This window comes from Komagataeibacter saccharivorans, from assembly GCF_003207825.1.
GTDB lineage: Bacteria > Pseudomonadota > Alphaproteobacteria > Acetobacterales > Acetobacteraceae > Komagataeibacter > Komagataeibacter saccharivorans.
In genome coordinates this window covers 1-115,343 of record NZ_NKTY01000005.1, presented here as the reverse complement: position 1 = coordinate 115,343, position 115,343 = coordinate 1, and the positions used below count along the sequence as shown (strand labels likewise).

Annotated in this window: 92 protein-coding genes and 1 tRNA gene (1 of these 93 running past the window's edge); 58 read left to right on the top strand and 35 right to left on the bottom strand. The window is 63.7% G+C overall.

Translation table 11 applies throughout. The features are described 5' to 3' along the window. The 5 genes from CFR79_RS05105 to CFR79_RS05085 form a co-directional block, all read right to left on the bottom strand. On the bottom strand, nt 1-569 hold the 5' portion of the coding sequence (locus CFR79_RS05105) for a hypothetical protein (RefSeq protein WP_110547133.1). The gene continues 745 nt to the left of window position 1, outside the view; the window shows 569 of its 1,314 coding nt (coding positions 1-569); its start codon is at nt 567-569; the stop codon falls past the left edge of the window. After that, the gene (gene lptC, locus CFR79_RS05100) at nt 569-1,306 is read right to left on the bottom strand and encodes an LPS export ABC transporter periplasmic protein LptC (RefSeq protein WP_102324567.1); all 738 of its coding nucleotides are present in this window, start codon (nt 1,304-1,306) and stop codon (nt 569-571) included. The genes CFR79_RS05105 and lptC overlap by 1 nt, the downstream gene beginning before the upstream one ends. Continuing rightward, nucleotides 1,303-2,358, bottom strand: coding sequence for a KpsF/GutQ family sugar-phosphate isomerase (locus tag CFR79_RS05095; protein WP_102324566.1), 1,056 nt, complete (start codon nt 2,356-2,358; stop codon nt 1,303-1,305). The genes lptC and CFR79_RS05095 overlap by 4 nt, the downstream gene beginning before the upstream one ends. Nucleotides 2,359-2,410: 52 nt before the next feature. Continuing rightward, nucleotides 2,411-3,058: a ribonuclease D gene (locus tag CFR79_RS05090; RefSeq protein WP_102324565.1), complete on the bottom strand. Its 648-nt coding sequence runs from the start codon at nt 3,056-3,058 to the stop codon at nt 2,411-2,413. Nucleotides 3,059-3,308: 250 nt separating this feature from the next. Beyond that, nucleotides 3,309-3,395 (bottom strand) — tRNA-Leu (locus CFR79_RS05085). Nucleotides 3,396-3,618: 223 nt separating this feature from the next. On the opposite strand from CFR79_RS05085, the gene CFR79_RS05080 reads away from it, so the two are divergent. From CFR79_RS05080 to CFR79_RS05015, 15 genes are all read left to right on the top strand, one after another. After that, nucleotides 3,619-4,524, top strand: coding sequence for a complex I NDUFA9 subunit family protein (locus CFR79_RS05080; RefSeq protein WP_110547132.1), 906 nt, complete (start codon nt 3,619-3,621; stop codon nt 4,522-4,524). A 166-nt stretch (nt 4,525-4,690) separates the two neighbouring features. Continuing rightward, complete coding sequence (locus CFR79_RS05075) at nt 4,691-6,145, top strand: NAD(P)-dependent oxidoreductase (RefSeq protein ID WP_110547131.1); 1,455 nt, start codon at nt 4,691-4,693, stop codon at nt 6,143-6,145. A gap of 2 nt (nt 6,146-6,147) precedes the next feature. Further along, nucleotides 6,148-10,680, top strand: coding sequence for a glutamate synthase large subunit (gene gltB / locus CFR79_RS05070; protein WP_110547130.1), 4,533 nt, complete (start codon nt 6,148-6,150; stop codon nt 10,678-10,680). A gap of 194 nt (nt 10,681-10,874) precedes the next feature. After that, entirely contained in the window at nt 10,875-12,728 is a 1,854-nt protein-coding gene (locus tag CFR79_RS05065; protein WP_110547129.1) for a M3 family oligoendopeptidase, read from the top strand. Continuing rightward, nucleotides 12,709-14,100: an ABC1 kinase family protein gene (locus tag CFR79_RS05060; protein ID WP_110547128.1), complete on the top strand. Its 1,392-nt coding sequence runs from the start codon at nt 12,709-12,711 to the stop codon at nt 14,098-14,100. Before CFR79_RS05065 ends, CFR79_RS05060 begins: the two co-directional genes overlap by 20 nt. Nucleotides 14,101-14,171: 71 nt before the next feature. After that, nucleotides 14,172-16,415: an excinuclease ABC subunit UvrB gene (gene uvrB, locus CFR79_RS05055; RefSeq protein ID WP_110547127.1), complete on the top strand. Its 2,244-nt coding sequence runs from the start codon at nt 14,172-14,174 to the stop codon at nt 16,413-16,415. Between the two features lie 46 nt (nt 16,416-16,461). Continuing rightward, nucleotides 16,462-17,355: an aldose 1-epimerase gene (locus CFR79_RS05050; protein WP_110547159.1), complete on the top strand. Its 894-nt coding sequence runs from the start codon at nt 16,462-16,464 to the stop codon at nt 17,353-17,355. Next, entirely contained in the window at nt 17,352-17,885 is a 534-nt protein-coding gene (gene greB / locus CFR79_RS05045; RefSeq protein ID WP_174234132.1) for a transcription elongation factor GreB, read from the top strand. Before CFR79_RS05050 ends, greB begins: the two co-directional genes overlap by 4 nt. Before the next feature lie 106 nt (nt 17,886-17,991). After that, nucleotides 17,992-18,999 (top strand): glutathione synthase, encoded by a 1,008-nt coding sequence (gshB, locus tag CFR79_RS05040; RefSeq protein WP_110547125.1) that lies wholly within the window; start codon nt 17,992-17,994, stop codon nt 18,997-18,999. Between the two features lie 12 nt (nt 19,000-19,011). Then, nucleotides 19,012-19,224, top strand: a complete 213-nt coding sequence (locus tag CFR79_RS05035; RefSeq protein WP_132305730.1) for a hypothetical protein — start codon at nt 19,012-19,014, stop codon at nt 19,222-19,224. Next, nucleotides 19,224-19,937: a class I SAM-dependent methyltransferase gene (locus tag CFR79_RS05030; protein ID WP_102324555.1), complete on the top strand. Its 714-nt coding sequence runs from the start codon at nt 19,224-19,226 to the stop codon at nt 19,935-19,937. Before CFR79_RS05035 ends, CFR79_RS05030 begins: the two co-directional genes overlap by 1 nt. Before the next feature lie 175 nt (nt 19,938-20,112). Next, the gene (locus CFR79_RS05025; protein WP_181417359.1) at nt 20,113-21,477 is read left to right on the top strand and encodes a cbb3-type cytochrome c oxidase subunit I; all 1,365 of its coding nucleotides are present in this window, start codon (nt 20,113-20,115) and stop codon (nt 21,475-21,477) included. 2 nt (nt 21,478-21,479) lie between these two features. Then, nucleotides 21,480-22,439: a heme o synthase gene (locus CFR79_RS05020; protein ID WP_102324822.1), complete on the top strand. Its 960-nt coding sequence runs from the start codon at nt 21,480-21,482 to the stop codon at nt 22,437-22,439. Nucleotides 22,440-22,473: 34 nt separating this feature from the next. After that, on the top strand, nt 22,474-22,620 hold the full coding sequence (locus CFR79_RS15780; RefSeq protein WP_162900365.1) for a hypothetical protein: 147 nt from the start codon (nt 22,474-22,476) through the stop codon (nt 22,618-22,620). Nucleotides 22,621-22,872: 252 nt separating this feature from the next. After that, entirely contained in the window at nt 22,873-23,376 is a 504-nt protein-coding gene (locus CFR79_RS05015) for a hypothetical protein (protein WP_110547123.1), read from the top strand. Between the two features lie 107 nt (nt 23,377-23,483). On the opposite strand, the gene CFR79_RS05010 is transcribed toward CFR79_RS05015, so the two are convergent. The 6 genes from CFR79_RS05010 to CFR79_RS04985 all read right to left on the bottom strand — a co-directional run bounded on the left by CFR79_RS05010 (nt 23,484) and on the right by CFR79_RS04985 (nt 31,531). Next, nucleotides 23,484-24,452 carry a Tim44 domain-containing protein gene (locus CFR79_RS05010; RefSeq protein WP_110547122.1) on the bottom strand — a complete coding sequence of 323 codons (969 nt, stop codon included), beginning with the start codon at nt 24,450-24,452 and terminating at the stop codon, nt 23,484-23,486. A 151-nt stretch (nt 24,453-24,603) separates the two neighbouring features. Next, nucleotides 24,604-25,944 carry a TldD/PmbA family protein gene (locus CFR79_RS05005; RefSeq protein ID WP_102324552.1) on the bottom strand — a complete coding sequence of 447 codons (1,341 nt, stop codon included), beginning with the start codon at nt 25,942-25,944 and terminating at the stop codon, nt 24,604-24,606. Next, nucleotides 25,941-27,206 (bottom strand): M16 family metallopeptidase, encoded by a 1,266-nt coding sequence (locus CFR79_RS05000; RefSeq protein WP_102324551.1) that lies wholly within the window; start codon nt 27,204-27,206, stop codon nt 25,941-25,943. The genes CFR79_RS05005 and CFR79_RS05000 overlap by 4 nt, the downstream gene beginning before the upstream one ends. 79 nt (nt 27,207-27,285) lie before the next feature. Continuing rightward, entirely contained in the window at nt 27,286-28,686 is a 1,401-nt protein-coding gene (gene thrC / locus CFR79_RS04995) for a threonine synthase (RefSeq protein WP_110547121.1), read from the bottom strand. Nucleotides 28,687-28,763: 77 nt separating this feature from the next. Then, a complete protein-coding gene (locus tag CFR79_RS04990) occupies nt 28,764-29,933 on the bottom strand; it encodes a major royal jelly family protein (protein WP_258373423.1) in 1,170 nt (389 codons plus the stop codon). A gap of 83 nt (nt 29,934-30,016) precedes the next feature. Continuing rightward, a complete protein-coding gene (locus CFR79_RS04985) occupies nt 30,017-31,531 on the bottom strand; it encodes a carboxypeptidase M32 (protein WP_102324548.1) in 1,515 nt (504 codons plus the stop codon). Nucleotides 31,532-31,624: 93 nt separating this feature from the next. Here CFR79_RS04985 and CFR79_RS04980 point away from each other — a divergent pair, with 93 nt between their 5' ends. Continuing rightward, a complete protein-coding gene (locus CFR79_RS04980; protein ID WP_110547120.1) occupies nt 31,625-33,586 on the top strand; it encodes a tetratricopeptide repeat protein in 1,962 nt (653 codons plus the stop codon). Here the strand turns inward: CFR79_RS04980 and CFR79_RS04975 are convergent. From CFR79_RS04975 to tsaD, 6 genes are all read right to left on the bottom strand, one after another. Then, nucleotides 33,576-36,473, bottom strand: coding sequence for a [protein-PII] uridylyltransferase (locus tag CFR79_RS04975; protein ID WP_110547119.1), 2,898 nt, complete (start codon nt 36,471-36,473; stop codon nt 33,576-33,578). The two genes, CFR79_RS04980 and CFR79_RS04975, sit on opposite strands and share 11 nt — an antisense overlap. Nucleotides 36,474-36,557: 84 nt before the next feature. Then, entirely contained in the window at nt 36,558-39,176 is a 2,619-nt protein-coding gene (mutS, locus tag CFR79_RS04970; RefSeq protein ID WP_110547118.1) for a DNA mismatch repair protein MutS, read from the bottom strand. A 55-nt stretch (nt 39,177-39,231) separates the two neighbouring features. Next, a complete protein-coding gene (gene murJ / locus CFR79_RS04965) occupies nt 39,232-40,794 on the bottom strand; it encodes a murein biosynthesis integral membrane protein MurJ (protein ID WP_110547117.1) in 1,563 nt (520 codons plus the stop codon). Nucleotides 40,795-40,831: 37 nt separating this feature from the next. Further along, on the bottom strand, nt 40,832-41,317 hold the full coding sequence (locus tag CFR79_RS04960) for a glutathione peroxidase (protein WP_102324544.1): 486 nt from the start codon (nt 41,315-41,317) through the stop codon (nt 40,832-40,834). A 106-nt stretch (nt 41,318-41,423) separates the two neighbouring features. Next, nucleotides 41,424-42,395 (bottom strand): NAD(P)H-dependent glycerol-3-phosphate dehydrogenase, encoded by a 972-nt coding sequence (locus CFR79_RS04955; protein WP_110547116.1) that lies wholly within the window; start codon nt 42,393-42,395, stop codon nt 41,424-41,426. Nucleotides 42,396-42,538: 143 nt separating this feature from the next. Then, nucleotides 42,539-43,663, bottom strand: coding sequence for a tRNA (adenosine(37)-N6)-threonylcarbamoyltransferase complex transferase subunit TsaD (gene tsaD / locus CFR79_RS04950; protein WP_110547115.1), 1,125 nt, complete (start codon nt 43,661-43,663; stop codon nt 42,539-42,541). A gap of 71 nt (nt 43,664-43,734) precedes the next feature. On the opposite strand from tsaD, the gene hemC reads away from it, so the two are divergent. Both hemC and CFR79_RS04940 read left to right on the top strand, forming a co-directional pair. Next, a complete protein-coding gene (gene hemC / locus CFR79_RS04945; RefSeq protein WP_102324541.1) occupies nt 43,735-44,811 on the top strand; it encodes a hydroxymethylbilane synthase in 1,077 nt (358 codons plus the stop codon). Then, nucleotides 44,801-45,541, top strand: a complete 741-nt coding sequence (locus CFR79_RS04940) for a uroporphyrinogen-III synthase (RefSeq protein ID WP_258373422.1) — start codon at nt 44,801-44,803, stop codon at nt 45,539-45,541. Before hemC ends, CFR79_RS04940 begins: the two co-directional genes overlap by 11 nt. A 75-nt stretch (nt 45,542-45,616) precedes the next feature. Here the strand turns inward: CFR79_RS04940 and secB are convergent, their stop codons facing one another. Beyond that, nucleotides 45,617-46,138 (bottom strand): protein-export chaperone SecB, encoded by a 522-nt coding sequence (secB, locus tag CFR79_RS04935; protein WP_110547113.1) that lies wholly within the window; start codon nt 46,136-46,138, stop codon nt 45,617-45,619. 204 nt (nt 46,139-46,342) lie between these two features. On the opposite strand from secB, the gene CFR79_RS04930 reads away from it, so the two are divergent. The 5 genes from CFR79_RS04930 to CFR79_RS04910 all read left to right on the top strand — a co-directional run bounded on the left by CFR79_RS04930 (nt 46,343) and on the right by CFR79_RS04910 (nt 51,455). Next, a complete protein-coding gene (locus CFR79_RS04930) occupies nt 46,343-47,029 on the top strand; it encodes a Tim44/TimA family putative adaptor protein (protein ID WP_146220114.1) in 687 nt (228 codons plus the stop codon). A 123-nt stretch (nt 47,030-47,152) separates the two neighbouring features. Further along, nucleotides 47,153-48,301: a murein transglycosylase A gene (gene mltA / locus CFR79_RS04925; RefSeq protein ID WP_408884559.1), complete on the top strand. Its 1,149-nt coding sequence runs from the start codon at nt 47,153-47,155 to the stop codon at nt 48,299-48,301. A 13-nt stretch (nt 48,302-48,314) separates the two neighbouring features. Continuing rightward, a complete protein-coding gene (locus CFR79_RS04920; protein ID WP_110547111.1) occupies nt 48,315-49,205 on the top strand; it encodes a DNA-methyltransferase in 891 nt (296 codons plus the stop codon). An 83-nt stretch (nt 49,206-49,288) separates the two neighbouring features. Beyond that, complete coding sequence (locus CFR79_RS04915) at nt 49,289-50,701, top strand: cytochrome-c peroxidase (protein ID WP_102324536.1); 1,413 nt, start codon at nt 49,289-49,291, stop codon at nt 50,699-50,701. A gap of 142 nt (nt 50,702-50,843) precedes the next feature. Beyond that, nucleotides 50,844-51,455 (top strand): Smr/MutS family protein, encoded by a 612-nt coding sequence (locus CFR79_RS04910; RefSeq protein WP_102324535.1) that lies wholly within the window; start codon nt 50,844-50,846, stop codon nt 51,453-51,455. On the opposite strand, the gene CFR79_RS04905 is transcribed toward CFR79_RS04910, so the two are convergent. Further along, nucleotides 51,452-52,540, bottom strand: a complete 1,089-nt coding sequence (locus CFR79_RS04905) for a hypothetical protein (protein ID WP_102324819.1) — start codon at nt 52,538-52,540, stop codon at nt 51,452-51,454. The two genes, CFR79_RS04910 and CFR79_RS04905, sit on opposite strands and share 4 nt — an antisense overlap. Nucleotides 52,541-52,659: 119 nt before the next feature. Then, nucleotides 52,660-53,568 carry an oxygen-dependent coproporphyrinogen oxidase gene (hemF, locus tag CFR79_RS04900; RefSeq protein ID WP_110547110.1) on the bottom strand — a complete coding sequence of 303 codons (909 nt, stop codon included), beginning with the start codon at nt 53,566-53,568 and terminating at the stop codon, nt 52,660-52,662. Nucleotides 53,569-53,738: 170 nt separating this feature from the next. Between hemF and CFR79_RS04895 the strand changes: the two genes are divergently transcribed. Both CFR79_RS04895 and CFR79_RS04890 read left to right on the top strand, forming a co-directional pair. Further along, entirely contained in the window at nt 53,739-54,554 is an 816-nt protein-coding gene (locus tag CFR79_RS04895; RefSeq protein WP_110547109.1) for a cytochrome c1, read from the top strand. Next, complete coding sequence (locus CFR79_RS04890) at nt 54,544-55,449, top strand: S-methyl-5'-thioadenosine phosphorylase (protein ID WP_102324532.1); 906 nt, start codon at nt 54,544-54,546, stop codon at nt 55,447-55,449. The genes CFR79_RS04895 and CFR79_RS04890 overlap by 11 nt, the downstream gene beginning before the upstream one ends. A 252-nt stretch (nt 55,450-55,701) precedes the next feature. Here the strand turns inward: CFR79_RS04890 and CFR79_RS04885 are convergent, their stop codons facing one another. After that, entirely contained in the window at nt 55,702-56,364 is a 663-nt protein-coding gene (locus tag CFR79_RS04885; protein WP_102324531.1) for a dienelactone hydrolase family protein, read from the bottom strand. Nucleotides 56,365-56,802: 438 nt separating this feature from the next. Here CFR79_RS04885 and groES point away from each other — a divergent pair, with 438 nt between their 5' ends. The 3 genes from groES (at nt 56,803) to CFR79_RS04870 (ending at nt 59,303) form a co-directional block, all read left to right on the top strand. Then, nucleotides 56,803-57,093, top strand: a complete 291-nt coding sequence (gene groES, locus CFR79_RS04880; protein WP_102324530.1) for a co-chaperone GroES — start codon at nt 56,803-56,805, stop codon at nt 57,091-57,093. 62 nt (nt 57,094-57,155) lie between these two features. Continuing rightward, nucleotides 57,156-58,805 carry a chaperonin GroEL gene (gene groL / locus CFR79_RS04875; RefSeq protein WP_102324529.1) on the top strand — a complete coding sequence of 550 codons (1,650 nt, stop codon included), beginning with the start codon at nt 57,156-57,158 and terminating at the stop codon, nt 58,803-58,805. Nucleotides 58,806-59,099: 294 nt separating this feature from the next. Next, nucleotides 59,100-59,303: a cold-shock protein gene (locus CFR79_RS04870; protein ID WP_010507660.1), complete on the top strand. Its 204-nt coding sequence runs from the start codon at nt 59,100-59,102 to the stop codon at nt 59,301-59,303. A 40-nt stretch (nt 59,304-59,343) separates the two neighbouring features. On the opposite strand, the gene CFR79_RS04865 is transcribed toward CFR79_RS04870, so the two are convergent. Further along, the gene (locus CFR79_RS04865) at nt 59,344-62,289 is read right to left on the bottom strand and encodes an ATP-dependent DNA helicase (RefSeq protein ID WP_110547108.1); all 2,946 of its coding nucleotides are present in this window, start codon (nt 62,287-62,289) and stop codon (nt 59,344-59,346) included. 132 nt (nt 62,290-62,421) lie between these two features. Between CFR79_RS04865 and CFR79_RS04860 the strand changes: the two genes are divergently transcribed. Genes CFR79_RS04860 through CFR79_RS04850 form a run of 3 tightly spaced genes read left to right on the top strand, consistent with a single transcriptional unit; the run spans nt 62,422 to nt 66,908 of the window. After that, on the top strand, nt 62,422-64,029 hold the full coding sequence (locus tag CFR79_RS04860) for a lysine--tRNA ligase (protein WP_110547107.1): 1,608 nt from the start codon (nt 62,422-62,424) through the stop codon (nt 64,027-64,029). A 10-nt stretch (nt 64,030-64,039) separates the two neighbouring features. Then, on the top strand, nt 64,040-66,136 hold the full coding sequence (locus CFR79_RS04855) for a lysylphosphatidylglycerol synthase domain-containing protein (RefSeq protein ID WP_110547106.1): 2,097 nt from the start codon (nt 64,040-64,042) through the stop codon (nt 66,134-66,136). Nucleotides 66,137-66,167: 31 nt separating this feature from the next. Beyond that, nucleotides 66,168-66,908 carry a MarC family protein gene (locus tag CFR79_RS04850; RefSeq protein WP_110547105.1) on the top strand — a complete coding sequence of 247 codons (741 nt, stop codon included), beginning with the start codon at nt 66,168-66,170 and terminating at the stop codon, nt 66,906-66,908. 25 nt (nt 66,909-66,933) lie between these two features. Here CFR79_RS04850 and CFR79_RS04845 read toward each other — a convergent pair whose 3' ends face one another. The 5 genes from CFR79_RS04845 to thpR form a co-directional block, all read right to left on the bottom strand. After that, nucleotides 66,934-67,554: a uracil-DNA glycosylase family protein gene (locus CFR79_RS04845; protein WP_102324524.1), complete on the bottom strand. Its 621-nt coding sequence runs from the start codon at nt 67,552-67,554 to the stop codon at nt 66,934-66,936. A 10-nt stretch (nt 67,555-67,564) separates the two neighbouring features. Continuing rightward, a complete protein-coding gene (locus CFR79_RS04840; RefSeq protein ID WP_110547104.1) occupies nt 67,565-68,269 on the bottom strand; it encodes an NAD-dependent deacylase in 705 nt (234 codons plus the stop codon). A gap of 140 nt (nt 68,270-68,409) precedes the next feature. After that, a complete protein-coding gene (locus CFR79_RS04835) occupies nt 68,410-69,816 on the bottom strand; it encodes a c-type cytochrome (protein WP_243705224.1) in 1,407 nt (468 codons plus the stop codon). A gap of 51 nt (nt 69,817-69,867) precedes the next feature. Beyond that, entirely contained in the window at nt 69,868-72,087 is a 2,220-nt protein-coding gene (locus tag CFR79_RS04830) for a PQQ-dependent dehydrogenase, methanol/ethanol family (protein WP_102324521.1), read from the bottom strand. Nucleotides 72,088-72,548: 461 nt separating this feature from the next. Continuing rightward, nucleotides 72,549-73,127, bottom strand: coding sequence for an RNA 2',3'-cyclic phosphodiesterase (gene thpR, locus CFR79_RS04825; protein WP_110547103.1), 579 nt, complete (start codon nt 73,125-73,127; stop codon nt 72,549-72,551). A gap of 195 nt (nt 73,128-73,322) precedes the next feature. Between thpR and CFR79_RS04820 the strand changes: the two genes are divergently transcribed. From CFR79_RS04820 to cyoD, 5 genes are all read left to right on the top strand, one after another. Further along, nucleotides 73,323-74,099: a Bax inhibitor-1/YccA family protein gene (locus CFR79_RS04820; protein WP_180967516.1), complete on the top strand. Its 777-nt coding sequence runs from the start codon at nt 73,323-73,325 to the stop codon at nt 74,097-74,099. Between the two features lie 650 nt (nt 74,100-74,749). Continuing rightward, nucleotides 74,750-75,676 (top strand): ubiquinol oxidase subunit II, encoded by a 927-nt coding sequence (cyoA, locus tag CFR79_RS04815; RefSeq protein ID WP_102324519.1) that lies wholly within the window; start codon nt 74,750-74,752, stop codon nt 75,674-75,676. A gap of 5 nt (nt 75,677-75,681) precedes the next feature. Next, nucleotides 75,682-77,676 (top strand): cytochrome o ubiquinol oxidase subunit I, encoded by a 1,995-nt coding sequence (gene cyoB, locus CFR79_RS04810; protein ID WP_102324518.1) that lies wholly within the window; start codon nt 75,682-75,684, stop codon nt 77,674-77,676. Beyond that, nucleotides 77,676-78,281, top strand: a complete 606-nt coding sequence (cyoC, locus tag CFR79_RS04805; RefSeq protein ID WP_102324517.1) for a cytochrome o ubiquinol oxidase subunit III — start codon at nt 77,676-77,678, stop codon at nt 78,279-78,281. Before cyoB ends, cyoC begins: the two co-directional genes overlap by 1 nt. Further along, nucleotides 78,281-78,610 carry a cytochrome o ubiquinol oxidase subunit IV gene (gene cyoD, locus CFR79_RS04800; RefSeq protein WP_102324516.1) on the top strand — a complete coding sequence of 110 codons (330 nt, stop codon included), beginning with the start codon at nt 78,281-78,283 and terminating at the stop codon, nt 78,608-78,610. The genes cyoC and cyoD overlap by 1 nt, the downstream gene beginning before the upstream one ends. A 121-nt stretch (nt 78,611-78,731) precedes the next feature. Here cyoD and fdxA read toward each other — a convergent pair whose 3' ends face one another. From fdxA to CFR79_RS04785, 3 genes are all read right to left on the bottom strand, one after another. After that, nucleotides 78,732-79,064, bottom strand: coding sequence for a ferredoxin FdxA (gene fdxA, locus CFR79_RS04795; protein WP_102324515.1), 333 nt, complete (start codon nt 79,062-79,064; stop codon nt 78,732-78,734). A gap of 189 nt (nt 79,065-79,253) precedes the next feature. Continuing rightward, nucleotides 79,254-79,556, bottom strand: coding sequence for an RNA-binding S4 domain-containing protein (locus CFR79_RS04790; RefSeq protein ID WP_102324514.1), 303 nt, complete (start codon nt 79,554-79,556; stop codon nt 79,254-79,256). A gap of 5 nt (nt 79,557-79,561) precedes the next feature. Then, the gene (locus tag CFR79_RS04785) at nt 79,562-82,183 is read right to left on the bottom strand and encodes a helicase-related protein (protein WP_110547102.1); all 2,622 of its coding nucleotides are present in this window, start codon (nt 82,181-82,183) and stop codon (nt 79,562-79,564) included. Nucleotides 82,184-82,297: 114 nt separating this feature from the next. On the opposite strand from CFR79_RS04785, the gene CFR79_RS04780 reads away from it, so the two are divergent. From CFR79_RS04780 to CFR79_RS04770, 3 genes are all read left to right on the top strand, one after another. Next, nucleotides 82,298-83,737, top strand: coding sequence for a leucyl aminopeptidase family protein (locus CFR79_RS04780; RefSeq protein ID WP_110547101.1), 1,440 nt, complete (start codon nt 82,298-82,300; stop codon nt 83,735-83,737). A gap of 162 nt (nt 83,738-83,899) precedes the next feature. Continuing rightward, a complete protein-coding gene (locus CFR79_RS04775; protein WP_110547100.1) occupies nt 83,900-84,316 on the top strand; it encodes a MarR family transcriptional regulator in 417 nt (138 codons plus the stop codon). Between the two features lie 56 nt (nt 84,317-84,372). Continuing rightward, on the top strand, nt 84,373-84,828 hold the full coding sequence (locus CFR79_RS04770; RefSeq protein ID WP_102324510.1) for a hypothetical protein: 456 nt from the start codon (nt 84,373-84,375) through the stop codon (nt 84,826-84,828). Between the two features lie 67 nt (nt 84,829-84,895). On the opposite strand, the gene CFR79_RS04765 is transcribed toward CFR79_RS04770, so the two are convergent. Beyond that, nucleotides 84,896-85,930 carry a glycosyltransferase family 4 protein gene (locus CFR79_RS04765; RefSeq protein ID WP_110547099.1) on the bottom strand — a complete coding sequence of 345 codons (1,035 nt, stop codon included), beginning with the start codon at nt 85,928-85,930 and terminating at the stop codon, nt 84,896-84,898. A 67-nt stretch (nt 85,931-85,997) separates the two neighbouring features. Between CFR79_RS04765 and CFR79_RS04760 the strand changes: the two genes are divergently transcribed. From CFR79_RS04760 to CFR79_RS04745, 4 genes are read left to right on the top strand one after another with little or no spacing between them, the layout of a single operon-like run. Further along, nucleotides 85,998-87,959, top strand: a complete 1,962-nt coding sequence (locus CFR79_RS04760) for a polysaccharide biosynthesis protein (RefSeq protein ID WP_181417357.1) — start codon at nt 85,998-86,000, stop codon at nt 87,957-87,959. Beyond that, nucleotides 87,956-89,092: a DegT/DnrJ/EryC1/StrS family aminotransferase gene (locus tag CFR79_RS04755; protein ID WP_110547098.1), complete on the top strand. Its 1,137-nt coding sequence runs from the start codon at nt 87,956-87,958 to the stop codon at nt 89,090-89,092. Before CFR79_RS04760 ends, CFR79_RS04755 begins: the two co-directional genes overlap by 4 nt. A 15-nt stretch (nt 89,093-89,107) precedes the next feature. Then, on the top strand, nt 89,108-89,611 hold the full coding sequence (locus CFR79_RS04750) for a hypothetical protein (RefSeq protein ID WP_110547097.1): 504 nt from the start codon (nt 89,108-89,110) through the stop codon (nt 89,609-89,611). Then, complete coding sequence (locus CFR79_RS04745) at nt 89,608-90,192, top strand: HAD family hydrolase (protein ID WP_102324506.1); 585 nt, start codon at nt 89,608-89,610, stop codon at nt 90,190-90,192. The genes CFR79_RS04750 and CFR79_RS04745 overlap by 4 nt, the downstream gene beginning before the upstream one ends. Before the next feature lie 62 nt (nt 90,193-90,254). Here the strand turns inward: CFR79_RS04745 and CFR79_RS04740 are convergent, their stop codons facing one another. Further along, nucleotides 90,255-91,379 carry an AI-2E family transporter gene (locus CFR79_RS04740; protein ID WP_102324505.1) on the bottom strand — a complete coding sequence of 375 codons (1,125 nt, stop codon included), beginning with the start codon at nt 91,377-91,379 and terminating at the stop codon, nt 90,255-90,257. 215 nt (nt 91,380-91,594) lie between these two features. Here CFR79_RS04740 and CFR79_RS04735 point away from each other — a divergent pair, with 215 nt between their 5' ends. Continuing rightward, a complete protein-coding gene (locus tag CFR79_RS04735; RefSeq protein WP_373280088.1) occupies nt 91,595-92,794 on the top strand; it encodes an MFS transporter in 1,200 nt (399 codons plus the stop codon). Between the two features lie 9 nt (nt 92,795-92,803). On the opposite strand, the gene CFR79_RS04730 is transcribed toward CFR79_RS04735, so the two are convergent. Next, a complete protein-coding gene (locus tag CFR79_RS04730) occupies nt 92,804-94,693 on the bottom strand; it encodes an ABC-F family ATP-binding cassette domain-containing protein (RefSeq protein WP_110547096.1) in 1,890 nt (629 codons plus the stop codon). A gap of 161 nt (nt 94,694-94,854) precedes the next feature. On the opposite strand from CFR79_RS04730, the gene ndk reads away from it, so the two are divergent. Beyond that, nucleotides 94,855-95,277, top strand: coding sequence for a nucleoside-diphosphate kinase (ndk, locus tag CFR79_RS04725; protein ID WP_102324503.1), 423 nt, complete (start codon nt 94,855-94,857; stop codon nt 95,275-95,277). Between the two features lie 92 nt (nt 95,278-95,369). On the opposite strand, the gene purN is transcribed toward ndk, so the two are convergent. Beyond that, entirely contained in the window at nt 95,370-95,993 is a 624-nt protein-coding gene (purN, locus tag CFR79_RS04720) for a phosphoribosylglycinamide formyltransferase (RefSeq protein ID WP_110547155.1), read from the bottom strand. Between the two features lie 7 nt (nt 95,994-96,000). After that, nucleotides 96,001-97,101, bottom strand: a complete 1,101-nt coding sequence (gene purM, locus CFR79_RS04715) for a phosphoribosylformylglycinamidine cyclo-ligase (protein ID WP_110547095.1) — start codon at nt 97,099-97,101, stop codon at nt 96,001-96,003. A 137-nt stretch (nt 97,102-97,238) separates the two neighbouring features. On the opposite strand from purM, the gene CFR79_RS04710 reads away from it, so the two are divergent. The 13 genes from CFR79_RS04710 to CFR79_RS04650 all read left to right on the top strand — a co-directional run bounded on the left by CFR79_RS04710 (nt 97,239) and on the right by CFR79_RS04650 (nt 115,307). Further along, nucleotides 97,239-98,012 (top strand): P-loop NTPase family protein, encoded by a 774-nt coding sequence (locus CFR79_RS04710; protein ID WP_102324501.1) that lies wholly within the window; start codon nt 97,239-97,241, stop codon nt 98,010-98,012. A 111-nt stretch (nt 98,013-98,123) separates the two neighbouring features. Further along, nucleotides 98,124-100,385 carry an RNA degradosome polyphosphate kinase gene (locus tag CFR79_RS04705; RefSeq protein WP_110547094.1) on the top strand — a complete coding sequence of 754 codons (2,262 nt, stop codon included), beginning with the start codon at nt 98,124-98,126 and terminating at the stop codon, nt 100,383-100,385. A 45-nt stretch (nt 100,386-100,430) separates the two neighbouring features. Further along, nucleotides 100,431-101,927: a Ppx/GppA family phosphatase gene (locus tag CFR79_RS04700; RefSeq protein ID WP_110547093.1), complete on the top strand. Its 1,497-nt coding sequence runs from the start codon at nt 100,431-100,433 to the stop codon at nt 101,925-101,927. A 56-nt stretch (nt 101,928-101,983) separates the two neighbouring features. Next, complete coding sequence (locus CFR79_RS04695; RefSeq protein WP_110547092.1) at nt 101,984-103,360, top strand: amidohydrolase family protein; 1,377 nt, start codon at nt 101,984-101,986, stop codon at nt 103,358-103,360. Between the two features lie 157 nt (nt 103,361-103,517). Next, nucleotides 103,518-105,017, top strand: coding sequence for a xanthine dehydrogenase small subunit (gene xdhA / locus CFR79_RS04690; protein ID WP_110547091.1), 1,500 nt, complete (start codon nt 103,518-103,520; stop codon nt 105,015-105,017). Next, nucleotides 105,010-107,367, top strand: coding sequence for a xanthine dehydrogenase molybdopterin binding subunit (xdhB, locus tag CFR79_RS04685; RefSeq protein ID WP_181417355.1), 2,358 nt, complete (start codon nt 105,010-105,012; stop codon nt 107,365-107,367). Before xdhA ends, xdhB begins: the two co-directional genes overlap by 8 nt. Before the next feature lie 6 nt (nt 107,368-107,373). Continuing rightward, nucleotides 107,374-108,231, top strand: a complete 858-nt coding sequence (gene xdhC, locus CFR79_RS04680; protein WP_110547090.1) for a xanthine dehydrogenase accessory protein XdhC — start codon at nt 107,374-107,376, stop codon at nt 108,229-108,231. Further along, entirely contained in the window at nt 108,224-109,180 is a 957-nt protein-coding gene (locus tag CFR79_RS04675; protein WP_102324495.1) for a LysR family transcriptional regulator, read from the top strand. Before xdhC ends, CFR79_RS04675 begins: the two co-directional genes overlap by 8 nt. A gap of 172 nt (nt 109,181-109,352) precedes the next feature. Then, nucleotides 109,353-110,801, top strand: coding sequence for a SidA/IucD/PvdA family monooxygenase (locus CFR79_RS04670; RefSeq protein ID WP_102324494.1), 1,449 nt, complete (start codon nt 109,353-109,355; stop codon nt 110,799-110,801). 42 nt (nt 110,802-110,843) lie between these two features. After that, on the top strand, nt 110,844-111,080 hold the full coding sequence (locus CFR79_RS04665) for a DUF4089 domain-containing protein (protein ID WP_102324493.1): 237 nt from the start codon (nt 110,844-110,846) through the stop codon (nt 111,078-111,080). Continuing rightward, complete coding sequence (locus CFR79_RS04660; protein ID WP_110547089.1) at nt 111,077-112,456, top strand: AtzE family amidohydrolase; 1,380 nt, start codon at nt 111,077-111,079, stop codon at nt 112,454-112,456. The genes CFR79_RS04665 and CFR79_RS04660 overlap by 4 nt, the downstream gene beginning before the upstream one ends. Beyond that, nucleotides 112,450-114,042, top strand: coding sequence for a gamma-glutamyltransferase family protein (locus CFR79_RS04655; RefSeq protein ID WP_110547088.1), 1,593 nt, complete (start codon nt 112,450-112,452; stop codon nt 114,040-114,042). Before CFR79_RS04660 ends, CFR79_RS04655 begins: the two co-directional genes overlap by 7 nt. A 14-nt stretch (nt 114,043-114,056) precedes the next feature. After that, complete coding sequence (locus tag CFR79_RS04650; protein ID WP_110547087.1) at nt 114,057-115,307, top strand: allantoate amidohydrolase; 1,251 nt, start codon at nt 114,057-114,059, stop codon at nt 115,305-115,307. The last annotated feature ends 36 nt before the right edge of the window (nt 115,308-115,343 follow it).

Here is a 115,343-nt window from a genome sequence, read left to right as displayed (position 1 = left end):
TCGCCACCGGGCGCACCGGCGGGCGCAGGTCCATCGGGTGTGGGCAGATCCTGCGGCAGCACATCGGTCGCGGTCGCAAGGCTGGTATCCACATCCCCTGCGCCCCCGGCTGTTGCGGCTGCCGGGACGGCCGGTTGCGTTCCTGCTGCCGTGGGGGCTGGGGAAGCCTGCGTATTCGCGGGCTGGGTCGGGTCATCGACAATATGCGGGCGACGGGTTTCGACCGGTGGGGCAATGCCCAGATGGGCGGATAGGGGGGCGTCCGCTCCCGGTGGGCCGGGCCGGGGCGTGGCGGCCTGTCCTGTCGCCACAGTGGCGGTCGTGGGCGTTTTCTTGCGGTAATAGGCGATCAGCCGGTCCGCCCGCACGGTCACATCCCCACGGATGGCCTGCGCCTGATCATAGGCGGTGACGGTCTGCGCGTTCTGGTCCCAGTCGAAGCCACCCAGCGCGGTGACGTTGACCTGCTGCCCATGGGACATGTCCAGCCCCTGCGCCATGGCGGGGCCTGCCACGACCAGCCCGAGCAGAACCCCGCCAAACGACAGGTGGGAGGATACGCGCGCCATCAGTTCGATCTTTCCGCTGCGTTGAGGATCATGCGACCGGGGCCACGAAACAGCATGATGCCGCCCCGCGTGTCCAGCATGCTGCCGCCTGCGTCGATGGTCCCGATCGGGCCTTCACCATGAATCCAGCTATCGGATACGATGATGTTGTGGCGCATGTCGATATCCGCGCTGGGGGTAAGCATGATGGTCCCGTCATTGCGATAGAGGGTGACGTCGTGCGTAAGGTTCAGCAACTGGCTGTGCTGGATATACACGCCATCGCGCGCGGTGACATACAGCCAGTTCCGGTCATCCAGCAATATGTCGGCGGCTGCATTCGTAAGGTCGATCCGCTCGTTCGATATCTGGCGGGCTTCATCGGCGGTGACCATGTAGGGGTGGTCGTGATCGTCCAGACCGCGATAGGTCGGGTTGAGCATGCTGCCGCTTTTCACGCGCACCCGGCTCATCTGCGCCATGGTGCCGGTATGCATGATCACCGCGCGTTCAACCGCAGGCCACGCAGCGATGGAGCCAAGCAGGACAAGGGCAAGCAGCGGCAGAACCCATTTGGCCGAACGCAGGATCGTCTGGCGGCGCGCAAGGGATTCCGCATTGGGCAGCAGGCGCGTGCGGGTGGACTGGTCGAATATGCTGCGCTGGCGTTCGATGTCGGCGGCGCTGCGGGCGTAATCCTCGCGTTGGATGCCGCCGGGATCGGTGCCGGTATCCCTGTCGTCGGTCGGCTCGGTCATGCAACGCCGGCACGCAGCAGGTCATGTAGATGCACGATGCCAACCGGGTGCCCGCCTTCATCCAGCGCGAAGATGCTGGAGATCGGGCGCGGGCGGTCGTTCATGATGCGCAGGGCCTCCGCCGCCAGCACATCGGGGCCGATGGTCTGGGGATGGGCGTTCATGATGTCGGCGGCGCAGGTGTGGTCCAGATCCTGTTCCAGCGCAAGGCGCAGGTCGCGGTCGGTAATCAGGCCGATCAGCCGGTTGCCCTCATCCACAACGCCCATGCAGCCGAAGGTCTTGCGGGTCATTTCCATGATGACCTGCCGCAGCGGCATGGTGGGATGGCCCAGCGGCATGCGGTCGCCGCCGTGCATCAGTTCCTGCACACGGCGCAACTGCGTCCCCAGCCGGCCACCGGGATGGAAAATGCCGAAATCATTGGCGCTGAACCCCCGGCGCTGCAGCAGCACGATGGCCAGCGCATCGCCCAGCGCAAGCTGCATGGTGGAACTGGTGGTGGGGGCCAGGCCGATGGGGCAGGCTTCGGGCGCGTAGGGAAGCAGCAGCCCGATATCCGCCGTGCGGGCCAGCGTGGAATGCGCGCGCGATGTCATGGCGATCAGCAGCAGGCCGAACCGGCGGGTGTGGGAAATGATGTCCGCCATTTCCGCCGTTTCACCCGAATTGGAAATGGCAAGGACCGCATCACCCTTCTGCAGCATGCCCAGATCCCCGTGCGAGGCTTCTGCCGGATGCACGAAAATCGCGGGCGTGCCGGTGGAAGCCAGCGTCGCCTGTATCTTGCGCCCGATATGCCCCGACTTGCCAATGCCGGTCACGACCACGCGCATATTGCCCGACAGGATGCGCTCGACAACCTCGATGAAGGCGGCGCCAAGTCCCTCCTGATCGGGCGTGGACGGGGCTTCCAGTGCGCTGATCATGGCGTGCAGGCCAGCGGATTCCGTGCGCAGCACGTTGCATGCCTCCGCCAGCATATGGAGATGCTGCGGCGTGGCGCTTTCGCCGATATTGGCGGTAAGGGAAGGTGAAAGGCTGCTGTTCATGCCCGACCTGCTATCATCATGGAATGGCTCCGGTCAGACCGGGGGCGCTCTATCAGGCGGCCCGGTGTGCGAAAATATCCGGTTCCCCATAGCCCAGAATATCCAGCCGGGCGCGGGTGGGCATGAAATCGTAGCATGCCTGCGCCAGTTCGCGCCGCCCCTCGCGGAGCAGCAGGGCTTCGAGTTTTTCCCACAATGCATGTAGGTACAGCACGTCGGAGGCGGCATAGGCAAGCTGTTCGGGCGTAAGCTGCGGCGCCCCCCAGTCCGAGGACTGCTGCTGCTTGCTCAGATCCACCCCGAGCATGTCCCGGCACAGATTGGCCAGCCCGTGGCGGTCGGTATAGGTGCGTACCAGCTTGGATGCGATCTTGGTGCAGATGCACGGCGCTACCGTGATGTCGAGCGTGTGCTGGAGGATCGCCACGTCAAAGCGGGCGAAATGCATGATCTTGGGCCGGTCCGGGTCGGTCAGCACGCGTACGAGGTTGGGGCAGTCCGCCGCTGTGACGCCAGCGGGCATCTGCACCAGATGGGCATGTCCGTCACCACCTGAAAGCTGCACGAGACAGAGCCGGTCACGATGCGGGTTCAGCCCCATCGTTTCCGTATCGACGGCAACGGCGGCGGGAAACGTAACGTCCGCCGGCAGGTCGCCGCGATGGAAATGGATGCTCTCGGGTGCTGGGCTTACAGCCATGTGGAAATTGCTCCGTCACGATGGTCAGTTCACGGTGGCAGGTCTGGAACGCAACCGCAAGGAAGGCAATCCGTTCTCTGTTCGCCGGGTCCCGGATGTGGGGCGCGGACTGTGGGCCTGTACGTAAATTGTGTGTTCGTGGGCGGTTTACACCAATTTGAACGGGCGAACAGGCAAAAAGATAACGGGACAGTCCCCGAGGGGCTGTCCTGACCGCCCCCGGAGGGGTTTATTATCTTTTTAGGAGAGATGGTGCCCAGAAGAAGACTCGAACTTCCACGACCTTGCGGCCACAGGTACCTGAAACCTGCGCGTCTACCAATTCCGCCATCTGGGCTCAGAGGCTCCCCAGCGGAGGCCGCCGGGGTGGTGTGAGCGCTGTTTAGTCCGGCACGCCGGGGCGGTCAACAGGGTAAATGCATTTTTTTGAAAACAGGCGCATTTTTTCTTTCGGGCCTGTCCGTGCGGTGGAAGGAGGGGTGGAAAAAGCGAATGCCTTCATCCGTCCTCAAAGGCGCAGGATACGCCCACGATTACCAACCCCGGAACGGGAGCAGGGAATGACACGCAGGGTGGCGACGGTTTTTGGTGGTAGCGGCTTTGTGGGCCGCCACGTTGTGCAGCGGCTGGCGCAGGCTGGATATGTGGTGCGCGTGGCCGCACGCGCCGCCACCAGCGCAGCGGGCCTGCGCATGCTGGGTGACGTGGGGCAGATCGTGCCGATTGTCGCCTCCATTACCGAGGAGGCAGCCTGTGTCGCCGCCATCGAGGGGAGTGAACTGGTCGTAAACCTGGTAGGCATTCTCTCGCCCCACGGGGCTGCGACGTTCGATGCCATCCATGTGCAGGGTGCGGGACGCGTGGCCCGGCTGTGCGCCGCAGCGGGGGCGGGGCGGCTTGTCCATGTTTCCGCGCTGGGGGCGACGATGGACAGCCCATCGGCTTACGCGCGCAGCAAGGCGGCGGGAGAAGCGGCGGTCAGCCAGTGCATGCCCGAAGCGGTGATCGTGCGGCCGTCGCTCATATTCGGTCAGGAAGGGTCGTTTCCCAACATGTTCGCCCGCATGGCCCGGATGCTGCCTGTCATGCCGGTCTATGCGGGGACGACGCGTTTCCAGCCGGTATGGGTCGGGGACGTGGCGGAGGGGATTGTCCGTATCGCAGCCGGAGGGGAGGACATGGCGGGCGCTATTTTCGAATTCGGTGGCCCCCGTATCCTGACCATGCGCCAGATCGTGGCATGGGCGGCGCGATGGGCCGGACATCCACGCCCGCTTGTGGCCGTGCCGCGATGGCTGGCGCTGCTGCAGGGCGGCATACTCGAACACCTGCCGGGCCGGGTGCTGACGCGCGATCAGGTGAGGCTGCTATATGTCGATAATGTCGTGGCCCCCGGCGCGCGCACGATTGCCATGCTGGGCATTGCCCCATCTCCGATGGATCTGATCCTGACCGGGATGCCGTAAGACAGAAAACTTCGGTTTTTCGGTATTTTTCAGCATATTTCGGTATTAAGGTCAGTACTACTGTCTTTTATTGGCGCGGGGTGTTGCGTAAGACCTGTGCCACGTCGCGGGCACGCCTGTCGTGCCTGCCGCGTTCCTTACCTTCACGCACACCGGGGGCAGACCGATGGCCGAGCGCATGCTGAAATTCGTCTCTGTGGCGCAGGAGCAGCCGGACAAACGGCCTGCCGAGGCGCGCCGCAAGGATTTTAACGAGATTTACGCCGAATTCGTACCCGCGAAGGCCGAAACGCAGGCCTCGCGCTGTTCGCAGTGCGGCGTGCCCTTCTGCTCGGTGCACTGTCCGCTGGGCAACAACATTCCCGACTGGCTGATGATGACGGCGGCAGGCCGGATGCAGGAGGCGTATGAACTCTCCTCCGCAACCAACACCTTCCCCGAGATCTGTGGCCGCATCTGCCCGCAGGACCGCCTGTGCGAAGGGAACTGCGTGATCGAGGAAGGGTTCGAAAGCGTCACCATCGGCGCGGTGGAACGCTACATCACGGATACCGCCTTCGATAACGGCTGGGTCAGGCCAGTCGTGCCGGTAGCCGAACGCAATGAAAGCGTGGCCATCATCGGGGCCGGTCCCGGTGGTCTGGCGGCTGCCGTGCAGTTGCGCGAACAGGGCTATCAGGTCCACGTCTACGACCGTTACGACCGCATTGGCGGCCTGCTGATGTATGGCATCCCCGGCTTCAAGCTGGAGAAGGACATTGTCACGCGCCGCCACAAGCTGCTGGTGGAATCGGGCATTACCTTCCATCTCGGCAAGGGGGTTGGTGATACTGACGGGGCGGACAGCATCGCGTTCTCCACCCTGCGTGCGCGCCATGACAGCGTGCTGATCGCGACGGGTGTGTACAAGTCGCGCGATATCGGCGGTCCCGGCGCGGGGCTGGGCGGCATCGTGCGCGCGCTGGATTACCTGACCGCGTCCAACCGTGTCTCGCTTGGGGATACGGTCGCGGAATATGACAGTGGCGAACTGAATGCGGCAGGCAAGTCGGTTGTGGTGATCGGCGGTGGCGATACGGCCATGGACTGCGTGCGCACGGCCATCCGGCAGGGCGCGAAATCGGTCAAATGCCTGTACCGCCGCGACCGCGCCAACATGCCCGGTTCGGTGCGTGAAGTGAAAAACGCCGAGGAAGAAGGTGTCGAGTTCGTATGGCTCGCAGCCCCGCAGGCGTTTGAAGGCGACAGCAGCGTAACGGGTGTGCGCGCCAGCCGCATGAAGCTGGGCCTGCCCGACGCGAGCGGTCGCCAGTCGGTCGAACCGGTTGAAAACAGTGCGTTTACGCTGGAAGCGGACCTTGTGGTCAAGGCGCTGGGCTTCGATCCCGAACCGCTGCCCACCCTGTGGGGGCAGCCGGAACTGGAGGTTTCACGCTGGGGCACGCTCATGGTCGATCGCAAGACATTCATGACCAGCCTGCCCGGCGTGTTTGCGGCAGGCGATATCGTGCGCGGGGCCAGTCTGGTTGTGTGGGCCATCCGCGACGGTCGTGACGCGGCAGCCCGGATGCACGAATGGCTTGAGGAAATGACGGCGGCGCAGGCCGAGGTGGCGGAGTAAGCATGATGGACCAGTTTGAACAGCAGCCGACCGATTTCGTGCAGGAATGGGAAGCGAACGCCAAAGCCATCTCCGGCCTGTACAGCCCGGCGGATGAGCATGACGCCTGTGGCGTGGGCATGGTTGCGGCACTGGATGGCAAGCCGCGCCGCGACGTGGTGGAAGCCGGTATCGCGGCACTGAAGGCCGTGTGGCACCGTGGCGCGGTCGATGCAGACGGCAAGACCGGCGATGGCGCAGGCATCCATGTCGAGATCCCGCAGGACTTCTTTGCCGATGCGATCCACGCAGGCGGCGCCGAAGGCGGCGTGGACAGCCAGATCGCCGTTGGCATGGTCTTTCTGCCCAAGACCGATATCGCGGCGCAGGAACGCTGCCGCCAGATCATCGAAAGCGAAATCCTTGCTTTCGGCTACAGCATCTATGGCTGGCGGCAGGTGCCGATCAACACCGACTGTATCGGTGAAAAGGCCAACGCCACCCGCCCGGAAATCGAGCAGATCCTGATCCGCAACCTGCCCGGCAGCGCGGAAGACGAGTTCGAGCGCGACCTGTACATCATCCGCCGCCGGATTGAAAAAAGCGCGATCGCCAATCAGGTGGACCTGTATGTGTGTTCGCTGTCGTGCCGGTCGCTGATCTACAAGGGCATGTTCCTGGCCGAACATCTGACGGTGTTCTATCCCGACCTGCTCGACCCGCGTTTCGTCAGCCGTTTCGCGATCTATCACCAGCGTTATTCGACCAACACCTTCCCCACATGGAAGCTGGCCCAGCCTTTCCGTCGCCTTGCCCATAATGGTGAAATCAACACCATTTCGGGCAATGTGAACTGGATGAAAAGCCACGAGACGCGGCTGGCCGATCCCGTGCTGGACCCGTATATGGAAGACCTCAAGCCCGTCGTGCAGGCGCAGGGGTCCGATACGGCGTGTTTCGACAATGTGTTCGAACTGCTGACCTTCGCCGGGCGCGACGCCCCCATGGCGCGTTGCCTCATGATCCCGGCCAGCATCGGTGGCAATTCCGCCATGCCGAAGCGGCACAAGGACATGTATTCCTACTGCAATGCCGTGATGGAGCCGTGGGACGGCCCTGCCGCGCTGTGCGCCACGGATGGCCGCTGGCTGGTGGCGGGTCTGGACCGTAGCGGCCTGCGTCCGCTGCGTTATACCGTGACCAGTGACGGGCTGCTGATCGTCGGTTCCGAAACCGGCATGGTCAAGGTGCCCGAAGCCAAGATCGTAAGCCGCGGGCGGCTCGGGCCGGGGCAGTCGCTGGCCCTCGACCTGAAAACGGCGAAACTGTACAGCAATGACGAACTGCTGGACGAACTGGCCGGCCGTCAGGATTTCGGTAGCTGGGTCCAGCGCACGCATGAAATCTCCAGCATCGTGCGCCCCGATGGCAGCGAGCCGGTGCTGTATGACGCCGAAACCCTGCGCCGCCGCCAGCTTGCCGTAGGCATGACGCTGGAAGACCTCGAAACCATTCTCCAGCCGATGGTGGAAAGTGCTTCCGAAGCCATCGGGTCTATGGGCGACGACACGCCGCTTGCGGTGCTGTCCACCCGTTATCGCGGGCTTGCGCATTACTTCCGTCAGGCTTTCAGCCAGGTCACCAACCCGCCCATCGACAGCCTGCGTGAAACGCGGGTGATGAGCCTGGTGACGCGACTGGGCAACCTTGGCAACATCCTTGAGGAAAGCGAGACGCAGTGCGACCTGCTCCAGCTTCCTTCCCCGGTGCTGACCACGGGTGAATTCCAGGCGCTGGTCGAATTTTGTGGCAAGGATGCCTGCATCATCGACTGCACCTTCCCTGCGGCGGAGGGCGAAGCCGGACTGCGCAGCGCCATTGCACGCATCCGCGCGGAAGCCGAGGACCGCGTGCGTCAGGGCTGCACCCATGTATTCCTGACCGATGAACACCAGTCCGGGGACCGGGCCTATATCCCGATGATCCTCGCCACGGCTGCGGTGCATACGCATCTGGTGCGGCAGTCGCTGCGGACCTTCACCTCGCTGAACGTGCGTTCCGCCGGTGCGCTCGATGTGCATGCCATTGCGGTGACGATCGGCGTGGGTGCCACCACGGTCAATCCGTATCTGGCGCAGGAAAGCATCGCGGACCGGCACCGGCGCGGGCTGTTCGGCAACCTGTCACTGTCGGATTCGGTCGAGCGGTATCGCAAGGCGGTCAACAAGGGCCTGCTCAAGATCATGTCCAAGATGGGCATTTCCATCGTGGCATCCTATCGCGGCGGCTATAATTTCGAGGCCATCGGCCTGTCGCGCGCGCTGACGGCGGAATTCTTCCCCGGCATGCCCTCGCGCATTTCCGGCATCGGCCTGACCGGCATCGCGCGCAATGTGCTGAGCTTCCATCACAAGGCATGGAACAGGCAGGTTGAGACGCTGTCCGTCGGTGGGCGTTACAAGCTGCGCCGCAGCGGTGAAGTCCATGCCTTTGACGGCAACCTGATCCACATGCTCCAGACCGCCGTGGCGACGGGCAGCTTCTCGGTCTACCAGCGTTACGCGGATGCAGTGCGCCGCCAGCCGCCGGTGGCGCTGCGCGACCTGCTGGACTTCCGTGGCGGGCGCACGCCCATCCCCGTGGAATCGGTCGAAAGCATCACGGAACTGCGCAAGCGCCTGATCGCGCCGGGCATCTCGCTGGGTGCGCTCAGCCCCGAAGCGCATGAGACGCTGTCGATCGCCATGAACCGCATCGGTGCGAAGTCCGATTCGGGTGAGGGCGGTGAAGATCCGGCCCGCGCGAAGCCGCGCGCCAATGGTGATAACGCATCGTCGGCCATCAAGCAGATCGCATCGGGCCGTTTTGGCGTGACCGCGCAGTACCTCAATGACTGCCGCGAGATCGAGATCAAGATGGCGCAGGGTGCGAAGCCGGGCGAGGGCGGACAGCTTCCCGGCTTCAAGGTGACGGGCCTGATCGCCCGGCTGCGTCATGCGACCGAAGGTGTGACCCTGATCTCGCCCCCGCCGCATCACGACATCTATTCGATCGAGGATCTGGCCCAGCTCATCTACGACCTCAAGCAGATCAATCCCGAAGCCACGGTTACGGTGAAGCTGGTCGCGCGTTCGGGCATCGGCACGATTGCAGCCGGTGTCGCGAAGGCGAAGGCGGATGCAATCCTGATCTCGGGCCATTCCGGCGGCACGGGTGCAAGCCCGCAGTCCTCGGTCAAATATGCGGGCATGCCGTGGGAACTGGGGCTGGCGGAAGCGCATCAGGTACTGATGCTCAACCGCCTGCGCCACCGGGTGAAGCTGCGTACCGATGGCGGGCTGAAAACCGGGCGCGACGTGGTGATCGCCGCCATGCTGGGCGCGGAAGAATTCGGCATCGGCACCGCCAGCCTCGTCGCCATGGGCTGCATCATGGTGCGTCAGTGCCACTCCAACACCTGCCCGGTGGGCGTATGTACGCAGGATGATGAACTGCGCCGCAAGTTCGAGGGCACGCCGGAGAAGGTGATCAACCTGTTCTCCTTCATTGCCGAGGACGTGCGCAACATCCTTGCCTCGCTGGGCTTCACCTCGCTCAACGAGATCATCGGCCGCACCGACCTGCTGCATCAGGTGCTGCGTGGGGCTGATTATCTGGACGATCTGGACCTCAACTCGCTTCTGGCGCAGGCGGACCCCGGCCCCTATGGCCGCTACTGCACCCGCGAAGGCCGTAACGAGGTGCCGGAGACGCTGGATGCGCAGATGATCGCGGATGCGCGGCCGCTGTTCGACCATGGCGAGAAGATGCAGTTGCAGTACAACGTGCAGAACACGCATCGCGCGATCGGCACGCGCATTTCCTCGCTGATCGTGCGGCAGTTCGGCATGACCAAGCTGGCGCCGGGGCACCTTACGGTGCGTCTGCGTGGGTCGGCGGGGCAGTCGCTGGGCGCGTTTGCGGTGCAGGGCCTCAAGCTTGAGGTGCTGGGCGATGCGAACGACTATGTGGGCAAGGGGCTTTCGGGTGCGACCATCGTGGTCCGTGCCTCCCCGTCCTCCAGCCTTGTGTCGAACGAGAACGCGATTGTCGGCAATACCGTCCTGTATGGCGCGACTGCGGGTGCGCTGTATGCGGCGGGGCAGGCGGGTGAACGTTTTGCCGTGCGTAACTCGGGCGCTACGGCGGTGATCGAAGGGTGTGGATCGAACGGTTGCGAATACATGACCGGCGGCACCGTGGTCATCCTTGGCGAGATTGGCGACAATTTTGGTGCGGGCTTCACCGGCGGCATGGCGTTTGTGTATGACGCAAGCGGCACGTTTGCCGAGCGTGTAAACGCCGATACCGTCATGTGGTGCCGCGTGCAGGACCCGAAATGGGAAGCCGTGCTGCGTGAGCAGGTCGAGATCCATGCACGCGAAACCGGCAGCCGGTATGCCGAACTGCTGCTGCATAACTGGGACAAGACGCTGCCGCGCTTCTGGCAGGTCGTGCCCACGGAATATGCGCGCGTGATCGGTTTCGAAGCACCCGCACTGGCACGTGGTGCGTGAAATCAGGGCTGACCTGATGACGGGATAAGGCGGCGGGGCCGGGCAGCAATGTCCGGCCCTGTCTGTTTTTAAGGCGGAATATCGGCCTGCGGGGTCGCACATGCGACCATGACGCACTAGATTCAGGATAAAGGGAATCGCGGGGCCGGTGCGCATGCGCTGGCTTCGCCCGATCTGATGGGTGTGCCTGATCTATGTCCAAAGCGTATTTTTCCGCCCCCGTGGCCGGTGCCACCACCACATCCCGCGTGCGGCGCGACGTTGCCGGGGAATCCGGTGGCGCACCGGCGCTTGCGGGGCTGCCGCGATGGGATCTGTCGGATCTGTATGACGGGCCGGAAAGCCCGAAGCTCGCCACCGACCTCGATCAGGCCGATGAGGACGCGCAGGCTTTCGCCCGTGTGTGGCAGGGCCGTCTGGACAGCCTGCCCGGCAGCGAACTGGCGCAGGCTCTAGCCGAATACCAGCGCATTGATGAGGTGCTGGGCCGTGCCGGTTCCTATGCCCAGCTTCTGTTCGCGGCCAATACATCGGATTCGGGCGTGGGCCGTTTCGCGCAGTCGATCAATGAACGGCTGACCGGCATTTCAACGCATCTCCTGTTCTTCACGCTGGAAATCAACCGTATCCCCGATGATGTGCTGGCCACGCAGCTTGCGGACCCGGCGCTGGCGCACTGGGGTCCGTTCCTGCGCGACCTGCGGGTTTTCCGGCCCTACCAGCTTTCGGACGAAGTCGAAGCTGTCCTGCATGAAAAATCGGTCACGGGTGCCGCCGCCTGGAACCGCCTGTTCGATGAGACGATGGCCGGCCTGCGCGTGCGTCTGGGCGGGGAGGAAGTCACGCTGGGCAGCGCGCTCGACACCATGTCCAGCCCCGACCGCGCCACGCGTGAACGTGCGGCCCGCGCCATTGGCGATGTGCTGGGGGGGAATGTGAAACTGTTCTCGCTGGTGACGAACACGCTGGCGAAGGACAAGGCCATCATGGACGGGCTGCGCCATTACCCGCGTCCGACTTCCGCGCGCAACTGCGCCAACATGGTCGAGGACGAAGTGGTGGACGCGCTGGTTCAGGCCGTGACCGAAGCCTATCCCCGCCTGTCGCATCGCTATTACGCGCTCAAGGCCAAATGGCTGGGGCTGGAAAAGCTGGAATACTGGGACCGTAACGCCCCGCTTACCACGCAGGACGAACCGCTGATCACATGGCCCGACGCCACCCGGCAGGTCATGGCGGCGTATGAGGGCTTTGACCCGCGCATGGGTAAGGTCGCCCGGCAGTTTTTCGATAACGCATGGATCGACGCCCCGCCTGTTCCGGGCAAGGCGTCCGGTGCCTTCGCCCATCCGACCGTGCCGTCCGCCCATCCCTATCTTCTGCTCAATTACCGTGGGCGCACGCGCGATGTGATGACGCTGGCGCATGAACTGGGGCATGGCGTGCATCAGGTTCTGGCGGGCGAGCAGGGCTATCTCATGTCCAACACGCCGCTGACACTGGCCGAAACCGCCAGCGTGTTTGGCGAGATGCTGACCTTTCGCGCCCTGCTGGATGCGCAGACCGACCCCGCCCGGCGCAGGCTGATGCTGGCCGCCAAGGTGGAGGACATGCTCAATACCGTGGTGCGCCAGATCGCCTTTTACCGGTTCGAGACACTGGTGCATGACGAACGCCGCAAGGGCGAACTGCTGCCCGCGCGTATTGGGGAGATCTGGCGGCAGACGCAGGTTGAAAGCCTGGGCCCGGCCTTCAGCTTTACCCCGGATTACGATGCGTACTGGACCTACATCCCGCATTTCATCCATTCGCCGTTCTATGTGTATGCCTACGCCTTTGGTGATTGTCTGGTAAACGCGCTATACGGGGTTTTCCGGTCCGGTCATCCGGGTTTCCAGGACAAGTATATCGACATGCTGCGCGCAGGCGGCACCAGGCGGCATAAGGAACTGCTGGCCCCGTTCGGACTGGATGCGGCAGACCCCGGATTCTGGCAGAAGGGGCTGGATGTGATCGCCGGATTTATTGATGAACTGGAGCGTGTCTGACGTGGCGGATGAACGGAATCTCGATAATACCGGCCTGTTTGGCGAATTCCGCCGCATGGTGCGTACGTCGGGCACGGTAGGCGGCATCGCGGCGCGTATCGCCGGGCACAAGATGGGGTTCAGGTCCAACCAGACCATCCATGCCGAGGACCTGAAAAGCGTGCTGGGCGGCCTGAAGGGGCCGCTTATGAAGGGCGCGCAGCTTCTGTCCACGATCCCCGGCGCCCTGCCGGAGGAATATGCCAAGGAACTGGCCCAGCTTCAGGCCAATGCGCCCGCCATGGGCTGGAATTTCGTCCGTCGTCGCATGGCTACCGAACTGGGGCCGAACTGGGAGCGTAATTTCCGCTCCTTCAACCGGGAAGCGTCTGCCGCGGCCAGTCTGGGGCAGGTCCATCGCGCGGTGCTGCCCGACGGGCGGCCTGTCGCGTGCAAGCTGCAATATCCCGACATGCGCTCGACCGTGGAATCCGACCTCAAGCAGTTTCGCATGGCGGTGGGGCTGTTTTACCGTCTGGACAGCACGATCTGTCAGGATGACGTGCTGGAAGAACTGCAGGACCGGCTGTACGAGGAACTGGATTACCAGCGTGAAGCGGCGAACATGCGGCTGTATCGCCTCATGCTGGCGCAGTGGTCGGACGTGACCATCCCGGCCCCCATCGACAGCCTGTGTACCCAGCGCCTGCTGACCATGGACTGGGTCAATGGCCGTGGCATCCAGAAGGTGCTGGATACCAATCCCACGCAGGAAGAGCGTAACAGCATGGCCCGCGCCCTGTTCCGGGCATGGTATGCGCCGCTGTACCGCTATGGCGTGATCCATGGCGACCCGCACATGGGCAATTTTACCGTGCGCGATGATTACGGCATCAACCTGCTCGACTTCGGGGCCATCCGCATCTTCCCCGCGCGCTTCGTGCAGGGAATCATCGACCTGCACAGGGCGATCGAGACGGATGACGAGGATCTGGCCTATCATGCCTATCAGGCATGGGGCTTTACCAACATGTCGCGCGATACGATGCGGGTGCTCAATGAATGGGCGCGCTTCATCTATGGTCCGTTGATGGAGGACCGTGAACGCTTCATTCAGGAAGATAACGACCCGCAATATGGCCGCGCGGTGGCTGAACGGGTCTATGCCGGTCTCAAGCGTACGGGGGGCGTGCAGCCGCCGCGTGAATTCGTGCTGGTTGACCGTTCCGCCGTGGGGCTGGGCAGCGTGTTCCTGCGCCTCAGGGCAAAGGTCAACTGGTATCAACTGTTTCAGGAAATGGCCGCCGACTTCGATGAGGCCGCGCTGGCGCGCCGTCAGGCCGAAGCCATGCGCGAAGCCCGCGTGCCGCCGCCGCTTGGCACGCATGGCTGAACGGCGGGAGTGGGGATGAAGCCGCATACAGCCCTTGTGCTGCGGCGGTTTTATCCCCACTTTCCTTAACCATGGCGACAGCATCCCGCAGGAAAAAGAAGACTACCGATATCGATCCGGCTGACAGGCCCGTCCTGTTCCAGCCGGAACGTCAGCCCGCGAAACCACGCACCCATACCTTTCGCGTCAGTTCCCCCTATGAACCGGCAGGCGACCAGCCCACCGCCATTGCCGAACTGGTCAGCGGCGTGGAAAAGGGCGAACGCGATCAGGTGCTGCTGGGCGTGACCGGTTCGGGCAAGACCTTCACGATGGCCAAGATCATAGAGGCCACGCAGAAGCCCACCCTGATCCTCGCGCCCAACAAGACGCTGGCCGCCCAGCTCTATGCCGAGATGAAACAGTTCTTCCCCGACAACGCGGTGGAATATTTCGTCAGCTATTACGATTACTACCAGCCGGAAGCCTATGTGCCCCGGTCGGACACGTATATCGAAAAAGACAGCCAGATAAACGAACAGATCGACCGTATGCGCCATGCCGCCACGCAGGCGCTGCTGGAGCGTAACGATGTGATCATCGTGGCCTCGGTTTCGTGCATTTACGGTATCGGCTCGGTCGAGACCTATTCGCGCATGGTGGTCAAGCTGGAGGTCGGTGGCGAGATCGACCGCGACCGCCTGATAAAGGGGCTGGTCGAACTTCAGTACCGCCGTAACGATGCCGCCTTCCAGCGCGGCACCTTTCGCGTGCGTGGCGAGACGATCGATGTCTTTCCCGTCCAGAACGAGGATCGGGCATGGCGCGTCAGCCTGTTTGGCGACGAGATTGACGAAATTATCGAATTCGATCCGCTGACCGGTGAAAAGACCGGTGATCTGGAAGCCATCAGCATCTACGCCAACAGCCATTACGTGACGCCGCGCCCCACGCTTACGCAGGCGATGACGGGCATCAAGCAGGAACTGCGTGAAACGCTGGCCCGCTTCAATGCGGATGGCAAACTGCTGGAGGCCGAGCGCCTGCAGCAGCGCACCACCTTCGATCTGGAAATGATCGAGACCACGGGCGTCTGTAAGGGAATCGAGAATTATTCCCGCTACCTGTCCGGTCGCGCGCCGGGTGAACCGCCGCCAACCCTGTTTGAATACCTGCCCGAGGACGCGCTGCTGATCGTGGATGAAAGCCATGTGACCGTGCCGCAGATCGGTGGGATGGAACGCGGGGATCATGCACGCAAATCCGTGCTGGCCGAATTCGGCTTCCGCCTGCCTTCCTGCCTCGACAACCGCCCGCTTACCTTTGCCGAATGGGATTCCTACCGGCCACAGACGGTCTTTGTCAGCGCGACTCCCGGCCCGTGGGAAATGCGCCGCACGGAGGGCGTGTTTGCCGAACAGGTCATCCGCCCCACCGGCCTGATCGACCCGGTCACCATCGTCCGGCCGGTTGAACATCAGGTCGATGACCTGCTGGCCGAATGTCGTCTGACCATTGCCGATGGTGGCCGCGTGCTGGTCACGACGCTGACCAAGCGCATGGCTGAAGACCTGACCGAATACATGAACGAAGCCGGTATCCGCGTGCGGTACCTGCATTCGGATGTGGATACGCTGGAGCGTATCGAGATCATCCGCGACCTGCGGCTTGGCGCGTTCGACGTGCTGATCGGCATCAACCTGCTGCGCGAAGGGCTGGATATTCCCGAATGTTCCCTTGTCGCCATTCTGGATGCTGACAAGGAAGGCTTCCTGCGTTCGCGCACGTCCCTGATCCAGACCATTGGCCGCGCCGCGCGCAATGTGGAAGGGCGCGTGCTGCTTTATGCGGACAGGATGACTGACAGCCTTGCCTACGCCATCGAGGAAACCGCCCGCAGGCGCGAAAAGCAGAGCCTGTGGAACGAGGAGCACGGCATCACCCCCCAATCCGTGCGCAAGCATATCGGCGATGTCATTTCGTCCGTGTTCGAGCAGGATTACGTGACCGTCACCCCCACGGCGGATGGCAGCGTGCAGGAAATGGTCGGCAAGGATTACAAGGCCGCCATTGCCGAACTGGAAAAACAGATGCGCGCGGCCTCGGCGGAACTGGAATTCGAGACGGCCGCCCGCCTGCGTGATGAAATCCGCAGGCTGGAAGCCCTGGAACTGGGCATGGTTCCGCCCCCGCTGCCCCAGTCCAGTGCGGGGCGTCCGGGCACCAGCCCCAAGGCCATCGCCCGGCGCAACCGTGGCCCCGTGCCACTGGGGCCGGGGGGCGGGGGCTACGACCCGGAACAGGCGAAGGGAAGGGGAAAGCGACGTGGACGATAGGACCACCTCCCTCAACATGCCCTGCACGGGCCAGCGCGAACGCGAAATGACGGCGGTTGTCGAACTTGAGGCCGGTGGCGCGAAGCTGGGGCTCATGCCCGATGTGGGCGGCAGCATCGCGTTCTGGCGGTGTGGAGAGATGGACCTGCTGCGCCCGGTCAGTGACCCCCATCTGATCGCCCAGCACGGTCGTGCCGTGGCAGGTTATCCGCTGGTGCCGTTTTCCAACCGGGTGGCGGGTGACCATTTCCGTTTTGAAGGGGTGGACTATCACCTCGCTCCCAGCTTCGGCGGGGAGAACTGCGCCATTCACGGCAACGGGTGGCAGCGGCGCTGGGGGCTGGACAGGCTGGCCAACAGCAGCGCCACGCTTACCCTCGATCACGCGCCCACGCGCGACCTGATGGGGCAGTGGCCGTTCAGCTACCGCGCGCAGTTGCGTTATGACCTGCGTGAAAACGGGCTTTCCATCGGCATATTGCTTGAAAATACCGATACCCGCGACCAGCCGGTGGGCATGGGCTTTCATCCTTATTTTCCCCGTCATGCCGGGCTGAAGCTGGGTTTTGCCGCCAGCAGCGTATGGACAAACGGACCGGACCACCTGCCTGCCCTGCGTGTGCCGGTGGAAGGGGAATGGTCCTTCGCCCATATGCGCGATGCGGGGCAGGAGCCAATCGACAACTGCTATGCGGGGTGGTCCGGCAGTGCCTTCCTGCGCTGGCCGCGCGAAGGCTATGCGCTGACGGTGGAAGGCAGCCCCGAACTGCGGCATCTGGTACTTTTTACCCCACCCGGCCAGCCCTATATCGGGCTTGAACCGGTCAGCAACATGACCGATGGCTTCAATCGCCCGATCATTGCCGATAGCGGCGTGCGCGTACTGGCGCCGGGCCAGAAGATGGAAGGGCATATCCGCATGACGGTGACACGGTGCTGACAGCGGGCAGGTCATCCACGGCCAAGGGGGAAAAACCGGCCACGGGCGGGCTGTCATGTTATATCACACCCGCCGGAATCGCGGCCATGCGCACCGAGCTTAATGCCCTGCTGCGCGATGAGCGCCCCCGGATCGTGGAAATCGTATCGTGGGCCGCAGGCAATGGCGACCGTTCTGAAAACGGCGATTACCAGTATGGCAAGCGCCGGCTGCGTGAGATCGACCGCCGCATCCGCTTCCTGACCAAGCGGATCGATAACGCCATTATTGTCGATCCGGCCGCCCAGCAGCAACGCGATCGGGTGTTTTTTGGCGCTACGGTCACATATGTTGATGAACGCGATGCGGAACGCACCGTTACAATCCTTGGTGTGGATGAGGCGGACATGACGGCGGGGCAGATCAGCCTCGTCTCGCCGGTGGCGCGCGCGCTCATGCGTGCGGCGGTGGGCGATGAAGTCAGGCTGACAACGCCACGGGGGGATGAAATGATCGAGGTACTGGGCATTTCCTATCCCCCTTTGCCGTAATGGGGGGCTGGCCGTGTGGCTGAAGGCATATTATGACATTTGGGTGCGGGCCGTTTCAGTTTGTGACGTCCGGCGCGAACCGGTCCTGTGCGGAGATACTGATTAGATGCCACGCCCCCTGAAGGTCGCCGTCCAGATGGACCCGCTTGGCGGCATTGACATCAATGGCGATTCAACCTTTGCCCTGATGCTGGAAGCACAGGCGCGGGGATATGAACTGTGCGTCTATCAGGTCGAGGCCCTGAGCCTGAGCGAGGGACGTCGCACGCCAGACGCCCCGCGCGCGGCACGGGTGACCGCCCGTGCCCGCCCGGTAACGGTGCAGCGCAAGGCAGGCGCACATGCGACCTTTGGTGATGAACAGGTGATCGACCTGTCCGCCATGGATGTGGTGCTGATGCGTCAGGACCCGCCTTTCGACATGGCCTATATCACCGCCACCCATATCCTTGAGCATATCCATGGTGTTGGTCCGGGCCGCGCGCTGGTGGTCAACAACCCCGCGGCGGTTCGTAACGCGCCCGAAAAGCTGCTGGTCACGCATTATCCCGATCTCATGCCCCCTACGCTGGTGACGTGGGATGTGGCGGCGATAAGGGATTTCCGTGCGAAGTGGGGCGACATCATCGTCAAGCCGCTTTTCGGCAATGGTGGCGCGGGCGTGTTCCGCATCCGTCAGGATGATCCGAACCTGAACGCCCTGCTGGAAATGCATTTCGCCCGCTCACGCGAGCCGCTGATGATCCAGCGTTACGAACCGGCGGTGCGCAAGGGGGACAAGCGCATCATTCTGGTCGATGGCAGGCCGGTCGGCGCGATCGACCGTATCCCGGCGGAAGGGGAGACGCGGTCCAACATGCATGTGGGCGGTCGCCCGGTGCGCGCGGAACTGACCGCGCGCGACCGTGAGATATGCGACACCATCGGGCCGTTCCTGCGCGATCAGGGCCTGATTTTCGTGGGGATCGACGTGATTGGGGAATGGTTGACCGAGATCAATGTCACATCCCCGACCGGACTGCAGGAAATCGACCGCTTTGACGGCACCAATACGGCGGGCCTGATCTGGGATGCGATCGTATCGCGTCTGGCTACGGTTGACGTGGGCGCGTAAGGATTGGAAACGGTGTCCATGGCAGGCGCGGTGATCGTGACTGCCGTGCCATGTGGCATGGCATCGTGTATGGATTACAGGCGGCTACGCGGGCCGGATGGGCGCGCGGGCAGGTCAGGTGGAAGTGTAATGCAGCAGAACGGAACGGATTTGATCATGGCGGATGCGGTGCGGAAGGGGGCGGGCGATGCCTTCTTTCATGGCAAGGGCATGGGAACAGCCTGATGAGTGACGTTCTGCACGACGAAGCAGCCGAGAAGGTTGTGGAAATCCCCTCTCCCAAATCCGCGCTGGATGCCGCGGCGGTCAAGGCTGCGTACCGCCGCTGGGCCAGTGTGTACGATGCGCTGTTCGGCAGCGTTTCCGCCTTCGGGCGCAAGCGCGCGGTGGAGGCGGTCAACGCGCTGCCCGGCACGCAGGTGCTGGAAGTGGGCGTGGGTACCGGCCTGGCCCTGCCATATTATCGCGCGAACAAGCGGATCACCGGTATCGACCTGTCGGGTGACATGCTTGAGCGTGCGCGTCAGCGCGTGCGCCGCATGAAGCTTTCCAACGTGGAAAACCTGCTGGAAATGGATGCCGAGGCGACCCAGTTCGCCGATGGCACGTTCGATGTTGCGGTTGCGATGTTCGTGGCCTCCGTCGTGCCGCATCCGCGCGCGCTGCTGGCTGAACTCAAGCGTGTGGTCAAGCCGGGCGGGCATATCCTGTTCGTCAATCACTTCCTTGCGCAGGGCGGGGTCCGCCTTGCGGTGGAACGCGGCATGGCGCGTGCTTCGCACTCGCTGGGCTGGCACCCGGATTTCGCCATTGAATCGCTATTGCCGCCCGCCGACCTGCGCCGAGCGGTCCTGCAGCCGGTACCGCCCGCGGGCCTGTTCACGCTGGTCACGCTGGAGCGCGAAGCCGGGTCATGCGCCAGTCCGCTGGTGGCCTGATTTCCCGCTGAACTCATCCACAGCCCTGTTCCTGTAGCAGGGCTGAAATGACATCTGCGCGACCACGGGAACGATCCACAGTATCGTTTTCGTGTATAAGTCGGGCTATATGATGAAATCATGGTAACGATTGGCCATGCCCAGACACCGGCGCATGGCAGCAGGGAGTGATCTGATGCCCACAGGCACACAGTTCGGGGCGGATGGCAGGCATGATTCCAGCCGGGCCGGGGATTACCGGACCGTCGGCATGCTTTATCTCGTCATGGCGATTGTGGCGGGCGTGGCCGGTGGGCTGATGGCTGTCGGCCTGCAGGCGGGCCTGCTGCCGCATTCCGTGCTGGCCGCATGGGCCGGTGGGGATGCAACCGCCGCCGTTGAGCGCATCGGTCGTCGCCATGGCATGATGATGGTGTTCTTCTGTGCCCTGCCTGCCCTGTTCGGCGGGTTCGGCAACTGGCTGGTGCCCCTGCTGCTGCGCGCACGCGCTCTTGCCTTTCCCCGTCTGGCGCTGGCCGGGTGGGGGCTTACGGCGGGCAGCTTCGTGGCTGTTCTGGCCGGTCTTTCCCCTGCCGTGCCCGCGCAGGTTTCGGTTATCGCCCTTATGGTCTGGTGTCTGGCCATGCTGTTTCAGGCCATCAACATGGTGGCAACGGTGCTGAACATGGGGCCGATGGGACAGCGCCTGCGGGACATGCCCATTTTCGTATGGGCACAGGGGCTTACGGCGCTGATGACGGTCATGGTCATGCCGGTTCTTGCTGGCGGCCTGACGCGGGTATGGCTTGATGGCGGCGATATGTCCGCGCGGATCGACGGGCTGCTGCATGTCTTCGCCGGGCCGGAAATCGCATTGCTGCTGCTGCCCTCGCTGGGGATCGTGTCGCAGGTGATCGAGACATTCTGTGCGAAGCCGCTGCAGATGCCCCGTGTCGTGCTGGGGGCGCTGGTCGTGCTGTCCGTGGGCGGCAGTTCGGTCTGGGTTCATGACCTGCTGCATGGTGGGCTGGATCATATGGCGACTTCCGCGCCCGTGGTGCAACTGGGGCTGATCGTGCTGCCGGTGCTGGCCGTTCTGGCCGCATGGGTGCAGACGGCACGTCTGGGCCACATGCGCGCCGCCGTGCCGATGGAATGGGCTGCAGGCTTCGTTGCCCTGCTGCTGGTCGGTTCCGCCATGTCCCTGTTGCCCGGCGGCATGGCCGATGTGCATGCGGCTACGCTGTATGCCGCCATGTTCGCGGTGTTCGCGGGTTTTTATTACTGGATTGGCAAGATGGTGGGGCATGTCGCCCCCCGCGGGGCCAGCAGGCTGCACTTCGGCCTGACGACGGCTGGCACCGTGCTGTCGCTGATGGCGTTTCATGGGGTGGTCGGTATGGTCGGTGCCGTGCTGATGGGGCTGTCCGTTCTGGTTTTCGCCGGGATCGTGGTGCAGGTGGCCCTTAGCCCCGCCCGGTCGCTGCCTGCCAATTACTGGGGGCCGGGTGCCCGCACGCCGGAATGGCAGGCACCGTCCCCCGCACATGGGGATGCCTGAACATGAGCGGCACCATCACGACGCCCGGCGCGGCGGATAGCGCCGCCGTTACATTTGATGCCTCACGTGTGGGCACGGAAGCACGGGACTGGTTCGTGCTGCTCAAGCCTCGTGTCATCTCGCTGGTGGTCTTTACCGGGGCGGCCGGTCTGGCCATGGCGCCGGGGCCGCTCAACCCGCTGGTGGCGGCTGTCAGCATCCTGTGCATCTGCATGGCTTCCGGTGCCGCCGGGGCCATCAACATGTGGTACGACCGCGATATCGATGCGGTCATGAAGCGTACCGTTACCCGTCCCATACCCGATGGCCGCGTGGGGGCGGAAGCCGCGCTGGGTTATGGTGTCGGGCTGTCGGTTGCGTCCGTCATCCTGATGTGGTTTGCGACCAACGCGCTGGCTGCGGGTATCCTTGCGTTTTCCATCTTTTTCTACGCCGTGATCTATACGATGTGGCTCAAGCGTTCGACGCCGCAGAATATCGTGATCGGCGGGGCGGCAGGAGCATTCCCGCCCATGATCGGCTGGGCTGCGGCCACGGGGTCCATGGCGGTCATGCCGGTGGTGATGTTCGGCATCATCTTCCTGTGGACACCGCCGCATTTCTGGTCGCTTTCGCTTTATGCCTGCAAGGATTACGGGCGGGCAGGTATTCCCATGCTGCCGGTGGTGCGTGGTGCGCGGCATACACGGTGGCAGATCCTGTGGTATACCTTCATCCTCATGGCGGTATCGCTGGTGCCTTCATTCACGCATCAGGCGGGCTGGCTGTACACGGTTGTCGCCAGTGTGCTGGGGTTGGGATTCATCCTGTGCGCCATCGGGGTGCTGCGTGACCGGCAGGACGCCAATGGCGTGAGCCTGACGGGTGATGGCCCGGCGCGCCGTTCCTTCCGTTATTCGCTGGCTTACCTGTTTTTTCTGTTTCTGGGCCTGCTGGCCGACCATGCCTTCATCGCCCACTGATCGGGCAGTTTTATTCATGCGGGAGTTCGGGCAGATGGATCAGGCAACAACGGTTCAGGTTACACCGCAGATGGAAGCGCAGGAGGCGGCGCGGCGGCACAAGGGGCGCATCCGGGCCGTAGCAGTTACGCTTTCGGCGCTGGCTGCGATCCTGTATGCGCTCAGCCTTGCGCATATCTAGGCGGGGCTGAACCAGAGGGGCATGATCCCGGCCCGATATTTTATGGCCATGAGTGCTCCTCGATCACGGTTTCGGCTTTACCGTCATCTGAGCCGATGCGTCCCCGTTCTTTTTTGCGGATGCGCGGTGCTGTCTTTTCCGTTCCATAAGGCAGCGGCGACGGACGGCGTAAATACTGCATGTGGCAGGGTTGAGGCCGGGTACAGAACGGAGACCAGCGTAAAAGGTCCGGTTGGGGCCACTGCGCCGGTGATGGCCTGCATTGATGTCCTGCGCGGGTGGGATGGCGGGCCACGTCGCCTGCGCATTTTCGTTGCGGGCAGGCAGGTTATCTCCAGCGATGATATTGCCAGAGGGCCATCCGATGGCGGCATTATGGGCGACCCGTTTCAGGGGGTTACCCTCAGTCATGGTTCTGTCGTGGTGAAGAATTATGGTGGCAGTGCGTGGCGCTGGAATGAAACTTGGCGCCTGACCATACGGCAGGGCCAATGGATCATTGCCGGGTGGGACGAGGAGTACTGGCATGCTGGCAGCGGTAATGACGGGTTGCATGTAAGCGTAAATGCCCTGACGGGCACCGTGCGTGAGGATGGAACGCCGTTCAATGACGATGCGGTAGAACCACCGCCGCCTGTCATCCATAAAACCTGCCTGCTGCCCCGGCAATGGCGCACGCCATCCATCATGCAGGCAGCCGCCATAGGAACATCAAGCTGGGAGTGTGACGCCAGGCTGGGCACCAGGGCGAACTGACGTGATACGCCGGTTATGCCGCCATGGGCGGTCTGGGGCGCGGATAATAAAAAAGGCCTGCATCGGGGGGATGCAGGCCTTTTTCCGTCAAGCATGAAATGTGGGGATCAGCGGCCCGGTGTCTGCTGGATGGCGGACAGAAGCCAGCTTCCCGTTCCGGCCGAGCGCACGAACGTCCACAGTTCGGTAACGCTGACCCGGTTGGTCGGGTCGCCTTCGATCACACGGCCAGTCATGTCAGTGGTGATGTCGATCATCGAATACTGCATGGCGACCGTGGCGTAATCGAAGCCGTTTTCACGCCAGCTTTCCACCAGATCACCCCGGTCGAAACGTATGTCGGACACCACGTTGCGCGCGCCACGGCTGGCCAGATTGCTCAACTGGTTGTTGAAGTAGGACACCATTTCCGGTGTCGCCATGTGCTGCATGGCCCGCACATCCTGCTGGCTCCATGCCGTCTGGATGTTGATAAGGGCCTGCTGGAACGCCTGATAGTCAGCCGCCGTAATGGCCACGCCAACCGGCTGTCGTGCCCCCTGCGGCGCCATACCGGCGGGGGAGGGCGTGCCCATCGCTCCCGCACCGGTGCTGGCACCCATGCCGCCACCAAAGCGCCGGATGGCCCAGCGCACGATGAAGAAGACCAGCGCCAGCTGGATCAGCAGGCCAAGGAAGCCGCTGCCCCCCATGCCCGAACCGAACATGCCATGGCCGAACAGCATGCCAAACAGGCCAGCACCGACCAGACCACCCATAAACCCGTTCATGAACGGATGGCGGGGACGTGCCATGGCCATGCCAGCACCTGCGCCGAAGGGAGCGCGTGCACCAAAGCCGGGCATCTGCTGGCGCGGGGTCATCGTCTGCTGGAAGGGTGTTGCGCCATAGGGCGCGGTCTGCGACGGCGCGGGCGCGCTGTAGGTGCGCGATCCACGGCTACCCATAGAGAAACCACCACCCGCACGCGCTTCCGCCGCGTGGGGATGAGCCAGCAGCGGCAGCACGGTCAGGGCCGTCACGGCGGCGAGAGCGATGCTTTTACGCGGCATCATGCGCGGGGAAATTGTCTTCATCTGGGTCAGGGTATCTGCAATCCTGTGTCGGAACCATCTTTATCCGTGCGGTCTCGTGAAACGGACCACATGTTACAGATATAAGTAAGCCCGCGCCCCGGTAACAGGGGGCGCGGGCTCGCAGCAACATGAAATCATGGAAAGGAAACGATTACGCCCCGGCAATCATCATGTCGTCGATACGGATGGTGGGGGCATTGGTGGACTGGCGGAATGTCAGGTCATTGGCCGGAACCAGCCGCATGAACATGTCATTGAGGTTCCCCGCGACCGTCAGTTCGGCCACCGGTTCGGCCAGCACGCCGTTACGGATCATGAACCCTGCGGCGCCACGGCTGTAATCGCCGGTAATGCCGTTGATGGCGGACCCCATCATCTCGGTTATGTAAATGCCTTCGGTGATGTCGGCCATCAGTTCGGTGGGTGTCATGCTGCCCGGCTGCATGTACATGTTGCCAAGGCTGGGCGCAGGCGGTCCCGATGTGCCCCGGCTGGCGCAGCCATTGGGATTCAGCCCGAGCTGGCGGGCGGATCGTGAATCCAGCGCCCATGTCTTCAGCACGCCATCTTCCACCAGTGTCCGCGTTGCAGTCAGCATGCCTTCCCCATCGAAGGGACGGGCGCCGGGGCCACGTACGCGACGGGGATCGTCGATGATGGTGATGCCAGCGGGCATGATCCGGCTGTCCATCTTTTCCTTCAGGAAGGAAGTGCCACGCGCAATGGAAATGCCGTTGATCGCGCCCGACAGGTGTCCGAGCATGCTGGTGGAAACGCGCGGGTCCAGCACGATGGGCATGCGGCCCGTACGTGGCCGGACCGGGTTCAGGCGTGCGACCGTCCGCTCACCCGCGCGGCGACCGACAAGGGCGGCATCCTCAAGGTCGGACAGATGGACGGCTGCGTGATAATCGTAATCGCGCTCCATCTTCGTGCCGCTGCCCGCCACGGTGCTGACGGAGACGGAATGGCTGGTGCGGGCATAGCGACCCGAAAAACCGGCCGATGTCATGAGGATGATGTCCGACAGGCCGAAACTTGCGGATGCACCGTTGCTGTTGGAAACGCCTTCCACCGCCAGGGCCGATTCCTCCGCCACGCGGGCGCGGGCGATCAGATCGCCGGTCGCGGGTTCGGTGGGGTCGAACAGATCCAGCCCCGCCGCATCGACAAAGCGATGCTCGGCTTCGGCGCACAGACCGGCAAAACGGTCTTCCGGCACGACGCGGGCCATGGCCACCGCACGTTCGGCCAGTGCGTCGAACCGCGCGGGATCAAGTGCTGTGGCCGAGACGATGGCCGCGCGCTGGCCCACGAAAACCCGCAGGCCCAGATCACACGTTTCGGAACGTTCAAGGTCTTCGGTGCGGCCATTGCGCACCTGTGCGCCATGGGCGGTGCGGCTGACGTAAATCGCATCCGCCGCATCGGCGCCCGCGCCCTTTGCACGGGTGATGAGGGTTGCGATCTGGTCGATGGGATTGGAACTCATGCCGCCAGTGCCCCCGTAATGCTGTCGAGCGAGGGCAGGTGCCTGACCGGCCCCAGCGATGTAAGCGTGGGCCTGCCGCTGAAGATGCGGGTGGCGACGCGCTGCACGTCCTCGATGGTGACGGCGTCCACCCGGCGCACGGTTTCGGCGGTCGGGATCAGCCGGTCGAAGATCTGGAGCTGGCGGGCAAGCTGTTCACACCGGCTGCCCGTGCTTTCCAGCGACATCAGCAGCGATGACTTGAGCTGCGCCCGCGCGCGCGCCAGTTCCGCCATGGTAACGGTGTGGCGCACCTTGGTCAGTTCATCCAGCGTGACGGGGATGAGGTCGGCGACCTGCGTTTCCCCCGTTCCGGCATAAATGCCGAACAGCCCGCCCTGACGGAACGGCGCGTTGAAGGAATAGACGGAATAGACCAGTCCGCGCTTTTCGCGGATTTCCTGAAACAGGCGCGACGACATGCCCCCACCCAGCAGCGTGGACAGCAGCAGGGCCGGGTAATAATCCGGGTCGCCATAGGGCATGGACGGAAAGCCCAGCACGATATGGGCCTGATCCAGTTCGCGTTCCTGCGTGAACTCTCCGCCCACGTAACGCACGGGCGGCTGGGGCGGCACGATGCCGGTCGGCAGGTCATGGAAATGCTGCTGCACCAGATCGACCACGCGGGCATGTTCAAGGTTGCCCGCCGCCGCGATGATGGTGTTGCCCGCCGTGTAATGGGTGTTCATGTAGTTGACCAGCGTTGCGCGCGACATGGTCTGGATACCCGCTTCCGTGCCCAGCGTGGGGCGGCCCATCGGCTGGTCGGGGAAGGCGGTTTCCTGAAAATGGTCAAACACGATATCGTCGGGCGTGTCGTTCGCCTGTCCGATTTCCTGCAGGATCACGCCGCGTTCGCGCTCCAGCTCCTCGGGGGCGAGGCTGCTGTGGGTCAGGATATCGCCGATGATATCCGCGCCCAGATCAAGGTTTTCCTTCAGCAGCTTGACGTAATAGGCGGTGTGCTCGCGCGCGGTGTAGGCGTTGATGTGGCCGCCCACATTCTCGATTTCCTCCGCGATTCCGGCGGCGGTGCGGGTGCCGGTTCCCTTGAAGGCCATATGTTCGAGAAAGTGGGAAACGCCGTTTTCCTGCGCGGTTTCATTGCAGGTGCCCGCGGCGACATACGCCCCGAGGGACACGGTCTCCACCCGTTCCATCCGTTCGGTCACGATGGTCAGGCCGGAGTCCAGTCGGGTCACATTGATCAGGTCGGTCATGCTGGTCCTGCGGGCCGCATGGCGCATGTTCGCGCCCGTGCCGCCCCTTGTTGGCGTAAGGGAATGGAGGAAGGAAGCGTCAGCCCGCGTTGGTCATCACGGCGGCGCGCACCCTGTCCTCGATCATGTTCAGATCCGCCGGAACCACGCTGTAGCGCTCGGGGCGGTCATACAGATCGGCCAGTGCGGCGGGCAGGGCGGGGCGGATGCCGGTTGCCTGCGCCATCGCATCGGGGAACTTGGCGGGATGCGCGGTCGCCATGGCCACCATGGGAATGCCCGGTTCGCGGAAGGCGCGGCCCGCGGCGATGCCGATGGCGGTATGCGGGTCGGCCAGATAATGGCTGCGATTGTTCAGCGTGCGGATTTCCGCCAGCGTCGCGGCGTCATCCAGCGATACCCCGTGGAACAGCGCATGGGCGCGGTCCCATACGGGGTCTGCCACCTTCATCACGCCGGTCTTGCGGAACTCGGTCATGATCCTTGCGCAGGCCGTCGCATCCCGGTCGAGCAGTTCGAACAGCAGGCGCTCGAAATTGGAAGATACCTGAATATCCATGGAAGGCGACAGGCTGGGCACCACGCCGTGGATGCTCATGTCGTTTTCATTCAGGAAGCGCGACAGGATGTCGTTGCGGTTCGATCCCACACACAGCGCGCGGATGGGCAGCCCCATGCGGCGCGCGACCCATGCGGCCAGCACGTTGCCGAAATTGCCGGTGGGCACCGCGAACGAGACTTCCCGGTCCGGCGCGCCCATCGCCAGGGCCGCATAGACGTAATAGGGCACCTGCGCCGCAATGCGCGCCCAGTTGATGGAATTGACCGCCGACAGGCGCATGTCGGTGCGGAAGGGCAGATCGGCGAACATGGCCTTGACCATGTCCTGACAGTCATCGAACGTGCCCTGTACCGCAAGGTTGGTCACGTTGGGTTCCCGCACGGTGGTCATCTGCCGGCGCTGCACTTCCGACGTGCGGCCTTCGGGGTGCAGGATCACCACGCGCAGCCGTTCACGCCCACGACAGGCTTCGATCGCCGCCGACCCGGTATCGCCCGATGTCGCGCCGACGATGGTGACGGTTTCATTCCGCTCGGTCAGTACATGGTCGAACAGGCGGCCAAGCAACTGCATGGCCATGTCCTTGAACGCGAGCGTCGGGCCGTGGAACAGTTCCTGCACGAACAGCCCGTCTTCCACCTGCGTCAGCGGCACGATCGCCGGATGGTCGAATCGGGTGTAGGCCTCGCGGCACAGCTTCAGCAGCACATCATGCGTGATCGACCCTTCGGCAAAGGGGGCGATGATGCGGGCCGCCAGTTCGGGATAGGGCAGGGCGCGCAGTTCGCGCCACTGGGCTACCGAAAGTTCGGGCCAGCTTTCCGGCAGGTACAGGCCACCGTCCTCTGCCAGCCCCGCCAGCAGAACGGACGAAAAATCGCGGACGGGGGCAGTCCCCCGGGTAGAAATATAGCGCATCCCCCTATCATAATCCCAACCGTCCCCCGCGCGAAGGGGGCGCATGCGGCCCCCCGCGCAATTCCGCGCGTGGTGTGTCAGAATTTGGGCGGGGGCAGCGCGCCGATATTGATGCGGTAGATATGAACGGGCCACTGGATGGCGTTATGCCCGCCATTGAACGGGGCGGTAAGGTCGATCTGGCCCGTGGGGATGTAAAGCTGCCCGTCGCGCGTGGCGAAGGAGCCACCGGGCCAGTGCAGGCGGCTGTCTGTTACGATTTTCTGGTAAACCCGGTCGGGCATCAGCCGGAAGATGCTGTTGGTCGATACATCATTGAAATACAGCGTACCGTCGGGCGCCAGCGTGATTCCGCCCAGCGCCGGGGTCTTGTACCACAGCGTAGGCCCTTCTTCCAGTTCGATGGGGGTTACGGTCGGATCGATCAGCAGGTCGGTATCCAGCTTGTAGACCGGACCGCATAGCGGTTCGAAATACAGCCACTGCCCGTCGGGGCTTATGGCCATCTGGCTTATGTTGACAATGGCGGTATGGCCCGTCGCATTGGTCAGTACGCGACCATTGACGGTAATGGGCTGGCCCGCCGTGAGGGATGAGGTGTGCTGCATAAGCCGCCGCTGCCGGTTGGTGTCCAGCCGGATCACGATCATGGCCGGAACGCCCGAATCCCCGATGAAGGCATGCCCGCGCCCCACACGCATGGTGGCGGGATGGCTGCCATCATGCAGCATGGACGGGTCGATGGCCCATGTCTGCGCGACCTGGCCGGTATGGGCGTCGATCTTTACGATCTTGGGGCCATCCGCCACAGGCGGTCGGGTGGGGTCGGGCTGTCCGCTATCCAGCACCCATAGCGTGCCGTCTGCCTCCATCTGGATGTCCGTAGGTGCCACCAGACGTCTGGCCGCCGGTGTGGCGGAGTCGTTCCATGCGTCGTCAGGGTAGGGATGGGGCGTGCCGCTGGCGTCCAGCACCGCGAGGCCCGGTCCGGTATTTCCTGCCCAGCGGGGCAGTTCCACCAGCAACCGGCCATCGGGCAGCACGGCCACGCGGTCCCACGCGCTGGTGGTGGAGGACGCCACCTCTTCCAGCGCCGCGGGCGGGTTGAGCGGCGGCGCGGGCTTGGCGGCATGGGCGGCCTGCACGGTGCCCAGCATGGCGGTGCCGCAGGCCAGAAGGAAGCCCGCATGGCGCAGGCGGCGGATGATGGGGGAGGAGTTCGCGTACATCGCGCGGTATCTCGTCACGAACCGCCGTGAATGGCAAGGGCATGATGCAGCATGTCCGCCCTTCACCGATGCGGTGGCAAAGGGCGGCGGCTTTTTCAGGCTTACGCGCAGTAACGCTGGCGCAGGTGACGCAGGTAAGGCCCGGTATTGGGGGCGGCCCCCGTCGCGTCGCGTACGATATCAATGGTCGAGGCCCCGCTGCCACGGGCATGGATGCGTGGCCGCAGCCAGCCAAGCAGGGGGGAGAAATCGCCCCTGCCGATGGCGGCCATCATGTCGGGTGTGTCCCGCTCGGCGGCTTCACGCAACTGGGCCGCGATGATCGCGCCCAGCGTGTAGGTGGGGAAATACCCCCATGAACCCGATGGCCAGTGAATGTCCTGTAGGCAGCCCAGCCGGTCTTCGGTCACGGTCAGGCCAAGCAGGTCATGGATGCGGGCATTGAAGGCGTCCGGCAGGTCGGACAGCTTCATCGTGCCAGCGATCAGCGCGGTTTCCATCTCGTACCGGACGAGGATATGGGCCGGATATGTGATTTCATCGGCATCCACCCGGATGAACCCGGGGCGTACGCGGGTCATGAGGCGGTGCAGGTTGGCGGCGTCCCACGCCCCGTCATCCGCCGTGCCATCAAACGCCGCGCGCAGGCGCGGGGCCATCCAGTCCATGAAGGGGCGCGAGCGGCATATCTGCATTTCCATCAGCAGGGACTGGCTTTCATGCAGGCTCATGCCCCGTGCCTCGCCGACCGGCTGCGCGCGCCATGCCCGCGGCAGTCCCTGTTCATACAGGGCGTGGCCGGTTTCATGCACGATACCCATCAGGGCGTTCAGGCAGTCATCTTCCACGTAACGGGTGGTGATGCGCACATCGTCCTCCGCCCCGCCACAGAAGGGGTGCAGGCTGACATCAAGCCGCCCGCGCTGCATATCGAATCCCATGGCCGCCATGGTTTCCGTTCCCAGCTTTTCCTGTGCCCCCACCCCGAACGGACCGGAGGGCGCGCGCGGCGGCGGCAGGCTGTCCTGATGTGCGAGCGCGGATGCAATAAGGTCCGGCAGTTCGCGCGCCAGTTCGGCAAAGACCGGGTCGATATCAGCCTGCCGTGTGCCCGCGTCATACTGGTCCAGCAGCGCATCATAGGGGCTGAGGCCAAGGGCTTCGGCCTTTGCCGCCGCGATTTCGCGCGTGCAGGACAGCACCGCCTGCAGTTGCGGCAGCAGGGAGGCGAAATCGCTGTTCTGGCGGGCGGTGCGCCATGCCATCTCGCAGCGTGACGCGGCGCGGGACGCGGCTTCCACCAGTTCACCGGGCACGGCGGCCGCATGGGCGTGCTGGCGGCGCATTTCATGCAGGTTGGCCTGTGCCATGGCGTCGGCCGGGGGCTGCGCGCGATCCAGCAGTTCGGCCATGTCCGGCGCGGTCATGAGTTCGTGCGACAGGACGGCAAGGGTTGCGATGCTTTCGGCGCGGCTGTCGCTCGCGCCCACCGGCATCATCGTATCCTTGTCCCAGCCCAGAATGCCCAGCGCATTGCGGATCTGTCCCATACGGGCGAAGCGCTGTCGCAATGTGTCATAGGCCTGCTGACCGGCATGGCTGGACTGGATATTCATGTGGGGTCCTGACTGAATCTTAATGGTCTGTCCCGTATGGACTGGTGCGTGAACTGTGCGGGAGCGTGCCGCGCCATGCAAGGGGAGGGCCGGATGATGCAGGGTAGCCATGACCGCGAAGGCAGGCTGGCGCAGGGGCATGCCGCCCTGCTGGCGGATGACATCGTAACCGCGCGGGCCTGTTTCGCCCAACTGCAGGACGTGCAGGGGGACGATCCCGATGCGCTTCACGGTCTGGCCTGCGTGGCGCTGGCCATTGGCCGGGCGGATGTTGCCATCGGTCTGGCCGGTCGCGCGCTGCGTATCGCGCCACGGGGGCAGTATCATGTCGTGCTGGCGCGTGCGCTGCTGGTGCAGGGGCATCATGATGCTGCGCGGGCAGCTATGAACATTGCCTGCCTGTCGCATCCCGATGACGTCGCCATCATGCTGTGCGCAGCCGACATGATGGAAAGCACGGGTGATACGCTGGCCGCCGCCCGTGCCTATGCGCGCGTGGTCAGTCTGGCTAGTCCGCATGATGGTGACAGTCGCGCCCTGCATGCCCGTTTCCTGTGGCGACGCGGAAGGCGGACAGCGGCGTGCGCGCAGATGCGGCAGGCCGTGCGCCTTGCCCCCGGCCGGGCGGAATATCTGCATGAACTGGTGGAAATGCTGCTGGCCCTCGGCGCGCGGAAGGAGGCGGAGACGCTTTTACGCGCGCATCTGGAACATGATCCGCACGATGGGGTGGCGCTGTCGCAACTTGGGGCACTGCTGTTCGCGGGTGGGCATATGCGGGATGCCGTGGACAGGCTTCAGCGGGCCATGGATCATGCACCTTCGGTGGAAGCCTGTAACAACCTTGGTCTCGCCCGCATGGCGTTGGGGGATATGGCGGGCGCGGATGCCGCCCTGCGACAGGCGATGCACATGCAGCCATCCGATGCCCGCATCGCCCTGAACCATGCCACCGGACTGTTTGAAGGCGGTCAGCCCGTCGCAGCCCGCCTGGCTTATGACGCCATACTGGCCACGACCCCGCCAGTTGATGAGGACACACAGGCACGCGCCCGCTTCAATATGGGTGTCGCCCTGCTGGCCTGTGGCGAGATGGAGCAGGGATGGACGTTGTGGGAATCCCGGCTTGCCTTTCTGCCGCCCCATCCATCGGCCAGCCATCTGCCACGATGGGACGGTCGGGTGTCCGCCGGGGGCGGGAAGGTGCTGGTGCATCTGGCGCAGGGACTGGGCGATGCCATTCATTTCCTGCGTTACGTGCCGCTTGCGGCGCAGCGTGCGCCCATCGTGCTGGCGGTGCCGCAGGCACTGCGCAGGCTTGTGCATACATTGGGGTGCGCAACGGCGAATGGGGTGGATTACCCGATAAAAATTATCGCTCCTGATGAATATGTAAATATGGGCATCACCAGTCAGTGCGACCTGTTCAGCCTGCCGCATGTGTTGGGTGGCGCGCAGGTGCCTGAGTTCAAACCTTATCTGGGGGAAAAACCGTGGCGGACGCACAAAAGGACAAAGGGGCCGCTACGCATCGGCCTGTGCCATGCCGGCAATCCGGCCTATCGCTTTGACGCACGGCGTTCCGTGCCTGTTGCGGCGCTGGCGCCGCTGACACAGGTGACGGGAGTGGAGTTCATATCCGTGCAGCCACGGGTCGCTGAAGGTGTGCAGGCAGGCTTCGTGCGGCACAGCCTTGCGCCTGATGCCGATCTGCTCGATACGGCGCACCTGATCACGACGCTGGATCTGGTCATCAGCGTGGATACGCTCGCGGCCCATCTGGCCGGGGCCATGGGGTGCCCGGTCTGGCTGCTCAATCGTTTCGGGGGGGACTGGCGCTGGTATCCCGCCTTTGATCTGGACGGGCCGGAGGGTGTGCCCCCGGGTTATCCACCTGTGCCGGACGGCTGCCCGCGCAGCCGGTGGTATCCGTCCCTGTGGCAGTTCCGGCAGGGCGGCCTTCAGCCCCCCGATCAGGCGTGGGGGGCGGTCATGACGGCTGTCAGCAGCGCCCTGCAGGCATGGATTGCAGGGCGGGAGACTGTCAGATCGTGATGCTTTCCAGTTCGGAGGAACGGCGCTGTGCCGCTGCCTCCGCTTCCTGCAGGCCGGACAGCAGGGCAGTGCGGATGCGGTTCAGGCGTTCCTTGTCCGTTATCTTCAGGCCGAACAGGTCCTTGACGTAGAACACGTCCACTGCCCGCACGCCGTAGGTGGTGATATGGGCCGACGCGATCTGCAGTTTCTGTTCGCTCAGTGCGGCGGTGACATCATGCAGCAGGCCGGGGCGGTCCCGACCATTGATTTCGACTACGGTGCAGGTGTTCGACGCCCGGTTGTCGATCACCACGCGCGGCGGCACATGGATGGCCCGCATGCGCCGCCCGCTCAGACGGCGGCCACACTGGGCAATCTCGCGGTCGATATTGATGCGGCCCGTCAACGCCTGTTCGATCAGCAGCGACAGGCGGCCAAGCTGCTGCGGTTCCTCGAACGCGGCGCCGCCCGCATCCTGAATCCAAAGCGTATCCAGCGCCATGCCATTGGTCATGGTATGGATACGCGCATCCACGATCGAGGCCCCGGAAATGGCCACCGCCCCCGCGATCTTGGAAAACAGGCCGGGATGGTCGGCGGCATAGATCGTAACCTCGGTCACGCCCCGGGCGGGAAGCGGCTGGGTTTCTACCGTAAGGGGGGAATGCAGGCGTTCGGAATCGCCAATCAGCCGGGCATGGCGGGCATGGGTATCGTGATCGAACGACAGCCAGTAACTGCCATAGCCCAGATCCATGAAGTGGCCGACATCGGTGGCGTTCATGCCTTCTTCCACCAGCCACTGTGCGGTGGCGGCCTTGGCGCGTTCCACGCGCACGTCGCGTTCGGTGGTGGCAAGGCTGCCTTCCAGCACTTCGGCCACGCGCATGTACAGTTCGTTCAGCAGCGTCGCCTTCCATGCGTTCCATACGCGCGGACCCACGGCGCGCATGTCCACGATGGTCAGCAAAAGCAGCAGGCGCAGGCGCTCGGGCGACTGGATGATGTCGGCAAGGTCAAGGATGGTCTTGGGGTCGTCGATATCACGCTGGAACGCGGTGTGGCTGAGCAGCAGGTGATGCAGCACCAGCCATGAAACGGTTTCCGTCTCCTCGCTGTCCATGCCCAGTTCGGGGCAGACATACAGCGCGATCTGCGAACCGATTTCCGAATGGTCGCCGCCCCGGCCCTTGGCGATGTCATGCAGCATCACCGCAACATACAGCGCGCGGCGCGAATGCAGGTTATGCGCAAGATCGTAGGCGATGGGGATTTCATCGGCCATCTGGCCATGTTCCACCCGGCCCATAATGCGCAGCGCGTCGATGATGTGCTCATCAACCGTGAACACATGGTAGGTGTCGAACTGCATCTGCCCCACGACACGCGACCAGTCGGGCAGCAGGCGACCCATGAGGCCGGTCTCGTTAAGGATATGCAGCCAGTAGGCGTTGCCCTTGCGCCGTCCCTCATCCATCAGGTGGAAACTGGGGGAGGCATCCGGCGCATCCGGTGTCTCGCCCGCGCGTGGCGTGCGGGCCTGACGTTCGGGCGGATCGCCACACATGAGGTCAAGGAAGATACGCGCGGTTTCCGGATCGCCGCGCAGGCTGGCGGCCTTGCGTTCCCAGCGGATCAACTGGTGCATGGCCATGGGATGGATGGGCAGCTTGCGCTTCTTGGCCCAGTCCAGCAGGCGCATCATCTGGATGGGTTCGTTTTCAAACGACGTGCCGCGCTGTGGCAGGATGCGGCCATCCAGCACGGTAAAGCCCGCATCGCGCATCTGGCTGTCGGCTTCGGGCGCATTGGCCACGGGGCCAAGGGCCTGTCGCAGCACGGCGGGTTCCAGCACCAGCGTCAGGCGCATGACCTCGCGCACGGTCAGAAAGTAGTGGCGCATGAACCGCTCCACGCCCACCTGCCGACCATGGCGGGTGTAACCCATGCGCCCGCCCACAACCGGCTGTACATCGAATGTCAGGCGCTCTTCCGCCCGGCCCGATACGTAATGCAGGTGAAAGCGCACACGCCACAGGAAGTCCCATGCCCGCCGCGCGCGCTTGGCTTCCTGTTCGGTCAGCAGGCCGAGTTCACTGAACCCGGGCGCAAGCAGGTCGGATACATGCCGGGTGCCGAAGGTATAGCGGCACATCCAGTACAGCGTCTGCAGGTCGCGCAGGCCACCCCGGCCTTCCTTGATGTTGGGTTCGACAAGGTAGGGGCTGTCGCCAAAGCGCTGGTGGCGCGCCGCGCGTTCCTTGCGCTTGTCGGTAATGAAACGGTCGGCCCCCGCCCGCACGCAGGCCACGATATAGCGGGCCTGGAACATGGAAAACAGGGTCTCGCTACCCGTCAGCACGCGCGCGTCGAGCAGGGTGGTGCGGACCGTGGTGTCGGCTTCCGCCTCCGCAATGCATTCGTTGATGGTGCGGGTGGCATGCCCGACCTTCAGCCCCAGATCCCACAGGAAATACAGGATGTATTCCACGCAGGCCCGCACATCTTCCGCCTGCGTGTCCGCTGTCAGGAACAGAAGGTCGATATCACTGAACGGGGCCAGAAGGCCGCGCCCGTATCCGCCAGTCGCGGCAACGGCGAACGGGGCTTCGGGCTGCGAGTCGATCCCGGCTTCCCGCATGGCGAACTCGCCCAGTACCCGGATCATGCCATCGGTATAGGCGGCAAGCAGCTTGCCCGCTTCCGCCCCGCCCAGGTGGTGGTGCTCGAACGCCTCGCGCACATGGGCCTGATAGCGCGACAGGTGGCGGCGGAACAGCCCGATCGCCTCCTCACGCGGCAGGGCGCGCGTATCGTCGGTGCCCCCCGGCGGGAAAAGGGCGGCATGGAGGGCGTCTGTCATCGCCTCGACGGAGGAGGCGTTAAGGGGGGCGGCGTTCGACATCGTGGCCAGATGGCGTCCTGTGAATGACGATAGGGATAAGGGTTGGAGTGTGCCGCCCTTAATGGCGGCAGGTCCAGTGCTGTATCAGGCTTTCAACAGTTTTTTGAGTTTATAAAGCATTTCCAGCGCCGTGCGAGGGCTGAGCGCATCCGGGTCCAGTTCTTCCAGCATGTCCACCACGGCGGGCGGAACGGCGGGGGATGGGGGCGCGATGTCCTCTTCGGGCTTTTCCGCCATGTGCTGTTCAAACAGGGGCAGTGGCGGCGCCTGCCTGCCGCGTTCCTTTTCCAGCATGCCCAGCAGCCTGCCCGCGCGGCGCACCACCGGTTCGGGCACGCCCGCCAGACGGGCGACATGCACGCCCCAGCTCCGCCGCGCGCAGCCGGGAATGACCTCGTGCTGGAAAATGACCTGCCCCTTCCATTCCCGCACGCTCATGGTGTGGGGGGAAAGGCGCGGCATGCTGTTGGCCAGTTCGGCCAGTTCATGGAAATGGGTGGCGAAGATGGCACGCGAGCGCAGGGTGGAATGCAGCGTTTCCAGCACGGCCCATGCAATGGCCAGACCATCGAGCGTGGAGGTGCCGCGCCCGATCTCGTCCACCACCACTAGCGATTTCGGTCCCGCCTGATTGAGGATGGCTGCGGTCTCGGTCATTTCCACCATGAAGGTGGAGCGACCGCGCGCAAGGTCATCGGCAGCACCCACGCGGGAGAACAGGCGGTCCACCACCCCGATGCGCATGGCCTGCGCCGCCACCGGCAGCCCGGCCTGCGCCAGAATGACCGCCAGCGCCGTCTGCCGCAGGAAGGTCGATTTGCCCGCCATGTTGGGGCCGGTCAGCAGCATGATGCGGCGGTCGGGTTCAAGGTCGCAGTCATTGGGGGTGAAGCGTGCGTTCCTGGGCAGGGCTGCTTCCACCACCGGATGGCGGCAGCCTTCGATGACGAAACCCGTGTCATCTCCCACCACGGGGCAGCACCATGTACCCCCGCCCGCCAGCATGGCGCAGGACTGCGCGATGTCGATGCAGGACAGGGCGGCGGCCATGTCCGGCAGGGCGGCTTCATCCAGAATGTGGCGCACGACCTGCGTGAACAGGTGGCGTTCGCGCAGGCCGGCGTTTTCAGCCGCCTGTGCGATCTGCTGGTCAAGGCTGACCAGCCGTTCGGTTGAAAAGCGGCTGGCGCTGGCCGTGCCCTGCCGCATGATGAGGTCCTCATGCCCGCGCAGGCGCGCACTGGCGGCTGCCGGAACCTCGATCACATAGCCAAGCTGCGCATGGTGACGGATCTTGAGGTTGGCGATGTCGAACTGTTCGGCATATTCCTTCTGCAGGGCGGCGATAACGCGGCGGCTGCCGTCGCGCAGTTCGCGCTGCGCATCCAGTTCCTCATCATAACCCGTGGCGATGATGCCGCCGTCATCAAGGCGGGCGGGCGGGTTTTCGGCCAGTGCGCGCGCCAGCAGGTCCTGCAGTTCATGCGCGCGGTCCAGATGGCCCACGGCCTGCGCCAGTATGGGGGGCAGTTCTTCCTGCCGGTTCAGGATCTGTCCGACCTCGCGCGCGACCCCAAGGGCGATGCGGATCGCGACCGCATCGCGTGGCTGCCCCCGCCCCAGTGAAAGACGGCCAAGCGCGCGCGCCATGTCGGGCGCGGTGCGCAGGCAGGCGCGCAGGTCATCGCGTATGCCGTGCTTGTCCAGCAGCCACGTCCATCCTGCCTGACGGCGGGCGATGCGCTCGGGATCGGTCAGGGGGGCTGCGATCCAGTCCGCCAGCAGGCGGCTGCCCGCTGCGGTAACCGTGCGGGCCACGGCTGCGAACAGGGTATGCTCGGTCGTGCCATCGCGTGTGCGCAGCAGGTCAAGGCTTGCCCGCGTGGCGGGGTCGAGGCCCAGGACATCCCCGCTGTAGCTGGGCCGGGGATGCGACAGGCGCGGCAACTGCCCCGCCTGACTGCGGCGGATGTAATCGATGGCGGCCCCGGCGGCCAGCGCTTCCGCATCGCTGAAGGTGCCGAACGCGTCCAGACTGGCCACGCCGAAGGCTTCCGCCATGCGCTGGCGGGCGGCCTCCGGGCCTGCGGGCAGCAGGACAGGGGTGCGGCGGTCGGCGAAATCACCCAGTTCGACATTGTCCGTGCACAGGATTTCCGCCGGGTCCAGACGGCCCAGCAGGTCGTGCATGTCGCGCGCCGGGACGCACGCGGTTTCAAACAGGCCGGTGGAAATATCGATCCATGCCAGACCCGGATCGGCGCTGTCGCGGCCGGTGGGGCAGACGATGCAGGCCAGCAGGTTCTGCCGTCCCGCTTCCAGCAGTTCATCTTCCGTCAGGGTGCCCGGCGTGATCAGCCGCACGACCGCGCGCCGCAGCGGTCCCTTGGATGCGGGGCGTCCCTTGCGTGGCTGTTCCGTCTGTTCCGCCACCGATACGCGAAAACCCCGGCGGATCAGCCGGGCCAGATAGGCCTGCGCCGCATGCACCGGCACGCCGCACATGGGAATGGGCTCCCCCCCATGCGTGCCGCGTGCGGTCAGTGAGATATCCAGCGCGGAGGCCGCTGCTTCCGCATCGTTGAAAAACAGTTCGTAGAAATCTCCCATCCGGAAGAACAGGAGCGCATCGGGATGTTCGGCTTTAAGCGCGAACCACTGCGCCATGGCGGGCGAAGCACCTTCGGGGGATGGGAATGTCATGCCCGGTGTCTAGCGGCGGGATGGCGGATTCGCCAGTCCGGATTTTATGGCTTTCCTATGCCTGCCTGTTGCGGTGCAACCGGCGGTTGATGGCACTGGCGACCTGTCGCATATCGGTGATCCCCAGCAGGTGCAGCGCCGCAAGGTAGATGCTTATGCCAATGGCGATCAGCACGCCCACATCCACAATGCGCAGCACGGGACCGGCCTGCATCGCCCCGCCCAGCGGCGTGTATCCCGCCGCCACAAGCCCTGCCGCCATCAGGGCCGCGCACATGACCATGCCACCAAGCTGGCGGACAAGCAGCGGATCGGGCATCAGCGCCCCGCGCCGCATCAGGATGAACGCCAGAACGCCCGCGTTGACCATGGCGGCCAGACTGCTGGCCAGTGGCGGTCCGATATGCGCCAGCCAGTGCATGAAGCTTATGTTGAGGATGAAGTTCAGTACCAGCGTGCCAAGTCCCACCAGAACCGGCGTGCGGGTATCGCCACGGGCGAAAAACCCCGGTGAGAGCACCTTGACCAGCACGAAGGCGGGCAGGCCCACAGCGTAGGCACGCAGCGACTGTGCCGCCAGAACCGCATCCCGCGCCGAGAAATGGCCATGACCGAACAGCGCCATCATCACCGGGGCCGCAACGACCAGCAGCCCCGCCGCCGCTGGCAGCGTCAGGACCAGCGCATAGGAAATGGCCCGGCCCTGCGTGCGGTGCGCACCCGCGATATCTCCCGCCGCAAGCGAACGGGTCAGTACCGGCAGCAATGTGGTGCCCGCCGCCGCCCCCAGCACGCCAAGGGGAAGCTGGTTCACCCGGTCAGCGAAATACATGAGCGAAACGCTACCCGCCGGCAGCAGGGTGGCGATGATGGTGTCCACCATGAAATTGATCTGCGTGATGCCGCTGCCCACCAGTCCCACGCCCATCCGCGCCAGCAGGGTGCGGATGCGGGGCGTAAGGCAGGGCATGACCAGCCGCAGCCGCATGCCCGCGCGGCGGGCGGCGTAAAGCAGGATGCCAAACTGGACCACGCCCGATGCGCTCACCCCCCATGCGGCAGCATGCGCGACATCACCCGTGAAGGGTGGCAGGATCAGGATGGCGGCAATGCCGATCACGTTGAAGCTGACATAGGCCGCCGCCGCCACGCCAAACTGATGCATGCCGTTCAGCACGCCCGACACCAGCGCGGCCCCGCAGATCAGCAGCAGGTAGGGAAAGGTGATGCGGCTGAGCGATATGGCCAGCGAATCGCGCGCGCCGCCATGGGTGAAGCCCGGCGCGATCACGCTCAGCACGCCGGGCATGAAAACTTCCCCCAGCACGGTCAGCAGCAGCAGCCATGACAGCAGCACGCTCATCGTCTCGCACGCAAAGCGCCGGGCGGTGTCCTTGCCTTCGCGTTCCAGCAGGGAGGAGAACAGCGGCACGAAGGCGGCGTTCAGCGCCCCTTCGCCAAACAGGCGGCGGAACATGTTGGGCAGGCGGAAAGCGATCTGGTAGGCGTCCTGCGCAACGCCAGTGCCCAGAAAGGCCGCAAGAAGCTGGTCGCGCACCAGCCCCAGCACGCGGCTGATCATGGTCCAGCCGCTTACGGTCAGAAAGCCCTTCAGCATCGCGCCAGCAGGAAATGCCCGCCGCTTCGATCCGTCATCAGTGGTCCATCACGGCGCGTTCGACCGCCATGCGCACGCGCCGCGATTCGGGGGATGTGATGGATGTGAACCAGTTCACCAGATTGCCGTCGCGCCCGATCAGGTATTTGTAGAAATTCCACCGCGGCAGCGACAGGAAACCACCTTCCCGCGCCAGCCAGCGGAACAGGGGAATCGCCTGCGGTCCCTTGACATGGCTCTTGGCGGTCAGGGGGAAGGTGACGCTGTAGTTGCGCTGGCAGAAGGTGGTGATTTCGTCGGGGGTGCCGGGTTCCTGTGCGCCAAAATCATTCGACGGCACGCCAATGACCATCAGGTCGTGGCTGCGCCACGTCGTCCACAGGTTCTGCAATCCTTCATATTGCGGCGTGAAACCGCATCGGGAGGCCGTGTTGGCGATAAGGATCGGCTTTCCCCGCAGGGTGGAAAGATCGATCTCCCCTCCGTTCAGGCTGGGCAGGACGAAGTCATGGATTGTGGTCATTGAAAAGCTCGGTTCTGTATGCGCGCCGGAGTGACCCGATTGCAGGCTGTGATGGCGGTGGTCAAGCGGTCAGTTCGCGTGTGTGAAATGTGGCGGCGTGGAACCTTCATGCGAATTCGTGCCCGACGGGCCGCGCCAGCAGGCGGCGGCTGGCTTCGGCCATGTCGATCGTTCCCGCAAGCAGTCCCGTTACGGTGGCGATGACGGGGGTGCTGACATCGTGGCGCTGCGCAAGCTGGTACAGCGCCGGGGCGGTGGCCATGCCTTCGGCCACGCCTTCCAGCGCCTGTGCCGCCTGCGGTGCGGGCGTGCCCTGCCCGATCGCCAGTCCCAGCCGGTAATTGCGTGAAGCCTGACCCGTGCAGGTCAGCAGCAGGTCGCCCACCCCCGCCAGACCGGACAGCGTTTCGGGCCGCCCGCCAAGCGCGTGTGACAGGCGGGCCAGTTCGGCTATGCCGCGTGTCATCAGTGCTGCGCGCGCGTTTTCGCCCAGTTTCGCGCCCATGGCGGCCCCGGCGGCGATGGCGACGACATTTTTGGCCGCCCCGCCCAGTTGCACGCCGGTCGGGTCATCGCTGGCATACAGGCGGAAGGCGGGCGTGGTCAGCAGGTCGGCCAGCCTGCGCGCCTGTGCGCGGTCGGGGCTGGCCAGTACGGCGGCGGCGGGCAGTCCGGCTGCGATTTCATGCGCGAAATTGGGACCGGACAGAACGCCCAGCACGCTGTGGGGAAACAGCCCTGTCAGCACCTGTAGCGGCATGAGGCCGGTTTCGCGTTCGATCCCCTTGCAGCACGCGATCAGCGGCGCGCAGGCCGGGACCATCGCCGCCGTGGCGCGCAGATGCTGCATGGGACAGGCCAGCAGGATCAGGTCCGCCTGACGGGGCAGGTCACTGGTGACGGTAATGGTCGGCGGCAGGGCAAAACCGGGCAGGCGGGGCATGACGCGGCCTGCGGACATGGTGGCGGGATTGCGTGCCCACAGGCTGACATCGGCACCGGCGCGCGCGGCCTGCATGGCCAGTGCCGTGCCCCATGCGCCTGCGCCGATAACGGCAATCCGTGCGGTGTGCGTCATCCGTTCATTCCCCGGAGGTGTGTGCCGTACCCGGCATTCTGTTTTTTCGGTTTAATCGCAATGCGCCAGTTGGGGTTGCCATGCAAGGGTCGGGGCGCGGCAGTGTGGACATGTCGTGTAACGGAAGGTCAGCAACGGTAACGTCATGCTCCCGCAGGGGGCCGGGGCGTATCGTCCACCGTCATGCGCGCAGCCATTTCCGATAGCGGCCAGCGGGGGCGGGGGCGCATGGCGATGTCATCAGGGATGGGCAGGCCGAGGTCGCGCCGCGCGTGCATGGTTTCGATCGCGGCCCATGCCACCATGACCGCATTGTCCGTGCACAGGCGCAGCGGTGGCGCGGCGAAGGGCAGGTCATGCGCGCTGGCGAATTCCCGCAGCCGGGCGCGCAGTACGCCATTGGCCGCAACCCCGCCCGCGACCACCAGCGTGGTCGGACGCTCCATCATTTCCAGCGCATGGCCAAGGCGGTCGATGACGATGTCACTCACCGCCTGCTGGAAACTGGCGGCAAGGTCCGCCGCCTGCTGGCGTGAAAGGGCCGTGCGCACCTCGGTCGGGAGTTTCTGCGCCACGGCGGTCTTGAGGCCCGAAAATGAAAAGTCGCATCCCGCCCGGCCCATGAGGGGACGGGGCAGGGCTACCGCATGCGGATCGCCTTCGCGCGCAAGCTGTTCCACCGCCGGGCCGCCGGGCCAGCCAAGCCCCAGCATCTTGGCGACCTTGTCGAACGCTTCCCCCGCCGCATCGTCGATCGTGCCGCCCAGCCTGCGGTAATGGCCCACCCCTTCCACCGCGATGCACTGGCAGTGCCCACCCGACACCAGCAGCAGCAGGTAGGGGAAGGGCGCGCCGTTGGGGGCAATGCCGGGCAGGCGCGCGGTCAGGGCGTGGGCCTCGATATGGTTGACGGCAATGAAGGGGCGGTCCAGCGCGATGGCCATGCCCTTGCCCATGTCGGCCCCCACGATCAGCCCACCGATCAGGCCCGGCCCGCAGCTCGCGGCAATCGCCCCCAGATCACGGGGCTGCAGGTTCGCGGCCGCCAGCGTGTCGCGCACCAGCGCGGGCAGCGCGGAAAGATGGGCGCGGGCCGCGATTTCGGGCACGACCCCGCCGAATGGCACATGGCCGGATTGCGATAATGTCGTTTCTGCCAGTATCCGACCGTCTGTCGTAACGATGGCGCAGGCCGTGTCATCGCACGAAGATTCAATGGCCATAACGGGAGTTGGCATTTCGGGGGGTGTCTGTGTGGCGTCGGGCATGGCGCAATTTACAATCCGGCGGTGCGGAATGTCATCTTTCCTTTATCGTTATGTGGTAATAGACACGCGAGATGGAGTCCGCAAAGCCATCAGCCCCGTTTCCGTCGTCCGCGCTACAGAAAGTCGCGGCCGAGGCCGCTGCCCGCCAGCGAAAGGAAACCACACGCGCCGAACCCCACCGGCGGCAGTTGCCGCTGAAGGTCGGGACGCGCGCCTCTCCGCTTGCGCTGGTGCAGACGCGGGCCTTCCTGACGGTGCTGACCCGGTTCTGTCCGGTGCTGCGCGACATGGGCGCGTTTCAGGAACACCAGATCAGCACGACCGGCGATCAGGTGCTCAACCGCAAGCTGGCGGAAATTGGCGGGAAGGGTCTTTTCGCCAAGGAAATCCATGAAGCCCTTGCCGATGGCCGGATTGATTTCGCCGTCCACAGCCTCAAGGATCTGGAAACCACGCTGCCGCCGGGGCTGGTGCTGGCCTGCACCCTCAAGCGCGAGGACGCGCGCGATGTGCTGATCCTTGGCCCCGACTGTGATGAACCGGACCCCGCCGACCCGTATGCCGCCCTTCCGCAGGGCGCGCTGGTGGGCTGTGCCTCCGTCCGCCGTCAGGCGCAGATGCTGCATGTCCGGCCCGACCTGCGCTTCGGGCTGCTGCGCGGCAATGTGCAGACCCGTCTGGACAAGCTGGCGGCGCGTCAGTGCGATGCGACGCTGCTGGCCTATGCCGGGCTGCGCCGCCTTGGCATGGAAGACCGTGCCGATGTCATCCTTGATCCCACCATCATGGTGCCGGCGGCCGGGCAGGGCATTGTGGGCGTGACCGTGCGTGAAAGCGATGTGGAACTGCGCGAACTGCTTTCCGCAATCGAGGATTATGAGGCCCGTGCCGTCGCCACGGCGGAACGCGCGCTGCTGGCGGAACTGGATGGTTCGTGCCGCACCCCCATCGGCGGGTATGCACGGCTGATCCCGGTCGTGGCCGGGGGCGCGCCGGAACTGCACCTGACCGGCCTTGTCGCGCGCGAAGACGGGTCGTTCCTGCTCAAACGCTCCATCAGTGGCGCACCGGGGGATGCGGCGCGTCTGGGCCGGGATCTCGGTCGCAGCCTGCGCGCGGACAGCCCGGCTGACATCTTTGCCGAATAGGGGCGTCCCGCCTTTCCGTGCCGCGTCGCGCAACGGCGTCATCATTACCCGACCGCCGCCGGGCCTTGCGCCCACCATGGCGGCGGTGACACGGCTGGGTCTGCATCCGGTTGCAGCCCCCATGCTGCGTATCGAGCAGCATGCCCTGACAGCCGATGGCCCACGTCCCGACGGGCTGGTGCTGACAAGCGGGCAGGCGATTGCAGCCGTAAATCACCCGCAATGGCACGATGTGCCATGCTATGTGGTGGGTCAGGCGACTGGCGCGCGTATGCGCAGCGTGGGTTTCAATCATGTCATGACGGCGGCGGGCACGGCGGATGCCCTGTCCAGCCTTATCCACACCGCTGCGCCGCAGGGCGCGCGGCTGCTGCTGGCCGTCGGGCGGGGTTACGGGCGTGAAATGGCCACGGATCTGCGTGGCGCGGGTTTCCGGGTGGTGCGGCGCTGCGTCTATGCGGTCCATCCCGAACGGCGGCTGCCTGCACCCGTGCGTGCCGCGCTGCTGGCGGGGCAGGTTAGGTCGGTCATGTTCTATTCCACCCGCACGGCGCAGGCGTTTGTCACTGCGCTTGATGCGGCGCTGCGCCCCATGCTGGCGGAGGTACAGGCCATCGCCATGTCCACCAACGTAGCTGCCGCCCTTGAAACCGGCCCGCGCTGGCGGGCGGTCACGGTCGCGGCACGCCCGGATCAGGACGCCATGCTGGCCGCCCTCGGCGCGGATTGAACCCGGTTTTATCCATTAAAAAAGGCCGGAAGCCTGCGCTCCCGGCCCGTCATGCAGCGTTACCGCCGCATGGGTTCAGGCGTGGCCCGGCGTCTGGTCGAAGGAGTTGCGCTTGGCCTGCCACAGCGCGACGAAGTCGATCGGCTGCAGCACCACCGGCGGGAAGCCGCCATCACGGGTGACTTCGCTCAGGATATTGCGCACGTAGGGGAAGATCAGGCGCGGCACTTCCACCAGCAGGATCGGTTCGATCAGTTCCGCAGGCGGGTTGTTCAGCGTCGCGATCGCGGCATAGGACAGTTCGGCGATGAACACCGGACGCCCGGCGGGGCCGCCTTCCTTCTGCGGGGGTTCGCTGGCTTCGGCCTTGACGGTCAGGATCACCTCGAACACCGGCTGTTCCTGTTCCAGGCGGTTGGCCTGAACGTCGATATTGACCGAAATCTGCGGGTTGGTGCGCAGGGTCGCGAAGATTTCCGCACCCGCGGGCACTTCGAACGAGAGGTCCTTGATATATTGAAGGTTGATCGCCAGCGGCAGGGCCGGGGGCGCGCTCTGGCCGTTTTCGGGGGTGGTCGGCTGAGTCGTGTCGGACATGCTTGTCTACATTCTCCAAGAGATACGCGGAAAACAGAAGTGAATCTCGTATCCTCTGGCCGTAGCATGCGCCAGCAGGCGATGCCATAGCAGCCGTGGGAATTTTAACGGCTCTTGCGCATTGTGCTGGCTCCGGGCGTTGCCTATGTTGTGGGCAGGCTTATTTCTGGCAGGCTTGCCCGCCTGCGGTTATGGACGCGCGGCATGAATTTCTCTTTTGGTCATTTTCCTCTGGATCTGGTTATTCTGGGGCTGGTGGCTGTTTTCCTTGTTCTTCGCCTGCGTGGTATCCTTGGGCGCCGGGTCGGGGCCGAACCGGCGATGCGTCCCGTCATGGCGCCGCCCCCGGTCCAGCCCGTAGCTGAAAAAGCCGCCGAACCGCCGCCGCCTGCCGTAACCTATGACATTCCTTCGCCCGATACCCGCGTGGGTGGCGTTCTGGCCCGCATCGGGGCGCTACAGCCCGGTTTCACGGCGGACGCCTTCGCCAAAGGGGTGGAACCCGCCTTCCGCCAGATCGTGGGGGCCTATGCCACCGGTGATCTTGCCGTGCTGCGTGAAAAGCTGACGGTCGCGACCTACGCCACTTTCGATGCCGCGATACAGGCCTGCAAGCAGGTTGGCGAGACGCTGCGCAGCGAGATCCGCGATATTACCGATATTGCCATTGTCGATGCGGAAGTGGATGAAACGGCCGCCCCGAATCCGGTCGCCCGGATCGAGGTCCGGATCGTGTCCGACCAGATCAGCCTGACGCTGGACAGCAATGGCCAGCCGGTGGCGGGTGTCGATGCCGTGACCGAATTCTCGGACCTGTGGACATTCGAACGCATTCTGGGCGTAAGCAGCAATGGCGCGGACTGGCGGCTGGGTGCAAGCCGCAGCGCGTAAGGTCATCCTGCCATAATTTACCGATAAGTCCGTGATTCATTCATGTCCATGAAAGCATTCAGACATATTGCGCCGCTATGCGCTGTCATTGCGCTGTGCGGCTGCCAGATCATCAATCCGGATATGGGCGGCAGGAAGAACCGGTCCGGCCCCACCACCTTCGCGGCACTGGCGGGCTGGCAGGATGATGCGCTTGAACAGGCCCTTCCGGTTTTCCTTCAGGACTGTCACAAGGTCCAGAGCCTGCCCCCCGACAGCACCCTTGGCGGAGATGACACCGCCAGGCGTCCCGGCCGACGGGTAGGGGACTGGCAGGCAGCGTGTGAAGCCGCGCGCACTGTTCCTGCAGGCGATCGCGTGGCGGCCCGCACGTTTTTCGAGACATGGTTCGTCCCCTACCGCCTTGCTGCGGGAACAAGGGCCGATGGCATGCTGTTCACCGGCTATTATGAACCCGAAATCCGGGGTTCGCTCCGGCGTGGCGGCATTTACCAGACCCCTGTCTACCGTCGTCCCCCCGATCTGGTGCGCGAGCATGACAGTCAGGGCCATGTCGTGACCGGACGCCGGCAGGGCAGGCAGATCGTGCCGTACTGGACCCGTGCGCAGATCGATCAGGGCGCGCTGGCGCATAAAAAGCTTGAAATGCTGTGGCTGGCCGATCCGGTTGACCTGTTCTTCCTGCAGATTCAGGGGGCGGGACGTGTGCGCCTGCCTGATGACAGGGTGGTCCGGCTGGGTTTCGATGGCTTGAATGGCCAGCCCTATGTGCCGCTGGGCCGCGTCATGGTCGCACAGGGACTGCTGAAGGCCGAGGATGTGAACATGGCATCCATCCGTGGCTGGCTGGAAGCGAATCCGGCCCAGGCGACGCAGATGATGGAACAGAACCCGAATTACGTCTTTTTCCGGCAACTGGATCAGGGCAATGCGCTGGCCGGTGCGCCGGGCGCGCTGGGCGTGGACCTGACGCCGGGCCGTTCCATGGCGATTGACCGGGATTTCATTCCGCTTGGAAGCCCGGTATGGGTGCAGGCGCAGATTCCGGTTGACGGGCATGAGGCGCAGTGGAACCGCCTTGATTTCGCACAGGATCTGGGCACCGACATCAAGGGCCCGGACCGGGCCGACCTGTATATGGGTTGGGGACCCGAAGCGGCCCAGACGGCAGGAAACCTGCGTTCAGGCGGGCAGATGATCGTGCTGGTCCCCCGTGGCAGCCCGGTCAGGCGGAAAGATAAACACCACAGATCCGCCCGTCCCGCGGAGTGAAGAGCGTACCACCATGACAGGGCGACCCCGCGCGGGGCAGGCTTGCGCATCTCCTCCGCGCCTGCCGCGGACCACCCGCTATACCGAAGGGCCGCACCTGCTGGTGCGTGGCGACTGCGTACGCGCCCTGCGCCGGATGGAGGCCGACAGCGTGGACGTTGTCGTGACCTCGCCGCCCTATAATATCGGACTGAAATACCGTACCTACCGCGACCGGCTGGCGGAAGAAGGCTATCTGGACTGGATGGTCGAGGTGGCGCGGGAAGTCCGCCGGGTCATGCGGCCCGACGGGTCGTTCTTTCTTAATGTGGCCGGTTCATCCGCGCAGCCTTGGCTGCCGTTCGAGCTTATGGTCCGGCTGCGTGAACTGTTCGTGCTGCAGAACCATATCTCATGGGTCAAATCCATTTCGGTAGGGACGGATACCCACGGGCATTTCAAGCCGGTCAACAGCCCGCGCTACCTGAACCGCAACCATGAACATCTTTTCCACCTGACCCGTACGGGAAATGTAGGGCTGAGCCGACTGGATATTGGCGTGCCCTACATGGACAAATCCAATATCGCGCGGCGCGGCCACCGGCAGGACCGGCGCTGCCGGGGCGATACATGGTTCATCCCGTATGAAACGGTGCAGGGCAAGGCACAGAAATTCCACCATCCCGGCACGTTTCCGGTGCTGCTGCCGCAGATGTGCATCCGCCTGCATGGCAAGAGCGCGCCAGTGGTGCTGGACCCGTTCATGGGCACGGGCACGACGCTGGTTGCCGCCGTGCGCGAAGGGGGGCAGGGCATCGGAATCGATCTGGATACCATTTATGTCAATGTCGCCCGCCAGCGGGTACGGCAGGCTATGCAGGTGGAGGCGGAAGGCACGACCGCAGCGTCTGATCGAAATATTTGATGGTTTCTATTGAAACGATTATTTTGACAAATAATCCCTGAATCGGCCAGAACGCCCCACAGATAACGAATGAAGGGGTTGGCATGTCGGTAAGGAAGGCAGTGCTGGGGGCGATCGCCGCCGGCGGCGTGGTTTATGGCGCAACGGTCGCCTATCTTGACCATTTCGATCATGCGACGGCGCCCGCACCGGCGGGGGCCGGGGTGGATGCGGCATCCACGGCAGCGCTGAACGTCATCCGCGAGGCACGGTGCGACTACTGCCACGCGGCGAAGGTTGATCTGCCGTTCTATTTCAGCCTGCCGGTGGCCAATACCCTCATGAGCCGCGACCGCGATCAGGGCCTGCGCCATTTCCGCGTTGAACCGGTGATCGAGGCCCTGCAGAACGGTGGCGTTCCCGATGAGGAACCTCTGGCCCGGATCGAGGAAGTCATCCACCAGAACCGCATGCCGCCCACGCTGTACCTGCTCATGCACTGGCATGCCCATCTGTCGGCGGCGCAGCGTGACAGCATGCTGTCGTGGATCGCGCAGGAACGGCGCCAGCATTACGCCACACAGGGCGTTGCCGACCGGTTTGCAGGCGAACCCGTGCAGCCGGTGCCCGAATCCATTCCGGTGGACAGCCACAAGGTCGCGCTGGGCCAGCGCCTGTTCTTTGACCGGCAGCTTTCGGGCAATGGCGGGTTAAGCTGCGCAAGCTGCCACAGCCTGCAGCATGGCGGGGTTGACGGTCTGGTGACCGCGACGGGCATCAACGGGCAGAAAGGCCCGATCAATGTCCCCACCGTGTTTGACGCCGCCTTCAACAAAAGCCAGTTCTGGAATGGTCGTGCCCGCACGCTGGCCGAACAGGCGGCCGGTCCGGTCATGAACCCGGTCGAGATGGGATCGCATGACTGGTCGGTTGTCGCGGCCCATCTGGCGGCTGATCCGTCCTATGTCGCGGATTTCCAGGCGGCCTTCGGGTCCGATGCGATCAATCAGGCCACGATCACGGATGCTATCGCCGAATATGAAAAGACGCTGATCACGCCGGACAGCCGCTTCGACCAGTACCTGAAGGGCGATGACGCCGCCCTGAACACGCAGGAAAAACATGGTTACGCGCTGTTCAAGGATGTTGGCTGCTCTGGCTGCCATACCGGTCCGTCCATGGGTGGGCAGGCATTCGAGCCGATGGGGCTGGAAGGTAACTACTTCGCAGCCCGTGGCGGTCCGCTGACCGATGCGGACAAGGGACGTATCGAAGTCACCCACAACCCGGCGGACATGGAACGCTTCAAGGTGCCCAACCTGCGCAATATCGCGCTGACCGGCCCCTATTTCCACGATGGCAGCGTCAAGACGCTGGATCAGGCCGTGCGGGACATGGCGCGCTACCAGACGCCCGATCACGATATTTCGGATCAGGACGTGGCGGATATCGTGGCCTTCCTCAATACGCTGACCGGGCGTTATCAGGGCGAGACCCTGCGTAACACGGTCCCGTAATCCTTTTCCCTATGGGAAATGCAGGCCCTGCCGTTCATGCGGCAGGGTTTTTGCATTGTGGCCCATGGCTGAAAACATGGACCCGACCGGCGGGGTGTGATTCTATATGCACGGGCCGCTGGCCAGGGAAAGGAATCAGACGGTGAGGCAGCGCAGACTGAATGAGGAGGAGGCGGCCCTGTGGACGGCCTTCGCGCAGGGTATCGCCCCCCTGCGCGCGGCCCGGCAGGCGACGCCCGACATTTCTCCCACTGTTGCGGCCACTCCGGCGGCGGGAACGGATAAACACGCGCCCCTTACCACCCCGGAACAGTTGCAGCGCCTTGCGGCGGGAAACATGCACGGCGTGCACGGAACCCCCGGCCATAGCGTGACCGTGCAGAAGGGCAGGGGCGGCCCGTTTGAAATTGGCGTGCGCAGGCCGGGAATGGACGATACAAGCTGGCGTGGCCTCGTCAGCGGCAAGCTACGGCCCGCGCGCAGGCTCGACCTGCATGGACAGGTGGCGCAGACGGCCTTCCATCGCCTGCATACCTTCCTGATACAGGCACATGCCGACAACGTACGTTGTGTCGAAATCATTACGGGGCTGGGCAGCGGCCTCAATGGCGGCATTCTGCGGCGCGAGCTGCCGTTCTGGCTGGGGCGCGGTGATCTGGGGCGGCTTATTCTGGCGGTTGTCCATCCACATGCCGCCAATCAGGGTGCGGTGCGGGTGCTGCTGCGCCGTGCCGGACGCGGCACGGGGCGTTAGCCCAGTCGCCAGGTCGGCAGCTTTGCCGCCAGCCAGCGGCGCAGGGTCATGATGGTGGACGTATCGCCTGAAATCTGTTGCAGGGCGGCGGTAGCGTCCGTACCGGTCAGGAGCGTGCGACCCGCGTCACGTGTAAGGGAGAGCACCGCGCTGTCCCGTATGGCCAGCGCCGTCGCGGCCCGCCAGCGGGCCAGTGTCGTGGGCTGGGTCAGCATGGGCAGCACCAGCGCCAGATCCACCGCGGCCGCCCCCGCCAGCGGTTTCCATGCCGCATAAAGCAGCGAGCCGAGTGCGGAATGAGCATCCTGACCCAGCCGTGTCTCCATGCTCATGATCGTCTGGTCCTGCACCGTGAAGGGCTGGGCCTGTGTGCTCAGGGTAAACAGGGCGGGAAAATCCGCCTGTGCCAGCCCGTCGATCAGGGCGGTGGTGTCGGGCGTGCCCAGCGGGTCTGTTATCTGGATCACGTCCACCTGATTGTCGCGCAGGGCCGCGGCGGCGGCCTCAGGTGTTGCAAGACCCGTGACCGGGATGGGGCGCAGGCCGAACAGCGTCATGGCCAGCACGGTTGGCAGTTCAATGCCGGTCAGGGTGGACACCGCAATGCGCACGGGCCGGTCACGCATGAAATTGCCAAGGCTGCGATGCAGTTGCGCCCGCCCGATCACCACCGGCACGGTCATGCACAGCAGCAGTGGCAGCCAGCGGCTGTAATCGAAATGGATGCGCGTATCCCCGCATAATGAGGAGACAAGGGCCGATCCCGGTGCGGCCAGCGCCATCATGCCGTCGGATGCGAACTGGGAATCAAACAGGTTGGCCCCTGTCACGCCATCCTGTCCCACCGTGTCGCGCACGGGCAGCGGGCTGGACAGGCCAAAACCCTGCGCCAGCGTGCGGGGCAGGACCGGCTTCCAGCGATCGGCCATGGCGCTCTGGTTGCCTGCAACCAGCAGGCCGGGCGTGCCGGACGCGCCAGCGGGCACGGGCAGGCGTTCGGGCGGCAGTTCCGATGCCATCGCCCCGCGCATGCCCGCCGCCGAACCGGCCAGAAGCATGGCCAGAAGGTTGCGCCGCCCGATCATGGCTGTGCCCGCCTGTTCATGGTCCCGTGCGCCCGCATGCCGCAGCCCCATGGCGCGGGCGGCATGGCGGTGGTCGGGGCGGGGCAGAGCCAGGTGTGTCGGGCGGGCATGGGCTATTCTTATGGCCAGTGGACCTCGGGGGGAAGGCTCATGAGGATGGCTTCGGTGTTTCCGCCCGTTTTCAGGCCGAAAATCGTGCCCCGGTCATGCAGGAGATTGAACTCCACATACCGTCCGCGCCGGACAAGCTGCGCCTTGCGCTGTTCTTCCGTCCACGGTTCCATCATCCGGCTCCGCACGATATCGGGGTAGGTTTCCAGAAAGCCCAGCCCCACATCGCGCGTAAAGGCGAAATCCGCGTCGAGGTCGCCGGTATTGAGCCGGTCATAGAAAATGCCGCCCAGCCCGCGCGGTTCATTACGGTGGGGCAGGTAAAAATACTTGTCACACCAGTCGCGGAAGCGGGGATAATATTCGGGGTCATGCTTTTCGCATGCCTGTCTGAACCCGTCATGGAACCGTTCGCCGTCGCTGATGGCTTCGGCGCTTTCGGGAAACATCGGCGTAATGTCGCCGCCGCCGCCAAACCAGCCCTGTGTGGTGACGATCATGCGGGTGTTGAAATGGGCCGCGGGCACCAGCGGGCTGCACATATGGGCAACAAGGCTTATGCCTGTTGCGAAAAAGCGCGGATCTTCCGATGCGCCGGGGATCGAATCGCGAAAGCCGGGGCTGAATTCGCCACTTACCGTCGAGACATTGACCCCGACCTTTTCAAATACACGCCCGCGCATGAGGCTTATGACACCGCCGCCGCCGGGCGTGCCGTCCTCATTGGTGCGGTTCCAGGGCGTGCGCTCGAAACGGCCCGGTGTTTCCTTGCCCGGCAGGGTGGGCGTGCCGGCGGCAGCGGCTTCGGTCTCGATCTGCTCGAAGGCTGCGCATATGCGGTTGCGCAGGGTTTCAAACCACGTCCGGGCCGTGTCCTTCAGCGCGTCATGGGCGACTGGTGTGCGGGAAATTGTCATGGTCGTATCGTTCTGCCCGTTCAGGTCATTCGCAAAGGATATTACGGGTGCCCGTTTGTCCCGCCTATTGCAAGACGGGCAATTGCAAGACCCGTCATCCTGCCGCTAGGAAGGTTGCCAGCGTGGGATACTGGCGCGAAAAGGGTTACGGAATTGTGGCGGGAGCGGACATGGATGAGCAGGGCCAACAGCGGTGCGATACGCCCGGCAGGCACGCCGCACGGCGCCATGGCGCGCTGCTGTCGGGTCTTGTAGTCCTTGGCCTTGTGTCAGGTGGTGGTGCCATGGCGCGCGATTACCGTGAACCGCCCCGCCAGACATGGAGTTTTCAGGGGCCGCTTGGGCATTTCGACATGGGCGCGGTCCAGCGCGGCTATACCGTTTACGCGCAGGTCTGCTCCGCCTGCCATGGCATGAAATCGGTTACCTATGGCGACCTTGCGGGCCTTGGCCTGAAGGAAAGCGATGTCGACGCCATAGCCCATGCCCATCATGTGCCAGCGGGCGTGGATGCCGGCGGGCACGCGCTTTCGCGCCCGGCCAGCGCGGATGACCACCTGCTATCCCCCTATCCCGATGCCCGAACGGCGGCTGCGGCCAATCATGGCGTGATGCCGCCGGACCAGTCCCGGCTGGCGGTGGTCCATCCTGGTGGGGTGGACCGGATCTATGCGTTCCTGACCGGTTACGGCCAGCCCGCGCCCCCCGGCATGGTCGTGCCGCAGGGCATGTTCCACAATCCCTATGCCGCGCAGGGACTGACCGCCATGCCGCCGCCGCTGCATGAAGGCGGCGTGACCTACCCCGATGGCACACCGGCCACGGTTGCGCAGCAGGCGCGCGATGTCACCACTTTCCTTGCATGGGTGGCGACGCCGCACCTGACCGAACGCCACCGGCTGGGGGTGGGCGCGGTCGTGTTCCTTGTGTTCGTGCTTATTCTTTCCATCTGTCTGAAACGGAGAACATGGTCCAATGTCCCCTAATCCTGCCACTGACGAGCAGATCGAGCCGGTTATCGGCCTGATCGGCGGTTCCGGCCTGTATGATATCGAAGGTCTTGAGGACAAGGAGTGGCGCACGGTCGAAACCCCATGGGGCAAGCCGTCTGACCAGTTACTGTTCGGTCGTCTGGACGGTGTGCGCTGCGTGTTCCTGCCCCGGCACGGGCGCGGGCACCCGCTGCCGCCGTCACGGCTGAATTACCGCGCCAATATCGATGCGCTGAAGCGTTCGGGCGTGACCGACATCGTGTCGCTTTCGGCCGTAGGCTCGCTTAAGGAAGAACTGCCGCCGGGCCATTTCGTGGTGATCGACCAGTTCATCGACCGCTCCTTCGCGCGCGAAAAGAGCTTTTTCGATACCGGATGCGTGGCCCATGTCGGCATGGCCGATCCGCTATGTCCGCGTATTGGCGACGTGCTGGAAGGCCAGTGTCGGGAACTGGGGCTGGATGTGACCCGTGGCGGTACCTATCTGGTCATGGAAGGACCGCAGTTCTCCACCCGTGCCGAAAGCAACCTCTACCGCTCATGGGGCTGTTCGGTTGTGGGCATGACCAACATGCCGGAAGCCAAGCTCGCCCGTGAGGCGGAGATCTGCTACGCGACCGTCGCCATGGTCACCGATTATGATTGCTGGCACGACGATCACGATAGCGTGACAGTGGATGCCGTGGTCAAGGTGATGCAGGAAAACGCAAGCCGCGCGCGGGCACTGGTCCGTTCGGTCATCCCCCGGCTGGGGGCGAAGCGTGGGCCGTGTTACGCCGGTTGTGACCGTGCGCTGGAACACGCGCTGATTACCGCACCCGAAAAGCGCGATCCCGCCCTGCTGGCCAAGCTAGATGCGGTTGCTGGCCGTGTGCTGAACCGCGCCTGACTGGTGTGACTTTCCCGCTGCCGCAAGACAGGCAGCGGGATAAAGGGCCGGAAACAGCGTATATCCGGCCCGTCGCCTTACCGGGGCGCCCCTTGAGGCCGTTTGCAAAGCCTGTCGGGAAATATCCAGAAATCACACGGACGTTCCTGGTAAAGCTTTTTTCAAAAAGCTTCGGAAGACGCCGCCTTTTTGAAAAAAGCGGCACCCAGAAACCTTCCTGTTTTTATTAAAGATTTCTTTTCAAACACTCTCTTACAGCCAGTGTTCAAAAAAGCTCAGGCTGCGCTGCATGGCCAGCGTGGCCGCCGCTTCGTCATATGACGGGCGATCCGTGCAGCCAAAGCCGTGATCGGCCCCTTCATAGGTGAAGATTTCAATATCCTCATGCGCGGCGCGGATGGCGTCCACATCGTTTGCGGGGATATGGGCATCTTCCGCCCCGAAATGGAGCTGCACGGGGCAGTTGGGCGTCTGGTTGCGGGTCGCGGCAATGCCGCCGCCGTACCACGCGACCGCGGCGGAAAAGGTGGTTGTATGGCATGCCGCTTCCCATGCCAGCTTGCCACCCCAGCAGAAACCGATGATGCCCTTCTTTTCCGTGGTCAGGCACCCGGCGGCGGCGGTGAGGTCCCTCAGCGCGTTTTCCTCGCCCACCTCGGCACGCAGTTTCAGTCCTTCCTGCACGCCATTGCTGTCATAGGGCAGGATGGTATCGCGGCGGACACGGTCGAACAGCGCGGGTGCGATGGCCTGATAGCCCGCCTCCGCCAGGGAATCGCATACGGCGCGGATATAGGGCGTGATTCCGAAAATTTCCTGTACGACCACCACGCTGCGCGCGGCGTATGGGCGGCCTGCCCGGTAAGCGGAAAACGTATGCCCGTCTGCCGCGGTAACGGTTACGACTGCGCCCATGGTGGTCCCTCATTTCTTATCTGCATTGCGGGAAAAGAATGATGCCCGTTCCCGCCGCGTCAATATGAAACAGCGTGAAGGCGGGTTTTTCAAGGACTCCGACCCTGCAATGCGGGGAACCGGAATCGGGGGAGGGGCCGTGCCATGCGGTTGTATGGCAGCAGCCCACAGCTTTCGGTCATGAAAGCTTAATATGCGATAATATATTGATAATTAACAGTTAAATTGGTGACTGTCCTGTCTGATGCCGGGATTGTGCGATTTAGGCCTGTTCCAGCCATGCGGTGTTCTTGACACCCGTCGGGGTGCTTCCTATCTGGGTATTAGCACTCTCACGAGGGGAGTGCTAACGCGATGCGGCCTGGCGCGCGCGCCAAACCGGTGGCGTTGCTTAATTCAAGGGCGTTACCTTTTTTATAGATGTGGAGCGATCCATCCATGACGAAATTTCGTCCCCTGCATGACCGTGTGGTCGTCCGTCGCCTCAAGAGCGAGGAAAAAACAGCAGGTGGTATCATCATCCCTGAGACCGCCAAGGAAAAGCCGATGGAAGGCGAGGTGATCTCGGTGGGCGCAGGTGCCCGTAACGAACAGGGCCAGATCGTGGCGCTGGACGTGAAGGCGGGTGACCGCGTCCTGTTCGGCAAGTGGTCGGGCACGGAAGTGACGATCGACGGTGAAGAACTGCTGATCATGAAGGAAAGCGACATCATGGGCGTGGTCGGCTGACCACCCCGCGCTTTTCGCACCGAGTAACCTTTTAAGAAACCTTCCATACCGGAGAAAAGAAAATGGCAGCCAAGGACGTAAAGTTCGGCGGTGAAGCCCGCCAGCGCATGCTGCGCGGCGTTGATATCCTTGCGGATGCGGTAAAAGTGACGCTTGGCCCGAAGGGTCGTAACGTCGTTCTGGACAAGAGCTTCGGCGCGCCGCGCATCACGAAGGACGGTGTCTCCGTCGCCAAGGAAATCGAACTGGCCGACAAGTTCGAGAACATGGGCGCGCAGATGGTCCGTGAGGTCGCATCCAAGACCAACGACATCGCGGGCGACGGCACCACCACGGCAACCGTGCTGGCGCAGGCCATCGTGCGTGAAGGCGCCAAGGCCGTTGCCGCCGGCATGAACCCGATGGACCTCAAGCGCGGCATCGACAAGGCTGTCGGCGTTGTCGTTGAAGAGCTGAAGAAGAACGCGAAGAAGATCACGACCCCGGCTGAAACGGCACAGGTCGGCACGATTTCCGCCAATGGCGAACATGAAATCGGCGAGATGATCTCCAAGGCCATGCAGAAGGTCGGCTCCGAAGGCGTCATCACGGTGGAAGAGGCTAAGGGCCTGCACACCGAGCTGGACGTGGTCGAGGGCATGCAGTTTGATCGTGGCTACATCTCCCCGTATTTCGTGACGAATGCGGAAAAGATGACCGTCGATCTGGACAGCCCCTACATCCTGATCCACGAAAAGAAGCTGTCCTCGCTGCAGCCGATCCTGCCGCTGCTCGAAGCGGTTGTGCAGTCCGGCCGTCCGCTGCTGATCATTGCGGAAGACGTTGATGGCGAAGCGCTGGCGACCCTGGTGGTCAACAAGCTGCGTGGTGGCCTGAAGATCGCCGCCGTCAAGGCGCCGGGCTTCGGTGACCGTCGCAAGGCCATGCTGGAAGACATCGCGATCCTGACCGGTGGTCAGGTCATCAGCGAAGACCTCGGCATCAAGCTGGAAAGCGTTACGCTGGACATGCTGGGCACCGCGAAGAAGGTGCACATCGACAAGGAAAACACCACCATTGTCGAAGGCGCTGGCAACAGCGAGGGCATCAAGGGCCGTTGCAGCCAGATCCGTGCGCAGATCGAGGAAACCACCTCCGACTACGACCGTGAAAAGCTGCAGGAACGCCTTGCGAAGCTGGCAGGCGGCGTTGCCGTGATCCGCGTCGGTGGTTCCACCGAGATCGAGGTGAAGGAACGTAAGGACCGCGTTGACGATGCCCTGCACGCGACCCGTGCGGCGGTTGAGGAAGGCATTGTCCCCGGTGGTGGCACCGCACTTGCCCGCGCATCCACCAAGCTGGGTGGCCTGCACTTCCATAACGACGACCAGCGCGTCGGTGCGGACATCATCCGCAAGGCCCTGCAGGCTCCGCTGCGCCAGATCGCCCACAACGCGGGTGAAGACGGTGCGGTCATCGCCGGCAAGGTTCTGGAAAACGATACCTACACCTTCGGTTTCGATGCCCAGATCGGTGATTACAAGGATCTGGTGGAAGCCGGTATCATCGACCCGATGAAGGTTGTCCGCACGGCGCTGCAGGATGCGGCTTCGGTTGCCGGCCTGCTCATCACCACCGAAGCGATGGTGGCCGAGCGCCCGGAAAAGAAGGCCCCTGCGATGCCGGAAGGTGGCATGGGCGGAATGGGTGGCATGGGCGGCATGGATTTCTGATCCACGCTGTTCCTGCGTGGCTCCCGCAGGGGGCCACCCGGACCGACGAAAAAAAGGGGGAAGGGCCAGTGGCCTTTCCCCCTTTTTTCATGCCCCGCGCATGGGGCATCGGCGTATGTGATGTCAGGAGTATTTGACATGGACGCCCATTTCATGCTGCCCCTATGGAGCACGAACGACGTGAAAGTGGCTGGGTGTTTTCCGGATGCCCCGTTTTTTTCATGGCCGTAAAGGCACGCGCCCGGATTCCCGGTATTAGGACCGGCAAGGATGGCGCTGGAGAAGAGACTGGCTATGGCTACCGGAAAAGTAAAATGGTTCAACGCGACCAAGGGTTTTGGCTTCATCATGCCTGATGATGGCGGCAAGGACGTGTTCGTCCACATCACCGCCGTTCAGGCCGCTGGCCTGCGTGGTCTGAACGAAGATCAGGCCGTCAGCTATGACATCGCCATGGAGCGCGGCAAGGCTGCTGCGACCAACCTCAAGGCGCTCTGACGTCTCTCCCGGTCAGGGGGGAAGGTCTGCGGGAACCAGATCAGGAAAGCTGGTCTGCGGAGGTATCGTGCGCCTGCAGGAACTCCGTAATTTCCCGTGCCGCGGCGCTCAGGCCAAGGCGGCGGACCATTACCCCCTCGGGAAAAGCCGACAGCAGGCGTGACGGGGTGCGCCTGTCCAGAAGGACGAATACGCCCCTGTCCTGCCGACTGCGGATCAGGCGACCAAACGCCTGACGCAGGCGCAGGCGGGCGATCATGTCGTCATAACGCCCCGGCGCCCCACCGGACAGGTGGATGCGGCGCTCCCGGTGCAGGATATCCGGGCGTGGCCACGGTACGCGCTCGAAGGCGACCAGCCGCAGCGCATCGCCCGGCACATCCACTCCATCCCGCATCGCATCGGTTCCCAGCAGGCAGGCATTGCGTTCACTGCGCAGGATGTCCACCAGTGTCGCATTGTCCATCGGGTCCACATGCTGGGCAAACAGGGGCAGTCCCGCTGCTTCCAGCGGGGTGATGATGCGCCTGTAGACCTCACGCAGTCGCGATATGGCGGTAAACAGCCCCAGCGCCCCACCACCGGACGCCATGAACAGGGTGCGGTAGGCACCGGCCAGCGCCGCCGGATCGTCATGGGCGACATCGGTGATGATGTAGGCACGGCTCTGCTGCGCATAATCGAACGGACTGGCAAAGGACGCCCTTATGGCGGGCGATGGCAGGTGGACCGCGCCTGATCGGGCTTCCGCCGCATCCCATGCGCGTTCGCTTTCTTCTTCCGTTCTGTTCCCGCCCGTTTCGTCGCGCAGGGTGGCGGATGTAATCAGCACCCCGTGGGCGGGGGCGGCCAGGACACTGGCAAACGGTATGGTCGGGTCCAGCCAGTGGCGATACAGCCCCACATCGCGCTCGCCGGGGTTCTGCCCGTCGCGCCTGTCCATGCGGATATAGTCGATATAATGCGGGGTCTCGCCTTCGGGCGGGCGCTCTCCGGCCTGCAGGATGCCCAGCATGGCGCACCAGCCATCGACGCGGGACAGGGCACGGCGGCGGATGGAGCGGATCGCCGCCGCAATCCGTTCGCGCATGGGGGTGTCCAGCCAGTCCGCTTCGGTATCCAGCACTTCCTCCAGCCGCGCGACGAGCGTGCGCAGCGGTTCGGCCAGTCGTCGCAGGGCGCGTTCCAGTCCCTGTGCCGCCATGCGCAGGGAATCGGGCATCGGATGCAGGTCGCATTCACTGTCGCTGCGGCGCTGGCCGCCTTCGGGACTGCCCTGCGTGCGGGCGAGAACCTGCAGGCGCAGTTCATGCAGCAGCATTTCCGACGGATTGGACAGCACGGGTTCACCCGTACCGTCGGGCAGGTCGGTTGTGGGGACGGTGGCGGTCTTGCTTGCCGGGTCCTGCGCGGCAAGGCGTGCCGACCAGCCGGGGGCGGGCAGGGCGCGTGCCGCCATCAGGGCCGTATCAAGCGGGGTTTCGATGCGCGGGATGTGAACCAGCAGGTCTTCCAGCCGCCGCCGCAGGCCCCGCGCGCGCGACCGTGCCCCTTCGGCCCCCAGCAGCCAGCGCCGCAGTTCAGCCGCCTCCAGCCCGGACAGTTCAAGGGCGAAGGCGCTGTCGGCCGCATCAGCGATGTGATGCCCTTCGTCCATGATGTAGCGGGTAGGGGTATTGTCCTCGTTATTGGTGTCCGACCCGTCCAGCGCGTGCCATGCCGCCTGTGACATCACCAGCGCATGGTTGGCGATGACCAGATCGGCCGTGCGGGCGCGGCGGATGGAATGTTCCACCATGCATTGCTGGTAATGCGGGCAGGCGCCGTGAATGCATTCGCCACGCCTGTCGGCAATGCCGGTCAGCAGCCCGCGACCGAACAGGTCGGCAAACCAGCCCGGCAGATCGCCGCCAAACAGGTCGCCATCATCGGTATGGGCGACCCACAGGGCAACCAGCGCCAGCCCGATAATGGTGGCATTCGCCGCCTGCCCGCGGGAGAGGGCGATGTTCACGCTCTCCTCCATATTCAGCAGGCATAGATAGTTTTCGCGCCCCTTGCGTACGACCACATGGCTGCGGCGGATGGCGGGATCGGGGAACAGGCGGGCCAGTTCCGTCTCGATCTGGCGTTGCAGGTGCCGGGTATAGGTGCTGATCCACACAGCGCCCCCGTTGCGGCGCGACCAGATGCTGGCCGGTGCGACATAGCCAAGGGTCTTGCCCGTGCCGGTTCCCGCTTCCGCCAGTACCATGTGCGGATCGCCCTGCGTGGTGCGCGGGGCAAAGGCCCGGGCGGCAAGGTGGCTGAACGCTTCCTGCGCGGGGCGGTGTTCGGCCCCTTCGCCCAGAATGGCGCGCAGGTGGTCGCGGGCTTCATCCCCCGTTACCGGCTGGGCGGCTGGTGGTGGGCGGGGGGCAGTGTCCTCCCATTTGGGCAGGCGCGTCCAGACCTTCAGGGCTTCGGCGGGCTGGATCACGCCTGCGGGCAACGGCCCGGTCGCATCCAGTCCCAGCGCGGCACAGACGGATGGCCCCCATGCCCATCCCGCCTGCCGCATGCGCCATGCCAGCGCGGTCATGATGCCGCCCTGTGGCGTGTTGCGGCTGCGGGCGATGTGACGCAGCAGTGCGAATGCCAGATCGGGCAGCAGGTCGGCCTCGGGCGCATCCAGCCGGTGTGCTGCAATACCCAGCGCCCCCCCAAGTCCACGCGCCGTGGGGGGCACGCCATGCGCGGGCATGGCGAAGGCGAACAGTTCCAGCAGGTCCAGCCATGGACAGGGGCGCGGCGGGGGCGGCAGGTCCAGCCTGCGCGCCGTGGCCGGGGCGTGAATGACCAGAATGGCCGGCCAGTGCGGCAGGTCACGCCGGATTTCGGCCGCCGTCATGGACAGGATTTCCCCATCCGGGGTCAGGACCGACCATGCGCCGTGCCGGGGAAGGATCGCCGGTGCGCTGTCCGGCAGGGGCGGGGTGTCTGGCATCTCGGTCAATGATATAGGGTACCTGTGGGCGTCTGTCGCCCGCCGCGTGTCAGATCATTATCATTGCTGCGTCCTGCGGTGTTGAATAGGATGGATTGACCCGCGTCATTCCTGCCCATAGCTTGCCGGTCCATGTCAGAACAGCATCGTCCCCTTATCTCGCCCCTCCCCAAGTCCTGGCCGTTTGAGGAGGCCGCCAAACTGTCCGCGCATGTTGGCGCGCGCGCTGTCACGGCGGACCGGCCCGTGCTGCTGGAAACGGGTTATGGTCCCTCCGGCCTGCCGCATATCGGCACGTTTGGCGAGGTCGCGCGCACATCATGGGTGCGTCAGGCCTTCACGAAGCTGACCGGCCTGCCCACGCGGCTGCTTGCGTTTTCCGATGATATGGATGCCCTGCGCAAGGTGCCGGAAAACGTGCCGAATCAGGAGATGCTGCACCAGTTCATCGGCAAGCCGCTGTCACGCGTGCCTGATCCGTTCGGCACGCACGAATCCTTCGCCGCGCATAACAACGCCCGTCTGCGCGCCTTCCTTGACGGGTTCGGATTCGAATATGAATTCGCGTCCTCCACCCTGTATTATGAAGGGGGGCGTTTCGACGCCGCCCTGAAGCGCGTGCTGGAAGTACACGACCAGATCGTGGCCGTGATCGCGCCGACACTGGGCGAGGAACGGCGTGCCACCTACTCCCCCGTCCTGCCCATCCATCCCCGCACCGGTCAGGTCATGCAGGTGAAGATGGATGCGATCGACCCGGTGGGGGGTACCGTGCGCTGGACGGATGAGGAAGGCGAGACCTTCGAAACCCCCGTAACGGGCGGCCATGCCAAAATGCAGTGGAAGGCCGACTGGGCCATGCGCTGGTATGCGCTGGGCGTTGACTATGAAATGTCGGGCAAGGATCTGATCGACAGCGTGCGCCTGTCGGGGAAGATCTGCCGTATCCTTGGCGGCCAGCCGCCTGCGGGCCTGACTTACGAGCTGTTTCTGGACCAGAACGGGCAGAAGATATCGAAGTCCAAGGGCAACGGGATTTCGGTTGAGGAATGGCTGCGTTACGCGCCCGCGGAAAGCCTCGGGCAGTATATGTTCAATGCCCCGCAGCGCGCCAAGCGCCTGTTCTTCGATGTCATTCCCAAGGCGACGGATGAATATCTGGCCCATGTCGGCAAGGCGAAGACGCTGCCTGCCGATGATGCAGCCCTCATGACCAACCCGGCATGGTTCATCCATGCGGGCAATATTCCCGCCGATGCGGGCAGCCCGGTCACATTTGGCATGCTGCTCAACCTCGCATCCGTCGCGAATGCCGAGACGCCGGATGTGCTGTGGAAGTTCATCCAGCGTTACGATGCCGCCGCCACGCCGCAGAGCTGCCCCATGCTGGCGCGTCTGGTGGACCATGCCATTGTCTACTACGCCGATTTCGTGCGCCCGACGAAGCACTACCGCGCGCCCGAACCGCATGAGCGCAAGGCGCTGTCCGATCTGGCCGAAGCCCTGCGCGGGCTGGAGGGGGAGGAGGTTTCCCCCGATACCTGCCAGAACCTTGTGTTCGAGATTGGCAAGACCCATGGCTTCGAGCCGCTGCGTGCGTGGTTCGGCTGTCTGTATGAAGTGCTGCTTGGGCAGAAGGAGGGGCCGCGTTTCGGGATTTTTGTCGCGCTGTACGGGATTGCGGAAACCGTCGCCCTGATTGAGGCAGCCCTCCTCCGTGACGAGAGGGCCGCGGGCTAGGAGCCTGCCCATGGCCGAACGTCCTGAACATGACGCCATGGCCCATCCCGATGTGGATGATGGGGGTAAGGGCGTAACCCCCGCGCCCGTCAGGCGGGGACTGATACGGCATCTGCCGCACGTGCTGGGCCTGCTGCTGCTGGTTGCCGCCATTGTCGTGGTCCAGCGCGAGGTCCGCCACCTGCACTGGCACGACATAAGTCAGGCGCTTGCGGCCATTCCCGTCGGGACATTATGGGCCGGGGCGGGCTTTACGCTGCTGTCCTACCTTATCCTGTCGTTTTATGACTGGCTGGCCGTAAGGCAGGTGGGTTGCCCGCTGTCGTTCCGGCGCACGGCGTTTGCGGCTTTCTGTTCCTACGTCCTGTCGCATAATCTTGGTTTTTCGGCCATTTCGGGCGCGGCGGTGCGGTTCAGGCTGTATGGTAACTGGGGACTGAGACCGTTTCAGGTTGCCCAGATCATTGCCTTCTGTTCCGCGACCTACCTGCTTGGGGCCGCCGTGCTGATCGGCAGCGTATTGCTGCTGGAGCCGGGGACGGTGCCCTTCATCGGCCAGACCCTGCCTTCCATCCTCATGCGTCTTGTGGGGGGGGCTATGTGGGGTGGCGTGATCGCCTATGTCATCATGGGCCGCTACGTGGACGAAATTCGGGTCTGGCGGTGGCAGATCACCTTCCCGTCCTCCGCCATGGCAGTGATGCAGACGGTGGTGGCGGCGCTGGAAGTCGCGGCGACGGCGGCCATCGCCTACACTTTTCTGCCATCCGCGCCGGGACTGGATTACGGGACGTTCCTGGCCATCTACATCGCATCCTATACGGCGGGTCTGGTGGCCAGCGTGCCGGGTGGGCTTGGCGTCTTTGACGGGACAATGATGCTGGCGCTGGGGGCTTACCTGCCCGCCACGCGCATCGTGACCGCCATCCTGATCTTCCGTCTGTTCTACTATATCGTCCCCCTGTTCGTGGCGGGCATCATGTTCGCCGCGCATGAAATATTCCTACGCGGGGATGCGGCCCTGTCGCGCAAGGTCGGTGCGCGCAGGCCGCTGCGGGGGCCGCGCACGGACCGCCCCAGTCAGGTCATACGCGAAAGCGAGGCGGATTTTTCCGTGGCGGTCGCGACGGGGGCCGTCTCGCTCTGTGGCGGGATGCTGCTTGCCCTGACGCTGCTTGACCCTGAAGGCTGGATGAACGCAGGCCGCATGCAGCCTGCCTTTGTCCTGATGGGGGACTATCTGCTTTCCCTTATCGGGGTTGCGCTGATCGGTCTTGGCATCGGCCTGTCGCAGCGTGTGACGCTGGCATGGAAGGCGACGATGGTGCTGCTGTCCATCGCCTGTGGCCTGACCCTGCTGCGGGGGTCGCCCATGGCCGTGCCGGGACTGCTTATGCTGGTCTGTATCCTGATCGCGCCATTCCGCGGGTCCTATTACCGGCATGCCCGGATCATGAGTGAGCCGCTGTCGTTCCAGACCATCCTGTCGCTTGTGCTGCTGATCGGCTCGATCCTGATCCTCGTGCTGGCGGGGCCGCATGATTCCGTTGGCGGTAGCTGGTGGGAAATCATGCTGTTCGCATCGCGTCCCGGCATTGCCCAGTGGACGCTGGGGCTGGCGGTCATGCTCGGGCTGGTCATGATTGTGCGGCTGGTGCGGCCCGGCGGCATCCATGTGCTGCCATGGGATGCCGAAACGCAGGCGCAGTATGGTGGCCTTGACCATGCACTTGACGTGCTGGGGGAGGTTACGCCTGCCCCATCGGGGGCGATACCGGGCGCACGGCGGGAGGCGCTGCTGCCTTTCGTGCGCGTGGGTGTCTATCTGATCGGACTGGGGGACCCGGCGGGGGATGCGGATGACTGCACATCCGCCATATGGTGGCTGCGCGACCTTGCGGTGCAGGAAGGGCGCAGACCGGTATTCTGGCGTGTAGGCATGACATTGCTGCCTGTCTATAATGAGCTGGGGCTGACATCATGGCCGCTGGTGACTGAAGGGGAAGACGCTTCTCCATCCTTCCTGTGTGCGGCCGCCCGGGACCTGCCTGCCATACGCCCCCTTCTGGCACGGACCTTCGCGCCATCGGGACAGGTGGAAGACTGATGGACGTTTCACCCGGCTGAAGGATACGCTCATGACGGCGCATGACGGGCTGCTTACCCATTTTTCCACAGTTGTCGGGTTGCCCAGCCTGTCGGGCGCGTTCCTTATGGCGTTTCCCGCGCTGTTTTCCATTGTCAATCCGTTGGGGGCCGCACTTATCTTCGCGCAGGTCACCAGCGGGCATGACCGGCGCCTGTGCATTGCCCTTGCGCGTCACGTCGCATTCTATTCCGCCATGCTGATGCTGGCCTCGATCTGGATCGGCGGGTCCGTCCTGTCCTTTTTCGGTATCAGCATCAATGCGTTGCGCATCGCCGGGGGGCTGGTGGTGGCCGTGCGTGCCTGGTCCCTGCTTCAGGCCCCGGAAACCGAGGAAGCCCGAAAACAGGCCCAGGCGACACAGAACAATCACGCCCAGATCAGCAGCAACATGATGGGGCAGGCGTTTTTCCCGCTGACCATGCCCTTTACCGTAGGGCCTGGAACCATTGCCGTTGCCATCGCGCTGGGATCGGAAGGGCCGACTGGGGGCAGCCACATTGTCTTTTATGGCGTGCTGTCAATCGCAGCCCTTCTGGTGGCAGCCATCGTATGGGCGGCTTACGCCTATGCCGAACAACTGCTCTGCCTGCTGGGCAAGACCGGCACCCGTATTGTCTCACGCCTCGCGGCGCTGATCCTGCTGTCCATTGGCGTGCAGATCCTGATTACGGGCGTGCAGGGCGTGGCGCTGTCCACCGCCCACGCCATTCTGGCGGCAGCAGGGGAATAGAGCCGAGCAAAACGGATCAGACTGACTACACCGGCACGACTGGCGGAATGGCGGGCACGGGGCGCCCCGCCAGAACAGCCTGCACACAAGCACGCAGGGCGGGCAGCACATCATGTCCGAATTGCGGGGTGCGGCGTTCCCACGCCCCCGTGCGCCATGAGGGATGTGGCAGCGGGAAATAACGGGGCAGGTAGCGCCGGAAATCCAGAGAGCGATCACTGACCCGGCCCGGTCCGAGAATGTGGTTCTGCGCATAACTGCCCACCACGAGCGTTAGTTCAAGGCCTGGCATCTGCGCCATGATGCGCGCACGCCATTGGGGCGCACATTCCGGCCGTGGCGGGCAATCGCCCCCCTTGGGCAGCCGACCGGGATAACACAGGCCCATGGGCACGATCGCAATGCGGCTGACGTCATAAAACGTGGCGCGATCTATGCCCATCCATGCACGCAGCCTGTCGCCGGAGGCATCATTGAAGGACTGGCCGGTTTCATGCACGCGTGTTCCGGGGGCCTGACTGGCAATCAGCAATCGCGCCGTGCGGGAAATATGGAGCACCGGCCGTGGCCCCAGCGGCAGATCCGCGCGGCAGAGCTGACAGGCGCGGATGGATTCCAGCAGCGTTTCCAATGTCTCGTCGGCCATATCCTGCGCTCTATTTTTCCAGCAGTTCGCGCACCCATGCGCTTACGGTGCGGGTCGCGGGACCGGGCACGACCTGATCGAACGGGGAAGGCCCGTGTGGGATATCAAGATTGAACAGCATCGTATCCGCATGCCCCGCGACACTGTCCACAAAGCCTGCCGCCGGATAAACGGTGCCGGAGGTGCCGATGGCGACGAACAGGTCACATTCCGTCAGGCGGGTGCCGATGGCTTCCATATGATAGGGCATTTCCCCAAACCAGACGATGTCGGGCCGCAGTGATGGCGTATGGCACACAGGGCAGGGTGTCTGGGGATAACAGTCTTCCCGCCATACAGGTTTCGCGTGGCAATGGGTGCAGCGCAGGCGCAGCAGTTCGCCATGCATATGGATCACATTATGACTGCCTGCGCGTTCATGCAGGTCGTCTATGTTCTGCGTCACGATCGTAATCTGACCCGCCCAGCGTCCTTCCCGTCCGGCACGTTCCAGATCGGCCAGCGCGTAATGGGCAGCGTTGGGCTGCACGGTGGAGAGCTTGCTGCGCAGGCCGTTATAGAAACGGTCCACGCGCAGGGGATCGCGCTGGAAGCCCTGCGGGGTGCAGATATCCTCGATCCGTTCATTGTTCCACAACCCGTCCGGGCCACGGAAAGTCTGCAAGCCGGATTCCTGGCTGATGCCTGCCCCGGTCAGGACCACAATGCGCTGCATGCCGGTATCTTCCCTTATGGTTGCGAAAGGGGGAGTGTGCGGGATCGGCAGACATAAGAAAACCGCCATGGACGGGGTCCATGGCGGTTTTCCGTAACGTATCAGGAGTGGGCGGCCCCGTTGGGGCCACCCGACCGGCATTACTGCGCGGCGTCCTGACCGGTATGCGTCTGCGGTGCGAAGGTCCAGCCTGCGCCATAAGGCTGCGGCAGGAAGACCGACCAGCCACTGCTCATGCTGTTCCAGCCCGAGCTGGAAACCGGCGCACCCGTGTCACGCAGCTTGGTCACGTCGGCGGCGGTAACGGTGCCCGGCGCCTTGTTGCCCCAGCTTGTGCGGATGAAGTTGACCACATCAGCAATCTGCTGTGCGGACAGCGACTTGCTGTAACCCGGCATGGCCACCGCGGACGGCGCCCAGTTGCTCGGCGGCAGCACGCCACCATGTGCGATCACGTTCACCAGCGAGGTCGGGTTCTCGGTCACGACGACCGGGTTGCCAGCCAGCGGCGGGAACATGCGGGCCACACCACCACCGTCGTTACGGTGACAGATGGCGCATTCCTTCACATACGTATCGGCGCCCGGAACGCTGGCGGTGTTACCCGAAGCCAGCATGTTCGCGGTGGACGGGTCGTATGTGTAGTTGCCCTGCGACGGCGGAACCGGCGGCAGGCTCTTCAGGTACTTCGCGATGGCGTGCAGATCGTCATCGGTGAAGTACTGGGTGCTCCATGCCACCACATCGCCCATGCCACCGAACACGGCGGAGTGGTCGATACGCCCGGACTTGAGGAAGGTGTAGATATCATCCTCGGACCAGCGGCCCAGACCCACGACCGGGTCGTTACGCAGGCTGGGTGCGACCCAGTTGTCGATCGGTGCGCCACCGGCCAGGAAGTCAGGCCCGCCGGACGCATCCAGAGCCTTTTCCTGCATGGCGAAGCCGCGCGGTGTATGGCACGCGCCGCAATGTCCCGGACCCGTCACAAGGTAATCACCACGGGCAATATCGGCATCCGTGCCGGGTGCAGGGGTGTAGTCCTTGGGCGAGGGCGAGAACATCATGCGCCAGATGCCCAGCGGCCAGCGCATCGACATCGGCCAGGAAATGTCCGGCTGCTTGTTAGGCTGCGCCGCCGGCTTCACCCCATGCATGAAGTACGCATACAGCGCCTGCATGTCTTCCTTCGTCATACGCGAGAAGGCGGGATACGGCATGGCCGGATACAGGGTGGAGCCGTCCTTGCGGATACCGTGGCGCACAGCTTCGTCGAATTCTTCGAAGGTGTAGCGGCCGATACCGTAGGTCGGGTCCGGGGTAATGTTCGTGGAGTAAATCGTGCCGATCGGGCTCTTGATTTCAAGCCCACCTGCATAGGCCTGACCGTGGAGAGCGGTATGACATGCTACGCAGTCACCCAGTCGCGCGACATACGCCCCTTTCTCGACTAGCGCGGAGTCGGCATTGGGCGTCTGAGCCAATGCCGTCCCTGCCAGCAGACTAAACGCTGCCGCGCTGAATGTCACCTTAAGCCTGTTGATCATTATGTTCACCATCATGCGTCGCGTTGATGCGAAAAATTGTCAAAACCGGGATTATGGCAGCTGCTCGGGAATACCGGCAGCATTCTTCCGGGCATCAACTTCCCTCTGATAGGTCTCGTTCGCACGCTTGATCAGGAACTGACGGATATCTTCAATCTCGTTCGGATTCATGCTGCTGTCGAAGCGATCCATGCCATAGGCGGTAAGCGCGCCACGACCGACAACATTGTAGAACGCATCCTGGTGGCGGATGGAGCCGGACCAGCGCAGGTCAGGCAGCACGCCAGCACCTTCCGCATTGTCGCCATGGCAGGCGGCGCAATAGGTCTGGAACTGGAAGTAGCCGTTATCCGTGCGGGCCGCATCAAACTGTGCCGGCGGCTTGACGGGCAGGAAGCCTTCGTCGTTCTGCTTGGGCAGAGGACCGGACTTGCCGTCGAGCGAGAAGGCAATGATGCGCGAGTGGTTGACGGTCCAGCCGCTGGTACGGGCCAGGCCACCAAGGAAGAACGGATAGATGCCGCCCCAGCCCACTTCAACCGCAACATACTGCTTGCCCTTGGCAAGGTAGGTCACGGGCGGTGCGATGATGCCGCTGTCAGCCGCGAAGTGGAACAGGTCGGAACCGTTCGTCGCGTCATAGGCGTGGAATTCACCGTTCGCCAGGCCCTGGAACAGCAGGTCGCCGCCAGTCGCCAGGATACCGCCGTTCCACGGACCCTTGTGGTCCACGCGCCAGGCTTCCTGCTGCTTCTGCGGATCCCATGCCAGGATGTAACCCTTCAGGTCCTTAACGAAGGCCTGCTTGGCTTCCGGGGAGTCGGGGATACCGACCTTGTTCATGTCCAGACCAAGGTTCCAGCTATCCGGATGCGGGGTGAACCCGCCGACCTGGTTGGTGTACAGGAACGGAACCTGCTGCGCGGGGATGTAGACCAGCCCGGTCTTGGGGCTGAACGCCATGGCCGCGAAGTTATGGCCGCCAAGGTCACCCGGAATGCCGTACCAGTCCTTGCCCGTAAGCGTGTAGAGCGCGTCGGGGTTGTAGATCGGACGACCCGTCTTCGGATCGAGGCCGCTGGCCCAGTTCACGTAAACATAGTTCTTGCCCGAGATGAACTCGCCGGTCTTCGCATCGATGATGTAGAAGAAGCCGTTCTTCGGCGCATGAACGATGACGTGGCGGGTCTCACCATTGATCGGCAGGTCAAGCGTCATGATCTGCTGGACCGAGGTGAAGTCCCACTGATCCATCGGCGTTTCCTGGAAATGCCAGACGTATTCGCCGGTTTCCGGCTTCAGCGCGACGATGCTGCCCAGGAACAGGTTGTCGCCCTTGCCTTCGGAACGGTACTTGTAGTTCCACGGCGAACCGTTGCCGACACCCAGATAGACCAGGTCGGTCACGGGGTCATACACGATGGAATCCCACACCGTGCCGCCGCCGCCCTGACGGGTCCAGGCGCCGGTCGGGCTCCAGGTCTGGTAGGCCTTGTTCATCAGCACGCTGTCGGATGCAGCATGGTCCGGTTCGTTCTTGGGGTTCGGAACCGTGAAGAAGCGCCAGTCAACCTTGCCTGTTTCCGCGTCGAACGCGGTGACAAAGCCACGGGCACCAAATTCGGAACCACCGTTACCGATGATCACGCGGCCCTTGGCGACGCGCGGCGCGCCGTCAACGGTGTAGGAACGCTGCTTGCCCAGTTCGGCTTCGGGCGGAATGGTGTTGACGCTCCAGACCAGCTTGCCGGTCTTGGCATCAAGGGCGATCAGGCGGCCATCGAACGTGCCGAAATAGACCTTGCCATTCCAGTAGGCCGCACCACGGTTGACCGTGTCACAGCAGCCCTTGTCAGCGATGTTGCCGGGCACGCGCGGGTCATAGGACCACAGCAGTTTGCCGGTTGCAGCGTCGACGGCTTTCATCATGCTCCAGTTGGTGGTGGCATACATGACGCCATCAACAACCAGGGGCGTGCCTTCCTGGCCACGGTTGGTATCGAGATCCAGATACCAGGCCAGCTTCAGGTTACCGACATTGGAACGGTTGATCTGATCCAGCGGGCTGTAACGCTGTTCAGAATAGGTGCGGCCATAGGTCATCCAGTTGCCGGGGTGATCATCAGCATGGATGATCGCTTCCCCTGTGGCGCCCTGTCCCTCATCCGCCGATGCCATGGTGGCATAGCCGGAGATGAGAGCCGCACATATCGTTCCGGCTGTAAGCGTTCTGCTCAGAGAACGTCTTTTTCCGAAAACGGCAGAAATCATATGTGATGTCCTCAGAAAAACTAACGGTTTCGAATTCAGGACGCCGCCGCTGCAACTTTCTGCCGGGGCAGGTTTTCTGACTGTATCGGTCTGGAAAGCAGGCAGAACAGGCTTCCTTGACTGACAGACAGGAACCGGCTTCGGGCAGGAGAAAAGCAGGTAGTCTGTTTCACCCGAATATACTGAGGCTGTGCCGCCCGTCTCCTGACATTTTAGTGTTCGAGATCACTAAAACGTGAATATGCTATCAGATAAGCAATGAAACAGATAACTGGATTTTTCAGGGATATTCGTAAACTTTCTTGATATTCCGGGAAAAAATGAAAAACGGGTTGTTCTCGTTTCGATAGGGCGTCCACAAAGAATGGTACGGAATATATTTTTATTATCCACAATACGAATAACTGGATAGTTCCCGAGACTCCTGATTTTTCCCGCTGCATGACGTTCCCGCGCAAGAATCAGGGATGCAGGGGATAATGCTCCAGCGGCTCGTAGAAGGGCATGTCTCCATGCCTCAGGGAGCGGAACAGCGTGAAATGACCGATGCTCTGTGCGTCGCAGGCGGGCGGGGGTGTAACGAGCCATCGTTGCCGACGTACCGGGTCTGGATGGCGCATCTGTCCCAGCGAGATATGGGGAACAAAGCGCCGGATGGGCCTTGCCGCCCCTGACTGACCCGAACCTGCCCTGCCGAAAGGGGAGGGGAGGTGCGTCATCGTTGCGCGTATCCTGTTTTGCAGGTGGACAAGGGCGGGGTCAGGCGCACAGCCCATCCACAGGGTATCCGGCCCCTGTCGTGTTGCTGGTTCGAACAGGCCGGGCACCGTCAGGATCAAGGAAGGTGGGGCAGCACGGATGGCGGAAAGGGCATGATGCATTTCCTCCAGAAAGTGCCCGTGCGTAACCTCGCCCACGAAATGCAGTGTCAGGTGATAGGATTCCGGCGGGTACCACGCCACATCCGGCAGGCTGCCCCGCAATTCACCAAGGGTGTGCGCCACGGCAGAGGGAAGTTCCAGACCAATGAAAAGACGCATAGAGAACCTGTTGGGCAGAATGAAAACGGCATATGCCGCATTTTGACATGTACAGTATATATAGGCCCGGAGCGGCGGCGTATGTGTTGCCGTATTGTAATGTATTGGACACGCCCAGGTTCTTGAACGTGTTCTACCATGTTCCCACATTGGGGTAGAGGCACGTCGGTCAACGACGTGGAGGAAGGAAACACAATGGCTTTTGGCCCTGATTCGCGGAGTTTCATCCGCCCCGCCGCTGATAGCGCCGCAGGTTCCGTGGATATGGGCCTTCGGGCCTATATGCTGCGAGTCTATAACTGGATGGCATCAGGTCTGGTCCTGACGGGACTGGTTGCGTACCTGATCGCCAATACCAGCCTGCAGGCCCTGTTCTTCCAGCATGTGCCAACCCCGATGGGTATGGCGATCAAGCCGACCGGTCTGGCCATGCTGGCCATGATTGCGCCGCTTGGTTTCGTCATGGTCATGTCGTTCGGTGTGAACCGGCTGTCCACTCAGGCCGTGCAGACGCTGTTCTGGCTGTTCTGCGGGGTGATGGGGGCAAGCCTGTCCAACATCTTCCTGGTTTTCACCGGCGTTTCGGTCACGCGGGTTTTCTTCATCACCGCAGCGACATTCTGCACCATGTCGATCTGGGGCTACACGACTCGTACTGACCTGAGCCGGTTCGGTTCGTTCTTCATGATGGGTCTGTTCGGCCTCATCATCGCGGGGGTGGTGAACATGTTCCTTCACAGCCCCGGCCTGTATTTCGTCTATAGCGCCGTTGGTGTGCTGCTGTTTGTCGGTCTGACCATGTTCGATACCCAGCGGATCAAGGCGACCTACCAGCAGCTCGCCTATTATGAAGGTCCGGATCAGGCTGCGAAGCGGTCGGTATATGATGCGCTGAACCTGTATCTGAACTTCATCAACCTGTTCCAGTTCCTGCTTCAGTTCATGGGTGTGCGCAACAGCAGCAACGACTGATGGCAGGAGTCCTGCTTTTTCAGACCGATAAGGTACGGTTTATGAAATGGAAAGGGTCGTCGCGAAAGCGGCGGCCCTTTTTGCATGGAAAGAGGGTCCGGGTATCGGTTTGGGTAAAAAAGATAAGACTTATTCAGATATGGAAATTATAAGATGACGAGAGTGTGAGGTTAATGACACGCTCGTAATTCCCTGTAAAACAATGTTTTTTTTAGATAAATTCTTCCGTCTGTAATTTTCTGAAATATTATGTGAAGGCTTGCCTCTAAGGGCATTCCGGTCGGATAACCCTTGAATAGAAAAACTATATGAAAGGGTGAGCGGCACAGGACATGCGCTTCAGCACACAGGACGGCATCGCGATTTATGGTCCGATCTGCCCTGACAGTAATAATTACGTAAGGTCTGGCGGGCCGTATTGATCAAGATCATGGTCAGCCGGTCGGCAACTAACTCATGACGGATGCAAACCGGAAAAGGGTCGATTGTCCCCTTTCGGAAGTCGACGTGGGCGCGATGTCGCTGGGTGCCGGGGGAAAGGCGATGCATTTTCCCTGCCGAGCGTATAACGTGACCGTTGTTGTCTAAGCCCGTGGATGAAGCGAGGATGTGAGCAAAACAGGGTGATGTCGAAACCAACGAGGCGTGAGATGAAGAAAAAAATCTTGCCAAGATTAACTAAGCTAGTGAGTTTATCTTCGGCAGTGCTGTTAGCAGGCTGCACGTGGGATACACTTGACCCCAAGGGCGTGATCGGTCTTCAGGAAAAAAGCCTGATCCTGACTTCGGTGTTCGCGATGCTGCTGGTCGTTGTGCCGGTCTGTATCCTGACACTGGTGTTCGCCTGGCACTACCGTCAGTCCAATACGGCTGCGGAATACCTGCCGAAATGGTCGCATTCCAACAAGATCGAGGTGATCATCTGGGCCGTTCCCAGCCTGATCATCCTGTTCCTGGCGGTGCTGACCTATCAGACCTGTCATTCGCTTGACCCGTACAAGCCCCTTGAAGCAGAGGCTAACGTCAAGCCAATTCATGTCGATGTTGTGGCACTGGACTGGAAATGGCTCTTTATCTATCCGGATGAAGGGATCGCGACCGTAAACCAGATGGCCATGCCGGTGAATACGCCGGTTGACTTCCGGATCACCTCTGATTCCGTGATGAATTCTTTCTTCATCCCGCGTCTCGGTACGATGATCTACGCCATGGCCGGCATGCAGACACAGTTGCACCTGATTGCCAACGAAGCGGGTGACTTCCTGGGTGAGTCCTCCAACTTCAGCGGTCGTGGCTTCTCCGACATGCGCTTCCGTGCGCTGGCAATGCCGGCGGACCAGTACAGCGCGTGGGTCGAGAAGGTGAAGGCTTCTTCCGAGCAGCTGGACAGCGCAAGCTATCCCAAGCTGGCCGCGCCGAGCGAGGCCAACCCGGTTGAATACTTCTCGCATGTCGACACAGGTCTCTTCGATGACATCGTTGCCAAGTACAACAACGGCATGGTCATGGATAAGAGCACCGGCAAGATGCTGCACGTGCAGCAGTCCGCGATGTCCGACATGAACATGAAGGAATAGGACAGATGTTTGGCAAATTAACATTGTCGGCCATCCCGTATGATGTGCCGATTCTTGTTGGGACGTTCATCGGTGCTGCCATTGCTGGCCTCGCCGTTGTCGGTCTCATCACCTATTACGGTAAATGGGGCTACCTGTGGCGTGAATGGCTGACCTCGGTCGACCACAAGCGCATTGGTGTCATGTATATCGTTGTAGCCCTCGTGGCGCTGTTCCGTGGTTTCGCGGACGCGATCATGATGCGCTCCCAGCTTGCGCTGGCCTATGCCGGTAACCCCGGCTACCTGCCGCCGCACCACTATGACCAGATCTTCTCCGCACACGGCACGATCATGATCTTCTTCATGGCCATGGCGTTCATGCAGGGTCTGATGAACATCGTGGTGCCGCTGCAGATCGGTGCGCGTGACGTGGCCTTCCCGTTCGTGAACACGCTGAGCTTCTGGATGACGACCATCAGCTTCCTGCTGGTTAACGTCTCCCTGTTCATCGGTGAGTTCTCGCAGTGCGGCTGGCTTGCATATCCGCCCCTGTCCGAACAGCAGTTCAGCCCCGGTGTCGGTGTTGACTACTACATCTGGGCGGTGCAGCTGTCCGGTGTCGGCACGCTGCTGACGGGTGTGAACTTCTTCGCGACCATCGTGAAGATGCGTGCGCCTGGCATGACCTACATGCGTATGCCGGTGTTCACCTGGACCATCTTCTGCACGACCGTGCTGATCATGGTTGCCTTCCCGATCCTGACCGTGGCCATGGGCCTGCTTGGTCTGGACCGTTACCTGGGCATGCACTTCTTCACCAATGACGGCGGCGGCAACCAGATGCTCTATCTGAGCGTGATCTGGGGCTGGGGCCATCCGGAAGTGTACATCCTGGTTCTGCCTGCCTTCGGCGCCTTCTCCGAAATCACGCAGACCTTCTCCCGCAAGCCGCTGTTCGGCTACAAGACCATGGTCTACGCGACCGCTTCCATCATGGTTCTGTCGCTGGTTGTGTGGGTTCACCACTTCTTCACCATGGGTGCCGGCCCGAACGTGAATGCGTTCTTCGGTATCATGACGATGATCATCGCGGTTCCGACCGGGGTGAAAATCTTCAACTGGCTGTTCACGATGTACAAGGGTCGCGTCGAATTCCACGCAACCATGTACTGGGTGATCGGCTTCATGATCACCTTCTCCATCGGTGGTATGACCGGCGTCATGCTGGCTATCCCGGCTTCCGATTTCGTGCTGCATAACTCGCTGTTCGTTATCGCCCACTTCCATAACGTGATCATCGGTGGCGTGTATTTCGGTTACGTTGCCGCCATGAACTTCTGGTTCCCGAAGGCTTTCGGCTTCAAGCTGAACGAAGCCTGGGGCAAGCGCGCGTTCTGGCTGTGGTTCGTTGGCTTCTACTTCGCCTTCATGCCGCTGTATGTCCTTGGTTTCGAGGGCATGACCCGTCGTATGAACCACTATGACAACCCCGAATGGCACATGTGGCTGCTGATCGCTGAAGTTGGTGCAGTTCTGATCGCAGGCGGTATCGTCTGCCAGCTGACCCAGCTTTATGTTTCGATCCGTGACCGCAACCTGGCCGAAAACCGCGACCTGACGGGCGATCCCTGGAACGCACGTACGCTGGAATGGTCCACGTCTTCGCCCCCGCCGTTCTACAACTTCGCCATCCTGCCGGAAGTGCATGAACTGGACGCCTTTGCCCATGACAAGGAAGCCGGTATCGACACGCGTCAGGCCGGTGGCAACTATCAGCCGATCCACATGCCCAAGAACACGGCATGCGGTTTCCTGATCGGTGCCTTCAGCTTCGTGCTTGGCTTCGGTGCGGTCTGGTACATCTGGTGGCTGGCGGCTGTTGGTCTGATTGGCGTCATCGCTACGGTGATCGCACGTTCGGCTAACAATGACGTCGACTATTATGTGCCGGTGTCCGAAGTGGTCCGTATCGAGCAGGAGCACTCCCATAACCTTATGGCAGCACAGGCAGCGGAATAATGGCGCAAAATATGACTGCTGATGCAGCCCATGCCCATGATGAACACCACGAATCTCCCGTGGTGTTCGGGTTCTGGCTGTATCTGATGACGGACTGCATCATCTTCGGTACGCTGTTCGCAGTGTTCGCGGTGTTGCGTGACCAGTTTGCCGGCGGTCCGACCGGCCACGAAGTGTTCGAACTTTCGGGTGTTGGCATTGAAACGGCAATCCTGCTGTTCAGCTCCATCACCTACGGTTTCGGCATGATTGCCGCCCACGAGAACAAGGTCAGCACCATGCGGACCTGGCTCGGGGTGACCTTCCTGCTGGGGCTGGGCTTCCTGTTCATGGAAATCCGTGAGTTCTCCCACATGGTTGCTGAAGGCAACGGCCCGGATCGCAGTGCGTTCCTGTCCGCGTTCTTCACGCTTGTGGGTACGCACGGTCTGCACGTTACCTGCGGCCTGCTGTGGATGGCTGTCCTGCTGTTCCAGACGGCTGGCAAGACCGAGCTGAACGAGCGCATGATCGGCAAGCTGACCTGCCTCAGCCTGTTCTGGCACTTCCTGGACATTGTCTGGATCTGTGTCTTCACCTTTGTCTATCTGATGGGTGTGCTCTGATGGCTGAACATATTTCATCCTCGGGAGAGGGCCACGGTAGCGTAGGATCTTACCTTACCGGGTTCGTACTTGCCGTCATCCTGACGGTGGCCGCCTTCGGTCTGGTGATGTCGCATGCGATGTCACCGTCCGCCACCGGTGGGGCGATTGCCCTGCTGGCGGTGGTCCAGATCGTGGTTCACCTGATCTACTTCCTGCACATGAACGGTTCGTCCGAGCAGCGCTGGAACGTCATGGCGTTTACATTCACGGTGCTGTCGGTTCTGGTCCTTGTGGCCGGCACGATGTTCATCATGCATGACACGTCCATCAACATGATGTCGCGCTAAGCGATGTCATGCGGGCTTCGGGGGCAGGCAACTGCCTCCGGGGCAGACGGCATAAAAAAAGACCGGCACGAGAAATCGTGCCGGTCTTTTTTTATGGGCAACCCTACGGGAAAGGCGGGGATCAGCCTTTGTGGGGTTCGGGGGAAAGAAGGTCCTTCTTGTTGGGCTTGTCTTTCCATTCCTCGGCATCGGCCGGGGCGTCGAGCTTGCGTGTGATGTTCGGCCATACGGCTGCGTATTTGGCGTTCAGTTCCGCCCACGGGGTCGCACGGTCGTCACTATCGGGGAAGATGGCCTCAGCGGGGCATTCCGGTTCGCACACGCCGCAATCGATGCATTCGTCCGGATTGATTACGAGAAAGTTCTCGCCCGCGTAGAAGCAGTCAACCGGACAGACTTCGACACAATCTGTGAATTTGCAGCGAATGCAGTTTTCGGTGACCACATAGGTCATCGCCTATCTCCGATCATTATTTGTTCGGCCTGCGGCAATAGGCCCGGCCATTGAAAGGGATGAGGTGCCACACCGGGCCTGATCTCATCGGGAATGGCGGAAGATATGAGAGCGTTTTCCTGCCGTGGCAAGCCCAAGACAGCGGGTAATGCATAATCACGCGCAGCATTGGCGTTGCGGACACAATATTCAGATGGATTCGGGAAGAATTTCATACAGAAGTTGTGCAAGTGAGGCGCATTGTCGTCTGGCCGCGAAGCCTGTAACGCGAATGACAATCACGCTTTTCCTGTCGGGGGCGGGCAGTGTCAGGATGTCCCCTGTATGAACCTGCGCATGGGCCTTGGTTACGCGCTGCCGGTTTATGCGGACCTGACCGCCGGCCGCGATCTGGGCGCATGCGCTGCGACTGCGCCCGAAACGGGCATGCAGCAGCCACAGGTCCAGACGTTGGGCCGTGGGGGACGTGTCGGGGGTAGCGGTCTGGTTCATGGGCGTTACGGTCGGTCAAACAGCGTGGCAAGCGCCGCGAAGGGACTGTCGGGGCGAATGGCGCGGCGACGGGAACCTGGGGCGGCATTACGTTTCTTCGCCCGGTCTTTCTCAGCGGACAGGACGCGATCCCTTTTGTTTCCGGTTGTATCGGACAGGAAACGGATCATGATGGGTGCGGGCGGCCCATAATGATCGGCGGCCATGGGTCGGGGATGATACACCCGCATGTTCATTCCCTTCATGACCGCTGGCAGCATTTCGCGGCGTATGCCCAGGCGCGATGCCAGCAGGGGCGGCAGTGGCACGGGCGCGCGCCGGGTCATGCGGGCCAGTTCCAGAATGATCTTTTCCGCAATGTCCAGCCTGATTCTTACGGGGCCGGTTTCCAGCCAGCCCATGCGATCCATGAACGCTGCGGGCAGGGCATCGGGTGCAAGGGAAATGCGGCTCATGGCGGGCAGGGGTGGGCAGGGCATGTTCAGGCTGATGGCGATCAGCCAGCCGCGCAGCCGCATGGGCTGCTCCTTCAGGATTGCGGGCATGAACAGACTATAATGCCCCACCTTTATGCCCAGTCGCCGTAGCCGACGGATCGTGTCCTGATCGTAGCGTTCGCCGCGATGAAGCGGGGCGATCCCGGCCCCTTCACACAGGCGATGGACAGGCCCGCGCAGGTCCGGCGTGCTGGCCACTGCGGCCTGCACGGCAAAAAGGGGCGCCAGATGTTCGCGCACCACCTGTCCCAGCCATGTCTGGAGCCGGTTGCGGATGCGTTCGCGCTGGGCATTGTCCAGTAGCGGGTTATCAAGCACCTGCGGGCGGGGCGAAAGCACGTGGGGGCCGGGTTGCAGGCGCGCGATAGGCATATCCTGCCACATGACGTGCAGCCCGTCGGGGGAAAAAGCGAACTGCGCGTCATCATCCTGCACCAGCAGGGCGACACGGCGCGGGATCTCGCTACGCACGGCGCGACGGGCCGCGCGCATCAGCAGCCGCCCGTCCTCCGCATCGTCATGTTCACCGGCGATCAGGTCCAGCCCCGCAATGCGCCCGACCTCGTGGCCTTCCACCACTACATTGCCCTGTGCCGTTACAGCAGAAAGCAGGCTGTCATGCACGCCTTCATCCAGTCGCCGGATCAGGGTTGTGGCGCGGCGATCGACGAAGCGGGCGGTCAGTTGTTCATGCAGGATGTCGGACAGGCGGTCTTCCACTTCACGGGTGCGGGCCTGCCAGTGTTCCGCATTGGCGATCCAGCCCGTGCGGGATGCGATGTAGCTGCATACGCGGATGCCGGCCAGCCGCTGCATAAGCGAATCAATGGTGCCTTCCGTCTGGAAGAAATGGGTGATCTGTCTGTCCAGCCAGTCAGCGGGAATGCGCCCGTCCTGAATGATATGGGTGAAAATACGCCCGCACAGCCGAATATGGCTGTCATCGCCCAGTTTGCGGAAATCGGGGATCTGACAGCTTTCCCATAATAGCCGCGTTGCTGCGCGGGAGCGGACCAGTGGGCGGATTTCGGTATTGGCGCTCAGTGCCGCAAGGGCCAGCATGTCGCTGGCTTCGTGGCCTGCGACCAGTTCCCCACGGGGGGACGGGCGGTTGAGACTGGCCAGCAGGGTATCGGGGGATGAGAAATCGAGGTCGCTGTTACGCCATGACAGGCGGGTAAGCGGATCGAAACGATGCTGTTCCACCGCTTCGGCCAGTTCTTCATGCAGCGGCGGGCAGGTGCCTGTCGTGCCGAAGGTACCATCACGAAGCCCGCGCCCGGCGCGTCCGGCCACCTGCGCGATTTCGCCTGCGGCCAGGGGGCGGATGCGCGTGCCATCGAATTTGGACAGGCTGGCAAAGGCCACATGGTTGACATCCATGTTCAGCCCCATCCCTATCGCGTCGGTCGCGACCAGATAATCCACTTCCTTTTCCTGATACAGCGCCACCTGCGCGTTACGCGTTCGGGGGGAAAGCTGGCCCATGACAATGGCGCAGCCGCCACGCCTGCGACGCAGCAGTTCGGCAATGGCGTACACCTCACCCGCGGAAAAGGCGACAATGGCCGAACGCGGCGGCAGACGTGTCAGCTTGCACGCCCCGGCATGGGTAAGCTGTGACAGGCGGGGCCGATGTTCGATTTCTATGCCCGGCACAAGGCGGCGGATCAGGTTGCGGATGGTATCCGCGCCCAGAAACATGGTTTCCGCCGTGCCGCGTGCATGCAGCAGGCGGTCGGTAAAGATATGTCCGCGATCCGGGTCCGCGCAGAGCTGGATTTCGTCCACCGCAACGAATTCCACCCGCCGGTCCAGCGGCATGGCCTCGACCGTACACGAAAACCAGCGGGCCTTCGGGGGCACGATCTTTTCTTCGCCGGTTATCAGGGCGACAGCATGCGCGCCCTTGCGCGCGACCATACGGTCATAATTCTCCCGTGCAAGCAGGCGGAGCGGGAAGCCGATGATGCCACTGGAATGGGAAAGCAGCCGTTCTATGGCCAGATGGGTCTTTCCGGTATTGGTCGGGCCGAGCACTGCCCGGACCCGCATGTCGGAATGGGGACCGGAACCCTGTCCGGCCGCAGTGCGATAGGGGCCGCCAGGACCCGTGGGTACACCCGTCATGGGGATATGCTCCGGCCAAGTGGCGGCAAATGCAAGCAAAACCACATGCGGCTTGCGTTGCATGGTAGCCGGACGCACCCTGCCAACAGGAAAATGCGGTACGGAGGATGTGCAGTGAACGTGGTGGAAACTCAGGACTGTCTGGTCATGGCGCAGGACGTGGCCGGACAGGATGTGGGCGTGGTGCATGCCATCCGCCCTGACGGCTGTGCAGGGCTGGCCGCGCTTGTGGGCGAAACGGCTGCCCGCTTTGCCACCCGGTCCGGCTTTGTGGCGCGTTACGGGCAGGTGCAGCTTCTGCCCGACGCCGGGGGGGGCATCACCACGGCTCTGCTGGGGCTGGGCGAGGAAGGGGAAGGAGCCGATCCGTTCGTCTTCGGTGCGCTGCCCGATTCGCTGCCTGCGGGATTGTGGCGGGTCAGTACGCCTGCGGACATCGACGGGGCGGATGTTGCCCTTGGTTTCTGTCTGGGCGCGTACCGTATGCCCGGTTTCGGGCGCGATACGCCGCCGGCTCCGGCCCGGAGCCGACTGGTGGTGGACGCGACGGAACACGCTGCGGCCCAGATGGCCCAGTGCGTTAACCTTGCGCGTTCTCTTATCAATACGCCGCCCAACCTCATGGGGCCTGACGATCTGGCTGCCGCCGCGACGCAGGCGCTCGAACCGCTGGGCGTGCAGGTTTCGGTCCTTCGCGCAGAGTGGCTGGAACGGGATTTTCCCACGATCTTTCACGTTGGCGCGGGCTCCGACCGTGCGCCCTGCGTGGTGGAAGCCCGCTGGCAGGGCAGCACGGCGACGGAGGACGCGCCGCTGGTCTCGCTGGCGGGGAAGGGCGTGTGTTTCGATACCGGCGGGTACGACATCAAGCCCGCATCCTCCATGCTGCGGATGAAAAAGGATATGGGCGGGGCCGCCATCATGCTGGCTCTGGCCCGTCTGATCGTGTTGCGCGATCTGCCCGTGCGGCTGGAACTGCGCCTTGGCTGCGTGGAAAACAGTGTGTCGGGCCATGCGATGCGCCCGTCCGATGTGGTGCGGACCCGTGCGGGGCTGACGGTCGAAATCGGCAATACCGATGCCGAGGGGCGACTGGTGCTGTGTGACCTGCTGCATGCCGCCTGCGAACACCAGCCCGACCTGCTGGTGGATGCCGCGACCCTGACGGGGGCCGCCCGCGTGGCGCTGGGACCGGACGTACCCGCCCTGTTCACCAATAGCGACGAAGCAGGCACCGCTTTTGTCACGGCGGGCAATGCCTGTGGCGACCCGCTATGGCGGCTGCCGTTATGGCCGGGTTACCGCAAATGGTTGAACAGTCCGGTGGCAGACCTGAACAATATTTCATCCAAACCTATGGCCGGGGCCATTACGGCGGCGCTTTTTCTAGAGAATTTTGTCAGCGCAGATGTGCGTTGGGTTCATATCGATACGTATGGATGGAATGATTCGTCACGACCCGGCCGCCCGGAAGGTGGGGAAAGCCTAGGGTTAAGAGCAACTTATGCCGCTATATTAACTATTTTTAATATCGAGGACAGAATGCATCGATAAAGAAACAATCCCACAAGCGAACTAAATCCCTTTGTGCGACTTATATATGCCGTAAATGCTAATTATATAGGCAGAACGATAAGACATCATTCCAGCCCCGGTCCGATTCCGCCACATGTGTGCCGATCGGCGGGGCTGATATTCGACAAAGGATTCCAATCGATGGCCAAGACATCCCAGGCTCAGACGGATCAGATGATCAACTCCCTGCGTGAAACCATTGTCGCAATGGTTCGCCGCGACGGTCCCGACCTGTCTGCCCGCCAGCTGGCCGTATTCCTGACCTGCTATCTCAGCGAAGATGCGCATACCGTGCGTGGCCTTGCAGCCGAACTGAACGTGTCCAAGCCCGCGATCACCCGCGCGCTGGACCGGCTGAAGGATCTGGACCTTGCCCGCCGCACGCCCGATCCGATGGATCGTCGTTCCGTGCTGATCAAGCGTACGCTCAAGGGCAACGCCTATCTGCGTGACCTGTGCACGATCGTGACCGAAACGACGCAGGAAAAGGCGGCAACCCCCGTTCGCAAGGCCCCCCGTGCGCGTCGCGCCGCCGAGACCCTGCGCCGCGTGGGCTAAAGGTGCAGGCCGTAGTTCTCTTCATGCATTACTGATGGACTGAAGGGGTCGATCCCATGCGTATATCACGACGTCTGGCTGTCATTGCCATAGCAATGGCGCCGTTTGCTGGCCTGTCCACCATGGCGATGGCGGCGGATTCCTCGCTTGGCACGCCGTCAGGTCAGGTCACGATGAAGTTCAAGTCACTGGATATCGGGGTGGGCCACACCTGGGGCACGGGGCGGCTGACGTATCAGCACCATACCTACCGCTTCAAGATCGAAGGCGGGTCGCTGGCGGCTGTGGGCTACTCCACGATAGAAGGTCGGGGCACGGTCTATAACCTCCACCGCCTGCAGGATTTTGAAGGCAGTTACGCCGCCGTCAATGGTGAGGTCACCGCAGGCACCGGCGTCGGCGGCATGGTACTGAACAACCCCGCGGGCGTACGCATCCAGATCGACACCACCAGTTCCGGTGGCCGTCTAGCGGCAGCCCTTCAGGGTATGAAAATTACGCTGCATAAATAAGTCAGGGTTTCAGCCTTGATATCGTCTGACAGGGGGGATGGCCGGAAGGCTGTTCCCCCTGTTTGCGTTACCATGTCAGCCCCGGCCTGTGGCGCACCCGTCGCGTGACCACAGCAGCCCATAGCAGTTGCGCAATGCCAGCCAGAGTGGCCCCCGCAAACGGCGTGGCTATCCCCCCGGCCACGGCACCCGCGATGATGCCCCCATACAGCGTTCCGCCCCATGCCAGCAGCGTAAGCCGGGTGGCGTTCATGCCGCTGCGATGGGCCATCTGGTAGAAATGTTCCCGGTGGGCCTGCATAAGTGGTCGACGGCTCCATGCACGACGCAGCAGGGTTGCGAATACATCCGCCAGCACCCCCGACACAATGAGTGGCATGAGCATTTCCGCATGGGGCAGGTGCGCGCCCCCCATGCGTAGTCCCAGCGCGCCCAGCACAAGCCCGCAGCACTGGCTGCCTACATCCCCCATGAACAGCCGCGCATGGGGGAAGTTGAAGGGCAGGAAACCGGCAATGGCAGCAGCCAGCACCAGCGCGGTGCCCCATATTTCCACCCCGGCCTGCGCCATAAGGCACAACCCCGCCGTGACAAGACACGCCAGCAGGGTGCAGCCACTGGCCAGCCCGTTCAGCCCATCAACAAAGTTCATGGCGTTACACAGGCAGACCAGCCACAGCACCGCCACGACAAAGGGCATCCATGCAGCGGGGTTGGACCGGGACGCGTTGCATCCCCACGCCACCAGTATGGCGGCGGCCAGTTGCGCCAGCAGTTTCCATGCGGCGGGCATGGGATGAATGTCATCGCGCCATGAAAAAAGTCCCAGCCCCGCCGTGGCGAACAGCAGCGTCATATCCGCGCGGTCAGGCATATGGTGGAAAAGCAGGTCCACCAGTGGCACGCCGGGCAGGAATACGGCCAGAATGGCCAGTCCGCCGCCCTTCGGCACCGGTTGGGCGTGCGCGCTGCGGCTGGTGGGGCAGTCCATGACACGCAGGCTGATGACGCGGTGCGACACGAAGGCCGCCAACAGGGCGCATGCCACCAGCAGAAGGCCAAAAACGGCTGCTGTGGCATAAGCGGAATGCGTAATGGTCATGAAAGCGGGGATCGGGGCATGATCTCTCCTTCTTGCCCTCCGTCCCCTCGGCTATAGGAGGGGGATAATGGTTACGCAATCCTCCAGCAATCCCGCCCTGACCGAGCGGCTGCGCATGACACGGACCATAGCGCTGAACTTTACCCTTGATATCATCATGGGGGGAGTGGCTGCGTCCATGGCGGGGGCATTGTGCGGGGGCATGCCGGGGGCACGACCGGTATGGGGGCCAGCCGTCGCCGGTATGGGGTGGATTGCCGTCGCGGGCTGGCCGTTCCGTATTTTCCAGCAGCACTGGCGTTTTGCCGGGCGATCCGACTTCTGGCGGCTTGGCTGCGCCTGCGTGCTTGCGGGCATGCTTTCCATGGGCACGCTGGCGCTGGACGGCGCGCGCGACCTGTCCTTCAGCGTGGTTTATGCCCTGACGGTTTTCGTGTTCATGGCGGGCGCGCGGGCTGGATACCAGCACTGGCGGGACTGTCGGCGCGGTCGGGGCAGGCTGTCGGACGGGCGCATCATCCTGCTGGGTGGCGGGGAAATGGCCAGCCGCTTTCTCCGGCTCATGCCCGACAGGGGGCGTCAGGTCGTGGGCATGGTGGTGGAAGGCCCCCAGCGCCGACCGGGACGACGGCTGCGTGGCGTGCCGGTGCTGGGACAGGTGGCTGATCTGGCCCGTATCCTTTCGGACATGGATGGGGGGGGCGATCTGCTGCTGGTCGTAACCGATCCCCGCTTCCGGGGGGAGCGCCTGTCCGCCGTGCTGCATGTGGCGCAGGAAACCGGCACACAGGTGCGGTGCATGCCCGACCTGTCGGGTATTGCCGGGGGGCAATCCGCGCCGCTGCACCCTGTCCGGCTGGTGGATCTGCTCAACCGTCCCCCCCTGCCGCAGGATGGGGGTGGTATTGCGGACATGTTGCGCGGCAGGCGGGTCATGATTACCGGGGCGGGGGGATCGATCGGCAGCGAACTGGCCCGGCAGATCGCCCGTCATGGCCCCGCCGAACTGGTTTTGCTGGATATCGGGGAATATCCGTTATGGCAGGTGGATGTCGACCTGACGGAAAAGGCGGCGGAGGTTCCCCGGCATCTCGTACTGGCGGACATACGTGACGCTGCGCGCATGGATGCGGTCTTTGCCCGCTTCCGTCCCGAACTGGTCTTTCATGCAGCCGCGCTGAAGCATGTGCCCATGGTGGAGGAAAACCCGTGCGAGGGACTGCTGACCAACGTCACCGGCACCCGCATCGTAGCGGATACCGCGCGCCGCCATGGCGTAAAGGCGATGGTGCTGGTCTCGACCGACAAGGCGGTCAATCCCGCCAGTGTCATGGGGGCGTCCAAGCGGGTGGCGGAAATGTACTGTCAGGCTCTGGACGCGCAGGCCCGCAGGGGTGGGGAAGACCGGGCCATGCGCTGCGTGACCGTAAGGTTTGGCAATGTCATGGGATCAACCGGATCGGTCATTCCGCTGTTCCAGCGCCAGCTTGAGCGCGGGGGACCGCTGACCGTGACCGATTCGCGCATGCAACGCTATTTCATGACCGTATCCGAAGCGGTGGGGCTGGTACTGCAGGCCAGCGCCTGTGGCACGGGCGCGCAGGCGGGACGGCTTGCGCCGCTGTTATGCCGTGGCGGCGTATTCGTGCTGGATATGGGGACACCTGTACGTATTGTCGATCTGGCGCGGCAGATGATCGTGCTGGCGGGCCTGCGGCCCGACCGGGACGTGCAGATCCGCTTTACCGGACTGAGACCGGGGGAAAAGCTGGCGGAAGACCTGTTTTACCAGCAGGAAACCCTGCAGCCCACCGGCTGTCCCGGCCTGCGGATGGCAATACCGCGTACGGTGGACCTTGCGCAGGCTGCCAATATCATGGATGCACTTACTGCGGCATGCCGGAATGGTGATAGCGTGCAGGCGCTCGATCTGGTCCGCAGGCTGGTACCCGAGTTCGTACATAACCCGCATGGCGTGGTCGCGCCGGTCCCGGCGGGGCGGGTTGATGTGGAAAGGAATGCATCATGAATGCTCCGGTGGAAACGCCCATAGGTTTCCTGAACCTGCCCAAGCAGCAGAGCCTGATCGCCGAAGAGATCAAGCAGCGCGTGGACGCGGTCATGCGGCACTGCCGCTTCGTCATGGGGCCGGAGGTGATGGAACTCGAATCCCGTCTGGCCAGCTATGCGGGTGCGGCGGAATGCGTGGGCGTCTCCTCGGGGACGGACGCGATCCAGATCGTGCTGATGGCCGAAGGGATCGGCGCGGGCGATGCGGTATTCCTGCCTGCCTTCACCTATACCGCCACGGCGGAGGTGCCGCTGGTGCTGGGGGCGACGCCGGTTTTTGTCGATGTGGACCCCGCAACCTTCCAGATCGATCCCGCCAGCCTGCGCCGCCGCATTGCGGATGTGCGCAAGGCTGGCCGCCTGCGCCTGCGTGCGGTGATCGGGGTCGATCTGTTCGGCCAGCCCGCGCCATGGCCCGAACTGCGTGCCATCGCGGACGAAGAAAACCTGTTCCTCATGGCTGACTGCGCGCAGGCTTTCGGGGCCACGCTGTCCGGGCGCAGGCTGGGGCGCGAAGCCGTGGCTACCACGCTGTCCTTCTTCCCGTCCAAGCCGCTGGGGGCCTACGGCGATGCGGGCGGTATCCTGACCGATGACCCGGCGCGCGCCGAACTCTACCGTTCGCTGCGCACGCATGGGGAAGGCAAGACCCGTTACGAGGTGCTGCGTACCGGCATGAATGCCCGGCTGGACACGATTCAGGCGGCGATCCTGCTGGCCAAGCTGGACGTATTCGACATGGAACTGGGCCGCAGGCGCGTAATCGCTGACTGTTATGACGCGGGCCTGGCCGGGTGTGTCATTCCGCCCGCCCGCGTGGCCGACAGTGAATCGTCATGGGCGATCTATTCGGTCCTGACCGGTGGGGCGGAAGACCGCGCCACCATCCAGGACAGGCTGAAGGCGCGCGGAATCGCATCGGCCATCTATTATCCCCGCCCGCTGCACCTGCAGCCAGCCTACAGGGCCAGCCATGATGGCAGCCCCCTGCCGGTGGCGGAAGATCTGTCACAGCGCATCCTTGCATTGCCGATGCACCCCGAACTGACGGATCATGATGTGGGCCGGGTTGTCGCGGCCGTGTGCGCTTAAGGAGAACATACGCAAATGAAACGCGAGACAGTCCTGCTGATCGGGTTCCTGTTTATCACGATCGGTACGTCAGCAGGGTTGTGGTACATGGCCATGCCCAATTTCCGGCCACTGAGCTTCCCCACCATGGAATCGGGCACCATTGCCGTAGGTCCCATGCGCGCGGAACGCACGCTGACGGCAGCCCAGGTCCACACGTTCAATGACTGGTTGCAGGGTCATACCGCAGGCTGGGGGCCGCTGGGCCAGACCCCGCCTTCAACGGGGGACGCCGTGCTGATGATGCAGGTGGCGCCCGACGCGCACGACCAGCAGGCCGGGGCAGGCGCCCACCAGCCACCGGAGCCATACCGTATCACGCTGTGGACCGGTATCAGCGCGGCTGACTGGAACAACACCGTATTCGTGGAGTCACGGCCCGGTGCGGTCATCCGTGTCCATCATTTCAGTGACAGGGATTTCGGGGTGCTGCGTGACCTTGTGAACCAGTACGACTATCCCCGGTCCGCTTTTCCATGAGACTGGTGCGCGAGGGTACGGCGGGGCTGATCTTCGACTGTGACGGTACCCTCGTCGACAGCCTGCCCCTGTATCGTGAAGGGTGGATTGCGGCGCTGGAGGACGAAATCCGCCAGAGCGTGCCCTTGGAATGGTTCCACGGCCATGGCGGCATATCGGAACAGATGGTGCTCGATATTGTCGAACATCGTCTGGGCCGCAGCGTGAACCGTGACACCATCATCACCCGCGCGCGGGAAGGCATGCTGAAAAAGCTGCATGTATTACGTGAAATCACGGTCGTGACGGATATTGCACGGCAGTATCATGGCCGCCTGCCCATGGCGGTGGCGTCGAACGGGTCACGGCAGATGGTGTCGGCCTGTCTGCGCCATCTGGGGCTTGAGCGACTGTTTGACGTCATCGTCACCATTGATGATGTGGCGAACCCCAAACCTGCACCGGACATGTTCCTTCTGGCCGCAGGCAGGCTGGAAGTTGATCCAGCCGCCTGTCTTGTGTTCGAGGACAGCCGCGAAGGCATGCAGGCGGCAGGCCGGGCCGGCATGCCCCATGTCGATGTAAATACGCTCCTGCCCTGAGCAGGAGATGATCAATTCAGGCCGGACGGGGGCGGGAGGATATTCTCCCGCCCCTTTTGCGTTCAGACGCGTTCGTCATCTTCAAGCTTGGGCGTGGCGCGGTCCGCCGTAGCCAGAAGGGCGGCAGTCAGTGGAGAGGCCAGGATAAGGCCCGGCACGCCCAGAATGGTGCCGAAGATCGTCTGGGACAGGATGGTCAGCCCCGGCGGCATCTGCACCGCGTGGCGCTGGATCAGGGGGGCCATCACGTTACCTTCGAAAAACTGGATCGCGGCATACAGGCCCATGACCATGAACCCTTCGCGCGTGCCCTGCGACAGGGCGATCAGCACGGCAGGCACGGCGCCTACGAACGCGCCGATATAGGGGATGAAGTTGGCCAGCCCCGCCACCACCCCCAGCGCAAGGGCCAGTGGCACGCCGATGCACCACAGCCCGATAAAGGACAGCAGCCCCACCACCGTCATGTCCAGCGCCTGTCCCGCCGTCCATGCCCACAGGGTGCGCCCCGCTGTCAGCAGCAGGTCGCGTGATGTCTTGCGGTATTCATGCGGGACCAGCCGCAGCATGCCGTTGACATAGAGTTCGGGCGATATGGCGAAATACAGCCCCGCGATCAGGATGACCGCCAGCGTGCCCGCCGCACCAAAGGCGGAGGACACGAATCCCGTCATGGACCCCGCCAGCGAACCGAAGCCGCTGCCGCCCGAGGACGGCTCGTTCCCGCCAAGGGAGGAGGGCAGGTTATCAAGGATCATCCGCCCGATGGAGGAATTGCCCATCCGGTCGCGCAGGCTGTGGGCCTGTTCACTCAGGGCGGTGCGCAGCTTGACCGCCTGTTCCGATATTTCGGGGCCACTGCTCCATATCAGTGCGGTCAGGGCAGCGATCAGCACGACCACCACCGCTGTCAGCGCCAGCCAGTAGGGCAGGCGCGTATGCCGTTCCACGATACCGGCAAGGTTATGCAGGATGACGGCTACCAGCGTGGCGGCGAAGATGACCATCAGCACGTCGCCCACCAGCCAGATCAGCACGACCACGACGGTAACGACGATGGCCAGACGTAGCAGGCTGAAAATGCGGGCAAGCTGGACGGCGCGGGGATCGGTCACGCTGTCTTTCGCCTGTTCGTGTTCATGATGTGTGGTGTGCTGGGAAGAAGCCGGTGGGGGAGAGGCTGTCATCAATATGTCCGTAGGGTGGGCGGCACAGGTCCCGCAGGATGTAAAACCCGGCGGGGTCTGACCGGCATAACGTATTGGAAGGCAGGAAGGTCGAACCGGATTTCCATAAGGTGATGCCGGATTTGCGGCATTGTGTGTACAGGACCGCTGCGGCACTGATACGCTTAGCCGTAAGCCATTCCATCCCGCCGGGAAAGGGTCGAGATGTGCGTAGCCTGAACATTCTTCCCTCCCTCCCGGCCGGTCGCGGGCGCGTGGGGGCGGCCGAACTTGCGCTGGCGGTGGCGACGTTCACCATCGGCACGGGGGAATTCGCGCTTATGGCCGTCCTGCCCGGCGTTGCGCGTTCGCTTGGCGTATCGGTGCCGGTGGCCGGGCACGTCATCAGCGCCTATGCGCTGGGCGTGGTGGTGGGGGCGCCCCTTATCACCATTATCGGCGCGGGCCTGTCGCGGCGCAGGCTGCTGCTGGTGCTGCAGGCCCTGTTCGTGGTGGGCAATGCCGCGTCGGTCCTGTCGCCGGGATACCGGTCGCTGTTCTATGCGCGGTTCCTGACGGGCCTGCCGCACGGGGCCTTCTATGGTGTGGCCGCACTGGTCATGGCCGCCATGGTGGAACCGGGCCGCCGCGGGCGGGCGGTGGCGGGCGTGTTTGTCGGCCTGACCGTGGCGCATGTCGTGGGCGTACCGCTGACTACATGGGGCGGGCAGTTGCTGGGCTGGCGCATGATGTACGGGGTCATCACGATTATGAGTGTGCTGGCCCTTGGCCTGATCGCGCGCAATGTGCCCGAAGTGGCGGCGGAACCGTCCAGCGCGCCCCTGCGGGAACTGGGCGCACTGGCTCGCCCGCAGGTGTGGTTTACGCTGGCGACCGGTGCGATCGGTTTCGGGGGAATGTTCTGCGTAGGCACCTACATGTCCGAAGTGCTGCTGACGGTCACGCACGCCCCTGTCTGGGTCGTGCCGCTGGCGCAGTCGCTATGGGGCGTGGGCATGGTGGCGGGCAACATGGCGGGCGCGCGGCTGGTGGATGTCAGTCCCGCGCGCGCGGTTGTCGTGACGCTGGCGGGCAGCACGCTCATGTCGTGCCTGTTTCCCATCTGCGCGGGCAATCCTGGGCTGATCCTGCTGGTCATCAGCCTCATGGGCGGCATCATCGCGCTGCTGCCCGCGCTTCAGACGCGCCTTATGGATGTGACGGGCAATGCACAGGTTCTGGCCGCGGCCCTTAACCATTCCGCGGTCAATATCGCCAATGCGTTTGGCGCGTGGCTGGGCGGGGCGGTGATCGCCGCCGGTTACGGCGCGCAGTCGGTGGGCTGGGCCGGGGCGTGTCTTTCGGCAGCCGGTCTGGCCGTCTTTACGCTGGCGCTGGTGGCGCAGCGGCTGGAACGCCGCCACATGCCCGCCTGACGCCCGCGTTCAGTCAGCGCTTGCGGCTTCTTCCATCTCGGTTTCAGCTTCCAGCCAGTCTTCTTCCGCCTTGTCGTGTTCGCGTGCGATGGCGGCAAGGCGGGTGTTCAGGGCCGTGACCTCATCGGCCTTGCCGCCTTCATACAGGGCCGGGTCCGCCAGACGGGTTTCCAGCTTGGTACGCTCGGCCACCAGTCGGGCCATAAGCTGTTCCGCATCGCGGATTCGCTTGCGTAGCGGGGCCAGCGCCTTGCGGGCTTCGGCACGCTCACGGCGGTCATCGCGTTTGGGGGCCGCCGCCGGGCGTGACGGATCGCTCTGGGAGGCGGCGCGCGCGCGTTCCGTAAGCCATGTGCGGTATTCCGCCATGTCGCCATCAAACGGGCGCACCGTACCATCTCCCACCAGCCACAGCCGGTCGGCCACCAGTTCCACCAGATGCGGATCATGGCTGATCAGCAGGACGGCACCTTCGAATTCCGCCAGCGCACGGATCAGCGCGTCGCGTGCGTCAAGATCCAGATGGTTGGTCGGTTCATCCAGTATGAGCAGATGCGGCGCGTCGCGTGTCGCCAGCGCCAGCAGCAGGCGCGCCTTTTCGCCGCCCGACAGGTCGCGTGTTACGGTATCGGCCCGTTCCGCATCCAGACCGAAGCGGGCAAGCTGCGCACGCACGGCGGAAGGGGCTGCGCCGGGCAGGGCGCGGGCCATGTGGTCCACCGGGGTTTCGTGGGGGCGTAGTTCCTCGGCCTGGTGCTGGGCGAAATAGCCGACTTTCAGCTTCGGGCTGTGCTGGATCGTGCCCGATTGCGGCTCCAGCCGCCCCGCCACCAGCTTGGCGAAGGTGGATTTGCCGTTGCCGTTCGCGCCCAGCAGGGCGATCCGGTCTTCCATGTCGATGCGCAGGGACAGGTGCGACAGGATGGTATGGTCCCCATACCCGGCGGAAACCCGGTCCATGGTCAGCATGGGCGGCGGCAGGGCGGAGGGTTCGGGAAAGGAAAACTGGCTGGGCGCGTCCTCGATCACGCTGTCTATCTGCGGCAGCTTCTGCAACGCCTTCAGCCGCGCCTGTGCCTGACGGGCCTTGGTGGCCTTGGCGCGGAAACGGTCCACAAAGGACTGCATATGCACCCGTTTTGCATTGATGCGTTCAGCCATGCGGGCCTGCTGCAGGGCCTGTTCGGTGCGGATGCGCACGAATTCCTCATACCCGCCGGGTGTCAGCGTCAGCTTGCCGTGATCCAGATGGGCGATGGCGTCCACCGCGCGGTCCAGCAGCCCCCGGTCATGACTGACAATCAGCGCCGCCCCCGAAAACCGCGCCAGCCAGTTTTCCAGCCAGATCGTGGCTTCAAGGTCGAGGTGGTTGGTCGGCTCATCCAGCAGAAGCAGGTCGGGGTTGAGGAACAGCGCGGTTGCCAGCGCCACGCGCATGCGCCACCCGCCCGAAAAATCCGATACGGGCCGCGCCTGTGCCGCCGCGTCAAATCCCAGACCCGACAGGATGGCCGCCGCCCGTGCGGGTGCGCTGTGCGCGTCGATCGCCAGCAGGCGTTCATGAATATCGGCCACGCGGGCGGGATCGGCGCAGGTTTCGGATTCGGCCAGCAGTTCCGTGCGTTCGGTATCGCCCGCCAGCACGGTTTCCAGCAGGGAGCCGTAGCCCGTGGGCGCTTCCTGCCGGATGCGCGCCATGCGTGCGCGCGCCGACATGTGGATGCTGCCCCCATCGGGCGCAATGTCGCCCGCGATCGCGGCCAGCAATGTTGATTTGCCCGCCCCGTTACGGCCCACAAGGCCGATCTTGCGCCCCGGATCGATGCTCAGGCTTGCGCCATCAAGCAGGGTGCGCCCTGCAATGCGCAGGGTCAGGTCGGATATGACGAGCAGGCTCACGGGCGGAAAACTCCGGCAATATGGGGGACATGGCTGGTTTCGTGCGGGTTGTACCTACCAGTCCGCGGCGATATGCTCTAGATGGCGCTTGTAAGGCGATGGCGGTTTATGACCGATGCCGTCTCGTTATATTCCATCACCTGTTTGAAAGGAGCTGTCCCATGGCAGTTGAACGTACCCTCTCCATCATCAAGCCCGATGCAACCCGTCGCAACCTGACCGGCAAGATCAATGCCGTGTTTGAAGACAACGGCCTGCGCATCGTCGCCCAGAAGCGCATCCAGCTCACGCCCGCAACCGCTGGCGCGTTCTATGAAGTGCACAAGGAACGCCCGTTCTACAACGACCTGGTGTCCTTCATGGTATCCGGCCCGGTCGTGGTGCAGGTTCTCGAAGGTGAGAACGCTGTCCTGAAGAACCGCGAAGTGATGGGTGCGACCGACCCCAAGAAGGCCGAAGCCAACACCATCCGCGCGCAGTTCGCCGAAAGCATCGAAGCGAACTCCGTCCATGGTTCGGACAGCCTTGAAAACGCGAAGAACGAAATCGCGTTCTTCTTCGCCGGCACCGAAATCCTGCCCTGATCCTTACGGACCGGAAGGATGCGGGGTTCTGCCCCGCCCATGTAAAAGCCGGCCTGCGGGCCGGCTTTTTTCATGCCCGGATGGTTCCGGCCTTATACGGACAGCAGGCTGGCCGCCGCATTCGGCACGGGCGCGCCCGCGGGGTCCAGCACGCGCAGCAGGGCGGCCGGGTACAGCCTGTGTTCCTGCCGTAATACGCGCGCGGCCAGCGTGTCGGGCGTATCATCGTCCAGAACGGGCACGGCTGCCTGCCCGATGACGGGGCCTTCATCCATGCCCTGCGTTACCCAGTGGACCGTGCAGCCATGAATGCGCGTGCCGTTTTCCAGCGCGCGTTCATGCGTATGCAGGCCGGGGAAGGCTGGCAGCAGGCTGGGATGAATGTTGAGCATCCGTTCCGCCCATGCACTGGTCAGGAACGGGGTAAGCAGCCGCATGTAGCCCGCAAGGCAGATATATTCCACGCCTGCCGCGCGCAGCGCCGCGTCCAGCGCGCGCTCATGCGCCTCCCGGTCCCGGCCATAGGGGCGGTGGTCGATGGCGTGGGCTGCAAGTCCGGCTTCGCGCGCCACGTCCAGTCCCGGCGCATCGGGATTGTTGGACAGGACAAGGGCGATCCGGGCGGGATAGTCCGGTTGCGCGCACGATTCGATCAGCGCGCGCATATTGCTGCCGCGTCCGCTGATCAGGATCGCGATCGGTTTCTTGTGCGTCACCACGGGTTCAGTCACGCAGTCCGGGCAGGCTGTCGAAGGCCAGCGTGGCCGGGGCGTCCGGGGTTTCGCCCTGCGCGATGGACCCGATGACGAACGCCTGCTGCCCGCGTTCGGCCAGACGGGCAAGGGCCGCCGCGCTGTCGCGCACGACCAGCACCATGCCGATGCCGCAGTTGAATACGCGCAGCATTTCCTCGGTCGTGACATTGCCGGTGCTGGCCAGCCATTGGAACACGGGCGGGATCGGCCATGCGGACCCATCAATGACGGCGCGCGTGCCCTTGGGCAGCACGCGGGGCAGGTTGCCCGGCAGACCACCGCCGGTGATGTGCGCCGCCCCCACCAGCAGCCCGGCATGGTGCAGGTCCAGAACCTGATGCACATACAGGGTCGTGGGCATCATCAGGGCCTCGCCCAGTGTCTGGCCATCCGCGAAGGGGCAGGGCGCATCCCATGCCAGCCCGCTGCGGGTGACAATGTTGCGTACCAGCGAGAAGCCGTTGGAATGCACGCCAGCCGAGGGCAGGCCGATCAGCGTGTCACCGGGCTGGATGCTGCCCGGCAGCAGGGCCGTGCGCTCCGCCGCGCCAACTGAAAAACCGGCCAGGTCATAGTGGCCGGGGGCGTACATGCCCGGCATTTCCGCCGTTTCGCCACCAACCAGCGCGCAGCCGGAATCGGCGCAGCCCTTTGCGATGCCACGCACCACCTTCGCCGCATCGTCAATCGACAGCCTGCCCGTTGCGAAATAGTCCAGAAAGAACAGGGGGGTCGCGCCCTGCACCACCAGATCGTTCACGCACATGGCGACCAGATCGATACCCACCGTTTCATGCAGTCCGCTTTCGATGGCGATCATGAGCTTGGTGCCCACGCCATCGGTGCATGACACAAGGATGGGATCGGAAAAACCGGCGGCCTTCAGGTCAAACAGCGCGCCGAACCCGCCAAGGCCGCCCATCGTGCCGGGGCGGTCCGTCGCGCGGGCGGCAGGCTTGATGACTTCGACAAGCGCGTCACCCGCGGCAATGTCCACACCGGCATCGCGGTAGGTGGCGCCGGGTGCTGTATCGGCGGGGGAGGCAGGCGGGCGGGGGGCGGACGTCATGCGGCGGGCCTTTTTTCGTAATCAAACTATCACTTCCCCGGACTCCCGCAGGCAGGCTATGGAAACCGCAGCACGGAACCGGGGATCGAACGGACTTCCGGCTTTCTTTACGTCAAGGCGGGGCAACGCACAAAGCGGTGGTTGAGCGCACGAAGCTGAAAACGGATGAAAACGCGCTTGGCGGCGCGATCGGGCAACTGGTGTTGCCGTTTGCCCACACGCCCCGATTCGCTGCGGATGATTTCGTCTTTTCCGCCTCCAACGCCGCTGCGCGAAGCTGGCTGCTTGGTCCCACCCCGTGGCCGGACCGCAGGCTGGCCCTGTGGGGGGCGGCAGGCACGGGCAAGACCCACATGCTGGAAATATGGGCGCAGATGCACGATGCGCTGCTGTTGCAGGGGCCCAGCCTGTCGCACGGGCATGTCGCCGCGCTGTTTGGCGCGGGTGGCCACGCGCCGGTTATGGCCATCGTGCTGGACGGGGCCGACTGCTGCACGGATGAACGGGCGCTGCTGCACCTGCTCAATACCGCCCGTGAACACGGTATCGCCCTGTTGATGGGCGGGCGTGAACCGCCTGCGCGCTGGCCGGTCGTGCTGCCGGATCTTGCCAGCCGCCTGCGTGCTACCATGGCCGTGGCCATACGCCAGCCCGGTGACGGGCTGCTGCGGGTGCTGCTGCTGCGGCTGCTGGCGGAACGCCAGATTGTCGTATCGCAGCCGGTGGTCGAATGGCTTCTGCGCCGCCTGCCGCGTACCGCCCTTGCCATGCAGGAAGCCGTGCGCAGGCTGGATCACGCCGCCCTTGCCGATGGGGGGCGGGTCACGCGCGCCCTTGCCACCCGCGCGCTGGCGGACATGCTGGTGGGGACAATGATGGCGGAGGGGAAGGAATCCGAACCCGAAGCCTGAATGGTCCCTGATCCGGACGGCCTGCCGCACTGGCTCTGGTCAAGGCGTGTGCTGCTGGCCTAGAGTCGGACATAATCATAAGAGTGCCACCCAAGCGGGAGAGCGAGACAATTGGCCAGATCGCCACGTAACCCTTCCACCCCCGCAGCAAAGGCGCCGCGTGTCCGGCGGCGTGTCGCAACAGGGCGACAGGTCGCGTTGCGCGAACCGGCGGAACCCCTGCCGGATGCCACGTCGCCCGCGCGGTTCATAAACCGCGAACTGTCCTGGCTGGATTTCAACCAGCGCGTGGTGGACGAGGCCGACAACCCCCGCAACCCGCTGCTGGAACGGGTGCGCTTCCTGTCGATCAGCGCCAGCAATCTGGATGAATTCTATTCCGTGCGTGTGGCCGGTCTGGTGGGACAGGTGCGCGAAGGGCTGCTCAAGACCTCGCCCGACGGGATGACGCCCCAGCAGCAGCTTTCCGCCGTGCGGGAGCGCACCGGGCGGCTGTTGCAGGAACAGCAGCGTATCTGGCGCGACCTCCAGCGTGAACTGGAAGCGGCGGGTATTGTCCTGTGTGATGAGGTCTCGTTCACGGCGGAAGAACAGGCGTGGCTGGAAAACTGCTTCATGGAGCGTGTTTTTCCCGTCATCACGCCCCTTGCGATAGATCCCGCCCATCCGCTGCCCTTCCTGCCGAATATGGGCATCGCGCAGGCCCTGCGGCTCATGAACGCCGAGACCGGCCAGTTCGTGATGGAGGCGCTGATCCTGCTGCCCGCGCGGATCGAGCGTTTCATCCGCCTGCCCGCAGGCCTGTCCCCGCCGGGCAAGACGCGCTTCATCCTGCTTGAACGCCTGATCGTCATGTGCATCGGCCATCTGTTCCCCGGTCTTGTGGCGGGGGAATGGGGTGTGATGCGCGTGGTGCGCGATACGGATGTCGAGTTCGAGGACGAGGCCGAGGATCTTGTGCGCTCCTACGAATCCGCCCTCAAGCGGCGCAGGCGTGGCGTGGTGATCCATCTCGACATCGAATCCCGCATGCCCGAGGATCTCGCCCGCTCCATGGCCGAGGGGCTTGGCCCGCCGCCGGATGAGGTGTTCGTCCAGTCAGGGCTGATCGGGGTGGTGGACCTCAAGCAGCTTATTGTCGATGACCGGCCCGACCTGCTGTTCCCGCCCTATACCCCGCGTTTTCCCGAACGGATTGTCGATTGCGGGGGCGACTGCTTTGCCGCCATCCGTGCGCGGGACATGATCGTCCACCATCCATTCGAAAGCTTCGATGTGGTGGTGCAGTTCCTGCGGCAGGCAGCGCTTGACCCCGCCGTGGTGGCAATCAAGCAGACGCTGTACCGCACGTCGCGCGACAGTCCCATCGTGAAGGCGCTGATCGAGGCGGCGGAAGCGGGCAAGGCCGTGACCGCCATGGTCGAACTGCGCGCCCGGTTTGATGAGGAAGCCAATATCCGCCTTGCCCGCGCGCTGGAAGCCGCGGGGGTGCAGGTCGTGTTCGGCTTCTCCGACCTCAAGACCCATGCCAAGCTCAGCCTTGTGGTGCGGCGTGAAGGGGCGGCGCTGCGGTCGTACGCCCATTTCGGCACGGGCAATTATCACCCGATCACCGCGCGTATCTATACCGACCTGTCGTTCTTCACGTGCAACCCGGAACTGGCGCGCGATTCGGCACGGCTGTTCAACTACATGACCGGCTACGCCATGCCCGCGAAGATGGAGGCGATCGCGTTTTCGCCCGTAACCATCCGCCGCACGCTGGAAGACCTGATCGCGGGTGAGATCGCCCATGTGCAGGCGGGCAGGCCGGGCCAGATCTGGCTCAAGATGAATTCGCTGGTCGATCCCGACCTGATCGACCGGCTCTATGCCGCGTCATGCGCGGGCGTGCGGATTACGGCGGTGGTGCGCGGCATCTGCTGCCTGCGGCCCGGCGTTCCGGGGCTGTCGGAAAATATCAAGGTCAAGTCGATAGTGGGGCGTTTTCTGGAACATGCCCGCATCTATGCCTTTGGCGACGGCCACCGGCTTCCGTCCAAACATGCGAAGCTGTACATATCCTCGGCGGACTGGATGCAGCGCAACATGGACTGGCGGGTTGAAAGCATGGTGCCCATGCTTGACCCGCAGATTCATGCCCGCGTGCTTGACCAGATCATGATGATCGACCTTAAGGACAACCTTCAGTCATGGATACTGCAGCGCAACGGGGTGTGGCGTCGGCTGGAGCCGGGACGCAGGCCGTTTTCATCGCATGAGTATTTCATGGAGCACCCGTCCTATCCGGGGCGCGGCAAGGCAGGGGGCGAGGCCCCGATCCGGGTCAGTGCCTCCCAGCCCTGGCATGCGGAACAGACTATTGAGGACTGAGGATTACGGTATGGGCGCGGTCATGGCGGCACGGGCGGGCAATGTATGGGGCTGGATGTGACGGGCGGTGGGGGTTTCCGCCGTTCGGCGGTCATAGATCTTGGATCTAACTCCGTCCGGCTTGTGGTGTTTGATGGTATCTCACGCAACCCGATGCCCATCTTCAATGAAAAGGTGGTGTTGCGGCTCGGGCGCGGCCTGAATGCTACGGGGAGGCTGAATGAAGAGGCTCTGCCACTGGCGATGGAAGTCATGGCCCGCTTCAACGCCATCGCGCGCGGGATGGAAGCAAGCCCGTTCGAGGTGCTGGCCACAGCCGCCGTGCGCGATGCCAGCAACGGGCCGGAATTCGTGGCGGGCCTGAAATCGCGCCTGCCTGGCGTGCCGATCCGCATACTGAGCGGGGAGGAGGAAGCCGATTATTCCGCTACCGGCGTGCTGTGCGGCATACCGGACGCCAATGGGCTGGTCGCGGATATCGGCGGGGGGTCGCTGGAACTGATCCGGCTGGAAAATGGGCGCAAGCTTGATGCCTGCACCCTGCCGCTGGGGGTGATCCGGCTGAATGAACGGGCCGATGGCGATCTGGCCCGTGCCCGCGCGCTGACGGATGAAGACCTGTCGGGCGTGGACTGGCTGGATGAGGTGAAGGGGCAGAATCTGTATCTGGTGGGCGGCGCTTTCCGCGCGCTGGCGCGCATGCAGATCGTGCGCACGGCCTATCCGCTCAATATCGTGCATCTTTACCATCTTGGGCCGGATACGGCGCGGGAGATGGCGGACTGGATCATCAGCGCGGGCAAGCGTTCGCTTGAACGCCTGCCGGGCGTGCCGCGTAAACGGCTGGAAGATGCGCCTTTCGCCGCGACCGTTCTGCGTCGGCTCATGCGGCGCACGCAGTCCACGGGGCTGGTCTTCTGCGTCGATGGGCTGCGCGAAGGGTGGTACATGCGCAATGTGGCGGCCAGCGTGGCGGGAAATGACCCGCAGGACGCGGTCGCGCGCGAAATGTGCGGCATGCTTGGCCGCAGCATGACCCTGCCGGAACGGTTGGCGGACTGGACCGTCCCGCTTTTCCCGGACGAACGCGGAGATTTCGCCCGCCTGCGTGGCGTTGCATGCTGGCTGTCGGATGTGGGCGCGCATGACCACCCCGAATACCGGGCGGAACAGACCTATCTGCGTATCCTGCGCATGCAGGGCGTGGGGTACACCCATCAGGCGCGGGCCTTCCTGTCGCTGACGCTTGCGGTACGGTACGGGGCCGACCTGTCGGTGGCCTATCTGCAGCCATCGCGCCAACTGCTCGATCAGGATGATTTTGCCCGCGCCGTGGTGCTGGGGCAGGCGTTGCGGCTGGCCTATACCGTAAGCGGCGGGACCGAGGGACTGCTGGATGGTACGCGGCTGGAATGTGAAGGGGACATCCTGTCCCTTCATTTCGCGCCGGGGCGTGACGTGGTGCAGGGTGAAAGCGTGCGCCGCAGGCTGGAACGGCTGGGCAATGCGATGGGCATGGCGGTCAGGATACGCGACCACTGAAGCGATGCGCCCCTTGGGCGGGGTGTGATTGCGGGTAGCAGCGGGACAGGCGGAACATGGGCATACGACACGGACACACGCGCGACCTGCTGCTGGTTCGTGGCGGCACGGTGGTCACCGGGCAGGCATCGCTGTGCGTGGACGTGCTGTGTGGCGGTGTGGGGGAAATCCTTGCCGTAGGTCCCGATCTGGAGGTGCCATCGGGCTGCGCCGTGGTGGATGCGGGTGGCCTGCTGGTCCTGCCGGGCGGTGTCGATCCCCGAACGGGCATTGGTGCGGATGAAGCCGGCTTTGCCCGTACCGTTGAGGCGCTGGCGGGTGGCACGACCACAATCCTTGACGTGATGCGACCCGACGGTGGCGATCTGGTTGCAGCATGGCACGACTGGCGGCATGCGGCCCGTGGCGCGCATACCGATGTCGGGCTGCATATGGACCTGCCCGGTTATGATGCGTCCGTGTCCCGCGCCATGGAAGAACTGGTGACGTGTCACGGCGTCAATTCCTTCGTGCTGTCCATGATGCGCGGTCGGGAGGATCGCGATATCCTGCAACTGGCCGGTCATGCGGCAGGGCTGGGCGCGCTCTGTCTGATCGAGGCGCAGAATGCGCAGGCGATCGCCTGCCTGCGTGATGAACTGGAACAGGCCGGTATCAGTGGCAGCGAGGCCTGTCCCTTGTACGCCCCGCCACCGGTCGAGGCCGAAGCGACCGCGCGCGCCATCATGCTGGCCGGACTGCGCGGCGCGCCGGTGCAGGTTGGCCCGGTTTCCACGACCCAGTCCGTCGCGGCCCTTGCCGGTGCCCGGTTGTGCGGCCAGCGCGTGGAAGGTCATGTGCTGGCCGCCCATCTGGTCATTGATGAAGCCGTCTATGATCCTGAAGGCGATGCAGGGCATGAGTGCTACATAACCATTCCGCCGTTCAGGGACATGGCCCATCGCCGTGCGCTGTGGGGGGCGCTGGTATCGGGGAATGTGGGCATGGTGGCCAGCGGCTTTTCCCCCGGCGGACGTGACGGACTGGATGCGGGACTGGCCGAACGGATGCGCGTGGTCTGGCAATATGGCGTGCGTTCGGGCGTGCTGACGGTGGAGGAATTCGTGGCCGTTACAGCCGAAGCCCCGGCCCGCGCCTTCAATATCTATCCGCGCAAGGGGGCGATCATGCCCGGTGCGGATGCCGATCTGGTATTATGGGACCCGGAGGCGGAGGAACGATGCCCGCCGGACGCGGACAGTCTTTATGCCGGGATCATGCTGGGCGGTCGTGCCGTGCAGGTGGTGCGCGGCGGTATGACGGTGTGGAAAAACGGTGATGTGCAGCCCGGTGGCGGATACGGGGCCTATGTGCCGCGTCCAGCCTTCCGTTCCACGCTGTCCACGCATATGCGACAGGCGAGCCGGCTGTCGCTACGTGACGGGAATATATAGGGTCCAATACAGTAATGGCTTTTGGCTTCCCTTTAACCGGGGTGACAATGTAAGACTGGGTCCCATATATTATAAATAACACCATGAAATGGCTGTTCCGGCTGTCTGCCTTGAGGGGGGTGAGGCAGTCCTGTGGCCACGCTTAGAGGGAACAGAATTGACGGGGACCAGACACGACGTTCGTTTCTATGTTGGAAACGAATATCATACGTTGGCGGATATCGCGCCGACACGCACGCTGCTGGACTGGCTGCGTGAAGACCGTGGCCTGACCGGCACCAAGGAAGGCTGTAACGAAGGCGATTGCGGGGCCTGCACGGTACTCGTGGTCAGGCTGGAAGGGGACCGGCTGGTCTGGCGGGCGGTCAATGCCTGCATCCAGTTTGTCGCCATGCTGGATGGCGCGCAGGTGCTGACGATCGAGGACATGCGCGCCCCGGATGGCAGCCTGCACCCGGTCCAGCAGGCCATGGTGGACCAGCATGGGTCGCAATGCGGCTTCTGCACGCCGGGTTTCGTCATGTCGATGGTGGCCGGGCGCAAGGCGGACGGACTGGCGCAGGACGAACATGGCATTGACGACATGCTGGCGGGCAACCTGTGCCGCTGCACGGGGTATGCGCCCATCGTGCGCGCCATGCGGCAGGCCATGCAGGCCGGTCCCGATCATTTCGACGCCATGGCGCAGGACATGGCCGATCGTCTGCGCCGCCTGCGCGACGGGGCCACGGTCGATATCAGCGGGCCGACAGGCCGCCTGACCATTCCGGCCACCGCCGATGCGCTGGCCAGCACGCTGCTCGCCAGTCCCGATGCGCGCATTGTGGCCGGGGCAACCGATGTCGGGCTGTGGGTGACAAAGGGGCTGCGCGTGCTGCCGCATATCGTCCCCATTGGCGGCATTGCCGATCTGCACCGGATCGAGCGCGGGCCGGACGCCCTGTATATCGGGGCCGCCGTAACGTGGCAGGAAGCCCGTGCTGCCCTGACTGAAATACTGCCCCAGCCGGATGATGAGGTCATCCGCCGCATCGGCTCGGTGCAGGTGCGTAACGCCGGGACGGTATGTGGCAATATCGCCAACGGATCGCCCATCGGTGATGGACCGCCGGTCCTGATCGCGGCGGGGGCGCGTCTGCACCTGCGTCGTGGCGATGTGCGGCGCACCATAGCGCTGGAAGACTTCTTCATTGATTATGGCAGGCAGGACCGTGCGCCGGGCGAGTTTGTGGAAGGGGTGAGCATTCCCGTGCCCGGACCGCAGACCGTTATCCGGGCATGGAAAATCTCCAAGCGGTTCGATCAGGACATTTCCGCCATCCTTGGTGCGTTTTCCCTGACGATCACCCCCGATGGCACCATTGAAAACGCCCGCGTGGCATTTGGCGGCATGGCGGCGACACCGCGCCGCGCCAGCCGCACGGAAGCAGCGCTGGTGGGTCGCAAATGGGATGAAACCACGCTGGAAGCCGCCCGTCAGGCGATTGCACAGGATTTTGCCCCCATTACCGATATGCGTGCCAGTGACTGGTACCGCCGTACGGTCGCAGCCAACCTGCTGACACGGCTTTACGCTGATTGCGGGCCGGATGCGGCACGCGCGCCGATCAGTGTGCGCACGGCCTGCAAAGCTGCCGGAGAACACGCCCATGGCTGATGGAAACAGCTTCGTCACGCCCGTCGCGGGCGATGGTATCGTGCCGGGCGGGGCTACCCGCAGCCTGCGCCATGAAAGTGCGGCCATGCATGTGCAGGGCAGCGCGAACTATATCGACGACCTGCCCGAACCCCGTGGCACGCTGCATCTGGTGCCGGGGCTGAGCACGCGCGCCCATGCCCGCATCCTATCCATGGACCTGAGTGCGGTCAGGCAGGCCGAAGGCGTGGTGGGGGTCTATACCGCCGCCGATATTCCGGGCGATAACCAGATCAGCCCGGTGGGCAAGGGCGATGAACCGCTGCTGGCGTCCGATCTGGTGTCGTTCTACGGCCAGCCCCTGTTTGTCGTTGCCGCGACGACACGGGGTGCTGCCCGTCGCGCCGCCCGTCTGGCGCAGGTGGAATACGAAGACCTGCCTGCCATACTGGACGTGGCACAGGCTCGTGCGGCCGGTAGCCCGATGGTGTGGCGGCCAATGGAGATGAAGCGCGGCGACGCGCTGGCCGGTCTGGCCCATGCACCGCGCAGGCTTTCGGGCCGCATTACTGTGGGCGGGCAGGAACATTTCTATCTGGAAGGGCAGATCGCCCTTGCCACGCCGGGGGAGGAGGGGGAGATGACCGTCATTTCCTCCACCCAGCATCCGACCGAAACCCAGCACATGATCGCCCATGTTCTGGATCGTCCCGCCAACCTCATCACGACCGAGGTGCGGCGCATGGGCGGCGGCTTCGGCGGCAAGGAAACGCAGGCCAATGCCTGCGCCTGCCTTGCGGCGCTGGTGGCGGACCGGACCGGACGCGCGGCCAAGATGCGTCTGGACCGCGACGACGACATGACCATGACCGGCAAGCGGCATGATTTCGTCATTGATTACGATGTCGGCTTTACCGATGAAGGGCGCATCCTTGCAGTGGACATGCTGCTGGCCGCGCGTTGCGGCTGGTCCGCCGACCTGTCCGGCCCGGTCATCGACCGTGCCCTGTTCCATGCCGATAACGCCTATTTCTATCCCGATGTGCGGCTGCGTTCCGAACCGCTGCGCACCAATACGCAGTCCAACACCGCCTATCGCGGTTTTGGCGGCCCGCAGGGCGTGGTCGCGGCGGAACGGGTGATCGAGGAAGTGGCCTTCGCCACCGGCCTTGATCCGCTGGAAGTGCGGCTGCGCAACGTATACGGCACGCATGACCGCAACGTGACGCCCTATAACATGGTGGTCGAGGACTCGATCAGCGCCGAACTGGTGCCCGAACTGGCCCGGCGCTGCCATTACGCGGCGCGGCGCGCGGCCACGCGGGCTTTCAATGCGGCCAGCCCCTATCTGCGGCGGGGCATCGCGCTGACGCCGGTGAAGTTCGGCATCTCCTTTACCGCCACCCATTACAATCAGGCTGGCGCGCTGGTTCACGTCTATACCGATGGCTCGGTTCAGGTGAACCATGGCGGCACCGAAATGGGGCAGGGACTGCATACCAAGATGGTACAGGTCGCCATGCGGGAATTCGGCCTTGGCACGGATCAGGTCCGCATCACCGCCACCACCACGGGCAAGGTGCCCAATACATCCGCCACCGCAGCGTCCAGCGGGGCGGACCTTAACGGCATGGCGGTGCTGGACGCCGTGCGGCGCATCAAGCGCAGGCTGGTTGAATTCGCCGCTGCCCACTGGAACGTGGGCGAGGACGAGGTGCGCTTCGCGCCTGATGGCGTGCATGTGGGCAGCAAGGTCATCGCATTTTCGCATCTGACACGGCAGGCCTATTTTGCGCGTGTGTCGATGTCGGCCAACGGGTTTTACAAGACGCCCAAGATCTCATGGAACGGTGATACGGGGCAGGGTCGTCCCTTCTACTATTTCGCATATGGCGCTGCCTGTTCGGAGGTCGTGATCGACCTGCTGACGGGCGAGACTAGGATCGAGCGTGTCGATATCCTGCACGATGCCGGACAGTCGCTTAACCCGGCGCTGGACATTGGCCAGATCGAGGGGGGCTTCGTGCAGGGTGCGGGTTGGCTGACATGCGAGGAACTGGTATGGGACCGCAATGGCCGCCTGCGCACGCATGCGCCCAGCACCTACAAGATCCCGGCCTGTTCGGATCGTCCGCGCATATTCAATGTGGAACTGCTGGAAAACACGCCGAACCGCGAACACACCATTTTCCGGTCCAAGGCGGTGGGCGAACCGCCCTTCGTGCATGGGGTTTCGGTGTTCATGGCCATTTCCGATGCGCTGGCCAGTCTGGATAACTATCGCACCTGTCCCGGACTGGACGCCCCCGCCACACCGGAAATGATCCTGCGCACGGCGGAGCGCATGCGCCACGGCAGCGTGCCTGCCTGACCCGTCATGAACATGACAATGCGTGCGGATCTGGAGCGGTGGCGGCATGAAGGCCAGCCCATCGCCCGGATACGCGTGTCGGTCGCGCGGGGGTCAACCCCGCGGGAGGCTGGCACTTTCATGCTGGTCACGCCTACAGCCCAGACCGGCACGATCGGGGGCGGCGATCTGGAATGGAACGGTATTCAGGCCGCCCGCGACCTGCTGGCCCATGGCGGCGGCCCGGTTGACCTGCCGGTCAGTCTGGGCGGCCATTCGGGTCAGTGCTGCGGGGGGGAGGTGGTGCTTACCCTTGATGTGCCCGATGCCGGTGCGCTGGACGGGATCATGACGGCGCTGGAATGCGAACGTCACAGCCAGCCGCTGCTGCTGCTGTTCGGGGCGGGCCATGTCGGGCGTGCGCTGGCGCATGTGCTGGCCCCGCTGCCGCTGCGGCTGGCATGGTGCGATTCGCGGCCCGAGGAATTCGGTGCCGTCATCCCCCCCGGTGTGAAGGTGCATGATGACGGAAACTGGGAACGGCTGGTTGCCACCGCCCCGCCGGGATCGGGCGCGCTGGTCCTGACACAGAGCCACGCCCTTGACAGCCTGATTGTTGCGTCCATCCTCGAACGCGGGGATTTCCGGTATGTCGGGCTGATCGGCTCACACACCAAGCGCCGCCGGTTTGAAGCGGGCTTTCGTCAGATCGGCCTGCCGGAGGAGCGGATCGCCACCATGATCTGCCCGATCGGGGACAGGGGCGTCCGTGACAAGCGCCCTCCGGTCATCGCGGCACTGGTGGCGGCAGAAATTATCACGCATTTCCTGCACCCTGCGTGCCGGGATGGTGAGGGAGACGGGGTGACCAGACCAGATGAATGATCCGCTAGCCCGTACGCCGCGCATGATGCGCCTGCATGCGCGTGGCATTTCGTATTTCAACGCCGTGCGGGAATGCCGTTCCATACGCGAGGCGGCGCGGCGGCTTAACGTCACGCCATCCGCCCTGACACGCCAGCTTGCCCAGATGGAAGCGGAAATCGGCGCGCCCCTGTTCGACCGCCTGCCCGATGGCATGGTGCTGACGGAAGTGGGCACGATCATGGCCCGCCATATCGTAACGGTCATGCAGGACGCCGCGCGGACGGAAGAACAGATCAACGCCCTGTCGGGCCGTCATGACGGGCGGCTGCGCATCATGGCGGTGGAAGGGATCGCGGGCCAGCTCCTGCCTGCCCTGCTCGAACGCATCATTTCCGCCTATCCCGCCGTTGAACTGCATGTGGAGGTGGGGGCGCCCAAGACCATCGTATCGGCCCTGCAGGACGGACGGGTAGATCTTGGCATCGCCTTTTCGCTGGCCCTGTATCCCGAACTGCGGCGCGTGGCGGTGGCGCATTTTCCCGTGGGTGCGGTGGTGCGCGCCGATCATCCGCTGGCGCATCTGCGCACCGTCACCATCGAGGAATGCGTGGCCTACCGCCTGATCCTGCCCACGCGCACCCTGTCGCTTTACCGCGTCATGGAACCCATGCTGCGGTCGTGGCAGGACCGGCTGAACGTGGTGTTGCATACCGGGTCGATCGAACTGACCAACCGCATGGTGCAGGCGGGGGTGGGGCTGGCGTTCCAGTCGCCGCTGGCCGTGGGCGTGGGACCGGGACACGATACCCTGCGGCACGTCCCGCTGCGCGACACGCGCGCGGTGACCGATCTGGGGGCCTATGTGCGCGAATCCCGCTGGCTGCCGCCGTTGCTGGAGACGGTAATCGAGGAACTGCGCCAGGAACTGCGCCGTGTGCAGGGTGTCAGCGACGAGCGCGTTGTCTGACCCTCGTTGCGTTTTTGGCAACGGAACGATGAAATCATTATACTAGACGAAACACCCCCCGCCCTGATTAGATTTCCCCATCACGGTGCGGTTGGGGGATATCCGTTATGGCGTCGGGGGACGTCAGACGGGACTGCATCAATAAACGAAAAATACAGACGGGGATCCGCATATGGACACCAACACGCAGGCAATAGCCGGGGGGCTTGCAGCACTGGATGCGGCAGTGCGACGGGATCTGGAAATCATCCGGTATCCCCGCAAGGAATGGATACCTCCCATGGAGCGCGACGGCCAACGCGTGCTGGATGTGGCCATTATCGGCGCAGGGCAGGGTGGTCTTGCCACTGCATTCGCGCTCAAGCGCAGCAATATCACCAATGTCCGTATTTTCGACCGTGCCGGCCGGGGTGGGGAAGGCCCGTGGGTGACGTTCGCGCGTATGATCACGCTGCGTACGCCCAAATACGTGACCGGCCCGGACCTTGGCGTGCCGTCGCTTACGCCGCGTTCATGGTACGAAGCCCGTTATGGCGCCAAGGCATGGGAAGAACTGGACAAGATTCCCCGTGATGACTGGCAGGCCTATCTGGACTGGTATCGCGATATCCTCGACCTGCCGGTTGCAAACGATCACGAATTCACTGGCGTTACATGGGACGATGGCCTGCTGCGCCTGTCCTTCCGCCGCCCCGATGGATCGACCCATGTGCATTATGCGCGCAAGCTGGTGCTGGCCACCGGCATCGAGGGCTGTGGTGCGTGGCATGTGCCCGACTTCATCCGCGATACCCTGCCGCGTGACCGTTATGCCCATACATCCGAAGCCATCGATTTCGCAGCCCTGAAGGGCAAGCGCATTGGCGTGCTGGGTGCTGGTGCATCGGCGTTCGATAATGCGGCGACGGCGCTGGAACAGGGTGCGGGCAGTGTCACGCTGTGCCTGCGGCGTAAGGAAATCCCGTCCATCAACCCGTATCGCTGGATGGAGAACACCGGCTTCCTCGCATATTATCCCGCCCTGTCGGATGAACTGCGCTGGGGCTTCATGCGCCGGATTTTCGATCTGAACCAGCCGCCGCCGCAGGATACGTTCTGGCGTTGCCGTCGTCACAAATCCTTTTCCTTCCGCACTGGCTGTCCGTGGACGGGCGTGCGCATGGATGGCGACGAGATCGTGGTCGAATCACCCACCGGCGAAATGCGATTCGATTTCGTAATCATCGGCACCGGCTTTGCGACCGATCTGTCGCTGCGGCCCGAAACGAAATCCTTCGCGCCGTCCGTAGCACTATGGGGTGAGCGGTATACCGCGCCGGCCGGTTCGGAAAGTGCTGTGCTGGAAAGCTACCCGTATCTGGGTGATTCCTATCAGTTCCAGCCGCGCCGCGCGGATGACCCGCTGGCGCCGATGCTGGCCAACATCCACAACTTCACGTTCTCGGCCACGCCCAGCATGGGGCTTTCCGGCGCGTCCATCAGCGGCATGCGCTTTGGTGTGGAACGTCTGGTGCGCGGGCTTGGGCGTGACCTGTACGTAGCGGATGGCAGGCAGCATCTGGAAAGTCTGCTGGCCTATGACGTGCCGGAACTGGTCAGCCTTGACCCGCCTGTTGCATGATACGTCCCGGGTAGATCTATCCATTCGGGAGAAAGTGAACAGATGAGCAGCGCAGCAAGCGTTTCACCTTCCGCGCCGGGAACACCCGGCGCGGCGGGGCATGATGACCGCAAGGTTCCCCCCGTGGCCGATATGGCGCGTATTATCGGCCTGTCGATACCGGCGGCCTGCCTGCCCGATGTCGTGGCGAATACGGCCCTGCTGCAGGGTTATGCCGACCTGTTGGGCGGGTTTGCGCTGCCCGATGACTGTGAACCCGCCTACGAGTACACACCATGAGCGTCGTGACATGCTCCCGCGGGGCCGCGCTGGCCATCGCGGCGGATGTGCGCGCTGGCCGTCGCAGTGCGGTATCGGTCGTGACGGGCGTGATCGCGGATATGGAAATCCGCGATACGCGCTTTAACAGTGTCACGCGCATCCTCGGTGCCGCCGCCGTGGCGCAGGCCGAGGAAGTGGACCGGGCGGTAGCGGCAGGTAAGGACCCCGGCCCGCTGGCTGGCGTGCCCTTTGGCGTGAAAGACCTGTTCGACGTGCGTGGCGAAGTCACCACGGCAGGCTCCATCGTGCTGCGTGACAACCTGCCCGCCACGGCGGACGCCACGGTCGTCGCACGCCTGCGTGCGGCAGGCGCGGTGCCGGTCGCCACGCTGAACATGGATGAGTTCGCCTACGGCTTTTCCACCGAAAATGCCCATAGCGGCACAACCCGTAACCCGCATGATCCGGCCCGTCTGGCCGGTGGTTCATCAGGCGGGTCGGCGGCGTCCGTCGCGGCGGGGATGCTGCCCTTTACGCTGGGGTCGGACACCAATGGCTCCATCCGTGTTCCGTCTTCGCTGTGCGGGGTGTGGGGCCTGAAGCCGACCTATGGCCAGATGCCCCTGAAGGGCGTTTACCCGTTTGTCGCAAGCCTTGATGTCGTGGGTCCGATGGCCAGCACGGTCGAGGACCTGCAGGCCGTCTACAGCATCATGGCCGGTGCGCCGCCGCTTGCGCTGCCGGATGTGGGTGACGTGCGCGTGGCGCGGCTGGGTGGCTGGTTCGCCAGTAATATCAGTCCTGAACTGACGGCGGGCATTGATGCGGTCATGGCCCATCTGGGGCGTGATCGGGTGATCGAACTGCCCGAGGTCGCGCGTGCGCGGGCCTCCGCTTTCCTTATCAGTGCGGCGGAGGGGGGCAACCTGCACCTGCCGCGCCTGCGCCGCCGCGCCATGCAGTATGACCCGGCAACACGGGGCCGCCTTATGGCCGGGGCTATGCTGCCCGCTGCCACTTTCGTGCAGGCCCAGCGTTTCCGTCGGTGGTTCCGTGAACAGGTCCACGCCGCCCTTGCGCAGGCGGATGTGTTCATAGCGCCCGCGACGGTCGGGGTTGCGCCGCGTATCGACCAGCCTACCATCACGCTGGATGGCAAGACTGTGTCCGCCCGCGCCAATCTGGGCATTTTCACCCAGCCGATCAGTCTTACGGGGCTGCCGGTGCTGGCGGCGCCGCTGGCGGTTGATGGCCTGCCGCTGGGCATCCAGCTTATCGGCAGGCCGGGTGGCGAGGACAGGCTGTTCGCGGTGGCTGGTGAACTGCAACGTGCCGGCCTGGCGCGCTGCCAGCCACTGGATGCGGGTTACGCCCGAAAGGATAGCGGATGCTGAATACGCCGCGTTCATGCCGGGGGATGGTGACATCCCCGCACCATCTGGCCAGTCAGGCCGGGCTGGATGTGCTCAAGGCCGGTGGTACCGCGCTGGAAGCCGCCGTTGCGACGGCGGCGGCGCTGGCTGTCGTCTATCCGCATATGACCGGGATCGGCGGCGATGCGTTCTGGCTGACCATGTGGCCCGATGGGCGGGTGGAAACCATTGATGCCTGCGGCGCTGCGGCGCAGCGGGCCGATGCCGGTTTTTACCATGCCGCCGGGCTTGATGCGATTCCCTGGCGTGGGCCGCTTGCGGCCAATACGGTCGCGGGCACGGTATCGGGATGGGATATGGCGCTGGCGTGGAGCCATGAAGTGGCCCCCGGCCTGCCGCTGGGCCGCGTGCTACGCGATGCGATATACTATGCTGAACAGGGCGTGCCCGTTACCGCCAGCGCTGCGGACATCACGCGTGAAAAGGCCGGTGAACTGAAGGATGTGCCCGGTTTCCGGGACCTGTTCATGCCCGGTGGCCGCCTGCCGCAGGTAGGTGACATCCTGCACAATCCCCGTCTGGCCGGGACATTGCGGCAACTGGCTGATGAAGGACTGTCCAGCTTCTACCATGGTACGGTTGCGCGTGAACTGGCCGCCGACCTGCGCGATCTGGGTAGTCCGCTTGCACTGGCCGACCTGCAGGCGCACAAGGCCAGTCATCAGCCAGCACTCCATGCCCGTATCCACGGGGCTGACCTGTTCAACATGGCCCCACCCACGCAGGGCGTCGCATCGCTGCTGATCCTTGCGCTGTTTGACCGGCTCAAGGCCGCGAAGGCGGATGATTTCGATTACCTGCATGGTCTGGTCGAAGCCACCAAGCAGGCGTTCCGCTACCGTGATACGCATGTGGGCGATCCCGCCTACATGACGGTGCAGGCGCAGGACATTCTTGATGACCGCAAGGCGCTTGACCGCATGGCGCATGCCATTGATCCGGCGCATGCGGCCCCGTGGCCGTGGCCATCGCAGGCAGGCGATACGGTGTGGCTGGGTGTGATCGATTCCGACGGTCTGGCCGTCAGCATGATCCAGAGCCTGTATTTCGAATATGGTTCGGGCATCGTGCTGCCGCGCACCGGCGTTGTCTGGCAGAACCGTGGCACCAGCTTTGGCCTTGATCCCGAAGGGTGGAATGGCCTGCGCCCCGGTCGCAAGCCGTTTCATACCCTCAACCCCGCAGGCGCGCGTTTCGATGACGGACGCACCATGGTGTACGGCACCATGGGCGGGGAAGGACAGCCACAGACGCAGGCCGCCATCTTCAGCCGTTACGCGCGGTATGGCGTGCCGTTGCAGGCGGCTGTTACCGCCCCGCGCTGGCTGCTGGGCCGTACGTGGGGCGAGACGAGCGTCAGCCTGAAATATGAAGACCGCTTCGATCCGGCGGTCATCGCGCGCATGCAGGCGGCGGGCCACCAGATGGAACGCGTCGAGCCGTTTTCATCCAGGATGGGACATGCGGGCGCGCTTGTGCGTCATGCGTCCGGCCTGCTGGAAGGGGCAACCGATCCCCGCAGCGATGGATGCGTGGCGGCATGGTAGAGGAGACAGTCTGTATGGACCGACCATCCGGCGCACGCGCGGTCGCGCGTTGCACCGAACTGGGCCGCGCGCCGTATTCCCAGATGGAGGACGGCCTGTTCCGTCCCTATCTCGGCCCGTCCTACCGCGCGACCTGCGACCGGCTGGCGGAATGGATGACGCAGGCGGGCATGACCACTCGCATGGATGCGGCGGGTAACCTGATCGGCCGTTACGAAGGGTTGACCCCCGATGCCCCGTCGCTGCTGATCGGTTCGCATATCGACAGCGTGCGTGATGGCGGTTTTTTCGATGGCATGCTGGGCGTCATCCTCGGGATTGAGGCGGTGGCCCATTTCGCACGGGCGGGAAAGCGCTTTCCCTTCGCGCTGGAAGTCATCGGTTTTGGTGACGAGGAAGGTTCACGCTTTCCCTCCGGCATGCTCACCTCCCACGCCGTAGCGGGCGTGCTGGAAGCGCCCGATCCGGATATGCCCGACTGGGCGGAAACCGCGACACTGGCCACCGCCTTGCAGGAATTCGGGCTGGATGCCGGGCGCATGCACGAAGCATCGCGCCGGGGCGATCCTGTCCTTGCCTATGTCGAGGCGCATATAGAACAGGGGCCGGTTCTGGAATCGGAAGGCCGCGCCCTGGGCGTGGTCAGCGCCATCGCGGCCCAGCACCGCTATCGCGTCACGTATCGTGGCATGGCGGGCCATGCCGGAACGGTGGCCATGCCCCTGCGCCGCGACGCGCTGGCGGGTACGGCGGAAGTCATTCTTGCCGCCGAACGCATTGCGCGCGCGGGCACGGACGGTCTGGTGGCCACGGTCGGTTCGCTGCATGTCATGCCGGGGGCCGCAAATGTGGTGCCGGGGGAAGTGGTGTTCACCGTCGATGTCCGTGCCGGCACCAACGCGGTGCGCGACCGGGCAGCGGAAGAAATCCTCGCCGTAATCCGGCAGGTTGCGGCACGGCGCGATCTGGAACTCGACATTGCCCTGCAGCAGGATCTGGACGCCACGCCCTGCGATTCTGTGCTGACGGAACTTATGGAACAGGCGGTGGGCGATGTCAGCGGTGCGCCCGCGCGCCTGCTGGTCAGCGGTGCCGGGCATGATGCGATGATCATGGCGCATCTGGCCCCGGTATCCATGCTGTTCATCCGCTGTGCAGGCGGGATCAGCCACAACCCGGCCGAATCCGTAACAGATGCGGACACGGACGAAGCCCTGCGCGCGATGACCACTTTTATCGGACTTTTTGAGAGACGTTTCGGATGACCCAGACATTTTACGGCCAGATCAACCCTCCCGCCC

Bases quoted from the DNA above. Each gene is read 5' to 3' on its own strand.
- cyoA (WP_102324519.1), top strand. From the start codon at position 74,750: ATGAAGAAAAAAATCTTGCCAAGATTAACTAAGCTAGTGAGTTTATCT.
- lptC (WP_102324567.1), bottom strand. From the start codon at position 1,306: ATGACCGAGCCGACCGACGACAGGGATACCGGCACCGATCCCGGCGGC.
- cyoB (WP_102324518.1), top strand. From the start codon at position 75,682: ATGTTTGGCAAATTAACATTGTCGGCCATCCCGTATGATGTGCCGATT.
- CFR79_RS04850 (WP_110547105.1), top strand. From the start codon at position 66,168: ATGACGGCGCATGACGGGCTGCTTACCCATTTTTCCACAGTTGTCGGG.
- CFR79_RS04750 (WP_110547097.1), top strand. From the start codon at position 89,108: ATGAAACGCGAGACAGTCCTGCTGATCGGGTTCCTGTTTATCACGATC.
- CFR79_RS04760 (WP_181417357.1), top strand. From the start codon at position 85,998: ATGGTTACGCAATCCTCCAGCAATCCCGCCCTGACCGAGCGGCTGCGC.
- mutS (WP_110547118.1), bottom strand. From the start codon at position 39,176: ATGACATTCCCATCCCCCGAAGGTGCTTCGCCCGCCATGGCGCAGTGG.
- ndk (WP_102324503.1), top strand. From the start codon at position 94,855: ATGGCAGTTGAACGTACCCTCTCCATCATCAAGCCCGATGCAACCCGT.
- CFR79_RS05015 (WP_110547123.1), top strand. From the start codon at position 22,873: ATGGCCTGCATTGATGTCCTGCGCGGGTGGGATGGCGGGCCACGTCGC.
- uvrB (WP_110547127.1), top strand. From the start codon at position 14,172: ATGGCGACAGCATCCCGCAGGAAAAAGAAGACTACCGATATCGATCCG.
- CFR79_RS05005 (WP_102324552.1), bottom strand. From the start codon at position 25,944: ATGAGTTCCAATCCCATCGACCAGATCGCAACCCTCATCACCCGTGCA.
- gshB (WP_110547125.1), top strand. From the start codon at position 17,992: ATGCCACGCCCCCTGAAGGTCGCCGTCCAGATGGACCCGCTTGGCGGC.
- hemC (WP_102324541.1), top strand. From the start codon at position 43,735: ATGGAGTCCGCAAAGCCATCAGCCCCGTTTCCGTCGTCCGCGCTACAG.
- CFR79_RS04665 (WP_102324493.1), top strand. From the start codon at position 110,844: ATGAGCAGCGCAGCAAGCGTTTCACCTTCCGCGCCGGGAACACCCGGC.
- CFR79_RS04785 (WP_110547102.1), bottom strand. From the start codon at position 82,183: ATGACGGGTGTACCCACGGGTCCTGGCGGCCCCTATCGCACTGCGGCC.
- xdhB (WP_181417355.1), top strand. From the start codon at position 105,010: ATGGCTGATGGAAACAGCTTCGTCACGCCCGTCGCGGGCGATGGTATC.
- CFR79_RS04855 (WP_110547106.1), top strand. From the start codon at position 64,040: ATGGCCGAACGTCCTGAACATGACGCCATGGCCCATCCCGATGTGGAT.
- mltA (WP_408884559.1), top strand. From the start codon at position 47,153: ATGGGCGGCAGGAAGAACCGGTCCGGCCCCACCACCTTCGCGGCACTG.
- CFR79_RS05080 (WP_110547132.1), top strand. From the start codon at position 3,619: ATGACACGCAGGGTGGCGACGGTTTTTGGTGGTAGCGGCTTTGTGGGC.
- CFR79_RS04890 (WP_102324532.1), top strand. From the start codon at position 54,544: ATGTCCCCTAATCCTGCCACTGACGAGCAGATCGAGCCGGTTATCGGC.
- CFR79_RS04765 (WP_110547099.1), bottom strand. From the start codon at position 85,930: ATGACCATTACGCATTCCGCTTATGCCACAGCAGCCGTTTTTGGCCTT.
- CFR79_RS15780 (WP_162900365.1), top strand. From the start codon at position 22,474: ATGGATCAGGCAACAACGGTTCAGGTTACACCGCAGATGGAAGCGCAG.
- CFR79_RS04905 (WP_102324819.1), bottom strand. From the start codon at position 52,540: ATGATCGGGCGGCGCAACCTTCTGGCCATGCTTCTGGCCGGTTCGGCG.
- CFR79_RS04830 (WP_102324521.1), bottom strand. From the start codon at position 72,087: ATGATTTCTGCCGTTTTCGGAAAAAGACGTTCTCTGAGCAGAACGCTT.
- CFR79_RS05065 (WP_110547129.1), top strand. From the start codon at position 10,875: ATGTCCAAAGCGTATTTTTCCGCCCCCGTGGCCGGTGCCACCACCACA.
- xdhC (WP_110547090.1), top strand. From the start codon at position 107,374: ATGAACATGACAATGCGTGCGGATCTGGAGCGGTGGCGGCATGAAGGC.
- CFR79_RS04865 (WP_110547108.1), bottom strand. From the start codon at position 62,289: ATGCCAGACACCCCGCCCCTGCCGGACAGCGCACCGGCGATCCTTCCC.
- CFR79_RS04845 (WP_102324524.1), bottom strand. From the start codon at position 67,554: ATGGCCGACGAGACATTGGAAACGCTGCTGGAATCCATCCGCGCCTGT.
- CFR79_RS04740 (WP_102324505.1), bottom strand. From the start codon at position 91,379: ATGACAGCCTCTCCCCCACCGGCTTCTTCCCAGCACACCACACATCAT.
- CFR79_RS04860 (WP_110547107.1), top strand. From the start codon at position 62,422: ATGTCAGAACAGCATCGTCCCCTTATCTCGCCCCTCCCCAAGTCCTGG.
- CFR79_RS05090 (WP_102324565.1), bottom strand. From the start codon at position 3,058: ATGGCTGTAAGCCCAGCACCCGAGAGCATCCATTTCCATCGCGGCGAC.
- CFR79_RS04975 (WP_110547119.1), bottom strand. From the start codon at position 36,473: ATGTCGAACGCCGCCCCCCTTAACGCCTCCTCCGTCGAGGCGATGACA.
- cyoC (WP_102324517.1), top strand. From the start codon at position 77,676: ATGGCGCAAAATATGACTGCTGATGCAGCCCATGCCCATGATGAACAC.
- CFR79_RS04955 (WP_110547116.1), bottom strand. From the start codon at position 42,395: ATGACGCACACCGCACGGATTGCCGTTATCGGCGCAGGCGCATGGGGC.
- gltB (WP_110547130.1), top strand. From the start codon at position 6,148: ATGATGGACCAGTTTGAACAGCAGCCGACCGATTTCGTGCAGGAATGG.
- thrC (WP_110547121.1), bottom strand. From the start codon at position 28,686: ATGCGCTATATTTCTACCCGGGGGACTGCCCCCGTCCGCGATTTTTCG.
- CFR79_RS05030 (WP_102324555.1), top strand. From the start codon at position 19,224: ATGAGTGACGTTCTGCACGACGAAGCAGCCGAGAAGGTTGTGGAAATC.
- thpR (WP_110547103.1), bottom strand. From the start codon at position 73,127: ATGCGTCTTTTCATTGGTCTGGAACTTCCCTCTGCCGTGGCGCACACC.
- CFR79_RS04920 (WP_110547111.1), top strand. From the start codon at position 48,315: ATGACAGGGCGACCCCGCGCGGGGCAGGCTTGCGCATCTCCTCCGCGC.
- CFR79_RS04895 (WP_110547109.1), top strand. From the start codon at position 53,739: ATGGATGAGCAGGGCCAACAGCGGTGCGATACGCCCGGCAGGCACGCC.
- murJ (WP_110547117.1), bottom strand. From the start codon at position 40,794: ATGCTGAAGGGCTTTCTGACCGTAAGCGGCTGGACCATGATCAGCCGC.
- CFR79_RS05025 (WP_181417359.1), top strand. From the start codon at position 20,113: ATGCCCACAGGCACACAGTTCGGGGCGGATGGCAGGCATGATTCCAGC.
- hemF (WP_110547110.1), bottom strand. From the start codon at position 53,568: ATGACAATTTCCCGCACACCAGTCGCCCATGACGCGCTGAAGGACACG.
- CFR79_RS04840 (WP_110547104.1), bottom strand. From the start codon at position 68,269: ATGCAGCGCATTGTGGTCCTGACCGGGGCAGGCATCAGCCAGGAATCC.
- groES (WP_102324530.1), top strand. From the start codon at position 56,803: ATGACGAAATTTCGTCCCCTGCATGACCGTGTGGTCGTCCGTCGCCTC.
- CFR79_RS04980 (WP_110547120.1), top strand. From the start codon at position 31,625: ATGATGCAGGGTAGCCATGACCGCGAAGGCAGGCTGGCGCAGGGGCAT.
- CFR79_RS04870 (WP_010507660.1), top strand. From the start codon at position 59,100: ATGGCTACCGGAAAAGTAAAATGGTTCAACGCGACCAAGGGTTTTGGC.
- CFR79_RS04675 (WP_102324495.1), top strand. From the start codon at position 108,224: ATGAATGATCCGCTAGCCCGTACGCCGCGCATGATGCGCCTGCATGCG.
- CFR79_RS05000 (WP_102324551.1), bottom strand. From the start codon at position 27,206: ATGACCGACCTGATCAATGTGACCCGACTGGACTCCGGCCTGACCATC.
- CFR79_RS04670 (WP_102324494.1), top strand. From the start codon at position 109,353: ATGGACACCAACACGCAGGCAATAGCCGGGGGGCTTGCAGCACTGGAT.
- CFR79_RS04650 (WP_110547087.1), top strand. From the start codon at position 114,057: ATGGACCGACCATCCGGCGCACGCGCGGTCGCGCGTTGCACCGAACTG.
- cyoD (WP_102324516.1), top strand. From the start codon at position 78,281: ATGGCTGAACATATTTCATCCTCGGGAGAGGGCCACGGTAGCGTAGGA.
- CFR79_RS04700 (WP_110547093.1), top strand. From the start codon at position 100,431: ATGGGGCTGGATGTGACGGGCGGTGGGGGTTTCCGCCGTTCGGCGGTC.
- CFR79_RS04835 (WP_243705224.1), bottom strand. From the start codon at position 69,816: ATGATCAACAGGCTTAAGGTGACATTCAGCGCGGCAGCGTTTAGTCTG.
- CFR79_RS05060 (WP_110547128.1), top strand. From the start codon at position 12,709: ATGAACTGGAGCGTGTCTGACGTGGCGGATGAACGGAATCTCGATAAT.
- CFR79_RS04790 (WP_102324514.1), bottom strand. From the start codon at position 79,556: ATGAACCAGACCGCTACCCCCGACACGTCCCCCACGGCCCAACGTCTG.
- CFR79_RS04775 (WP_110547100.1), top strand. From the start codon at position 83,900: ATGGCCAAGACATCCCAGGCTCAGACGGATCAGATGATCAACTCCCTG.
- CFR79_RS04660 (WP_110547089.1), top strand. From the start codon at position 111,077: ATGAGCGTCGTGACATGCTCCCGCGGGGCCGCGCTGGCCATCGCGGCG.
- CFR79_RS04655 (WP_110547088.1), top strand. From the start codon at position 112,450: ATGCTGAATACGCCGCGTTCATGCCGGGGGATGGTGACATCCCCGCAC.
- CFR79_RS04770 (WP_102324510.1), top strand. From the start codon at position 84,373: ATGCGTATATCACGACGTCTGGCTGTCATTGCCATAGCAATGGCGCCG.
- tsaD (WP_110547115.1), bottom strand. From the start codon at position 43,663: ATGCCCGACGCCACACAGACACCCCCCGAAATGCCAACTCCCGTTATG.
- CFR79_RS05095 (WP_102324566.1), bottom strand. From the start codon at position 2,358: ATGAACAGCAGCCTTTCACCTTCCCTTACCGCCAATATCGGCGAAAGC.
- CFR79_RS04960 (WP_102324544.1), bottom strand. From the start codon at position 41,317: ATGACCACAATCCATGACTTCGTCCTGCCCAGCCTGAACGGAGGGGAG.
- fdxA (WP_102324515.1), bottom strand. From the start codon at position 79,064: ATGACCTATGTGGTCACCGAAAACTGCATTCGCTGCAAATTCACAGAT.
- CFR79_RS04820 (WP_180967516.1), top strand. From the start codon at position 73,323: ATGGCTTTTGGCCCTGATTCGCGGAGTTTCATCCGCCCCGCCGCTGAT.
- CFR79_RS04915 (WP_102324536.1), top strand. From the start codon at position 49,289: ATGTCGGTAAGGAAGGCAGTGCTGGGGGCGATCGCCGCCGGCGGCGTG.
- secB (WP_110547113.1), bottom strand. From the start codon at position 46,138: ATGTCCGACACGACTCAGCCGACCACCCCCGAAAACGGCCAGAGCGCG.
- CFR79_RS05050 (WP_110547159.1), top strand. From the start codon at position 16,462: ATGACGGCGGTTGTCGAACTTGAGGCCGGTGGCGCGAAGCTGGGGCTC.
- CFR79_RS05075 (WP_110547131.1), top strand. From the start codon at position 4,691: ATGGCCGAGCGCATGCTGAAATTCGTCTCTGTGGCGCAGGAGCAGCCG.
- CFR79_RS05020 (WP_102324822.1), top strand. From the start codon at position 21,480: ATGAGCGGCACCATCACGACGCCCGGCGCGGCGGATAGCGCCGCCGTT.
- CFR79_RS04930 (WP_146220114.1), top strand. From the start codon at position 46,343: ATGAATTTCTCTTTTGGTCATTTTCCTCTGGATCTGGTTATTCTGGGG.
- CFR79_RS04755 (WP_110547098.1), top strand. From the start codon at position 87,956: ATGAATGCTCCGGTGGAAACGCCCATAGGTTTCCTGAACCTGCCCAAG.
- CFR79_RS04745 (WP_102324506.1), top strand. From the start codon at position 89,608: ATGAGACTGGTGCGCGAGGGTACGGCGGGGCTGATCTTCGACTGTGAC.
- CFR79_RS04985 (WP_102324548.1), bottom strand. From the start codon at position 31,531: ATGAATATCCAGTCCAGCCATGCCGGTCAGCAGGCCTATGACACATTG.
- CFR79_RS05010 (WP_110547122.1), bottom strand. From the start codon at position 24,452: ATGAAGACAATTTCCCCGCGCATGATGCCGCGTAAAAGCATCGCTCTC.
- purM (WP_110547095.1), bottom strand. From the start codon at position 97,101: ATGACGTCCGCCCCCCGCCCGCCTGCCTCCCCCGCCGATACAGCACCC.
- CFR79_RS04885 (WP_102324531.1), bottom strand. From the start codon at position 56,364: ATGGGCGCAGTCGTAACCGTTACCGCGGCAGACGGGCATACGTTTTCC.
- CFR79_RS04695 (WP_110547092.1), top strand. From the start codon at position 101,984: ATGGGCATACGACACGGACACACGCGCGACCTGCTGCTGGTTCGTGGC.
- groL (WP_102324529.1), top strand. From the start codon at position 57,156: ATGGCAGCCAAGGACGTAAAGTTCGGCGGTGAAGCCCGCCAGCGCATG.